Below are 113,827 nucleotides of genomic sequence, written 5' to 3' on the forward strand. Positions count from 1 at the left end.
CGGCCGCGGTGCGTTACCCGCGTGGTGCCGGCGTCGGCGCCAGCGTACAGAAGACACTGGACACCCTGCCGCTGGGCAAGGGCGAAATCCGCCGCCAGGGCAAGGACATCGCCATCCTCGCCTTCGGCAGCCTGCTGGCCCCGGCCCTCGGTGCCGGCGACAAGCTCAATGCCACGGTCGCCAACATGCGCTTCATCAAGCCGCTGGACGTGGAACTGGTCCGGCAACTGGCCGAGAGCCATGACGCCCTGGTCACGGTGGAAGAAGGCTGCATCATGGGTGGCGCTGGTGCCGCCGTCTCGGAAGCGTTGGCCGCAGCCGGCATCAGCAAGCCCATCCTGCACCTGGGCCTGCCGGACCGCTTCATCGACCACGGCGATGCGGGCCAATTGCTGGCGCAATGCGGGCTGGATGCGGACGGCGTCGCCCAGTCCATCGTGCAACGTTTCGGCAAGGACCAGCCTAAGCTGGTAGTCAACAACGGCTGATTTCACCTTCCCGAAACCGGGGGGGGCAGATAAAACGCCTCGCTGGAATTCTCCAGCGAGGCGTTTCGTTTCCTGCTTCTGTTAGTGGGGCAAACTAACGCTCCCGCCCCTTCTCCCACAACACATCCTGTCCGCCGGCCTCGCGGTTGAGCACCCGGGCCAGCACGAAACACAGGTCGGACAGCCGGTTCAGATATTGCCGGGCGGGCGCATTCACGCCCGACTCGGCCTTCTCCAGCTGGACCACGCTGCGCTCGGCGCGCCGGCATACCGTGCGGCAGACATGCGCCAGCGCGGCGGTACGCGAGCCACCCGGCAGGATGAATTCCTTCAGCGGCGGCAGCGTGGCGTTGTATTTCTCCAGCAGGGCGTCCAGCCGCGCCAGGTGGGCCTCGGCCAGCACCGTGTAACCGGGGATGCAGAGTTCGCCGCCCAGGTCGAACAGGTCGTGCTGGATCGAGACCAGTTCCTCCCGCAAGGCGTCCGGCAGGGTCTCGCACAACAGCAGGCCCAGCTGCGAATTGAGTTCATCCACATCGCCCAGCGCCTGGATGCGCAGGCTGTCCTTGCCCACGCGGCTGCCATCGCCCAGGCCGGTGCTGCCGTCATCTCCGGTCCGGGTGGCGATCTTGCTAAGTCGGTTGCCCATCGTTGCTCCTTGATAATGCGCGCCAGCTTAAGCGCAAGCCCGGTGCAAGGCAAGCGTCCCGCCGGATGCGAGAGGACGCGCCAGCGACGCAAGAATCACGTAAATAATTCACTTGATTTGCCCGCCTTGCCGCGACGGCATGGGAGATTTGCCCGATCTCCCGCCCGCAAGAGAGTAAAATTCATCGATTGGATCAGTGGTCAGTCCACTGCAGCGGCCGGGGTGGCTACTGCAACGGCCCTGCATCCTCCCCCAACAAGACCTAGAACAACGACCGAGACACAAGACTCCAGAGAGAAACCGAGAAATCGCATGAACCATCTAGTTGACGCCCGCAAACTGAAACGCCCCGTACCGCAGGCCTTGCTCGACGAGCTCAAGACCCTCTTCGGTGAGCGTTGCTCCACCACCCTGGCCATGCGCGAGCATCACGGCCGTGACGAATCCTCCTACGATCCCATGCTGCCCGACGCCGTCGTGTTCGCCCACAGCACCGAGGAAGTCGCCGCCTTCGTCAAGCTCTGCAGCCAGTACGACACCCCCATCATCCCCTACGGTGCCGGCACCTCGCTGGAAGGCCACGTACTGGCCCTGCAGGGCGGCGTAACGGTGGACCTGTCGCAGATGAACCAGGTGCTGGCCGTCAATGGCGAAGACCTGACCGCCACCGTCCAGGCCGGCGTCACCCGCAAGCAACTGAACCTGGAGATCAAGGATACGGGCCTGTTCTTCCCCATCGACCCGGGCGCCGACGCCTCGCTGGGCGGGATGGCCTCGACCCGTGCCTCCGGCACCAATGCCGTGCGCTACGGCACCATGAAGGAAAACACCCTGACCCTGACCGTGGTCACGGCCCAGGGCGAGATCATCAAGACCGGCACCCGTGCCAAGAAATCCTCGGCCGGCTACGACCTGACCCGCGTCTATGTCGGCAGCGAAGGCACGCTGGGCATCATCACCGAAGTCACCGTGCGCCTCTATCCGCAGCCCGAGGCCATTTCTGCCGCCATCTGCTCCTTCCCCAGCGTGGCCGATGCGGTCAATACGGTGATCCAGACCATCCAGATGGGCGTGCCGCTGGCGCGCGTGGAGTTGCTCGATGAAAACGGCGTGCGCGCCATCAATGCCCACGACAAGCTGACCCTGCCGGTCAACCCGCTGCTGCTGTTCGAATTCCACGGCAGCGAAAACGGCGTCAAGGAACAGGCCGAGCTGGTACAGGACCTCGCCAACGAAAATCACGCCCTGGGCTTCGAATGGGCCACCCGCCCTGAAGATCGCACCCGCCTGTGGACCGCCCGTCACAACGCCTATTTCGCGCTGCTGCAACTGCGCCCGGGTGCGCGCGCCATTTCCACCGACTGCTGCGTGCCGATCTCGCGCCTGGCCGAATGCGTGCTGGCCACCAAGGCCGACTGCGAAGAGCAGGGGCTGATCCACGCCATCATCGGTCACGTCGGCGACGGCAATTTCCACGTGCAGATGATGGTGGACCCCAATGATCCGGCCGACATCGCCCGCGCCGAAGGCGTCAATGAACGCATGGTCGCGCGCGCCCTGTCCATGGACGGCACCTGCACCGGCGAGCATGGGGTGGGCCTGCACAAGATGGACTTCCTGATCCAGGAGCACGGCGACGGCGCCATCGCCGTCATGCGCGCCATCAAGCACGCGCTGGACCCGAAGAACATCATGAACCCGGGCAAGATCCTGCGCTGGGAACAGTAAACCTTGGATCAAGTATCTTGCTTGCCGTTGACTTCATCGGCCTGCCGTTCGGACTGAGTAGCGGCATTGCCGCGTATCGAAGGGGCGCCGTCAGTACGTCTTCGATACGGCCCAGAGGGCCTACTCAGTGCGAACGGTAGTTTTTTTGATGTTGACGACAGTAGCGCAGTTTTGTCAGCGCTGATTTGTTGGTTTTCAGCAGTTTGTTAGTTGAACAAAGAGCAGGGCGTTTTTGCATGCCCTTCGCTAAAGCAGCAGGAATCCATCACCCATGGCCACCCGCCTACCGCCCGTCCATGCCTTGTCCGCCTTCGAAGCGGCAGCTCGTCACAACTCCTTCGCCATCGCGGCCGAGGAGCTTTGCATCACGCCATCGGCACTGTCGCACCGCATCCGCCTGCTGGAAGAATTCGTCGGCGAGCGCCTGTTCTATCGCGATGGCCGCTCCATCGGGCTCTCCGAATTCGGTCGCCGCTATCTCGACGTGGTGCGCTCGGCACTGCGCACGCTGACCGATTTCCCCATGCCGCATCGCAATGCCGCCGTGCAACCCAAGATCAAGGTGATGCTGCCGCCGACCTTCGCGCGCCACCTGCTCATGCCGCGCATCGCCGACTTCACCCAGCGCCATCCCGAAATCGTGGTGGAGCTGTATCTCTCTGTGCCGCTGTACGACCTGTCGCTGTCGGAAAGCGATGTCGAGATCCGCTTCGGTGCCGGCAACTACCCCAACATCATCACCGAAAAGCTGTTCGAGGAACCGGCCTTCGCCGTGGCCAGCCCCGGCTACCTGAAGACCCTGCCGCCAATGAAGTCGCCGGCCGACCTGCAGCATGCGACCCTGCTGCGCTCGGCGCTGGAGCCCTGGCAGCCTTGGTTCGAGGCCGCCGGTCTCAAGGACTGGGTGGAACCTTCCGCCGGCCTGCGCGTGGACGACCTCGGCCTGCTGCTCGAAGCGGTGCGCCATGGCTACGGCGTCGGCCTGACCCGCCAGCATTTCGCCGAAGAACTGCTGGCGCGGGGCGAGATCGTCGAATTGTTCGACGTACGCCTGCGCACCCCGCCGCATGCCTACTACGTGGTCTATGAGCGCGCCGTGCGCGAACGGCCCGAAGTCGATACCTTCATCAGCTGGATGCAGAACGCCTTCCGCAACATCTGAGCCCGCACCAGATGCCTGCGTCAGCACCGGCCGCCCTGAAAATAATTCACGGCGGCCGGAAATTCTTTTCAGTGGCCCAACGGGCAACATCGCCCCGTGCGGCGCGGCAAAATTCGTTACACTTGTCGGACTGAAAAAGCCCGACCCATGCGGGCTGACAACAAACGAGACAGCGTGCGCCGTGCCGCCGGACGCAAAGAGGGACGTCCACACCCACACGCCTGCCTAGCCCAACGCCGAGGTCCAGCATGAATGCTCCCGTCCAACAGTCCTTCGCGCCGGCGCGCCAGCGCGAAGTCGTCGATGCCCTGCGCCGGGTCCTGCCTGGCCACTGCGTGCTGTTCGACGAGGAAGACACCCGCCCCTACGAATGCGACGGCCTGGCCGCCTACCGCCAGCTGCCGATGGTGGTGGTGCTGCCCGAGACCGAGGCCCAGGTGGTGGCCATCATGCAAACCTGCCACGCGCTGCAGGTACAGATCGTCCCGCGTGGTGCCGGCACCGGCCTGTCGGGCGGGGCCATGCCGATTGCCGACGGGGTCGTGGTCTCTACCGCCAAGTTCAACAAGATCATCAAGCTGGACAAGTATTCGCGCACCGCCGTGGTCCAACCGGGCGTGCGCAACCTGGCCATCTCGGAAGCGGCTGCACCGCATGGTCTCTATTACGCACCGGACCCGTCCTCGCAGATTGCTTGCACCATCGGTGGCAACGTGGCCGAGAATTCCGGCGGCGTGCACTGCCTCAAATATGGCCTCACGGTACACAACGTTCTGCGCGTGCGCATGGTCACCATCGAGGGCGACGTCGTGGAACTGGGCAGTGGTGCGCTGGACGCCCCGGGCCTGGACCTGCTGGCGGTGTTCATCGGTTCCGAAGGCATGCTGGGCGTGGTCACGGAAGTGACCGTCAAGCTCGTACCCAAGCCGCAGGCCGCGCGTGTGATCATGGCGTCCTTCGATGACGTGGTGAAGGGCGGCAATGCAGTCGCCAACGTGATCGCCGCCGGCATCATCCCGGCCGGCCTGGAGATGATGGACAAGACCAGCTCGCGCATGGTGGAACCCTTCGTCAAGGCCGGTTACGACATCGACGCCGAAGCCATCCTCCTGTGCGAGTCCGATGGCACCGTGGAAGAGGTGGAAGAAGAGATCGGCCGCATGACCGCCGTGCTCAATGCCAGCGGTGCTACCGCCATCGCCTGCTCGGCCTCGGAAGCGGAACGCCTGCGCTTCTGGTCCGGTCGCAAGAACGCTTTCCCGGCCGCCGGCCGCATCTCGCCCGACTACTACTGCATGGATGGCACCATCCCGCGCAAGAAACTGGCGCAGGTGCTGCTGGGCATCGCCGAGATGGAAAAGAAGTACGGCCTGCGCTGTGCCAACGTGTTCCACGCGGGCGACGGCAACCTGCATCCGCTGATCCTGTTCGATGCCAACCTGGCCGATGAATTCGACCGCGCTGAACTGTTTGGTGCCGAGATCCTGGAACTGTGCGTGGAAGTCGGTGGCACCATCACCGGCGAACACGGCGTGGGCATCGAGAAGATCAACTCCATGTGCGTGCAGTTCTCGCCCGCCGAGCGCGAGGCCTTCTTCAAGTTGAAGCGCGCCTTCGACACCGCCTTCCTGCTCAATCCGGACAAGGCCATTCCCACCCTGCATCGCTGTGCCGAGTACGGCAAGATGCACGTGCAGCGCGGCCAGCTGCGCTTCCCCGACCTGCCGAGATTCTGATCATGCAAGAGCACGCCCAACCCGACTTCGATGCCGTGCTGGCATCCTTCCGTGAACGCATCCTCTCCGGCCGCGCATTGCAGATTCGCGGCGGCGGCACCAAGGACTGGTATGGGCAGGTGCCAAGCGGCGACCTGCTCGATACTCGGCCCTACAGCGGCATCATCGATTACGAACCGACCGAACTGGTCATCACTGCCCGTTGCGGCACGCCGCTCTCCGAGATCGACGCCGCCCTGGCCGAGCACAACCAGATGCTGGCCTGGGAGCCACCGCGATTCGGCGGCGCTGCGACCGTCGGCGGCATGGTGGCCGCCGGACTTTCCGGTCCCTCGCGCGCGGCCGCCGGCGCCGTGCGCGATTTCGTGCTGGGTGCGGTGTTGATGGACGCCCAGGGCGAGCAACTGCATTTCGGTGGCCAGGTCATGAAGAACGTCGCCGGCTATGACATCTCGCGCCTGCTGGCGGGATCGCTGGGCACGCTGGGCCTGATCCTGCAGGTCTCGCTGAAGGTCTTGCCGCGCCCCTTCGCCAGCAGCACGCGGGTGTTCGAGATCAACCAGGAAGGCGCGCTGCGCCTGTTGAACCAGAGCGCCGGCCAACCGCTGCCGCTGGTGGCCAGCGCCTGGGTCGGCAATGTGCTGACCCTGCGTCTGGCGGGTGCGCAGGCTGCGGTGGATTCAGCGATCAAGAAGCTGGGTGGCACCGAATTGAGCAATCCGGACGATTACTGGACCGACCTGCGCGAGCAGACCCATTCCTTCTTCGCCCAGCCCGAAGCACCGCTGTGGCGCCTGTCGGTGCCGTCGGTGGCACCACCGATCGACCTGCCGGGTAACCAGCTGATCGAGTGGGGCGGGGCGCAGCGCTGGTTGCGCCCGCAGGGCAATGTGGATGCGGTCGCCATTCGCGCCGCCGCCCTGGCGGTGGGCGGGCATGCCAGCCTGCATCGCGGGGGCGACAAGGCCATCGGTGTATTCCATCCGCTGCAACCGGCGGTGGAAAAGATCCATCGCAAGCTCAAGCAGCAATTCGATCCACGCGGCATCTTCAATCCCGGCCGCCTGTACGCCAGCCTGTAAGCGAACTACTTAGCCAGCGACCCTCCATGCAGACCAACTTAGCCGATTTCATCCGCAACACCCAGGCCGGCGAGGAAGCCGACAGCATCCTGCGTTCCTGCGTGCATTGCGGTTTCTGTACCGCCACCTGTCCTACCTACCAGTTGCTGGGCGATGAACTGGACGGCCCGCGTGGTCGCATCTATCTCATCAAGCAGGTGCTGGAAGGCAAGCCCGCCACTGCTGCCACGCAGTCGCACCTGGACCGCTGCCTGACCTGCCGCAACTGCGAATCCACCTGTCCGTCCGGCGTGCAGTATGGTCGCCTGGTCGATATCGGTCGCAAGGTGGTGGAGCAGCAGGTGCCACGCCCCCTGTCACAGCGCGTGATGCGCACCGCCTTGAAGGAGCTGGTGCCGCGCAAGTGGATTTTCCGTCCCGCCATGAAAGCAGGCCAGCTGGTGCGCCCGCTGTTGCCCAAGCTGCTGCAGAACAAGGTGCCGCTGCCGCAGGATGCCGGCATCTGGCCCACGCGCACCCATGCGCGCCAGATGCTCTACCTCGAAGGCTGCGTGCAGCCCTCGATGTCGCCCAACATCAACAGCGCCACCGCCCGCGTGCTCGATGCCCTCGGCGTGCAGTTGTTCGCGCCCCCCAAGGCGGGCTGCTGCGGCGCCATCCGCTATCACATGAATGACCAGGACGGCGGCCTGGACGACATGCGTCGCAACATCGACGCCTGGTGGCCCTACATCGAAGGCCCGGATGGCATCCGGGCCGATACCATCGTCATGAATGCCTCCGGTTGCGGCGTCACCGTCAAGGAATACGGCCATCTGCTGCAGCATGATCCGGTCTATGCCGAAAAGGCGCGCCGCATCTCGCACATGACCCGCGACATCAGCGAAATCCTGCCCGAGTTCGAAGACCAGTTGAAACACCGGCTCAAGGACTTCAACGGCAAGCGCGTGGCCTACCACCCGCCCTGCACCCTGCAGCATGGCCAGAAGATACGCGGCAAGGTCGAGACCATCCTGCGCGCGGCCGGGGTGGATGTGCAGTTGTGCGCCGACAGTCATCTCTGCTGCGGGTCGGCCGGCACCTATTCGATCCTGCAACCGGAGCTCTCCTACCGCCTGCGCGATGACAAGATCGGCAAGCTCCAGGCCACCGATCCCGACATGATCGTCACTGGCAATATCGGCTGCGTCACCCATCTGCAATCCGGCACCGAGACTCCGGTACTGCACTGGATCGAATTGCTGGACGCCGCGCTGGTGGCGGTTTCCTGACGATTTGCTGACGACTTGCTGAGGCGTCGCCGGCCGCCCCCGGATGCCCTGCAAGTTGCTCTGGAAACAACCCAAGCCCCGCTCTGCGGGGCTTTTTTGTGGCCATTTTGATCATGATCCGGGCAATTTGACCCCATTTATCCAAACCGGCTTGACGGCAGGGGGCATAAGTCAATAAGCTTCGTCCTTTTTTCCGCGCAGCGGGAAAAAACCGGTCCCCGTTTCTCATCGGAAACAGGTGATTTCCGACAATCCCGACGATCGGCGCAGCGTCCCGCCACGGCCCCGCGCCCAGACAATCAGCCCCCACCATCATCGTCCTCGCACCGGCGCCATGCCACTTGCGATCGAGGGGCAGGAGAACCCATGAAAAAACGCATTCCGCCGGCTATCTTCATCTTCATTGCGATGCTGCTGGGCATCCTGGTCGGCTACCTGATCTTCAGTCATCTGGACAAGGCCCAGGCCAAGGAACTGGCCGGCTACATCTCGATTGCTTCCGACCTGTTCCTGCGCCTGATCAAGATGGTCATCGCGCCCCTGGTGTTTTCCACCCTGGTGGTGGGCATCGCCCATATGGGTGACGCCAAGTCGGTCGGCCGCATCTTCGGCAAGTCGCTGGCCTGGTTCTTCATCGCCTCGCTGGTCTCGCTGGCACTGGGCATGATCATGGCCAACCTGCTGCAACCGGGCGCGGGCGTGGCACTGCCACCGCCTGACGCGGCTGGCGCCGGCCTGGCCACGGGCAAGTTCACGGTCAAGGAATTCTTCAACCACCTGGTCCCCAAGTCCATCGTCGAGGCCATGGCCCAGAACGAAGTGCTGCAGGTGGTGGTGTTCTCGATGTTCTTCGGTATCGCCCTGGCGTCGCTGGGCGAGCGTGGCAAGCACCTGCTGGCGGTGATCGACGATCTGTCGCACACCATGCTCAAGATCACCGTCTATGTCATGAAGTTTGCCCCAGTGGCGGTGTTTGCGGCGATGGCGGCGACTGTGGCGGTCAATGGCCTGGAGATCCTGGTCAGCTTCGCGGTCTTCATGCGTGACTTCTATTTCTCGCTGGTACTGTTGTGGGCCATCCTGATCGCGGTGGGCTTCGTGTTCCTGAAGAAGCGCATCTTCCGCCTGCTGGCGCTGATCAAGGAAGCCTTCCTGCTGGCTTTCGCCACGGCCAGCTCGGAAGCTGCCTATCCCAAGCTGCTCGATGCGCTGGACCGCTTCGGCGTCAAGCGCAAGATCTCCAGCTTCGTCATGCCGATGGGGTATTCCTTCAACCTCGATGGCTCGATGATCTACTGCACCTTCGCCACGCTCTTCATCGCCCAGGCCTACGGCATCCACCTGCCGATCTCGACCCAGATCACCATGATGCTGGTGCTCATGCTGACCTCCAAGGGCATCGCCGGCGTGCCGCGTGCCTCGCTGGTGGTGATCGCCGCGACTCTGCACCAGTTCAACATCCCCGAAGCGGGCCTGCTGGTGATCCTGGGTATCGATACCTTCCTCGACATGGGACGCTCGGCCACGAACGCCGTGGGCAACTCGATTGCCTCGGCCGTGGTCGCCAAGTGGGAAGGTGGGCTGCTGAGCGAAGAAGAAGCGGCGCGTGCCGAAGCCGAGATCGAACAGGAAGCCGAAGCCACGCTGCACAACGAAGCCTGATCAACCGCGGTTTAGAGAGGTGAATGCAATGCCGTCCAGTCTGTCGCTGGACGGCATTGTTCGTTTCAGGCCGGCACGGCTTCCTGCTGCTTGACCGCGACCCACTCCTGCAGGGTGATCTCGATGGTGATGAAGGACAGGTTGGCACCGCGCACGAAGCGGCCGGCGAAGATCTTGCCGTCAGTGTCGGCCACCACGCCCTGTAGGGGATGGGGATTGCCCTGGCCATCGGAAAAGCCGATCTCGCCGAAGACATTGAGGATTTCCACACCCGGTCCGTTGATCTCCATCTCGCGTGGGCCGTTCGGGGTGGCGTATTGCAGGTGGGCATCGATCAGGCTGCCGATGGCGCCGCGCACGATGGCGGTCTTCATGCCGTGCTGGCGGCACAGCGCTTCCACGCTTTCGGTCAGGTCCTGGTTGGGTTTGAGGCGGGCCATCACGAGCTTGCCGAGGCGGCCTTCTTCTACGTGGATAGGGGGGGTATGGTCGTCGCGTGTCGTAGTGTCGTTGGCGTGGAGAGTCATCATCATTCCATGGGTGTCGGATGCAATAGACTGAAGTGCGTCTCTTCATCGCTGTTGACGACGAAGGCGCCCCGGGAGAACAAGCAAAGGCGGATGATGAGCGGATCGTCGCCCACTTCCACCGTATCGAGCAGGAGATGGCCGCCGTGGAGGGCGCCGTCACCGTCGATGAATCCTGAATGGCAATGCAGTAAAACCTTTCCGTCCTGGTTCTGGCCCACCGTGATGGCGCCGGTGATGAAGGTGATCACCCCTTCGAGCACATGCGGCGGGCCGTAGTCATAGGGACGGCTGGCGTCCCCGGTATGTTCGATGCGGTGATAGTGCAGCCGCCGTGCCGTGCCACCGCACATGCGGCCCACGCCGCCGCGCTGGCCATAGCGCGCCAGCACGCTTCGCAGCGACTCGCCCACGGAGCTGCCCGGTTGCAGCGTGATGCGCAGTTCCTCGGCCGGGTCGGCCTCCAGGTCCAGCGTGCGCGGATAGCTTTGCTGGCCTGCGTGCAGGAACTTGCGTACCTCGACGAAACCGGTGCCGGCCGCGGCCTGGGCGGTCTTGTTCGTCAGCTTCATAGGCGGTATTCCCCCTGTTCTTCCAGCAGTGCCTTGATCTGTTTCTTGACGATCTTGCCGTAGCCGGACTTGGGCATGTTGTCCCAGTAGACGAAGCGGCGCGGCCACTTGTACTTGCCGATGCGCTCTTCCAGGTGCGCCAGCAAGGCGGCGCTATCGACCTGCTGCCCCGCCTTGCAGACGATCACCGCCAGGCCGCTCTCGCCCCACTTGGGGTCGGGCACGCCCAGCACGGCCACCTCCGACACGGCCGCGTGCGTGAGCAGGGCTTCCTCGATCTCGCGTGGATAGACATTGGAACCGCCCGAGATGTACATGTCCGAAGAACGGCCGGTGATGTAGAGGAAACCATCCTTGTCCACATGACCGAGGTCGCCGGTATGGAACCAGTCATGCTTGAAGGCCTTGGCATTGGCGTCCGGATTGTTGTGGTATCCCATGAAGACGGCCGGTCCGCGCACGCAGATTTCACCGGTCTCGAAGGGCGCCAGTTCCTGGCCGTCGTCGTTGAGGATGGCGATCTGCATGCCGGTACGCGGCATGCCGCAGGTGCCGACCCGCGCCTGCGGATGGGCGTCGTCGTCGAAGTGCAGGTAGGGCGGCAGGAAGGTGATGTTGCCGGTGACTTCGCCCAGGCCGTAATACTGCACAAGCACCTTGCCCAGTTTTTTCAGCGCATACACCTGGTCGGCGCGGTACATGGGTGCGCCGGCGTAGATGACGTGCTTCAAGGATGAGTGGTCGTAGCGATCCACCGATTCATCCTCGACCAGGATCTTGACGATGGTGGGGACCGTGAAGAGATTGTCCACCTTGTACTTTTCCACCAGCTGCCAGGCTTCCTCGACCACCAGCCGTTCGGACGACAGCAGGATGCTGGCCGCGCCACGCGCGGTGTTGATGACGGCGTGGATACCGGCACCGTGCGACAGCGGTGCCACCACCAGCGAACGCGATTGATGGTTCAGGCCCGGCATCAGGTCGGCCAGGTGGTTGGTTACCACGAAGGCCATCTGGCCGTGCGAGAGCACGCCTGCCTTGGGATGACCGGTGGTGCCGGAGGTATAGAAGAACCACATCGGGTCTTCGTAATCGACTTCCACTTCGCGGAAGCTCTCCTGGCCCCCCTCGGCCACCAGTGCCTCGAAATCCAGTTCGCCGGGGCGCGCATCGGCCAGGGCGATGACGTGCTCCAGTGCCGGCGAGGCTGCCTTGACGGCATCCACGTAGTTGGAAAAACCACGGTCGTAGAGCATCACGCAAGCGCCGCTGGACTGGCCCAGGTAGGCCGCTTCAGGCGGTGTGATGCGGAAGTTGGTCGGGACCCAGACCATGCCCATCTTGAAGGCGGCCCAGGCGCTCTCGAAAATCTGCTGGTTGTTGCGCGAATGGACCAGCATCTTGTCGCCCTTCTTCACACCCCGGCGGGTGAGGGCGTGGGCCAGCGCATCGACGCGGTCGTTGATCTGCTTCCACGAGATGAGCCTGTCGCTGCCATCGGCATTGCCCTGCGACAGGATCAGACCCGGCTCATCCGGAAAACGGCGCGCCACGTCCGACAGCAGGCGGCCCAGGTTCATCACTTTCGTTAACATCGTCTCACTCGTCCCGATTCGTTCTAATGGAAATTGGCGTGGCGCTTCGTTCTTGTTCTTCTTGATACTTCATGTTCCTGCGCGTCGTTCGCTGGTGCTGCGAACGACGCCGTACTGCAACCTTCAGCCTGCGATTTGCAGCTGCAATCAGTTCACGCGTTCCAGGATGCTCACATAGTTGGCCACGGCCGCGCCGCCCATGTTGAACACACCCGCATAGCGCGCATTGGCGATCTGCATGTCGCCAGCATCATGGGCCGCCTGCATGGCGGCCATCACGTGCATCGAGACACCGGTGGCGCCCACCGGATGTCCCTTGGACTTCAGGCCGCCCGACGGGTTGACCGGCAGCTTGCCATCCTTGGCGGTAATGCCCTCGGCAATCACGCGCGCGCCCTGGCCGTGCGGGGCCAGGCCCATGGCTTCGTATTCCAGCAGCTCGGCCACGGTGAAGCAGTCATGGGTTTCCACCAGGGACAGATCATTGAGCGACAGTCGGGCCTGGCCCAGCGCATTCTTCCAGGCCAGTTCGGCGGCTTCGAAGCGGGTCGGGTCGCGGCGCGACAGCGGCAGGTAGTCGTTCACATGCACTGCTGCGCGGAACTGCACGGCACGCGGCATGGACTTGGCCACGTCGGCGGCACTGATCACCAGGGCGGCGGCACCGTCCGAGATCAGCGAGCAGTCGGTACGCTTGAGCGGGCCGGCCACGAACGGGTTCTTCTCGGAAACGGTACGGCAGAAATCGAAGCCGAAGTCCTTGCGCATGTGGGCATAGGGATTGGACAGGCCGTTCTTGTGGTTCTTGGCGGCGATCATGGCCAGTGCGTCGGACTGGTCGCCAAAGCGGTCGAAGTAACTCTGCGCGATCTTGCCGAACACGCCTGCGAAACCACCGGGGATGCCCGCTTCTTCCTTGGCGTAGCAGGCCTTGAGCAAGACCTCGCCGACCTGTGGGGTCGCCAGTTCGGTCATCTTCTCGAAGCCGATCACCAGCACGTGTTTCGATTCACCCGCCTTGATCGATTGCAGGCCCGAATGGATTGCCGCCGAGCCGGTGGCGCAGGCATTCTCCAGGCGTGTGGCCGGCTTGAAACGCAACTGCGGCAGTGCATTCATGACCAGCGACGAGGGGAAGTCCTGGTACAGGAAGCCGGCATTGAAGGTGCCGACGTGGACGGAATCGATGTCTTCCGGTTGCAGACCGGCATGTTCGATGGCGGCCTTGGCGACCTGGCCGATCAACACTTCCGGATCGATGCCGTCGAGCTTGCCGAATTGGGAATGGTGCCAGCCGGTGATGCAGGGTGAGGATGCAGAAGCAGTCATGGTGTGTCCTTGTAAGACTTGGTCGGTGGAGCCTGGTCGCTCCGGTTCACACGGGGGCAATATGCAAATTCGGTGCCAATGTCTTCCACTGCCGTGCCAATGCGATTGCCACGTGCAGCAAGCTCGTCGCCATCGCCATGCGATTGCCACAAGAGTGAGGTGCCACTGGTCGCCGACGGCCGCAGGCGGGGGGTGCCCCCTGCCCGGGCCGGCCTCTTGCCCGTCTCCTGAAAGCTCGACGCAAAGGCGCGCCGGCTCTCGCTTTGTTGTTGATTCTGATGCGGTGTTGCGTCGTCAATAAGATCGACCACGGGGCGGCGCTGAATCCTGCAGGGCAGGAAACCGCTACGCCAGCGACCGACCGGATGAAGATAGCACGGACTTTACGTTAACGTAAATCATTGCGCCGCAACACAAAACAATTGCCCGGCAGCAGCGTCTTCGGGTGTCGACACCTGCGACATCCCTGCGACAGGTTGGTGACAGCGCATGCGACAGGTGTCGCAGCAGGGCGGTATCAAATAAATTGCAGGCGGTGCCGCCCCTGCCCTTGTCCTGCGCAGCCTTTATCGCAGAGAATACAGGCGCAATGCAGATGACCATGAGGGACATCGCCATCGCGTCGGCCCGCTCCGACGGCTTGGCATCCTAATTGCTCTATCGATGCATGGGCAGTGTTGACAACCCGGATACAGGGGGCTGCACGCCAGGATTTCGCGGCAGCTGAGTGGCACCGGAATCAGCAGATTCATAAATACAAACAGACAAACAGGAGACAAGACAGATGGATCAATCCACTGGTAAATTCACGCGCCGTCATTTTCTGAAGACCGCCTCGGTGGCCTCGGCCGCTGCCGCGACCGGCATGGTGAGCACTTCCGCCCATGCGGCCGAGTTCACCTTCAAGTACGCCAACAACCTGCCGGTGACCCACCCGATGAATGCACGCGCCAAGGAAATGGCCGCTGCCATCGCCGAGCAGTCCAAGGGGCGCATCGAGCTGCAGCTCTACCCCAACAACCAGCTGGGTACCGATACCGACATGCTCTCGCAGGTGCGTGCCGGTGCCATCGATTTCTTCACCCTCTCGCCGCTGATCCTGGGTACCCTGGTGCCGGCCGCGCAGATTTCCGGCATCGGCTTCGCCTTCAAGGATTACAGCCAGGTCTGGCCGGCCATGGACGGTGAACTCGGCGCCCATGTGCGCAAGCAGATCGAAGCCAAGTCCACCCTGTTCGCCTTCGAGAAGATCTGGGACAACGGCTATCGCCAGATCACCAACAGCACCCGTCCCATCAAGGTCGCCGACGACCTCAAGGGCATGAAGCTGCGCGTGCCGCCGAGCCCGCTGTGGACCTCCATGTTCAAGGCCTTCGATGCGGCGCCGACCTCGATCAACTTCGCCGAAGTGTATTCGGCCCTGCAGACCAAGATCGTCGAAGGCCAGGAAAACCCCATGGCCATCATCTCCACGGCCAAGCTGTACGAAGTGCAGAAGTACTGCTCCATCACCAACCACATGTGGGACGGTTTCTGGTTCCTGGGCAACAAGAAGTCCTTCGAACGCCTGCCCAAGGACCTGCAGGACATCGTCACCCGTGCCATCAACGAAGCCGGCATGAACCAGCGCGCCGACGTGCGCAAGCTCAACGACTCGCTGGTCGAGGAAATGAAGGGCAAGGGCCTGGCCTTCAACAATGCCGACGCCGACTCCTTCCGCGCCAAGCTGCGCAGCGCCGGCTTCTACGCCGAATGGAAGAAGAAGTTCGGTGACGAGCCCTGGGCGCTGCTGGAGAAGTACACCGGCAAGCTGGCCTGACGCACCGTCCGGCCTGAATGGACGACGCCACCGCCCATCCCGGGCCGTGGCGCCGTCCGCCCCGACTTTTTTCGCTGGAGCTTGATGATGGAAGCTGCAATGACTTACCGCGCCCCGGTCAACATGAATCCGTTTGCGCGCGCACTGGTGGGCTTGAATCGCATGGTCATGCATGTGGTGGGCGCGCTGGCCGCCTGCCTGGTACTGGCCGAGACGATCGTGCTGCTGACCGGCGTGATCTACCGTTACGCACTGCATGACCCCCTGGTCTGGTCCGATGAACTGGCCTCGATCCTCTTCATCTGGCTGTCCATGCTGGGTGCCGTGCTGGCCCTGGACCGCGGCGAGCACATGCGGCTCACCGCCATCATCAACAAGTGTTCCGAGAAAGGCCGCATCTGGCTGGAAACGGTGGCGGCGCTGGTGGTCTGCATCTTCGTATTGATGGTGATCCACCCGGCACTGGACCATGCGGTCGAGCAGATGCCCATCACCACCCCGGCCCTGGAAATTCCCGACGGCCTGCGCGCTGCCGCCTTGCCGGTGGGCGCCATCCTGATGCTGCTGGCGGCCGTCTCGCGCATGGCCGCCCTGACCACCATGCGCCTGCTGCTTTCGGCGCTGGCGGTGGTGGCCGTGATCGCGGGTGCGCTGTGGCTGGCGCAGCCGGCCCTGATGGCCATGGGCAACTACAACCTGATCGTGTTCTTCGTGCTGCTGATTGGCGTGTGCGTGGCTGGTGGCATCCCCATCGCCTTCGCCTTCGGTACCGCCACCATGGCCTATCTCGCCCTGGCGACCAATGCGCCGCTGATGATCGTGGTCAGCCGCATGGACGAAGGCATGTCCAGCCTGATCCTGCTGTCGGTACCGCTGTTCGTGCTGCTGGGCTCGCTGCTGGAAATGTCGGGCCTGGCCAAGACCCTGATCGATTTCATGGCGGCCCTGCTGGGTCACGTGCGCGGCGGCCTGCAATACGTGCTGCTGGGCGCGATGTTCCTGGTCTCCGGCATCTCCGGTTCCAAGGCGGCCGACATGGCAGCCATCGCGCCGGCGCTGTTCCCCGAAATGAAGAAGCGCGGCTCCAAGCCGGAAGAACTGGTGGCCCTGCTGTCATCGTCCGGCGCCATGACCGAGACCATCCCGCCCAGCCTGGTGCTGATCACCATCGGCGCGGTCTGCAGCGTCTCGATCACGGCGCTGTTCATCGGTGGCCTGATGCCGGCGGCCATCGCCACCATCGCCATCGCCGTGGTGTGCTGGATGCGCGCCCGCCGCGAGCCGATGCCGGACGTGCCGCGCGCACCCATGTCGCTGATCATGAAGACCCTGATCGCCGCCATTCCCGCCCTGGCGCTGCCCATGCTGATCCGCGTGGCCGTCATCGAGGGCGTGGCCACGGCCACCGAGGTCGCCACCATCGGCGTGGCTTATACGGTCGTGGTCGGCCTGATCATGCACCTGTTCATGAAGCACCTGAACTTCAAGCGCCTCTATCCGATGCTGATCGAAGCCGCTGCACTCTCCGGCGCCATCCTGCTGATCATCGGCATGGCCACCGCGATGGCATGGGCGCTGACGCAGTCGGGCTTCTCCTCCAAGCTGGTGGCGTTGATGCAGGGTGTGCCGGGTGGCGGCGCCGGTTTCCTGCTCATCACCATCGTCATCTTCATCGTGCTGGGCAGCCTGCTGGAAGGCATCCCCGCCATCGTGCTGTTCGGACCGCTGCTGTTCCCGGTGGCGCGTTCACTGGGCGTGCATGACGTGCACTATGCGATGGTGGTGATCCTGGCCATGGGCATCGGCCTGTTCGCACCGCCCTTCGGCGTCGGCTTCTATGCCGCCTGCGCCATCGGCAAGGTCTCGCCGGACGGCGTCTTTAACCGGGTCTGGGGCTATCTGGCCGCGCTGGTTGTGGCGCTGCTGGTGGTGGCCTTCGTGCCCTGGATTTCCATCGGTTTCCTCTGATCCACTCACCGGTCATGCGAGCGATCAGGAAACTTCCATGATTGATTTGCCAACGACGACTTAGAACACGGCGGCCCCTTACCCCATCCCTTCCCGGGGCCGCCAACATCCACGGAGACAATATGAATCGCAATGATAGCGGCGCCCGCGTGGCGCTCGTGACGGGCGGAGCCATGGGCATCGGCGCCAGCATCTGCCAGCAACTGGCGGCCAAGGGCCACACCGTGCTGGTGGCCGACATCAACCTGCAGGCGGCCCAGCAGACTGCCGACGCGCTGGTAGCCGCCGGTCACCGCGCAGCCGCGCTGCAGATGGACCTCGGCAATCCGGAGTCCATCGCGGCCGCCTTCGCCCACATCGAGAAGGACTATGGTCGCTGCGACGTGCTGGTCAACAATGCCGGCGTGGCACGTACCTATTCCTTCCTCGATTACCCGCTCGACAACTGGCTGCAGACCATGAACGTCAATGTCACCGGCGTACTGCTGGCAGGCCAGCATGCGGCGCGTCTGATGGTCAGGAAGCAGTGGGGCCGCATCGTCAATATCTCCTCCATCTCGGGCATCCGCGCCGGGGCCGGCCGCACTGCCTACGGTACCTCCAAGGCCGCGGTCATCGGCCTGACGCGCCAGATGGCGATCGAACTGGCGCAATACGGCATCACCGTCAACAGCGTCGCTCCCGGCCCGGTCGATACCCCCATGACCCAGGCCATGCATTCCGAGCAGACCCGCGAGAGCTACTACCGCCTGGTGCCCATGCGGCGCTACGGCACCACCGACGAAATCGCCTCGGCCGTGAGTTATCTGGCCTCCGAGGAGTCGTCCTACATCACCGGCCACGTGGTACCGGTGGATGGCGGCTTCGTCGCTGGCGGCGTGCTTGAGATCTGAGGAGCGCCACCATGGACAAGCTGATGGAAGGCAAGGTCATCATCGTGACCGGCGCCGGTTCGGTGGGCGAAGGCTGGGGCAACGGCAAGGCCGCTGCCGCGCTGTATGCCCGTGAAGGCGGGCGGGTGCTGGCGGTGGATCGCAGCATCGAAGCCGCGTTGCAGACCCGCGAAATCATCCGCAGCGAGGGCGGGGTCTGTGAAGTGCTGGCGGCCGATGTCTCAAAAAGTGCCGACGTGAAGGCCATCGCCGATGCCGCGATGGATCACTTCGGCCGGGTGGATGTGCTGCACAACAATGTCGGCATCGCCGAAACCGGCGGACCGGTGGAGACCAGCGAAGAGAGCTGGAACCGCCTGGTGGCGGTCAACCAGACCAGCCTGTTCCTGACCCACAAGCATGTGCTGCCCATCATGGAAAAGCAGAAGAAGGGTGCCATCGTCAACATTTCCTCGCTGGCGGCACTGCGCTGGATCGGCTTTCCCTACCTCGGCTATACCGCGACCAAGGCCGCCATCCTGGCATTTACCAAGAACGTGGCAATGCAGTACGCGCCCATGGGCATCCGCGCCAACTGCGTGCTTCCGGGCATGATGGATACGCCCATGATCCGCGAGCCGCTCAAGGCCGCCTATGGAGGCGATATCGAAGAGATGCGCGCCAAGCGCAATGCGCAATGCCCGATGGGCTTCATGGGCGACGCCTGGGACGTGGCGCATGCCTCGCTGTTCCTGGCATCTGATAACGCGCGCTACATCACGGGACTGGACCTGATCGTGGACGGGGGATTGTCGCTGCGCTGCGCCGGATGAGTGTGAACAGTCCCTGGTTGAGCCGGTTTGTTTGTTGGCCGCAGGCGGGCGGGCGTGGAAGCAGACCTGCCGCGGTTTGAACCCGGGCGTCCAAGAGCGTCCGGGTTTTTTTATGGCGCCGTTGGCTGCATCTTCCGCCACACCTCCACCGCCGTATCGGCAAAGGTACGGATACAAGGATTGGTATTCTCCTTGTTCCAGATCACGGCGACTTCGACCACTGGCGCGTCGATCAGGGGTTTGAAGACGGTGGTGTCCAGGTGCATGGCCTGCATCGAAGTCGGTACCAGGGCTACACCCAGGCCTTCGCCGACCAGGTTGACGATGGTCTGCTGCAGATTGGCTTCCAGCACGATGCGCGGACGGAAACCCCGCGACTGGCAGTGGTTGATGATGAGGTCGAATACCACCGGCGCGATCGTACGGGGGATGCTGACGAAAGGGTCATCCGCCAGTTCTGCGGCGGAGATGGCCTCCTTGCCGGCCAGGCGATGCTCGCGGGGTAGCACCGCCAGCAGGGGCTCGGCATAGATGGTGTGGCTGTCCAGGCGGCTACAGTCCTCCGGGCGGTACATGATGCCCACATCCACCTTCTCATCCTCGATGTCGGTGGCCAGCAGGTTGGGGACGTATTCGGTCAGGCGCATGTCCACCTCGGGATAGGCGGCGGAATAGTGGCGCGTCACCGACGGCAGGATGTTGTAGGCCGAGGACATCATGAATCCCACCTTCAACGCACCGCTCTTGCCGGTGCTCGATGACGAGACATTACGTTTCGCCCGTTCCAGTGCCTTGAAAATTTCTGTGGTGTCGCGATAAAAATATTTGCCGGCCGAGGTCAGCTGGATGGCTCGTTTGCTGCGGTCGAACAATTGCGCGCCCAGCTCCCTTTCAAGGGCCGCAATCTGGCGTGTGAGCGGCGGTTGCGAGATATGCAGCAGCTCCGCCGCGCGTCCGAAATGCAGGGTTTCTGCTACGGTGCGGAAATAGGTGAGGTGTCTCAACTCGATCATTTGATACCTTCAAGGTATTGATTCTGTCTGTACATTGTATTGGAAGTCATGGGTTTGTCTGGCTATTCTTTGCCGCAGACGTGCCATTGCGACACTTCTCCGGGCCGGCCACAAGCCAGACCCCGCGCATAAAGAGCCGCTCCGAGGGAAGACGGTTCGACAAAAAAGCAGTTCAAGACAGGAGACCATCATGCCGACACCCCCGGTAGAACAGCCCATGGCTGAGAGTGACGTCCAGACCGCCGATACTGCCCATACTGCCCGCAGCCACCGCTGCGCAGCTTCCCGCACCGCGCCGCGCTACCGTGACATCGACCAGTTGGCTGCGGGTGACGAGCTCATGCGCGATCTGGTGGAGCGCGGCAAGCGCCTGATCGATCGCGGCATTCCGGTGTTGATCCTGGGCGAGACCGGTACCGGCAAGGAATACCTGTCGCGCGCGCTGCATGACTACAGCGCGCGTCGCCAGGCTGCGTGGGTGGCGGTCAATTGCGCCTCCATCCCGGAAAGCCTGGCCGAGAGTGAACTGTTCGGTTATTGCAAGGGGGCCTTCTCGGGCGCACTGCCAGGCGGCATGAAGGGCAAGGTGCAGCAGGCCGATGGCGGCACGTTGTTCCTTGATGAAATCGGCGACATGCCCTTCGCCCTGCAAACGCGGCTGCTGCGGGTGCTGTCCGAGCGCGAGGTGATCCCGCTCGGTGCAATGCGACCGGTATCGGTCGATGTGCAACTGATCTGCGCGACCCACCAGGATTTGAAGACGCTGATCGGCGAGGGACGCTTCCGCGAAGACCTTTATTACCGTGTCGCGGGTGGCGTGCTGCGACTGCCAGCCCTGCGCGAACGTGCCGACCGTCGCCGGTTGGTGATGCAGATGATTGCCGACGAGCTGGGGGAGGCTGCCGACGAGAACGTCATCGCCCCGGCGGCCCTGCAGCGACTACTGGCCTATCCATGGCCGGGCAACCTGCGTCAGATGCATGCGGTGATCCGCTACAGCTGCGCGGTGATGAATGGCGGTCGCATCGAGTTGTGCGACCTGCCCGAAGAATTGATGCAATTCCATGCGGTGCCGCTGGCCCAGGTCCATTCCATCGGCCGCACCGCCCAGATCCGCCCCTTCGCGTCACGAGCCGAAGGGGACGCCACGTCCGTAGTGCTTACCGGCGATCCGTACCGGGACGAGCGCACGCGCGTTATCGCTGCCTTGAATGGCAGTCGCTGGAACATCTCCGCCGCTTCGCGGCAACTGGGAATGTGCCGTGCTTCGCTCTACCGCAAGCTGAGGCAACTGGACATCCCGCACGTACGTGACCAGGCCATGCCGGCTTATGCCGTTGCCTGAAACGATCTAAATCATATAAACGATATGCGGACCGCGAGTGCGGCCCCTGCCCAACTTCTTTAGGAAATTCATGAAAGTCTTCTACGACAAAGACGCAGACCTGTCCCTGATCAAGAACAAGAACGTGACCATCATCGGTTACGGTTCGCAAGGTCACGCTCACGCGCTGAACCTGAAGGATTCGGGCGTGAAGGTCACCGTTGGCCTGCGTAAGGGTGGTGCTTCCTGGTCCAAGGCCGAGAAGGCCGGCCTGAAGGTCGCTGAAGTGAACGACGCCGTCAAGGACGCCGACGTCATCATGATCCTGCTGCCCGACGAAAACATCGGTCAGGTCTATGCCGAAAACGTCGCACCGTTCGCCAAGCAAGGCGCCACCGTCGCCTTCGCCCACGGCTTCAACATCCACTATGGCCAAGTCGTGCCGCGCGCTGACCTGGACATCATCATGATCGCCCCCAAGGCCCCTGGCCACACCGTGCGTTCGACCTACAGCCAGGGTGGCGGCGTGCCGCACCTGATCGCCGTGCACCAGGACAAGTCCGGCAGCGCCCGTGACCTGGCCCTGTCGTACGCCACCGCCAACGGCGGCGGCCGTGCCGGCATCATCGAAACCAACTTCCGCGAAGAAACCGAAACCGACCTGTTCGGCGAACAGGCCGTGCTGTGCGGCGGTACCGTGGAACTGATCAAGGCCGGTTTCGAAACCCTGGTGGAAGCCGGCTACGCTCCGGAAATGGCCTACTTCGAGTGCCTGCACGAACTGAAGCTGATCGTGGACCTGATCTATGAAGGCGGCATCGCCAACATGAACTACTCGATCTCCAACAACGCCGAATACGGCGAGTACGTGACCGGCCCGCGCGTGATCAACGAGCAGAGCAAGGCCGCGATGAAGAAGGTGCTGGAAGACATCCAGACCGGCGAATACGCCAAGAGCTTCATCCTGGAAAACAAGGCCGGTGCACCGACCCTGATGTCACGTCGTCGCATCAACGCCGAACACCAGATCGAAATCGTGGGCGAGAAGCTGCGCGCCATGATGCCCTGGATCAAGGCCAACAAGCTGGTCGATCAAAGCAAGAACTGATCTGCCGTTTGCACCAGTAACGCCACGGTTTGCCGTGGCGTTTTTCTTTCGGGCAGGAGGAAGCTCTTGTTCACTACTCTCCATCTCATTTCTTCTCTTCCACGGACAACTCAGTCCTGACACCTTCTATCCGCTTCTTGATCGCTTCCGCATCCTCGGTCTTGCCGGCGGCGACGGTGGCATCTCGTTCGGCCACCAAGCCTTGCAGGGTCTGCTTGAGCCGCATGATGCGTTGTGCGGATGTCCCCTGTGTGCCTTCTTCCAGTGCCTTCTGCAATCCGTCCACGAAGGAGCAGGTGTTGTGGAGATCGATGACATCCCCGAATGCCCGATAGATGGGATAGACGTTCACATCACCCTGCATGGAGCCATAGATCGCCAGCATTTTAGTATCGCGCATCTCGACGATTTTCTTATCGACCGCGGTCACTAGCATCTGCTTGTAGACCGTCTCGCTGATCAATGAACGTTCGGAATTGCTGAACAGCGCCAGCGCGCCGAGGATGGACTTGCCCTGTGCACTGCCGGCGACTGCGGCTGCACCGGCAAACAGGCTGGTGGTAGTTCCCAGCGCAATATTCCATGATGCTTCCGTACCGTATAGTCCACGTCGGTAGCGCAGGCATTCCTCGGCGGAAGTCATCACCAGTGCCGAGACGGCTAGATTACGCTGCTGCGTGCACAGGCTACCTAGGGTGGCTTGATCGGCTGCACTCAGAGGGGCATAACATTTTTGCTCGGTAATCAACGTACCGGTCTTGCTTTTGAGATTTTCGTAGGTCTTGCTCAACTCAAGCGAACTCAGCGAATGGGCCGAATATGGTTGATAGACATGCGTGCAGGCACTCAGGAAAGGCAAGCAGAGCAGGAATCCAAGGCCCCGATATGGCGACAGTGTGCGCATTGTTCCCCCATGGTTTTTGTTCGTGTTTTATCCCCAAGGACAGCTTAGTCAGGTTAAGCAGAAATGCAATGTCTATTTGAATTTTGGTTTCAATACGCCGTCCGGGCGGCGGTCAAGGTGGAAATGATGCTTGTCATCAACTTGACATAAATCCCCATTACCCTCACCCAGTCAAAAAGGGTTTAGCCAAGCGCCGCCGGGTCGGCGCCATGTTCAAGTGGGTGGGGATTGCGTAAGCCGTTATCGTTCGAGCCGAAAGGGCTGCTGACCAGACTGCTCGCGGGCAGGGGAGTGTCGGCGGGCATGGTGCTGCTTGCCGCCGGCGTGTTGTCGCTGGTGTGGTATTTCACCATCATCCGCATCGAGAACGAAAAACAGCTCGCCATCGCCGGCTCCATCGCAGACAGCCGCAACGTTGCCGCCATTGTCTCGGCCAACCTGGATGAGGTGCTGGGCAAGACCCTGCTGTACTCGCGCATCGGCCAATCGATGCTCAATGGCGAGCAATCATCGTCGGCCTATTTCAATCCACTGTTCAACGGCGATTCAGCCTACCTGCGCGTGGCCATGTTCGATGCGCGTGGTCGGCTGGTCTATTCGTCGTCGCGCCAGAAGAGCGAGCCGGAGCTGAGCCGGCTCATCAACGCCGGCTACATGAGTTCGCTCACGGCGTCGTCCGAGCAGAGCGCCATGATCATCAAGCCCCCCATGGACCGCGAGGGCTACAGTTGGCGCGTACCGCTATTGATTCCCTTGCAGGATGGCAAGGACGCGCTGCAAGGCTTCTTCGCGGCCATCCTCGATCTGGGCTATTTCCTGAAGACCTACCAGGAAGTGAGCGTGGACGGCGCCAGCCGCATCGAGATCATCAACGCAGCTGGCCTGCAACTGGCGGAATTGTCCGGTGGCATCCTCTCCGGTGGATCCAATTATGCCGGCCAGGACTACGCCACCTTTCTGCTCACCGGCAAGGGGGATGGCCTGATCCACGCCTTGCGCCCGGGTGACCAGGTGCAGCATGTGGGCGTGCAGCGGCGCCTGGCCCACTATCCGCTGGCCGTGGTGGTGAGCCGCGATCCGCAGGTATTGCTGGGCAAGCTGTGGCCGGCGCATCGCCAGTATTACCTGCAGGCGATCCTGATTTCGCTGCTGGTGGTGGCCTTGTCGGGGGGCTTGATCAGCATGGCGCACCGGCGCCGCTATCTCTATGACAAGCTGCTCTACTCGGAGCGGGAGAAGAGCGGGCTGATCCATCAGCTGGAACAGGAAAAGAGCCGCGCCTACCAGCTTGCCTCGCACGATTACCTGACCGGCATTCCCAATCGTATGCTGTTCTATGAACTGGCCGCGACCGAATTGTCGCGGGCCCGGCGCAGTCGCAACCTGTATGCGCTGTTCTTCCTCGATCTCGACAAGTTCAAGCTGATCAACGATACCCTGGGCCACGCCGTGGGCGACGCGTTGCTCCAGGAGGTGGCGCGGCGGCTGCGTGCAGCCGTGCGCGAATACGATCTGGTGGCGCGCCTGGGGGGAGATGAATTCGTGGTGCTGGTCTCGGAAATCCGCAATGAGGAAATCGTGGCCGAGATCGCCGACAAGCTGGTCGACACCCTGCGTACACCCTACCTCGACCTGCTGGGCTGCGATGTCGAGACGGCACCCAGCATCGGCATCGCGCTCTATCCGCGCGATGGGCAGAGTATCGAGGCGCTGATGACCAACGCCGATTCGGCCATGTACACCGCCAAGAGCGCCGGTAGCGGCCTGTATCGTTTCTACGATGCCTCGCTCAATGCCATCGCCGTGCGCGGGCTGGAACTGCTGGGACGCTTCCGCCAGGCGCTTCGGGATAACGAGTTTTGCCTGCACTACCAGCCCAAGGTGGCGCTGCAGGATTATCGGGTGGTCGGCATGGAAGCCCTGATCCGCTGGCAACATCCGGAGCATGGCCTGATCTATCCTGGCGAATTCATCGGCCTGGCCGAGACCCACGATCTGGTGCAGCCGCTGGGCCACTGGATCATCGAGGCAGTGTGCCGGCAACTGGCGCAATGGCGCGCCGATGGTCTGCCGTTGATGCCGGTGGCGATCAATGTCTCGGCCAAGCAGTTGAATGACGAGCGCCTGATCGAGACCTTCCGCGACGCCTTGCGCCGCCACGGCCTGAGTGCCGAACTGCTGGAGATCGAGGTGACCGAGAGTTGCTTCATTACCGACTTGGAGCAGGCGCGCCAGACCCTGGAAAAACTGCGTGATGAGGGCTTGAAGATCTACCTGGACGACTATGGCACCGGCTACTCCAGCCTCAGCCACATCAAGGCGCTGCCTGTGTATGCGCTGAAGATCGATCGCTCCTTCGTGCGCGACATCCGCAATGACAACAGCGACGGCATGATCGTGGCCTCCACCGTGACGCTGGCGCGTAACCTGGGCCTGAAGGTGGTAGCTGAAGGCGTGGAAACCAAGGAGCAGCTGATGCACCTGAAACTGATGGGTTGCGATGAGGTGCAGGGCTTTTACCTGCAACGTCCGGTGTCGGCGGCGCAACTGGCGCCGCTCTTGCAGAAAGGCAGGTTTGAGGTCACATGAAGACGCACTTCTCTGGTCTGCCGACAGCTCGGCCGATGCGCATCGTGGGCGCCACGCTGACGCTACTTTTTACGCTCGCCGCGACGCCTGCGCTGGTCGTGGCCAAGGGTGCTTGCGAGCGGCCGCAGCGCTTGCGTTTTTCCTTCGTGCCGCAGGGGCGGGACAGCGAGCAGCAGACTGCGCTCAATCCTCTGATCGATGAATTGCGGGAGCAGTTGAAGATGCCGGTCGATGTGGTGATCCCCACTTCCTACGGTGGCGTGATCGAAGGTCTGATCGCAGGCGCGGTCGATGTGGCGCGGCTGGGGCCGGCCTCGTACGTGACCGCCCACAAGGGGGACCCGCAGATCACGCCATTTGCGTCGATGGAACAGATGGAACCCAATTTCGCCGTGCAGCGCGGTGTGTCGTCGGTGTATTACTCGTTGCTGGTGACGCGCTCGCAGGGGCCGTATGACAGCGTGGCCTCGTTGGCCGGGAAGGTGCTGGCGCTGGCCGATCCCGACAGCACCTCGGGCGCGCTGGTTCCGCGTCACCTTTTTGCGCGTCAGTACAAGCTGCAGCTGGACAGGTATTTTTCCCGCGTTGGTTATGCGGGAAATCATGAGCAATCGGTGATGGCGGTACTGAACCACCATGCCGATGCGGCTTTCGTGGCCAGCACCAATCTCTCCCGGATGATCAGCGACGGCAAGCTCAGGAAGAGTGACCTGCGCGTGTTATGGCGCTCGGCCCCGATTCCCTTCGACCCATTCGTCTATCGTGGGCAGCTGTGCGCCGACATCCGCAACAAGATTCGCGCGGTATTCCTGGACAAGAACTCGCTACGGGTCAAGCTCACGCTGGATAGCTTGCGGGCTACCCATTTCGTGCCCGTGCACGACGCCGACTACCACATCATCCGCGAATTGCCGTGAGGACGACTTACTCGGCCAGGAGCGCTTCGATATCGGAGACGATTTCCTCCGGACGCGTTTGTGGTGCATAGCGCTTGAAGACGCTGCCGTCGCGGCGCACCAGGAACTTGGTGAAATTCCACTTGATGGCCTTGCTACCCAGGAGACCGGGTGCTTCCTTCTTGAGATACTGGAACAGAGGATCGGCTTGCTCGCCATTGACATCGATCTTGGCGAACAACGGGAAGCTGACGCCGTAGTTCTTTTCGCAGAAGGCGCCGATTTCATCTGCATTGCCTGGCTCCTGGGCGCCGAACTGGTTGCAGGGGAAGGCCATCACTTCCAGACCACGCGCATGGAACTGGCGGTGGATCGCTTCCAGACCGTTGTATTGCGGTGTGAAACCGCATTTGCTGGCGGTATTGACGATGAGCAGCACCTTGCCGCGCAGTTGCTCCAGCGGGAAGGTGGTCTGGTCTGCCAGCCGGGGCTGGAAATCGTAGAGAGTGGTCATGTGCTGGTCCTTTGGATTTCCCGTGATTTTGTCGCCGCCATTCTAAACCGCCGGGTCGCTGGCTGCATGGGCCTATGGCATATGCTCCCGCGCCGTGCGCTCGCTGATACGGCCCTGCTGGAGCAGCTGGGCCAGGCTGGCCTGCAGCGTCTGCATCCCGTGCGCCGCGCCGGACTGCATTGCCGAGAGCAGTTGCGCGCTGCGTCCCTCGCGGATCAGGTTGCGCACGGCCGGGATCGCCACCAGCAGTTCGTGGGCCGCTACCCGGCCATTGCCGTCGGTGGTGGGGAGCAGGGTCTGCGCGATCACGCCCTGCAGCGATTCTGCCAGCATGCCGCGGACGGCTTCCTGTTCGACGGCCGGGAAGGCATCGATCATGCGATCCATGGTCCGCGCCGCCGAGGCGGTGTGCAGCGTCCCCAGCACCAGATGACCAGTCTCGGCGGCACACAGGGCCAGGCGGATGGTGTCGGCATCACGCAGTTCGCCAACCAGCAGCACGTCCGGGTCTTCGCGCAGGGCGGCACGCAGTGCCTGCGCGACATCAGCGGTATGGGTGCCGATTTCGCGCTGGCTGATCAGTGCGCGGCGTGGTTCATGCACGAATTCGATGGGGTCCTCGATGGTCAGGATGTGGACCGCGCGCTCTTCGTTGATGTGACGGAGCATGGCGGCCAGCGTCGTGCTCTTGCCGGCCCCGGTGGCGCCCGTCACCAGCACCAGGCCATGTGGACGCAGCGCCAGTTCGGCGCACAGCGGGGGCGCGGCCAGGGAAGCCAGGGCAGGGGGCTCGCGCCCGAGATGGCGGATGGCAGCGGCCGGGCCGCGTTGCTGGTGGAAGGCGTGGACGCGGAAACGTCCCAATGTCGGCAGATCGAGGGCAAAGTCGCATTCGCCGCCATCGGTATAGCGCTGCTGGCAGGGCGGCGGCATCCACTCCAGCAGCAACTGCCGCAGCCGGGCAGTATCGATGGGCTGGAGGTTGATGCGACGGATGGCGCCATGGACCCGCAGCGCTGGGGGCAGGCCTGCGCAAAGATGCAGGTCAGAGGCCTGATTTCTGACGGCAAATGCCAGTAGGGTGGCAATGTCCATTTATAATTCCGGCAAGGATCACACTATCAATCTGTTTATTTCCCCGCAGGCTCGCCCCTTCCGGCCCCGGATTATGTCGTCAATCGCTCAACACTTGCAACAGGTGCAACAACAGATCGCCCGCGCCGTCGAAAAAGCGGGACGTGACCCGGCATCGGTACGATTGCTGGCCGTCTCCAAGACCTTCGGCCCGGAGGCCGTGCTGGAAGCGGTGCAGGCCGGGCAACGGGCCTTCGGCGAAAACTATTTGCAGGAAGCGCTGGACAAGATGGCCGCCATGCCGGCCCTGGCGCCCGGTGTGGTGCTGGAGTGGCACTTCATCGGCCCTATCCAGAGCAACAAGACGCGGCCCATCGCCGAGCACTTCGACTGGGTGCATTCGGTGGACCGCCTGAAGATCGCCCAGCGCCTGTCCGAACAGCGGCCTGCGGAACTGCCGCCGCTGGACATCTGTCTGCAGGTCAATATCAGCGGTGAAGAAAGCAAGAGTGGCCTGACGCCGCAGGAGCTGCCCGCAGTCGCGGTGGAGGTGGCGCGCTTGCCCGGCTTGCGCCTGCGCGGCCTGATGGCGATCCCGGCACCGAGCGAGGACGAATCCGCGCAGCGGGCTGCCTTCGCCGCCGTGCGCCGGCTGTTCGAGCAGTTGCGCGCCGACGGTCTGGCGCTGGACACGCTGTCCATGGGCATGTCGGCCGATCTCGACGCTGCCGTGGCCGAAGGGGCCAGCATCGTGCGCATCGGCAGCGCCATTTTCGGGGCCCGGCATTACGCATGAGCGGGCCGGACCAGCACAATATCCATTCCGGCGATACACCGGATACACCATCTACGAGACACAAGGAGCGGAAGTGAAGATAGCGTTTATCGGCGGCGGCAATATGGCAGCGGCCTTGATCGGCGGACTGGTCGGCAAGGTCGCGGCGGCAGAAGACATCCACGTGGTCGACCTCAATGCCGATGCGCTCAAGTCGCTGGCGGACAAGTTCGGCGTCTCCACCGCGCAGGCCATCGATGGCGCCATCACCGGCGTGGACGTGGTGGTGCTGGCAGTCAAGCCGCAGCAGATGCGTGAGGTGGTCGCCACACTCAAGCCCTTCATCGGTGCGCAACTGATTGTCTCGATTGCCGCCGGCATCCGCATTGTCGACATGGAGCGCTGGCTGGATGGTCATCAGGCCATCGTGCGCGCCATGCCCAATACCCCGGCGCTGATCGGCCAGGGCATCTCCGGTGTGGTGCCGCATGCGCAGGTTTCCACGCTGCAGCGCGCACAGGCCGATTCCATCCTCAAGGCGGTGGGAGAGACCTTGTGGCTGGGCAGTGAAGAGCAGCTCGATGCCGTCACCGCCGTGTCGGGCAGCGGCCCCGCCTATGTGTTCTACTTCCTTGAAGCGATGGAGCAGGCCGCAGCCCAATTGGGCCTGTCGCGTGAAGATGGTCTGCAACTGGCCAAGGCGACTTTTGCCGGCGCCACCGAACTGGCGCGTCGTTCCGATGAATCGGTGGCGACCCTGCGCGAGCGCGTGACCTCCAAGGGCGGCACCACCTATGCGGCGCTGACCAGCCTGGAGCAATCCGGCGTGAAGGGCGCCATCGTCCAGGCCCTGCAGGCGGCGGCCACGCGCAGCAAGGAGCTGGGCGACGAATTCGGAAAGGCCTGATGAGACGGGCGGTTTCTTCTGGAGCCCTGCCTGCCCTGCTGGCGGGAGTCTTGCTGCTGGGCGGTTGCGCATCCACGGCCGACAGCGATGGCTATTACACCGTCAAGCGCGGCGATACCCTCTACAGCATCGGCCGCGACTTCGACCAGAACCCGGGCAACCTGCGCGCCTGGAACAAGTTGCGTAATCCGGATGACCTTGAGGTCGGGCAGCGCATCCTGGTGCGCCCACCTGCCGGCGTGGTGGCGCGCACCGGCGCCGGTCAGAGCAGCCGTCCTGCGGCGTCCTCAAGCCCGACCCGCAAGCCGGCGGCCCGACCGGCCACCAAGCCCGCGACCAAGGACGACGACGATGCCCCGGCCCCGGCCGACGCCAAGCTGGACTGGATGTGGCCCACCCAGGGAAAATCTGCCCCCAGCGCGGACAGCTACAAAAAGGGCATCGACATCGCCGGCAGCGACGGACAATCAGTGGTGGCTGCGGCCGCAGGCAAGGTCACCTATGCCGGTCATGGCATCCGTGGCTATGGCAACATGGTGATCATCAAGCACACGCCGCAACTGCTGTCGGTGTATGCCCATAACAAGAGCATCACCGTCAAGGAAGGCCAGATGGTCACGCGCGGCCAGCAGATCGCTACCATGGGCAACAGCGATACCAACAAGGTGAAGCTGTATTTCGAAATCCGCCGCAACGGCAAGCCGGTCAACGTGATGGCCTTGCTGCCGGCACGCTGACTGGCGCGCTGCACCTCACTAAAGATCAGATTCAGGAAAAATCAGGAACCCCCATGGCCAAGCTCGAAGACATCGTCAGAAAACAGAAGACCGGTGCGACCTTCGTCATCAGCGCCCAGATGCTGCACATGAGTCCAAGCGAGTTCGATGCCATCGCCCAGGCCTGGGACGATGACGGTGGCCCCGGCTTCAACGTGACCGGCGTGCCGTTCCGTGTGGTGGTGGATGGCGAATTCCTCATCAGCCGGGTGACGGTGGTGCGAACCACTGCTGAGGTGTAGGTCTTTTTCTTTCCTCCGGCGGTGCTCTCCCGAGCATTCCCTCAATGGTCGGCCTGGGGCCATTCTTTCTCGTCTCCTCTCGCTCAGTCTTGCTGAACCGTCATGGCTCGTCATCGTACGAAACATGAAACTGATTTGCGCGAATTTTTCCGATTTTAATGTATATACAAATAAGATTCGGGGCGTTCAAGTGCCCTGCGGATTGCGCTGATTCATTGGGTTAATGAGCGCAGTGGTGGGGCCGATTGCTTGAAATCCCTCCCTTAATTGTGTATATACATGTGAGGTGCCGATGGAAGCCCTGTCAGTATCGTCCGGGATACGCGCCAAGTTGGGCAGGAAAGTGCCCCCCGTCGATGAAGACGAGATTGCGCAATGTTTCGCCAACAAGTGCGGGGTCAATCTGATCGATGACCGCGAAGACAACCAGACCGATCCGCCCACCCTCTGGTTCATCGCGGAAACGGACCGAGGCCGCCTGCTCAAGATCGTCTATGTGTTCAGGAACGGCATCTGTCATCTCAAGACCGCCTACGATCCCAACCAGCAGGAAATCGCCATCTATGAAAAATTCGGCAAATGACGCAGGGCCATCGAGGTACTGCGGAAAAGGGAGAAGCGAATGAACGCATCGAAAAAGATCAAGGGAAGCATCGAGAACTGGGAGGGGGGCTCCCTCGGTCAGGATGCTCGCCACGCAAAGAGGGCACCCCCCGAACTCGAGCGCCAGATCGATGAGGCTCAAGGCATGCAGGCCATTTCCATCCGGCTGGATCGGGAGCTGATCGAGACTTTCAAGCAGATCGCCCGTATCCATGACATCGGTTACCAGCCCTTGATGCGCGAGGCACTGCGGCGCTTCGCCGATGCGGAAATCAAGACCATTCTCGCTGCGGTGGCAAATGCCCGCGAAAAGGACGCCCGGCATGGTGCCAAGCACACGGTGGAAGTCGAGTTGGACAGTCTGCAGCGCCACATTGCGTGAACGCTGCCGAAGCGGTCCGGCCAGTGTAGCCGGCTGGCGTCAGCCCTCGCGCTGCAAGCGATAGACCACCGTATCCAGCGCCGTCAATCCGCGCTCCAGGAACTTCGGTTCCTTCTCCAGGATATCCCGGCGGTCGATCGCTACGGCTTCGCTGTGCGGCGTGTAGAGCCGTTGTACTTCTTCTTCCGCCACCGAGAAGGGCGGGCCATCCATCTTCTGCTGGTCGTATTCCAGCGTGATCAGCAGGCTGCGGGCCTGGGCCGGCAGGCGGCCATAGATCTCGGCGACATAACGCGCCCGCATCTGTGGCGGCAGCGCGATCAGGGCGGCACGGTCGTAGGCGCCGGCACAGGCCGCCAGGGTGGCGTCTTCCAGCAGGAAGATATCGCCACACACCAGCTCGATGTTGCCGGCCACGTAGTGCCGGCCCTGGGCGCTTTCATGGATCGCCGGTGTCAGCTGGTTCTCGCTGAAGAACTGGGTGATGGCCAGTTCCGACAGTTCCACGCCCAGCACCCGGTGCCCCTGCTGGGCCAGCCACAGCATGTCCAGTGACTTGCCGCACAGTGGCACCAACACCGTACTCCCGGCCGGCAAGGCCAGTTGCGGCCAGTATTTCTGCAGCAGGGGCGTCACGCGCTCCTGATGAAAATGCGTGCGGCCTTCGCGCCAGCGTTCCAGCCAGAATTGCGCTTCCATGTCGTCTCCTGTTTTCGTATCGGCGCCCGATGCCGCTTCAGCGCATCAGGTAATCCAGCGCGACGCCGGCGAAGATCGCCGCGCCCAGCCAGTTGTTGTTGTTGAAGGCCGCGAAGCAGCGCATGCGGTCACGTTCGCGGATCAGGGTGTAGTGATACAGCGCGAAGCCGCAGGCCACCAGCATGCCGGCCGAGAACCACAGGCCCAATCCGTATTGCAGGCCGACCACCCACACCAGCGCCAGCGCCACGGCGTAGCACAGCATCACGGCCAGCACATCGTGGCGGCCGAAGGTGATGGCGGAGGTCTTGATGCCGATCTTCAGGTCGTCGTCGCGGTCCACCATCGCATATTCGGTGTCATAGGCCACGGCCCAGAAGATGTTGGCCACCAGCAGCACCCAGGCTGCCAGCGGCACCGTGCCGGTGACCGTGGCGAACCCCATCGGGATGCCGAAGCCGAAGGCAATGCCCAGGTAGGCCTGGGGAATGGCGAAGAAACGCTTGAAGTAGGGATAGGTGGCCGCAATGATCACCGCCGCCACCGACAGTTGCAGGGTCAGTGTGTTGAGCGGCAGGATCAGCAGGAAGGACAGCAGCGCCAGCACACCTGCCACCATCAGGGCTTCCCAGGACTTGATCTTGCCGGACGTCAACGGCCGCTGCTCGGTGCGCTTGACGTGGCGGTCGAAGTCGCGGTCGGCGTAGTCATTGATGGCGCAGCCGGCCGAACGCATCAACGCGGTGCCCAGTACGTAGATCAGCAGGATGCGCCAGTCCGGCGGGCCGCCTGCCGCCAGCCACAGGGCGATCAGCGTGGGCCACAGCAAGAGCAGGATGCCGATGGGTTTGTGGGCGCGTACCAGCAGCGCATATAGCCTTAACCTGTCCATTCGATGTCCGCAAAAACGAAAGTCCGCATTATAATTCGCCTCGCTGTTTGCGCACTGTCGTGCTTTTTTGGTGGTGAGCTGCATTAAACATAAATTTTATAAAAACAGCCTATCCGTTTTGAGACATTTCCAGGTTTTGTGCTGCATAGCCGCAGATTTTTCCTTTGCAGTGGCCGGCAAGGGCCGCTAATGTAACGCCGCTGTCATGGAGCGTTGTTAGCATCAAAACCCCTTTTTTGAGAGGTCCCCTCTGATGAACATGATGAAAACACTGATCGCGACCGGTGTCCTGGCGACGATCACTTCCTCCGCCTTCGCTGCCACCGAGATCAGCTGGTGGCATTCCATGACCGGCGCCCTGGGCGAGCGTGTCAATGCCCTGGCCGACGACTTCAACAAGAGCCAGAGCGATTACAAGGTCGTGCCCGTCTACAAGGGGACCTACGACGAATCGATGTCGGCTGCGATCGCCGCCTACCGTGCCGGCAATGCACCGGACATCCTGCAGGTGTTCGAAGTGGGCACCGCCACCATGATCTACGCCAAGGGTGCGGTCAAGCCGGTGTACGAGGTGATGCACCAGGCCGGCGAGAAGTTCGATCAGAACGACTACGTGCCGGCCGTGGCGGGTTACTACTCGACCCCCAAGGGCATGATGTCCTTCCCCTTCAACAGCTCCACCACCATCATGTTCTACAACAAGGACATGTTCGCCAAGGCTGGCCTGGATCCCGAAAAGCCGCCCGTGACCTGGCAGGAATTCGTTGGCATGGCCGCCAAGATCAAGGCCAGCGGCGCCTCCTGTGCCTACACCACGACCTGGCAATCCTGGGTGCATTTGGAATCGTTTTCAACCTGGCATAACGTCGAGCTGGCGTCCAAGAACAACGGCTTCGGCGGTCTGGATGCACGCCTGAAGATGAATAGCCCGCTGCACGTGCGCCATATCGAGAACCTGTCGAACTGGGCCAAGCAGGGTTACTTCACCTACGCCGGCCGCAAGGACGAGGCCAATGCCAAGTTCAACGCGGGCGAATGCGCCATCATCACCGGCTCCTCCTCGGCCTACGCCGATATCCGCAAGAACGCCAAGTTCAAGTTCGGCGTGGCCACCCTGCCGTACTACAACGATGTGCAGGGCGCACCCCAGAACACCGTCATCGGTGGTGCTTCGCTGTGGGTGATGAACGGCAAGAAGGGCGACGAGTACAAGGGCGTGGCCAAGTTCTTCAGCTACCTCTCCAAGCCGGAAGTGGCCGCCAAGTGGCACCAGGATACCGGCTACCTGCCGGTAACCAAGGCCGCCTACGAGCTGACCAAGAAGTCCGGCTTCTATGAGCGCAATCCGGGTACCGACGTGGCCGTCAAGCAGATGATCGTCAAGACCACCGACAAGTCGCGCGGTCTGCGCCTGGGCAACTACGCCCAGGTCCGTACCGTGTTCGATGAGGAACTGGAAAACGTCTGGACCGGCAAGAAGAGCCCCAAGGAAGCCCTGGATTCGGCCGTCAAGCGTGGTGACGAACTGTTGGTCCGCTTCGAAAAGGCCAACAAGGGTAACCAGTAATTCCGTCAGTCCCGCCCCTGCATGCCTACCGGCATGAAGGGGCCGGAAGCGGCGATGGCGCTCCGGCAACGGGGCCCATCGCCGGTTTCCATTTCCAGCCATTCAAACTTCTTTGACGCCGGGGAACCCGGCAGGAACGATCGTGGAAAAACGCGCGCGATTCACCTCTAAGTGGTTGCCCTATCTGCTGGTGGCGCCGCAGATCGTGATCACCTTGCTGTTCTTTTTCTGGCCCGCCGCGCAGGCGCTGTACCAGTCCATGCTGTTGCAGGATGCCTTCGGCGGCTATTCCGAGTTCGTCTGGCTCGACAACTTCAAGACCCTCTTCGGCGATCCGACCTACCTCGAATCGTTCCGGACCACGGCGGTCTTCTCGGCGCTGGTGGCTTTCTTCGGCCTGGCGGTGTCGCTGCTGCTGGCAGTCTTCGCCGACCGTGTCCGGCGCGGCGCCTCGATCTACAAGACCTTCCTGATCTGGCCCTATGCGGTCTCACCGGTCGTGGTGGGCGTGCTGTGGATGTTCCTGCTCAGTCCCTCGCTGGGCATCCTCTCGCACGTACTGAGCTGGCTGGGCCTGCCCTGGGACTACATGATCAACGGCACGCACGCGATGATCCTGATCGTGATCGCCGCCATCTGGAAGCAGATCAGCTACAACTTCCTGTTCTTCCTGGCTGGCCTGCAGTCGATTCCGAAGTCGCTCATCGAAGCGGCCGCCATCGATGGCGCCGGTCCGGTCAAGCGTTTCTTCACCATCGTCTTCCCGCTGATCTCGCCGACCACCTTCTTCCTGTTCGTGGTCAACGTGGTCTATGCCTTCTTCGATACCTTCGTCATCGTCGATGCCACCACCCACGGCGGCCCCGGCAAGGACACCGAGATCCTGGTCTACAAGGTGTTTTCCGATGGCTTCAAGGGCGGCGACCTCGGCAGTTCGGCCGCACAGTCGGTGGTGCTGATGGCGCTGGTGATCCTGCTGACGGTGGTGCAGTTCAAGTACGTCGAAAAGAAGGTCCAATACGCATGAACACCGTCACCACCATGAACACCATGAAGATTGTCCACCAGGAGGTGGCCGCATGATCGAACGTCGCCCCATCCTCGATTTCCTCAGCCATGTGGTACTGGTGCTGGGGGTGCTGATCGTATTCTTCCCGCTCTACGTGGCCTTCGTGGCCAGTACCCAGACCGCCGAGCAATCGGCCCTGTCGCCGCTGTCGCTGGTGCCGGGCGGGGAGCTGGTCAACAACTACAGCGCCGTGCTGTTCAAGGGCGCATCCGGGCAGGTCACGGCGCCGCCGGTCCTGCACATGCTGTGGGTGAGCCTGGCCACTGCGCTCATCATCGCCATCGGCAAGATTTCCATTTCCATGCTGTCGGCCTTTGCCATCGTGTACTTCCGCTTCCCCGGTCGAGGCCTGTTCTTCTGGATGATCTTCGTCACCCTGATGTTGCCGGTAGAGGTGCGCATCACGCCGACCTACCAGGTGGTATCCGATCTGGGCATGCTCAACAGCTATGCCGGCCTGAGCGTACCGCTCATTGCGTCGGCCACGGCGACCTTCCTGTTCCGCCAGTTCTTCCTGACGGTGCCGGACGAACTGGCCGAGGCGGCGCGCATCGATGGCGCCGGCCCCTTGCGTTTCCTCAAGGACGTGCTGTGGCCCCTGTCGCGCACCAACGTGATCGCGCTCTTCGTGATCATGTTCATCTATGGCTGGAACCAGTACCTGTGGCCGTTGATCATCGCCACCGATCCCGGCATGTATCCGATCGGCATCGGCATCAAGACCCTGATTTCCGGCGGCGATTCGGCCGTGGAATGGAACCTCGTGATGGCCACCATGATCCTGGCCATGCTGCCGCCCGGCCTGGTGGTGGTCGTGATGCAGAAATGGTTCGTCAAGGGCCTGGTTGATTCCGAGAAATAATTCATATCATTTACGACGCCCATTGACGGCGCTTACCATCATGGCAGCAATCCACCTCAAGCAAGTCCGCAAGACCTACGGCAATGGCCCCAAGGCGGTCGACGTGATCCATGGCATCGATGCCGAGATCGCCGACGGCGAATTCATCGTCATGGTCGGCCCGTCCGGCTGCGGCAAGTCGACGCTGCTGCGCATGGTCGCGGGCCTGGAAGACATCAGCAGCGGCCAGATCGTCATCGGCGAGCGCGTGGTCAATGACCTGGAACCCAAGGAGCGCGACATCGCCATGGTGTTCCAGAACTATGCGCTCTATCCGCACATGACGGTGTACCAGAACATGGCTTACGGCCTGAAAATCCAGGGCCTGTCCAAGAGCGAGATCGACGAGCGCGTGCAGCGTGCTGCCGCCATCCTGGAACTGGGCGCGTTGCTGGAGCGCACGCCGCGCCAGCTCTCCGGCGGCCAGCGCCAGCGCGTGGCGATGGGCCGCGCCATCGTGAGGAAACCTGCAGTGTTTCTCTTCGACGAGCCGCTCTCCAACCTGGATGCCAAGCTGCGCGTGCAGATGCGCCTGGAAATCCAGAAGCTGCACGCCAGCCTGCGCACCACCAGCCTCTATGTCACCCACGACCAGGTCGAGGCGATGACCCTGGGCCAGCGCATGATCGTCATGAACCGTGGTGTGGCCGAGCAGATCGGCACGCCGGCCGAGGTGTATGCGCGCCCGGCCACCACTTTCGTGGCCAGCTTCATCGGTTCGCCGCCGATGAACCTGCTGCAGGGCAGGGTCAGCGCGGATGGCACCGGCTTCGAGGTCAGCAAGGGTGATGAGGCCGATACCATTCGCCTGCCGCAGCCGGCAAGCGCTGCCGCGGGCCAGGAACGCATCCTCGGCGTACGTCCGGAGCACCTGCTGCCCATCCTCGACGGCTCGGCCGCGCAGCTTTCGCTGGAAGTGGAACTGGTGGAAGCGCTGGGTGCCGAGCTGCTGGTGCATGCGCGCTGCGGCGGCCAGGCACTGGTGCTGCGCTGTCCTGCGAATGTGCCGGTCAGTACCGGTCAGCATATCGGTGCGTCTTTCGGCGCGACGGACGTGCATTGGTTTGAGGTGCAGAGTACGCGTCGCATCGGCTGACTTGCCCATGCTGGCCGAGGTGCGTTATTGCCTGATGGGCAGGCTTGCCCTATCATGGCCCGGACCTGATTCCGGGAAAGCCTGATATGAAGCCTTCTGAAGCCCTGGCCAGCCACCGTGCCGCGATTCGCCATGTGGTCGAGTCTCATCATGCCCTCAATGCTAGGGTGTTCGGCTCCGTTGCGCACGGCCAGGATACCGAGGGCAGCGATCTCGACATCCTGATCGATCCCACGCCGGAAACTTCGCTCATGGACGTGGCTGCCATTCAGGTGGAATTGCAGCATCTGCTGGGGGTGTCAGTGGATGTGCTGACCCCCAGGGCCTTGCCCGAGGAAATGCGCAGGCAGATACTTTCCGAGGCAATTCCGGTATGAACAAGGCCGGGCGGGTGGCCAGCTATCTCGGCCATATCCTGCATGCCATCGAGCGGATCGACCGCTACACGGCAGAAATGGATGAACTGGTGTTCCTCGCCAACGAACTGGTGCAGGACGCCGTCATCCGCAATATCGAAATCATCGGCGAGGCTGCCAACAACATTCTGCGGGTTGATCCCGAATTCGCCGCACGACATGACCACATCCCCTGGCTGGTCATGTACACGATGCGAAATCGTGTCTCGCACGGCTACGACAAGGTGGACGTGGAAGTCGTCTGGAAGACGGTGCAACGTGATCTGCCGTTACTCCACACGCAGATTGCACCGCTGGTCGCAGACGTTGGCCCTTAGCTGATCGTCGTTTCTTCCGTCAGCATCTGCACCCCATTGAGATTGCACGCCAGCACCGCCTGATGCACGGCATCAATGGCGGCCTGCCGGGTGAAACTCTTGCGCCAGGCGATCACCACGCGGCGCGAGGGAGCCGGCGCCACGAAGGGGACGTAGCGCACCATGCCGTCGCGGGTGTTGGCATCGGGGATGGAGGCGCGCGGCAATACGGTCACGCCGATGCCGGACGACACCATGTGGCGGATCGTCTCCAGCGACGAGCCCTCGAAGGTGCGGGCGATGCCGTCGCCATTGGTGGAGAAGCGCGACATCTCGGGACAGACTTCCAGCACCTGGTCGCGGAAGCAGTGGCCATTGCCCAGTAGCAGCATGGTTTCTGTCTTGAGTTCGCGGGCGTCGATTTCCTTGCGTTCGGCCCACTTGTGCTGACGCGGCAGGGCGACCATGAATTCCTCGTCGTACAGCGGCAGCACGTTCAGGCCGTGCTCGGGGAAGGGCAGGGCCATGATGGCCGCATCGAGCTCGCCCTGGCGCAGCAGTTCGATCAGGCGGGTGGTGAAATTCTCCTGCAGGATCAGCGGCATCTGCGGCACGCGCTCGATCATGGTCTTGACCAGCGAGGGCAGCAGGTAGGGGCCGATGGTATAGATGATGCCCAGGCGCAGCGGCCCCGACAGCGGGTCCTTGTTCTGGTTGGCGATCTCCTTGATGGCCGCCGTCTGCTCCAGTACGCGTTCGGCCTGCGCCACGATCTGCGCTCCCAGCGGCGTGACCGAGACCTCGGTCCCGCCGCGCTCGAAGATCACGACCCCAAGTTCGTCTTCCAGCTTCTTGATGGCCACCGACAGCGTGGGCTGGGCGACGAAACAAGCTTCTGCTGCATGGCCGAAATGCTTTTCGCGCGCGACGGCCACGATGTATTTGAGTTCTGTAAGTGTCATGCTGTTATGCCGAATCGTTTTGGGGACTATAGCGTATTTTCGCATGGGCCACCTGCGCCGGCGCAAGGCGGGCCGTCCTCCCTTGGCGCAGGATGGAAGCGGCATTGGCGAGGCTGGGTGCCGGTGTTATCGTCCTGTCACGGCTTGGTCACAATGGACAGGTATGTTGTCACGCACTTTTCCGGCGAAGGGGAGTGCCGCGTTCGCCGCTTTATCTTGCACACGAGGAAACAATGGATAAGGAAGAACTGGTCAAGCGCGTCCACCGCGAACTGGCCGACAGCTACGACGAAGAAATGGAACTGGAACTGGAAGACCGTACCGTGGACCCGGTCACCGGTGAGTTCTCCAGTGCCCATGGCGAAGAGGAAAAGGAATACCGCCGCCTGTATTTCCGCGAACTGTTCCGCCTGCAGGGCGAGCTGGTCAAGCTGCAGGACTGGGTGGTGCAGACCGGCCACAAGGTGGTGATCGTATTCGAAGGCCGTGACGCGGCCGGCAAGGGTGGCGTGATCAAGCGCATCACCCAGCGCCTGAACCCCCGCGTGGCACGCGTGGCCGCGCTGCCGGCTCCCAACGACCGCGAACGCACGCAGTGGTATTTCCAGCGCTATGTCTCGCACCTGCCGGCCGCTGGCGAGATCGTGCTGTTCGACCGCAGCTGGTACAACCGCGCCGGCGTGGAACGGGTGATGGGCTTCTGTACCGACGAGCAGTACGAGGAATTCTTCCGCTCGGTGCCTGAGTTCGAACGCATGCTCACCCGTGCCGGCATCCAGGTCATCAAGTACTGGTTCTCCATCACCGATGAAGAGCAGCACCTGCGCTTCCTCTCGCGCATCCATGATCCGCTCAAGCAGTGGAAGCTCAGCCCCATGGACCTGGAGTCACGCCGCCGCTGGGAGGAATACACCAAGGCCAAGGAAGTGATGCTGGAGCGTACCCACATTCCGGAAGCACCGTGGTGGGTGGTGCAGGCGGTGGACAAGAAGAAGGCACGCCTGAACTGCATCCAGCACCTGCTGCAGCAGATGCCCTATGCCGAAGTGCCGCATGCGCCGATCCAGCTGCCCGAGCGCGAGCGCCACGAGGACTACGAGCGCCACCCGGTGCCGGATTCGATGATCGTGCCGGAATACTATTGATCCCTGCCCGGGACCCCGCATGAAAAATGGCCGGAGACGATGTCTCCGGCCATTGTCATTGGTGCTGCCGGCGCGTGGCCAGAGCGGGGCTTGCCCGGTTTAGTCGAAGTACTTGGAAATGACTTCGCCAAACGCCTGTTCAGCCGACATGCCGTTAAGCATCAGCTTGCTGATCTCATCGGAATGCTGGTTGATTTCGTCGGGCAGCATGTGGCGGTTGGCCTTGAAGTAGGCGTACTTTTCGCCATCCACCGCTTCCCGGGCGCGGGCCGCGGCGGTGGTCGGACGAGCACTGCCGGCCGCACTGCGGGCAGACGCCGCACGGGCTGCGCGCGGAGTGCTGCGGGTACCGCTGCCGCCGGTGGCGACGATGCGCTTGATCTGGTCTAGCGTGAAGATGGGAGTGACGTTGCCGGGACCGAATTCGGTTTCCTCGGCGCGGTGCAGGTGATGATTGCCATCGAAGGCCATCTTCTTGTCGAAGCTGTTGATCACTTCGTAGTGGGGCTTTTGCACCGAACCGAACATGCTGAAATGGACACGGTCGCCGTAGGAGGTCATCTGGGTGATCACGCCGTTGAGGAATTCGGCCTTGATCGCCTCGACGTTGCCATGCCAGCGTTTGGTTTTGCTTGAACTCAAAATAACTCTTCCAATGATGCAGGCGCGGCCTCCGGTCGATGTCGTGTGTCTGGCATCGATGTGGCCGAAGCCACCAAGGTCGCGCGAATTAAAAACGGGGGGATGAAAGCAATATTATCCTCCTCCACACGTCTTCTTGCATGACCGAAGCTGACTTTTTCTTCAGTCGAATGCCAGATCAACTGGATTTTGGGTAGTTTTCCAAAGAATTTATGCAGCTTTTCGCAGAAATTGCTTGAAAAGCATGTCTCCCACCGCCATCTATTTTCTTTCTGGCAAGAAATGCCGCCCCCCGCTTTCTCTCCCAAAGGCCCCTCATGCGCCGTAGCATCAGCTCCGTCTTCATCATCCTCGGCCAGCTGGCCGCCCTGCATGCCTGGATAGGCTGGCAATTGCTGCCCGCCCTGAGCATCCACCCCGGCTGGATAGCACTGGGCGCGGCGGTGCTGACACTGTCCTTCCTGCTCATGCCCGTGGCCCTGGCGGCGCCCTACCTGAAGCGGCGCGGGCTTTCCGAAGCCTGGTCCGACCGTCTGGCCTGGGCCGGGATGCTGGCCATGGGCGCGTTTTCCTCGGCCCTGCTGCTGACCTTGCTGCGCGCCATCGCGCTGGCGCTGCTGCCCTGGCTGGCGGCCTCGCTGTCTCCCATCCAGCGGCAGGAGATGGTGGAGTTGACCGCCTGGCTGGTACTGGCCCTGACCGCCGCGGCCACGGTCATCGGCTATCTCAATGCACGCCGCACCGCTGCCGTGGTCGAGGTCGATGTGCCCATCGCCAACCTACCGCCCGCGCTGGAGGGCTTCACCATCGTCCAGATCAGCGACATCCATGTCGGCCCCACCATCAAGGCGCCTTACCTGCAGGCCATCGTGGACAAGGTCAACGCCCTGCAGCCGGACGTGGTGGCCATCACCGGTGATCTGGTCGATGGCAGCGTGCGCCAGCTGGCACCGCATACCGCGCCGCTGGCGCAATTGCGCGCCCGTCACGGCGCCTACTTCGTCACCGGCAATCACGAGTACTACTCCAATGCCCATGAATGGATAGACGAAGTGCGTCGCCTGGGCGTGACCGTGCTGATGAACGAACACGTGGTACTGCGCCACGAGGATGCCGGGCTGGTCCTGGCCGGGGTCACCGACTACACCGCCCATCACTTCGATCCGGCTCACCGCAGCGATCCGCAGGCGGCCATCGCCGATGCGCCGGCCCATCATCCGCGTATCCTGCTGGCGCACCAGCCGCGCAGCGCCACGGCGGCCGCCGAGGCTGGTTTCGACCTGCAGCTGTCGGGCCATACCCATGGCGGCCAGTTCTTCCCCTGGAATTTCTTCGTCCCGCTGCAGCAGCCCTACGTGGCCGGCCTCAAGCGCCTGCAGGGCCTGTGGATCTACGTCAGCCGGGGTACGGGCTACTGGGGCCCGCCCAAGCGTCTGCTGGCGCCTTCCGAGATCACCCGGGTACGCCTGACGGCGCGCTGAGCTCCGACCCGGCGTCTTCCTGCCGTGCCAGCCGCCGCATGGCCTGCGGTGGCTGACCGAACAGGCGCAGGCAGACCCGGCGCATGCGGTCGGCGTCGCCGAACCCGGTAGCGCGGGCAATGCTCTCCAGGGTGTCCTGCGATTGTTCGATACGCAGCCGCGCTGCCTCGGCCCGCATCTGCTCGATGGCGCGCGCCGGCGTCTGGCCGGTCTCGGCCGCGAAGCTACGGTCGAACTGGCGGCGGCTCAGGCAGGCCACCTCGGCCAGCACATCCACCGTCAACTCGTGCTGCAGGTGCTCGCGGGCATAGGCCAGGGCGCGCCGGATGCGCTCGGAACCGCCATCGATTTCCTGCAGCGCCGAGAACTGCGACTGGCCGCCCGGCCGGCGGTAATACACCACCAGCTCGCGTGCCACCGAACGCGCCAGTTCGGCCCCGTGATCGTCCTCGATGAGTGCCAGTGCCAGGTCGATCCCGGCGGAAATGCCGGCCGAGGTCCACACACTGCCATCGCGCGAATAGATGCGGTCGCTGTCCACCATCACCTGCGGATGCATCTGCTGCAGCTTGGCCGCCATGCGCCAGTGCGTGGTGGCCCGCTTGCCATCCAGCACGCCCGCCGCCGCCAGCACGAAGGCTCCGGTGCAGACCCCGGCGATGCGCCGCGAACGCGCTGCCGCCCGCACGATGTAGCGCCGCAGCTCGGGCGACACCAGGCCTTCGCGAGGGGCGCCACCGCCCGCCACCACCAGCGTATCGAAGCTGGTGCGGCCGATGCGTTCGGTCTGGATCATCGCCCCGGCCGAACTGCGGATCAGGCCGCCCGCCTCGGAATGGAGCGTGAGCCGATACAGCGAGCGACCCGCCACCCGGTTGGCCGCATCGAAGGCCGACAGGGGGCCGGTGAAGTCGAGCATGCTGCAATCGGCGAAGATCAGGAAGGCGGTATCACGCGGGGACATGGTGCAAAAAACCTCAAATGGCCTGAAGTGCCGGAATTATGACATTCAAGCCATGGCCGTGCACGGCACACTGCAGCGCATCTCCACCCGTGCCAGCCATCATGAAAACCCTTCCTGCCGTTCCATCTCCGTCCCCGGTCACCGCGCTCCAGGTGGCCTCCCCGCATCGCTGGAAGGTATTGGCCGCGGGAGTGGCGGCCAATGCCAGCTTCGCCGCCGTGTTTTCTGGCATTCCCGTGACCTCGCTGGTGCTGCGCAGCGATTACCAGCTCAGCAATGCGCAACTGGGCTGGGTGCTGGGTCTGTTGAGCCTGGGCGTGGCGCTGGGCGAATTACCCTGGGGTCTGCTGACCGATCGCCTGGGCGACCGCAAGGTGCTGCTCGCGGGCCTGCTGGGCTGCAGCGTCGCGCTCGGCCTGTTGATCCTGAATGCATTGCCCGGTCACGGCACTGCGGCCTATGGCTGGCTGTGCGGCGGCCTGATGCTGGCCGGCCTGCTGGGCGGCAGTGTCAATGGCGCCAGCGGCCGCGCCATCATGGGCTGGTTTGCTGACGGTGAGCGCGGTCTGGCCATGAGCATCCGCCAGACGGCCGTGCCACTGGGTGGCGGCGCGGGTGCACTGGTGCTGCCGTCGCTGGCGGCCCATGCCGGCTTTGGCGCGGTCTATGGCGCATTGATGGCGGCTTGCCTGGGCAGTGTCGCCCTGGTCCTGCTGTGGCTGCGCGAGCCGCCGGTCATGCCGCATGTGATCGCATCGGCCGCACCAGCCGCGCCCGCCCTGCGTCGTCTGCTGGTATGGCGACTGGCCCTGGGCATTGGCCTGCTGTGCGCGCCGCAGGTGGCGCTGATCAGCTTTGGCGGAATCTTCCTGCACGAAGTCGGGCAGGCGGGCCTGCTGGCGATCAGCGTGCTGCTGACCCTGGTGCAGGTGGGGGCGGCGCTGGCCCGCATTGCCAGTGGCCGCTGGACCGATCGCCGTGGCCGCCGGCGCGCCTATCTGCGGACCTGTGCGCTGGCCAGCGCCGCGCTGTTCGCCCTGCTGGGCGGACTCGCTTCCCATGCCATGTCGACGTCCTTGTTCTGGCTCGCGCTGGTGCTGGTGGTGGCGGGCGTGGTGGTATCGGCCTGGCACGGCGTGGCCTATACCGAACTTGCCGTGGTGGCCGGTCCGGCCCAGGTCGGCACCGCCCTCGGGCTGGGCAACAGTTGCGTGTTTCTGGTCTTCTTCCTCTGCGCCCAGGCCGTTCCGCTGCTACTGCAGTGGCAGGGCTGGCCGGCAGTGTGGCTGGGTACGGCAGGGGTGGCGCTGCTGGTGTGCTTCCTGTTCCCGCCGTCACCTTCGTCGTCCACGCGATCCGCCTGAATCATCGAAAAAGACCGGTCTTAGACGACCGGTCTAATTTTTCGTTAGAATGGTCGTCATGCGAGAAAACTATGGCGAAAACAAACGCAACATCCTCCTGGCCGGCCGCGCAATCATTGCGCAAAAAGGCTTCTCCGGCGTCGGCCTGTCGGAAATCCTGGCCGCTGCCGACATCCCCAAGGGTTCCTTCTATCACTACTTCGGTTCCAAGGAACAATACGGCCGCGAACTGATCGAGCACTATGTGGCCGGTTACCTGGACCGGCTGGAACAGGTCCTTGGTCAATCCAGCCATGACAGCAGCGCCCGGGAGCGTCTGCTGACCTACTGGGGCTACTGGCTGGAAAGCCAGTGCTGCCAGGAAGTGGAACAACGCTGCCTGGTGGTCAAGCTCTCGGCCGAGGTGGCCGATCTTTCCGAAGACATGCGTCAGGTCCTGCACGCCGGCACGCAGCGCTTCATTGAACGCATTGCCACCTGCATCGAAGAGGGTATCGCCGAAGGGTCCTTGCACACCGTGCTCGCACCGCTGGCCACGGCCACCATGCTCTACCAGCAATGGCTGGGTGCCAGCCTGCTGACCAAGCTTAGCCGCGACCGCAGACCGATGGAAGCCGCCATGCTGGTGACCCGGCGCGTACTGGTGCCGCCGCAATAGCGCAATGGTGCAACACGCACATCTTGATCTCGCCCGCATTGAACAGAACACTGAAAGGAATACCCATGACCCAGACTGCCAAGACCAACCGCCGCATCGTCCTCGCCTCGCGTCCGACCGGTGCCCCCGGCCCCGACAACTTCCGCCTGGAAGAAGTCGCCATCCCCGAACTGCAGGAAGGGCAGATCCTGTTGCGCGGCGAGTGGCTGTCGCTGGACCCCTACATGCGCGGCCGCATGAGCGACGCCCCTTCCTACGCCCCGCCGGTGGAAATCGACGGCGTCATGACCGGTGGCGTCGTGTCCAGCGTGGTGGCCTCCCGTCACCCCGATTTCAAGGAAGGTGAGCGCGTGATGGCCTATACCGGCTGGCAGGAGTACGCCATCTCCGACGGTAGCGGCGTCAACAAGCTGCCGACCGACTTCGCCCATCCCTCGCATGCGCTGGGTGTGCTGGGCATGCCGGGTTACACCGCCTATGCCGGCCTGATCGATATCGGCCAGCCGCGTGCAGGTGAAACGGTGGTGGTCGCGGCCGCCACCGGTGCCGTCGGCTCGCTGGTGGGGCAGATCGCCAAGCAGCGCGGCTGTCACGTGGTTGGTATCGCCGGCGGTGCGCAGAAATGTGAATCGGCGGTCAAGGAACTGGGCTTTGACGCCTGCATCGACCACCGCGCCGCCGACTTCGCGCAGCAGTTACAGGCCGCCTGCCCGCGTGGCATCGATGTGTATTTCGAAAACGTCGGCGGCGCCGTGCTGGACGCCGTCTTCCCGCTGCTCAACATCCACGCCCGCGTGCCGGTGTGCGGCCTGATCGCCCACTACAACGGCGGCACTCTGGCTACCGAGAGTGCCGCCTTCCTGCGCCGCGTGCTGACCCAGCGCATCCGCGTGCAGGGCTTCATCATCTTCGATTACTACGTCAACCGGCCCGACCTGTATGCCGCCTTCCAGAAGGAAGTCGGCACCTGGCTCAAGGAAGGCAAGCTGCACTACCGCGAAGACGTGGTGCAAGGCCTGGAAAACGCGCCGACGGCCTTCATGGGCCTGCTGCAGGGCAAGAACTTCGGCAAGCTGGTGGTCAAGCTGGATTGAGGCGCCGCTCCCTGGCGCATCTGCTCATCCCGGGGCTACGCCCCGGCAACCGGTGCGGCGGCGATCCCGCTGCCCCCACAAGGATCCATTCATGATTCCGTTTTCCGTTCTTGATCTATCCCCGATCAACCAGGGCAGCAACGCCGCCCAGGCCTTCAACAACAGCAAGGAACTGGCGCAGCGTGCCGAAGCGCTGGGCTACAAGCGCTACTGGCTGGCCGAGCACCACAACATGCCCGGCATCGCCAGCGCCGCCACCGCGCTGGTGATCTCGCATGTTGCGGCCAATACCCGCAGCATCCGCGTCGGCTCGGGCGGCATCATGCTGCCCAACCACTCGCCGCTGGTCATCGCCGAACAGTTCGGCACCCTGGAATCACTCTATCCCGGTCGCATCGACCTAGGCCTGGGTCGCGCTCCCGGTTCCGACCAGCGCACCGCGCGCGCCCTGCGCCGCCACATGGGCGGGGATACCGCCGACAACTTCCCGCAGGACGTGCAGGAACTGCAGGAATATTTCGACGATCCGTCTGACTACCAGTCCCTGCGCGCTGTCCCCGGTGCCGGTCTCAAGGTACCGATCTGGTTGCTCGGTTCCAGCATGTTCAGCGCCCAGCTGGCGGCCGAACTGGGTTTGCCGTTTGCCTTCGCTTCGCACTTCGCCCCCGGCTTCATGAAGTCGGCGATCCAGATCTATCGCGAGCGCTTCAAGCCCTCGGCCACCCTCAAGAAACCCTATGTGATGCTGGCCCTGAACGTCTTCGCCGCCGATACCCAGCGCGAAGCCGAGCGCCTCTTCACCTCGCTGCAGCAGCAATTCCTGAACCTGATCCGTGGCACGCCCGGCCAGTTGCGACCGCCGGTAGATGACATCGACGCGCTCTGGCAGCCGGGCGAGCAAGCGCACGTCGAGCGCTCGCTGGCCTGTGCCGTGGTGGGTGACCGCGACACCGTGCAGGAAGGCCTGCAGGCCTTCATCGACGAACATGCGCCCGATGAGCTGATCATTACCGCGCAGATCTTCGATCATGCGGCGCGCCTGCATTCCTTCGAGATTGCTGCCGAGGCACGTGCCGCCCTGCAGGAAAATGTGACGATCTAGTCCAGCGCTAACGCCACGGAAAAAAGGCGGCAGGGACCACGTCCCAGCCGCCTTTTTTCTCGCCTTCAATCGAAGACTTATTCCATCCCCAGCATCCGTGCCAGGCTGTTGCCGCTATTCTCGCTGACCAGGTGGATATGTTCTTCCAGCGACAGCAGATGGGCTTCCATGGCCGCCACCGCGCCCTCGGCATCGCCCCGTTCGATCAGGTCCACGATATGGGTGTGTTCGTCATGCTCGCAGGCCGCATAGCCGGCCGGCTCATGCAGCGCCACGATCAGCGAGCAGCGTGACACCAGCTCGCTCAGGTAGCGTTGCAACGTGGCATTGCGCGACAGTTCGGCCACCCGCATGTGGAAGGACGACGCCAGCCGCGCCCAGTGCGTCTGCGCATAGCTGTGCATGACCTCGTGTTCTTCCTTCAGTTGCCGGCGCAGCTTGGCCAGGTCGGCGCGGGTGGCGTTCTGCACCGCCAGGCGCATGATGGCGCCTTCCAGTGCACGTCGCGCCTGGAAGATTTCGCGTGTCTCTTCCGGCGTCGGCATGGCCACCACCGCCCCGCGATTGGGCCGCAACTCCACGATGTGTTCATGTGCCAGTTTCTGCAAGGCCTTCTGCACCACCGTGCGTCCCACGCCGAACAGCTCGCACAGGGCCGCCTCCGGCAGCTTGGTCCCCGGCGTCAGGCGCTGGCTCATCACGCTGTCGAAAACGGTCTGGTAGATGCGGGCGATGATGTCCTCGCCCACTTCGCCGTCCAGTACCAGTGCCGGGGCATCGGTGAGCGCGTCGTGCCGCACGCGGGGGCGGCCGGCGCGGCTCTGTCGGGCCGGTGCCGGGCTCACCTCCGGAGGCTTGCGGGTACGGGAAGAGGGCTTGGCAGTCTTGCGGGGAGAGGTGTCGCTCATCGTCTTGTCGAGTGGTGGTTCGCGCCCGGAACTCAGCCGGCGCCGCCTTGCAGCGTGCGCCAGATGCGGGTCGCCAGCCCGATCAGGGCCAGGTCGCTGCCCGCCGGGCCCAGCAATGATACGCCGATCGGCAGCCCGGCGGGGCTGGTAAAGGGCAGGCTCACCTGCGGCAGACCCGCCAGTCCAGCCACACAGGTCAGCCGGAAGGTGCGTGCGCGTACCTGATCGATCTCGGCCGCGCTGGCATCGCGCAGCGGCGCCACGCTGGATGCGGAGGGAATCACCGCCACCCCGTCGGCCCCCAGCAACGTGCGCACCCGATGACGTACCAGGTCCTGTTTCTCCCGCGCGGCGCGGGCGGTCTCGGCGCTGGTATCGCGCGCCATGTCCCAGCGTGCCTGCACGGCCGGGCCGAACGCCGGCCGGGTCTGGCTGATCCAGTCACCGTGGCATTGCCAGGCGTCGTAGGCCGAGGCACTGACGTAGGCCTGGCGCCACCTTTCCAGCTCTCCCTCCGCGCCCGACAGGCGCATGTGTTCGCCCGGCATGGTGCTGCGCAGGCCCTCATAGACCCGGTGCAGGACCGGGTGGAATTCGGGATCGGCCAGTTCCAGCATGTCGAACGGCAGCAGCACCGTGCGCAGCGGTGTATCGGCGGTTCCCGGCAGCAGTGTCCGGCCGACGCGCTCGAAGACCTCGGGGTCGTGCGCCAGCCAGGTGGCAGTGTCGAAGCTGGGGCAGAGCGGCGCCATGCTGGCCGTGGACAGCAGGCCGAAGCTGGTGCGCAAGCCCCACACGCCGCAATAGCTGGCCGGCACCCGGGTCGAGCCGCCGGTATCGGTGCCCAGTGCGAAGTCGCACAAGCGTGCTGCCACGGCCGCCGCCGAACCGCTGGAAGAGCCACCCGGCACCCGCTCCGGCGCGGCACTGTTGATCGGCGTGCCGTAGTGGTGGTTGTCACCGTGGATGCTGTAGGCCAGCTCATCGGTCAGGGTCTTGCCGACCAGCGTGGCACCGGCCTGCAGCAATTGATCGACCAGTGCATTGCTGCGCCGGGGGATAGCGTGGGTGCGCAGCCAGTCGGGATTGCCGGCACCGGTGGGCTGGCCGGCCACGTCGAACAGGTCCTTGGCCGCGAAGCGCAGCCCGGCCAGCGGACCGCTGGCGGCGCCGGCGAGGGTGAAACGTCCATGCGCAACGAAGGCGCCGACGTGGTCATCGATGTCGAAGGCGGTGGCGGTGGTGGCGTTGGTGTTGGTGTTGGTGATGACAGGGGCAATGCCTGAAGCAGTATTCAACTCATTCTCCAGAAACGGATGCCGGCCTCAGAAAGGCTGGCGCAATTGTTCCAGCGATGCGACGTGGTCGCAGATGGCACCGGGGGTAGTGAACCAGATCTCTCCCCGGTCGCGGGCGGCCGCCAGGTGTTGCAGGGCGCTGCGCAGATGGCGCAGACGATAGGGCTGGCCCACCAGATAGGGGTGCAGGGCGATCCCCATTACCAGCGGCTGTTGCACCGACTGTTCCAGCATCTCGTCGAAGTTGTCCACGATCATGCGGGCGAAATCGCGCCCGTCCATCTGGCGTGCCACGATCATGGGAATGTCGTTCAACTCCTGCGGATAGGGAATCGACCACAGCGTCTCCCCGCTGCGCGTGAGCATGTGTACCGGCTGGTCGTCATGCGCCCAGTTCAGGGTGTAGCGATATCCCGTTTCCTGCAACAGGTCCGGCGTGACCAGGCTCTCCGAAATCCAGGGCGAGAGCCAGCCGGTGGGGGCCACCCCGCTCTCGGCACCGATGCGCTCCCGGCAGTGACGCAGCAGCGCCGCTTCTGCCGCTTCGTCCAGCCTGCCTTGCTGATGGGCGTTGGTGTGGCCGTGACCGATCAGCTCATCCCCTCGCGCCACAAAGGCCGCCACCAGCTCGGGGCAGTGATCGTAAAGTGCGGTATTGATCAACACCCCGGCTGGCAAGCCCAGTTGCTCGAAGAGTTCGAGACAACGCCAGGCGCCGACCCGGTTGCCGTATTCCCGCCAGGCGTAGTTGAGCACATCCGGTTCGGGGCACACCGGTCCCAGCTTGGCCCCCAAGCCCTCGCCGAAGGCAAAGTGCTCGATGTTGAAGCCCAGGTAGACCGCCAGTCGGGCGCCATTGGGCCAGCGATAGTGCGGCCGGCGATGGATGGCCGAATAGCCGAAGCGGCCATGCGAGGGCAGGGCGCCGTAGGTATCGCGGCCGGCGTCTTGTCCCAGCGCAGCGTCGGCGCCTGGTGGCAGGATGGTGGTCTGCATGCGTCCTCCCTCAGAGTTCGGCCAGACCGGCGCGCACCAGCATGCGTTCGGCGCTGTCGTTCCACACGTCCATCTGTACGATCAGCCCGTGGCGCACCACGTAGCGGTCGACGTAACGGTTGCCTTCGAAGGCCTCGCCATCGGGCCAGACGCCGTACAGCGTGCCGCGGTTGTAGACGATGGCCTGTTCCAGCGTGGCACCGGTCACCACTTCGGTCGCTTCGAAACGCTTCTTGACCCAGCCGTAGCGTCCGGCATTGAAGGCCGCGCATTGTGCAGGATCGATCATCTCGCGCCCGCCGGTAAAGCGGATTTTCAGCTCCGGCGAAACGAAACGGCGCGCCGCCACCGGATCGGGAATCATCAGCACACGCAGGTATTCATCTACCAGCGCGGCAGGATCGTAGGTCAGGGGGCTGCTTGATGATGGTGCGGCGTGCATCATTTTCTCCAGGGTCTGCACAATATCTGTGCGTTATTGACTGCAATTCAAATAGGTTATCGGTGGCAATAATCTCTAATAAATGCTGCGACTATTAGATAAATATTGTCGGCAATAATTAAGCGATACGGTGCTGCTTGGCATAGCCCTTGCATAAGTCATGCCGGGCAGAGCACTCACTCAATTACTGGAACCTACTGGAGGGATTCACATGATCCGTTTCACGCGCCGTACCCTGATCGCCGCTGCAGCAGCCACCGTCGCCACCGCACTGTCGCCGCTGGCGCTGGCCGCCGACACCATCAAGATCGGTCTGGTCACCGCCCTGTCGGGCCAGTCCGCACATGCCGGCGAAGCCTTGACCCGCGGCATGAGCATTGCCATCGACGAGATCAACGCCAAGGGCGGCCTGCTCGGTGGCCGCAAGCTGGAACTGGTGCGCCGCGATGACGAAGGCAACCCCGCCAAGGGCGTGGTGGCGGCGCGCGAACTGATCTTCAAGGAAAAGGTGGCGGTACTCTTCGGCGGCCTCGATACGCCGGTGTCGATGGCCATCGTTCCCATCATCAACCAGGAAAAAGTCCCCTTCGTCGGTCCCTGGGCGGCGGGCACCGGTGTGACCAAGAACGGCGCCAATCCCAACTACGCCTTCCGCGTCTCGGCTGTGGATGAACTGGTGGACAAGGCCATGCTCAACTATGCGCAAAAGACCTTCAAGAGCAGCAAGGCTGGCCTGATCCTGGTCAACAATCCCTGGGGCGAGTCCAACGAGAAGGGTATCGTCGCCGCACTGGCCGAGAAGGGCATGAAGCCCGCCGGCATCGAGAAGTTCGAAGCCAGCGACGTCGACGTGGTGCCGCAACTGAGCCGCCTCAAGGCCGCCGGTGCCGATACCCTGTATCTGGTGGGCAACGTCGGTCCCTCGGCGCAGGTGGTCAAGTCGCTTGATCGCATGGGCTGGAAGGTGCCGGTGGTGTCGCACTGGGGACCGGCTGGCGGCCGCTTCACCGAACTGGCCGGACCAAACGCCAAAAACGTCCACTTCATCCAGACCTTCAGCTTCTTCGGCAAGCTCTCCCCGGTGGGCGAGAAGGTGGTTACCGAGCTCAAGGCCAAGTATCCCGCCATCAAGGGGCCGGACGACATCACTCCCGCCGTCGGCGTGGCCAATGCCTATGACGGCATGCAGCTGGCCGCGCTGGCCATCGCCAAGGCAGGTTCCACCAATGGCGATGCAGTGCGCGAGGGCTTCTACAAGATCGATCGCTACGAAGGCCTGATCAAGACCTACGTCAAGCCATTCAGCCCCGGTGTGCATGACGCCCTGCAGGCCGACGACTATGTCTGGGCGCAGTTCATCGACAACCGCATCCTGCCGGTCGGCCTGAGCCAGTAACGCAAACTTGGAAAGAAACGCGCCACCTTTCGTCCGTGCAGGGCCACGGGTGGCGCCAGGAGAACACGATGTTGCTGTTGTCGGCACTGATCAGCGGATTCGGACTGGGGAGCATGTACGGTCTGATGGCGCTCGGTTTCTACATGACGTATGCCGTTTCCGGCACCGTCAATTTTGCACAGGGCAGCTCCATGATGCTGGGCGCCGTGCTGTGCTTCACCTTCGCCCAGACCCTGGGCTGGCCGATGTGGCTGGCCATCCTGCTGGCCCTGGCAGCCTGTGCGCTGTACGGATTGCTGGTGGAGATACTGGCGGTGCGCCCCTTCGCGCGCCAGGGCTCCAATGCCTGGCTGATGTCCACCGTGGCGCTGGGTATCGTGCTCGATAACCTGGTCATGCATACCTTCGGCAAGGAGCCGCGCAGCCTGCCTTCGCCGCTGGCGCTGTCGTCCATCGAACTGGGCGGCGTGGGCCTGGGCGTGTACCCGCTGCACCTGCTGATCCCGGCCATCGGCCTGGCACTGGCCGCCTTGCTGCATACCGTCTCGCGTCGCACCCGCTGGGGGACGGCCCTGCTGGCGGTGGTGCAGAACCGCGATGCGGCGCGCCTGATGGGCATTCCCATCACCCGTGCGATTGCGGTCGCCTTCGCGCTTTCGACCCTGCTGGCCGGCGTGGCCGGGGTGCTGATTGCGCCGCTGTTCAACGTCAATGCCGACATGGGTACGCTGTTCGGCCTGAAGGCCTTCGCGGTGGCCATCCTCGGTGGCATCACCAGCGCCTGGGGTGTGATGATCGCCGGCCTGCTGTTCGGTATGGCCGAGGCACTCATCACGGCCACCCTCGGTTCCGGTTACACCCAGATCATCACCTTCGCTTTGGTGATCGTGGTGCTGGCCATTCGTCCCAACGGCCTGTTCGGCCGCGCACAGGTGAAAAAGGTATGAATCGTCTGCCCCCTTCCATTGCCCGCAGTCCGCAGGCCACAGGTGTAACACCGGCAAGCTCGGCAACCTCGGCAGGATCGGTTGCGCCTGCATCCTCGTCCGGGATCAAGCTCGGCCTGGGTACCCCAGCTGCACTGGCATTTTCTGCGCTGGGCCTGATCGCCGCCATCACGCTGGCGCTCTCGATCAACAGCTACTACGTCTTCGTGCTGGCCGGCATTGCGCTGGTGGCCATCGTCGGCATCGGTCTGAACGTGCTGATCGGCCTGACCGGACAGGTCTCCTTCGGCCATGTCGGCTTCTATGCGGTGGGCGCCTATACGGTCGCCATCCTCACTACCAAGGCCGGGCTGTCGTTCTGGCTGGCCTGGCCACTGGCAGCGGTGGTTGCGGGCGCGCTGGGCATGCTGCTGGCGCTGCCGGCGCTGCGCGTGAAGGGGCCTTACCTGGCCATGATCACGATTGCCTTCAGCTTCATCATCCAGCACGCCATCATCGAACTGCGCGACCTCACCGGTGGCCAGAACGGCATCATGGGTCTGGCCGCACCATCCTTCATGGGTTTGCAGGCCGAGCGCGCGATTGCCGTGCTGGGTCTGGTAACGGCGGCGGTGGTACTGGCCGCCTACTGCTGGCTCTCGCGCGGCAGCTGGGGCGCAGCCATGCGCGCCGTGCGCGACAGCGAGACGGCGGCCGAATCCATCGGTCTCAATCCGCTGGTGATCAAGACCGTCGCCTTCGCGGTGTCGGCTGCACTGGCCGGCCTGGCGGGTGGGCTCTTCGCGCCGCTGTCCACCTTCGTCACGCCGGACACCTTCAGCTTCATGCAGTCCATCCTCTTCGTACTGGTGGTGGTGCTGGGGGGCTCCGGTTCCATCCTTGGCCCAGTGATCGGTGCCGTGATCGTGGGTGCGCTGCCGGAACTGCTGTCCAGCCTGGAAGACTATCGTCTCCTGTTCTTCGGTGCCTTGCTGCTGCTGGTACTGTGGGTCGCCCCGGATGGCGTGACGGGACTGCTGGGCAAGCTCGCTGCGCGCCTGCGCAAGCCAGCCGTCTTCTCACCTTCCGTCATCGCTCCGCAGGACGATGACATGGCCCGGCCGGCGCTGCTGTCAAGGACGCGCCGCACCTTGTCCGCGGACGGACTCACCATGGTCTTCGGCGGCGTTCGTGCCGTCAGCGATCTCGGCTTCGAGGTGCCCGGTGCCGCCGTCACCAGCCTGATCGGCCCCAACGGCGCCGGCAAGACCACGGCGCTGAACATGCTCTCCGGCTTCTATCGCCCCAGCGCCGGTCGCTTCGTGCTGGGTGATACCGAACTGGCCGGACTGCCGGCCTTCCGCATCGCCCGTCATGGCGTGGCCCGTACCTACCAGACTTCGCAACTGTTCGGCAGCCTGTCGGTGGCCGACAACGTGGCCCTGGCCTGTGGTCGCGGTCGCCTGGGCGGCCTGCTGTCCTCGCGTGGCTTCCTGGCCGGCGCGGTGCGCGAACGCAGCCGCCGCCTGCTGGACTTCTGCGGCTATCGCGGTGCACTCGACATTCCCAGCGCCGATCTGGCCCACGTGGACCGTCGACTGGTGGAAATCGCCCGGGCGCTGGCCGCCGATCCCGACGTGCTGTTGCTCGATGAACCGGCTGCCGGCCTGTCGCGCGAAGACAAGACACTGCTGGCGCAACTGCTGACCCGCATCGCCGAGGCCGGCATCAGCGTGGTGGTGGTCGAGCACGATATGGAACTGGTGATGCAGATTTCGCGCCGCATCGTGGTCCTGGATGCCGGGCAGCGCCTGGCCATCGGCAGCCCGCAGGAAGTACAGAACGATCCCGCCGTGCGCAAGGCCTACCTGGGCGAGGGCGGCCAGCAGCCGGTGGCGGCGGCACGCGCCGCGGTCGCCGGTGCCAGCGAATTGCTGGGCGTCGGCGAGCTGGTCACAGGCTATGGCGCCGAACCGGTCCTGCATGGCATCAACCTGCAGGTCAGGCAGGGCGAGATGATTGCGCTGCTGGGTGCCAATGGCGCCGGCAAGTCCACGCTGATGCGCGCACTGGCCGGCCTGCATCGTCCGGTAGAGGGCGGTATCCACGCCGGTGGCGTCAACCTGATGCACCTGCGCGCCGAGCAGATCGTGCGCCATGGCGTGGTACTGGTGCCGGAGGGACGGCAGGTGTTCCCTGAACTCTCGGTGCTGGACAATATCCGCCTCGGTGCCTTCCTCTATCCGCAGGATGTGGACGCGCGGGTAGAGGAGATGCTGGGGCGTTTCCCGCGCCTGCGTGAGCGCCTGCATCATCGCGCCGGCCTGCTCTCCGGCGGCGAGCAGCAGATGCTGGCCATCGCCCGTGGTCTGATGTCGCGTCCGCGTGTGCTGCTGCTGGATGAACCATCGCTGGGACTGGCGCCGAAGGTGATCGCCGAACTGTTCGCGGCACTGGACCAGTTGCGCCGCGAAAACATGACCATCGTGCTGGTGGACCAGATGGCGGCCCTGGCGCTGTCGCTGGCCGACCGCGCCTATGTGATCGAAGGCGGGCGCGTGGTGGCGCAGGGCACGGCCGCCGAGATCGCCGCCAATGATGCCCTGGCCAAGGCCTATCTGGGCGCCCACTGAGGACACAGAGGAATCAGCATGGAATCGACACAACCGTTCGAGATCAACCTGCCGGAGGTGGTGGCTGAAGTGCGCCATGCCTTCCAGCGTTATGAAGTGGCCCTGACCACCAACCAGGTCGAGGTGCTGGACGAACTCTTCCTCGATGGACCGCATACCGTACGCTACGGCGCCACCGAGAACCTGATCGGGACCGAGGCCATCCGCGCCTTTCGCCAGGGGCGCTCGCCGAAGAACCTGATGCGCACCCTGCGCCAGACCGTCATCACCACCTACGGTCAGGACTATGCCGTCGCCAATACCGAGTTCACCCGCGAGGGGGAAACGCGCACCGGCCGCCAGAGCCATACCTGGCTGCGCCTGCCGCAGGGCTGGCGCATCGTCGCCGCGCATGTTTCCTGGATGGATGCACCGAAAACGACACCGGCCTGAACGCCGCGCCGTCCCCGGTTATCATCGCCGCATTGCCTTCCCATCCAATATAAAAACCTCAGGAGTCAGCCATGTTGTATAGCAAGACCTGTCTGGGCGGTATGGTCACCGCCCCTCATCACCTGGCCGCCCAAGCCGGCGCGCAGATCCTGCGCGAAGGCGGCAATGCGGTCGAAGCCATGGTGGCTGCGGCGGCCGCCATCGCGGTAGTCTATCCGCACATGAACGGCATCGGCGGCGACGGCTTCTGGCTCATCAGCGAGCCCGGTCGCGAGCCGGTGGCCATCCGCGCCTGCGGACCGTCGGCGGGTCTGGCGACCAAGGCGTTCTATGCCGGTCATGGCTACAGCGCGGTACCCACCCGTGGCGCGCATGCGGCGCTGACGGTGGCCGGCGCCGTGGGAGGCTGGTCGGCCGCACTCGATTACGCGCAACGCTTCGGCCGCGCTCTGCCGCTGCCGGTGCTCTTGGCCGACGCCATCCGTCACGCCCAGGCTGGGGTCCCCATCACCCGTTCGCAACATGAACTCACCCGCGACAAGTGGTCCGAACTCAAGGACCAGCCTGGCTTCGCCGCCACCTATGCCGCGGCCGGCATTCCGGCCCAGGGCACGGTGCTGAAACAGCCAGCCCTGGCCGCCAGCCTGTCGCGCCTGGCCGAAGCCGGGCTGGACGACTTCTATCGCGGCGACCTCGCCGCCACCCTGGCTGCGGGCCTGGAAGCGGCCGGCAGCCCGGTACGTCGTGCCGATCTGGAAGCCTTCCGCGCCCAGATCGTGCAGCCGTTGATGGTGCAATTGCGCTCAGGCCGCGTCTACAACCTGCCGCCGCCGACGCAGGGCGTTTCCGCGCTGATGATCATCGGCCTGTTCGACCGGCTGGGGATCACCGAGGCTGACGGCTTTGCACATATCCACGGCCTGGTGGAAGCCACCAAGCGCGCCTTCATCCTGCGTAACCGGCATGTCACGGACCCGGCCCACATGAGCGTGGATGCGGCCCACTGGCTGCTGGCCGAGGCACTGGACCAGGAAGCCCGCCAGATCCACCTGCAGCAGGCCGCGCCCTGGCCGCATCCGGCCAAGCCCGGCGACACCATCTGGATGGGCGCGGCCGATGCGCAGGGCCGCGTGGTCAGCTACATCCAGAGCATCTTCTGGGAATTCGGCAGCGGCGTGGTGCCGGCCGATACCGGCATCGTCTGGCAGAACCGTGGCGCCAGCTTCACCCTGGATGACGGCGCCAACCAGCTGCAACCGGGCAAGCTGCCGTTCCATACCCTCAATCCCTCGCTGGCGCGTCTGGAGGATGGTCGTACGCTGGCCTACGGCACCATGGGTGGGGAAGGGCAGCCGCAGACCCAGGCCGCCGTATTCACCCGTCATGTGCTCTTCGGCCAGAACCTGCAGGCCGCCGTCAGCGCACCGCGCTGGCTGCTGGGGCGGACCTGGGGCGATGTCTCCACCAACCTGAAGGTCGAAGGCCGGGTGCCGGCCGCTACCATCGACGCCCTGCGCCAGGCAGGTCACGAAGTGCAGGTGGTGGAGGAATACACCGACATGATGGGACACGCCGGCGCCGTCTGCGTGCATCCAGATGGCGTCATCGAAGGCGCCACCGATCCCCGCGCCGATGGTGTGTGTGCCGGCCTGTAAATCTCCATTCCCCACCCCGCGACGGATGGCCGCGATCCTCACAGATCGTCGCCATCCGTTGTCTTTTTGCATTTCCCGCCTGTCGGGAAATGCTGTCTATTGCGCGCTTTTGCCTGCAGTCATGTCGCTTTGAGGGGAAAGCGCTGCGGAGTATTGGTGAGTATTTTCCTGCGTAAAAATTTTCTCGAAGTTTTTCGGGAAATGCGATGAAAAACCATAGTTGTTCTGGCAAGATGCCGAAATACCCAAGCGGTTCACAGGGGAGCCGTCATGCATCCAGTCGTATCGCAGCATTTTGTCTGAATTGAACAAGAAAAACGCCCCATCTCCGCCGAATCTGTCGTCGCTGATTACGCTGGGGGTGGTTATAACCGTGCTCATCACGACCGTGTCAGTGCTGATTCTGGTGGATCAGTTCACGCGCGGCTACGCGCGTTCGGAATCCGAAACACGCATGAAGCAGCTGGCCTGGCAGATGCAGGACGCGCTCGAGCGCGGCATGATCGAACGCGAGATCGATCTGCGTCTGCTGGTGCAACGCCCGTCCATCCGCGCCGCGACCGATGTGGCGCGCGTGCGCCGGGTGCTCAACGAACTGCAGTCCAATGTGCCGCACTATGCCTGGATCGGCCTGGCGCAACCCGATGGTGCCGTGCTGGCGGCCACCAATGGCTTGCTCGAAGGTGTCAGCGTGGCCGAGCGCCCCTGGTTCCAGGAAGGCCGGAAAAGCGAATACGCGGGCGACTACCATCCCGCACTCCTCCTGAGCAAGAAGCTGCCCCCGCAGTCCGATCCCTGGCGCTTCGTCGACCTCGCCGCGCCCGTGCAGGATGCAAACGGTCAGCTGGTGGGCGTGCTGGGCATGCACCTGTCCTGGAGCTGGGCCCGCGATATCGCCGCCAAGCTGCTCGACCCCGCCGGCAACCGCTATGACGTCGACGTGATCATCGTGCGCGATGACGATACCGTCATCCTCGGTCCCCGCAATCTCGAAGAAACCAAGGTCGATACCGCCAGCCTGCGTGCCGCGCGCGCCTCGCGTACCGGCGGCTCGCTGCTGGAGACCTGGCCTGACGGTTTGCGTTATGTCACCGGTTACGCCCGTACCGGCCAGCAGGGCGGCATGAAACTGAACTGGAGCGTGCTGGTGCGCCAGCCCGAGTCGGTGGCGCTGGCCGCCTTCCGCGATCTGGAACGACGCGTGATCGTGGTCGGCACGCTCTCCGGGGCCGTGCTGGTGATCCTGGCTTATGTGCTCACGCGACGCCTGGTGGCGCCCATCAACGCACTCTCGGCAGCGCTGGAGCAACGCGCCGCCGGTCGCTCCGACGTCTCCATCCCGCGGGTGGACAGCTATCGCGAAATCCATCTGCTGTCCTCCACCCTGGTCAACATGGTGGCACGCGAAGAAAGCTATCTGCGCGAAGTGCGCTCCCTCAATGAAAGCCTGGAGCATCGGGTCGCCGAGCGCACCAGCCGCCTGCACGAGACCGCCACCGCCCTGCAGCAGGCGCTGGACCAGCAACAGGCCAACCAGATCCAGCTGGAAGAAAGCGCCGCCGAACTGCGCGCCATCCTGGAAAACGCCCAGGACGCCTTCATTGCCGCCGACGAACACGGTCGGGTGGTCGAATGGAACCGTCAGGCCGAACTGCTGCTGGGCTGGCCACGTGACCAGGCCATGGGGCGCGATATGGCGGAACTGATCATCCCGCCCGACATGCGCGCCGCCCACAATCGCGGCATGGAGAAGTTCTTCGAAGATGGCACCAGCGTGGTCATCAACAACCGCATCGAACTGCAGGCCCTGCATCACGATGGACATGAACTGCCCATCGAGATCACGGTCGGGCATGTCAAGCGCCAGAGCGGCCACCTGTTCATCGCCTTCCTGCACGACATTACCGAACGGCTGGCCTTCCGCGACCAGATGCGCGAACTGGCCCTCACCGACGTACTGACCAGCCTGCCCAATCGCCGCGCCTTCAGCGACCGCCTGCCCGAGGGCATGATGCGCGCGCGCCGCGCCCATCAACTGCTGGCGCTGTTCTTCATGGACCTGGATGGCTTCAAGGGCATCAACGACCGCTATGGTCACGAAGCCGGCGATGAACTGCTGGTCGAGTTTGCGCGGCGTCTGCAACAATCGGTGCGCGACGTCGATACCGTGGCGCGCCTGGCCGGCGACGAGTTCGTGGTGATCCTGGAAAACCTGCAATCCCAGGAAGACGCCCTGATGGTGGCCGAGAAGGTCCTCCATACCATCCGCGAACCCTTCCAGCTGACCCACTCCACGGTCAACATCTCCAGCAGTATCGGGGTGGCGGTCTATCACCCCGACCTGGACGGCGAAGTCGGCCCCGAAGAACTCCTGGCCATGGCCGACAAGGCCATGTACGCCGCCAAGCGCCTGGGCAAGAACCGCGTCGAACTGGGCAAGGTGTCCGACGTCTGATCGGCCGGCGCATCGTCGAGCTGGAGCAGGGTGGCAGGGAGCGGGCAGGATACGGACAGGCTTTGCTCAAGCGTCTGTCGGCCGATCTGTCTGCCCGCTTCGGGCGAGGGTTCGGCGTAGACTCACTTGAATCCATGCGCTTGTTCTACCAGACCTATCCGCCTTCGACGATATCCGAATCACCGATTCGGATATCGCCAGCAGGCAGCCTGGAGACGCATCCGGGAGCTGGAAGGTCTGCCCAACAAAATCATGGCGGCCCAATACCAAACCGTGCTGCCTGACGTAAAGCTGCTGGAAGCAGAACTGGAGAAGACGCAGAGAGAACTCCAGGCGCGGCACGTTGTGGGCAATGTCGATGGTGTTGACGACCTGTAGTGCGCACTCGGACGCCAGAGAAACCTCCGGTCCTGCAAATCACCTCGTCTCGCCCGGCCCTACCTCGCTCCGCCCGCACGTCATCACCTTGCCGGCCCACGTTTACGTCTTGTTTACACCCCCGCCCCAAACATTTACCCGGATTTAATGCCGCTTTCCCTATCGTTCCACTGTCGCTGATTCCGGTTCCCGGAGCGGCGGGACACAACGTCAACAATGGAGTGGGAAATGTGGCAAACGGATTTTCTCTACGTGGGCATGCTGCTGCTCTGCGGCATCTCGATGTGGGCATTCATCGCCCTGTGCAGCCGTCTGGAACGGCAGGAAGGCGAGAAGAAATGAACCTCATGTATCTGCTGGGGCTGGTCGTTTCCATTGCCCTGTTGCTGTACCTGGTCTATGCGCTGATCAAGCCGGAGGACTTCTGACATGGACAGCAACAACTACCTCCAGCTCGGCCTCTACCTGGCCGTGCTGCTGATTCTCTCCCTGCCGCTGGGCTGGTACATGGCCCGCGTGATGGAGGGCAAGTCACGCGTGAACCGGCTCTTCGGTGGCGTCGAACGCGTCTTCTATCGCCTCTGTGGCATCAGCCGCGAGCAAGACATGGACTGGAAACAGTACGCCATCGCCGTGGTGCTGTTCAACTTCCTCGGGCTGATCGTGGTGTACCTGCTGCAGCGCCTCCAGCAATGGTTGCCGCTCAATCCGCAGGCCTTGCCCACCATCAGTCCCGACTCGTCCTTCAACACCGCGTTGAGCTTCGTTACCAATACCAACTGGCAGGGCTATGCGGGTGAAGCCACCATGAGCTACCTGACCCAGATGGCGGCGCTGGCGGTACAGAACTTCCTCTCGGCGGCCACCGGTATCGCGATCGCCTTCGCGCTCATTCGCGGCTTTGCCCGCCACAGCAGCAAGGGCATCGGCAACTTCTGGGTGGACCTGACCCGCAGCACGCTCTATGTGCTGCTGCCGCTGTCGGTGGTGCTGGCCCTGGTGCTGGTGCAGCAGGGCAGCATCCAGAACTTCCGTTCCTACCAGGAAGTGAAGACGCTGGAAGTGACCCACTACACCGTGCCAAAACTGGATGCTGCCGGCCAGCCCTTGAAGGATGCCAAGGGCGAACCGCTGGTCGATGCCCAGAGCACCGACCGGCAGACCTTGCCGATGGGACCGGTGGCCTCGCAGGAAGCTATCAAGATGATCGGCACCAACGGCGGTGGCTTCTTCAATGCCAACTCGGCCCACCCCTACGAGAACCCGACCCCGCTCTCCAACTTCCTGCAGATGCTGGCCATCCTCATCATTCCGGCCGCGCTCTGTACCAGCTTCGGCGTGCTGGTTGGTGACCGGCGCCAGGGCTGGGCCATCCTGGCCTCGATGACACTGCTGTTCGTGGTGCTCACGCTGGTACTGATGTACAGCGAATCGCAGACCAATCCCATGCTGGCGTCGCTGCACGCTTCCGGCCCCGGCATGATGGAAGGCAAGGAGACCCGCTTCGGCATCCCGGCCTCGGCCCTGTTCGCTTCCATCACCACGGCGGCTTCCTGCGGTGCGGTCAATGCCATGCACGACTCGCTCTCGCCACTGGGCGGACTGGTGCCGATGCTGCAGATGCAACTGGGTGAGGTGGTGTTCGGCGGCGTCGGCTCGGGCCTATACGGCATGCTCATCTTCGCGGTGCTGGCGGTGTTCATCGCCGGCCTGATGATCGGTCGCACGCCCGAATACCTGGGCAAGAAGATCGGCGTGTTCGACATGAAGATGATGTCGATCGCCATCCTCATGACCCCGGCCCTGGTGCTGATCTTCACCGCCCTGTCGGTGATGGTGGAGGGCGGCCTGGCCGGCATCGCCAACCCCGGTGCGCATGGTTTCTCGGAAATCCTGTACGCCTTCAGCTCGGCGGCCAACAACAACGGCAGCGCCTTTGCCGGGCTCTCGGCCAATACGCCGTACTACAACATCGCGACCGGCCTCTGCACCTGGCTGGGCCGCTTCGGCATCATCGTGCCGGTGCTGGCCATGGCCGGTTCGCTGGCCGGCAAGAAGCGCCTGGCGGCCACGTCCGGCACCTTGCCCACGCATGGTCCGCTGTTCGTGGCCCTGCTGATCGGTGCGGTGATCCTGGTGGGTGCGCTGACCTATGTGCCGGCACTGGCGCTGGGTCCGGTGGTGGAACACCTGCAGATGATGGCGATGTAATTGATTCGATGGCTTGCGCGGCAGGGGCGGAGATGGCCCGCGCCGCGCAGCAACCCGCAACGGAAAACCTATGACTACCCCTTCCAGCAATACTCCGGCCGCTGCCAGCAAGCTGCAGGCCGATGCCATTCCGTCCGCCGCGCAGACCGCGCGCTGGATGTTCGATCCGAAGATTGTCAAGCCGGCCCTGGCCGACGCCGTGCGCAAGCTGTCGCCGCGCGTGCAGTGGCGCAATCCGGTGATGTTCGTGGTCTATCTCGGCAGCATCCTGACCACGCTGCTGTTCATCCAGGCCCTGGTCGGCAAGGGTGAGGCGCCGGCCGGTTTCATCGGTGCCGTAGCCGCCTGGCTGTGGTTCACGGTGCTCTTCGCCAACTTCGCCGAGGCCCTGGCCGAAGGCCGCAGCAAGGCCCAGGCTGCAGCCCTGCGTGGGGTCAAGAAGAGCGTGACGGCCAAGAAGCTACGCAATGCGGCCTCGGTGGCAGGCACTGCGAACGCCGCCCGCCAGTGTGAAGTGGTGGAAGGCGACAGCCTGCGCAAGGGCGACCTGATCCTCATCGAAGCCGGCGATACCGTGCCGGCCGACGGTGACGTCATCGAGGGCGTGGCCACCGTGGACGAGAGCGCCATCACCGGCGAATCGGCACCGGTGATCCGCGAATCCGGCGGCGATTTTTCGGCCGTCACCGGCGGCACGCGCGTGCTGTCGGACTGGATCGTGGTGCGGGTCTCGGTCAATCCGGGCGAAGCTTTCCTGGACCGCATGATTGCCATGGTGGAAGGCGCCAGCCGCAAGAAGACCCCCAATGAACTGGCCCTCACGCTCTTGCTGGTGGCGCTGACGCTGGTGTTCCTGCTGGTGACGGTGACCCTGCTGCCGTTCTCGATCTTTTCCGTGACCGCCGCCGGTGCCGGTGCGCCAGTGTCGGTCACGGCCCTGGTGGCGCTGCTGGTGTGCCTGATCCCGACCACCATCGGCGGCCTGCTCTCGGCCATCGGTGTGGCCGGCATGAGCCGCATGATGCAGGCCAATGTGATCGCCACCTCCGGCCGCGCCGTGGAAGCCGCCGGTGACGTCGACGTGCTGCTGCTGGACAAGACCGGCACCATCACCCTCGGCAACCGCCAGGCCGCCGCCTTCATGCCGGCGCCCGGCGTGGCGGAGCGCGAACTGGCCGATGTCGCCCAGCTGGCTTCGCTGGCCGATGAAACGCCGGAAGGCCGCAGCATCGTGGTGCTGGCCAAGAACCGCTTCAATCTGCGCGAACGCGAAATGGCCGGCCTGGGCGCGGAATTCATCCCGTTCTCGGCGCAGACCCGGGTCTCCGGCATCGACCTCGGCAGCCGTCGCATCCGCAAGGGTGCTGCCGATGCCATCCGCAAGCTGGTGCGTTCGGCCGATCAGCGCCTGCCGGCGCAGGTGGAGAGCGATGTGGAAGCCATCGCCCGTCGTGGCGGTACGCCGCTGGTGGTCATCGAATGGCACGCCGAGGCGGCCGTGGTCAACCAGGGTGCGCCGATCCGCATCCTCGGCACGGTGGAATTGAAGGACATCGTCAAGGGCGGCATCAAGGAACGTTTCGGCGAACTGCGCCGCATGGGCATCAAGACCATCATGATCACCGGCGACAACCGCCTGACCGCAGCTGCCATCGCTGCCGAAGCGGGTGTCGATGACTTCCTGGCCGAGGCCACGCCGGAGCAGAAGCTGGCGCTGATCCGCCAGCACCAGGCCGAAGGCAAGCTGGTGGCGATGACCGGCGACGGTACCAACGACGCCCCGGCGCTGGCCCAGGCCGACGTCGCCGTGGCCATGAACAGCGGCACCCAGGCGGCCAAGGAAGCCGGCAACATGGTCGATCTGGACTCCAATCCGACCAAGCTGATCGAGATCGTCGAGATCGGCAAGCAGATGCTGATGACGCGCGGCAGCCTGACCACCTTCAGCATCGCCAATGACGTGGCCAAGTACTTCGCCATCATTCCCGCCATGTTCGTGGCGACCTACCCGCAGCTGGGCGCGCTGAACGTGATGCATCTGGCCAGCCCCGACTCGGCCATCATGTCGGCGGTGATCTTCAATGCGCTGGTGATCGTCGGCCTGATTCCGCTGGCCCTGCGTGGAGTGCGTTATCGCGCCCTGGGCGCGGCCGTGCTGCTGCGTCGCAACCTGCTGATCTACGGTCTGGGTGGTCTGTTGGTGCCGTTCGTGGGCATCAAGCTGATCGATATGCTGCTGGCCGTGTTCGGCCTGGTATGAACTTGTCTCCTAGCTCCAAGGAAAGCCTCATGAAAACCTCTACTCCCCATCCTTTGCGTCCGGCCATCACGCTGTTCATCCTGCTGGGCGTGCTGCTGGGCGGCCTCTATCCGCTGCTGGTGACCGGTCTGGCGCAGGCCTTCTTCCCGCATCAGGCCAATGGCAGCCTGATCGAACGCCAGGGACAGCCGGTCGGCTCCGAACTGATCGGCCAGAACTTCAGCAGCCCGGCCTATTTCTGGGGCCGCCCCTCGGCCTCGGGCACTTTCCCCAACAACGGCATGGCCTCCGGTGGCAGCAATCTGGGTCCGACCAATCCGGCCCTGAAGCAGGCCGCCGAAGACCGTGCCAAGGCCCTGCAGGAAGCCGATCCCGGTAACACCGGTGCCATCCCCATCGACTTGCTGACGGCCTCGGCCAGTGGCCTGGACCCGCACATCAGCCCGGCCGCCGCCGACTACCAGGCCGCTCGCGTGGCCCGTGCGCGTGGCGTGAGCGTAGAGCAGGTGCGGGCGCTGATCCGTGGCAACAGCGAGACCCCGCAATGGGGGCTGTTCGGTGAACCACGCGTCAATGCGCTCAAGCTGAACCTGGCACTGGATGTGGCAGCACCATTGCGCGCGCAGGCCGATCCCAAGTAAGTCAGACGTCCGCGCAAGCCAGGCCGGGGGCACGCGTTTGCCGTGCCCCCGGCCTTTTGCCACTACAATGCCAGCAACCCGAATACCCGCCATGGACCAACGCCCCGACCCCGACGACCTGCTGGAACGCGTGATGCGCGACGAAGAGCGCCAGGCACGCGGCCGCCTGAAGATCTTCTTCGGCTTCTCGGCCGGTGTCGGCAAGACCTTTGCCATGCTGGAAGCGGCCCAGGCGCTGGCGGCCCAGGACGTGGACGTGGTCGCCGGCGTGGTCGAAACCCATGGCCGCGCCGAGACCGAGGCGCAACTGGCCGGCATTGCACGCCTGCCCATGCGCATGGTGGCCTACCGCAATCGCCAGTTGCCCGAGTTCGACCTGGATGCCGCGCTGGAACGCCGGCCCGGCGTGATCCTGGTGGACGAACTGGCGCACTCCAATGTTCCCGGTTCGCGCCATGCCAAGCGCTGGCAGGACATCGACGAGCTGCTGCGCGCCGGCATCGATGTCTACACCACCCTCAATGTGCAGCACATCGAAAGCCTCAACGACGTGGTGGGCCAGATCACCGGCATCCGCGTCTTCGAGACCGTGCCCGACCATGTCTTCGACGAAGCCGACGACGTCAAGCTGGTCGATATCCCGCCCGACGAACTGCTGGCGCGGCTGCAGCAGGGCAAGGTCTATCTGCCGCAACAGGCGGAGAAGGCCGGCCGCAACTTCTTCCGCAAGGGCAATCTCATCGCGCTGCGCGAGATCGCCCTGCGCCGCACCGCTGACCGTGTCGATGCCGACATGCGCCAGTACCGCGCCGACCGCTCCATCGCCCAGCTGTGGCAGGCGCGTGAGCGCATCGTGGTGGCCATCGGCAGCGGCGTCGGTGAGGAACGCCTGATCCGTGAAGGCGCCCGGCTGGCCGCCAAGCTGCAGGCCGAATGGCTGGCGGTGCATGTGGATCTGCCGCGCCAGCGCCAGGCCATGGCCAGCCGCGAGCGGGTGGTGGGCTATCTGAAACTGGCGCAATCGCTGGGTGCGGAAACGGCCAGCATCAGTGGTGAAGAGCTGGCCGCCGCACTGCTGCAGTTTGCCCGCAGCCGCAACGCCGGCAAGCTGGTGATCGGCCAGCAGAGCCGCGGTCTGCGTCACCTTCTGCAGTGGCCGCGTGGCTCGCTGGCGCAACGTATCGCCGCGGCCGGTGGCGAGATCGATCTCTACACCATCGCCCGCAGCCGCACGCGCGAGCAGCCCGAGCAGCGTTCCACCGACAGCGCCGCCAGCGCGGCGGAGGCCTTGCTTACGCGCCGGCGTCGCACGCGTGGCACCCTGTGGGCCGTGGCCAGCTGCGCAGCCACCACGACGCTGGCCTTCCTCTTGGACGGCAAGCTGCATCCGGCCAACGTCATCATGCTCTACCTGGTGGGCGTGATGCTGGTGGCGATGCGCCATGGGCGGGCAGCGTCGGCGCTGGTGTCGGTGCTGTCGGTGATCTCCTTCGATTTCTTCTTCGTCGATCCGCGTTTTTCGATCACGGTGTCCGACGCCCAGTACCTGCTGACCCTGGCGGTGATGCTGGCAGTGTCGCTGTTCATCAGTTCGCTCACGGCACGCCTGCGGCGCCAGGCCAGCGTGGCCATGCAGCGCGAGGCGCGGGCCGCCAATCTCTACATGCTGGGCAAGGAACTGTCGGCCCTGCTCACGCTGGACCAGATACTGGAAATCGGCCGCCGTCACCTGGCCGCCGTGTTCGGGGCGCGCATCGCCTTCTTCCTGCCGGACAGTGCCGACCAGTTGCGCCTGACCGCGCCGGAGCAGGACGGCAGCGGCGCGCATGTGTTGCACAGCGTGGACGCGGGCGTGGCGCAGTGGGTCTATGACAACGGGCAGGCGGCCGGCAAGGGCACGGCCACCTTGCCCTCGGCCGCAGCCCTGTACTTGCCCTTGACGGCCACCATGCGGACCCGTGGGGTGCTGGCTTTTGCCATCGATGCCGCCAGCGAGGAAGAGGGCCAGTTGGCGGCCGCCCAGCTGGCGCTGCCCGAGAATCGCCAGATGCTGGAAATCTTCTGTTCCCAGATCGCCATGGCCATCGAGCGCCTGCACTACGCCGAGGTGGCCCAGGATGCGCTGGTGACCATGGAATCGGAACGCCTGCGCAATTCGCTGTTGTCGGCCATCTCGCACGACCTGCGCACGCCGTTGACTTCGCTGGTGGGCAGTGCCGACGTCCTGGCCGCCAATGCCCGTCTGGACGACGACGCCCGCGCCATGGCCCGCACCATCAGCGAGCAGTCGCAGAAGATGGTCGGGCTGATGAACAACCTGCTGGACATGGCACGGCTGCAGGCCGGTGTGGTCACGCTGAACCGACAATGGAATGCCCTGGAAGAATTGACCGGCTCGGCGCTGCGTCTGCTGGCCAAGGCGCTGGAAGGACGACAGGTCGAGACCCGCATCGCCGCCGACCTGCCCTTGTTGCGGGTGGACGCGGTCTTGCTGGAGCGGGTACTGGCCAACCTGGTGGAGAACGCCATCAAGTATTCACCCGCCGGCAGTCCCATCACCATCGCGGCCCATGTCGAGCAGAGCGATGGCAGCCGCCAGGTCAAGGTCAGCGTGAGCGATCAGGGGCGCGGCTTCCCGCCGGCCATGACGCAGCATGCCTTCGAGAAATTCACCCGTGGCGACAACGAGTCCAGCACCCCCGGCGTGGGCCTGGGACTGGCGATCTGTCGCGCCATCATCGAGGCGCACCAGGGCCGCATCTGGATCGCCCCGCAGGAAGCCGGGCAGGGGGCTACCGTCTGCTTTACCCTGCCGGTGGAAACGCAGCCGGCCCTGCCCGAAGAATGAGGAACACCATGCAAGAACACGCAGGCAATATCGTCTTCATCGAAGATGACCGGCACATCCGAAAACTGGTCAAGGGCGCGCTGGAACAGGAAGGCTTCATCGTCCACGAAGCCCGTACCGCCCGCGAAGGTATCACCGAGGCCGGGACCCGCAAGCCCGACCTGATCATCGTCGATCTTGGTCTGCCCGATGGCGACGGCAAGCAGGTGGTCAGCGAAATCCGCAACTGGAGCAGCGTGCCCATCGTGATCCTCTCGGCCCGCACCCAGGAGTCCGAAAAGGTGGAGGCGCTCGACGCCGGGGCCGACGATTATCTGGTCAAGCCCTTCGGCATGCCCGAGTTGCTGGCCCGCATGCGCGCGCAATTGCGCCGCCATGCGCGTGCTTCCGCCACGGGACAGGCCAGCGGTCGCTACCGCATGGGGGAGGTGGCGGTGGATCTACCGGCGCGCAGCGTCACGCGCAATGGTGAGCCGTTGCATCTGACGCAGATCGAATATCGCCTGCTGGCCACGCTGCTGCGCGATGCCGGGCGCGTCATCACGCACCGCCAATTGCTGGTGGCCGGCTGGGGACCGTCGCACGTGGAAGATGGACATTACCTGCGCATCTACATGCAGCGCCTGCGCCAGAAGCTGGAGCGCGATGCCGCCCAGCCGGTGCACATCCTCACCGAGATCGGCGTGGGCTATCGGCTGGCCGACGTGGTGGCTGAATAGTCGTTGCGGTCAGGGCGATCAAGGCCAGTTCAGCAAGGGCAGCGCCAGTACCACCATGGTGATGCAGCCGAGATTGAGCAGCATGCGCTGGCGCTTGAGCACGAAGGACAGCAGCCAGGCCCCCGCCACGAAGACGATGAAGTTGGACAGATACTGCTTGGCCGCTGCGGCCACCGGCAGCTCCGGTGCATCGGCCAGGCCCGAGAATTTCCAGGCGCAGGCCAGCGCCGCCAGCACGGCGCAGTTGAAGTAGGTATTGACGGTGGGAAAGCTCTCTTCCTGATGCGCGGAAATCTCCACGCTCTGGCATTGCCCGTCGCGGTACACCGCATCCAGCCAGTGGCGCTCGCCACGCCAGCGCTGCAGGGTGCTGCCGTCATCCTGTTCCACTTGCGCATGCGGCTTGCCCAGCCGGGCGAACAGGAAGTCAGGCGCGGTAGCGCGCCAGTCGCTGGTCTGAGCAGCACGAAAGCCCTGTTCCAGCTGCCTCGCCTTGCGGCGTCGCCCCAGTTGCTTCAGGGCCAGCTGGGCCAGGGCCAGTGAATTGAACAGGTAGATCCATTGCAGGATGGTGGCGTAATCGGCTTGCATGAGCAGTCTGATGAAAAGAGTAGCGGCGGGGATGCGGCATCTTGCCGTCAGCCCCGCCGCTTGTCCAGTCCATCGCACGCTCAGGGACGGGAAGTGAACCTAAAGGTCCCCCCATAGGTCGAGCTGGCGCCGGATTTCGCCGCTGCGCGCATCGCAGATGAACATCACTTCGCGCAGGTCCTTGCGGACCACGTAGCGGAAATATTCGCGATCGCTGCGTGCCACGAAATCCTCGCTTTCTATCTTCCCCGCCATTACCTGGCCGATCTGGCGACGACAGTCCTCGCGGTGCTGCAGGGCCTGCGGCGAGGGGCCGTAGTCGTCTTCAGCGCGATAAGGGGCCACTGCCTGGGTCAGTGGTGCCATGCCGGCGCATATCAGGAAGATCAGCAGCGCCACCAGCATGCAGCGGTAGCGCCGCCGCTGCGCGGTACGCAGGAACAGGTGGCGCGGCGAGAGCGGATGGAGGCGGTCCTCGCCCCGTTTCCAGTGCAGACGGCTACGCATGATGGACTTCCTCCTTGCGCATGGTTGGGGGATCAGAAGCTCTTGTTGAGCGACGCGATCCACTGATTGCGGCCGATGTTCTTGCCGCGCAGGGTGTAGCCGGCATCGGGTGCGTTGCTGCCGGTATAGGCCAGGCCCAGCACATAGCCGGAGAAGTCGCGGCTCATGCCCAGCTTCCAGTCGGTGTAGGACAGGTTGGCGGCATTGGGGCCGGTGTAGTGCTGGCGGCCGATATGGGCCAGCCCGGTGATGCCGGCGAAGAGCTCATGCGTGAGCGACAGGTCGGCGTAGCTGCTGCCGCGAGTGTCGGCATTGCCGAAGGTGTTGCCGGTGCTGTACGAATACTTGAAGGCGATCCATTTGGCATCCAGCCCGAGATAGAGCTCGGTGGTGTCGGGGTGGGTCATGCCATCGGGATAGCTGCCAGGATAGGCATAGTGCAGCACGCCGATGTCGCCGTTGAGCCAGTCGCTCAGGACCGGCTTCCAGCCGCCATAGATATCCGCTTCCAGGCTGGCCGAAGCGGCCGGGTTCGTATCCGAAATCCAGCTGATGTTGGACAGCCATACGCCAGCGTAGAGACCGTTGTCATGCGTGAGGTCGAAGCCGCCCTGCAGGGCCGGCTTCTGGTTGGTCTGCGTGGTGCCACGGAAGACGTACTGGCTGACCACGCCGATGTTACCGGTCAGGTGCAGGGCGGAAGTATCGGCCACGGGTGTGGCATTGGCATTTTCTTCAGCCTGCGCCGGGGTGACGACGGCGATGGCCAGCAGCACGCTGGCGGCCAGGGTCGCCAGTCCGGCCACGCCGGCCAGTTGGGCGCGGCGCAGGCGGCGCTGGCCCAGCGGGACCAATTCCGGTTGGGGTTGTTGATGTTGTTCCTGGTGACGGCGAATCATGCTGGGTGCTCCACGGGTTGAGGAGCACGCAGCTTAGGTGGGTGGGCGTTTAATCCGGATAAAACTTTGCGTGGGCATCGTAAACGTCAGATAAATGCCGCCTGCGGCGCTCGCTCCTCAGTCGGCTCCGGCATGCCAGCGTGGCACCCGCTTCTCCAGAAACGCATCGATCCCTTCCATCGCCTCCGCATCCATGATGTTGCAGGCCATGACCTCGGCCGCATGGGCGTAGGCATCCGGCAGGGCCATCATCTGCTGTCGGTACAGCATGGCCTTGCCGCGCCGGATCGAGATGGCGGGCTTGCTGCAAATCTCGTGCGCCAGCGCCAGCGTGGCGGCGTCCAGTCCGGTATCGGGGACGGCCTGGTTGATCAAGCCCCACTGGGCCGCGGTGGCGGCATCGATGAACTTGCCGGTGACCAGCATTTCGAAAGCGCGCTTGATGGGCAGGTTGCGCATCAGCGCCACCGCCGGGGTGGAACAGAACAAGCCGACATTGATGCCCGATACCGCGAAGCGGGCGCTCTCGGCCGCAACCGCCAGGTCACAGCTGGCCACCAGCTGGCAACCGGCAGCAGTGGCCAGGCCTTGCACCTTGGCGATGACCGGCACGGGGAGTGCGCGCAGCGATTGCATCAGCCGGCTGCAACGGTCGAACAGCTGTTGGTAGTAGGCCTGCTCGGGCGTGGCCCGCATTTCGCGCAGGTCATGGCCGGCACAGAAGGCGCGACCTTGCGCGGCCAGGATCACGCAGCGCACGTTCTCGTCCCGTGCGAGCTGGTCCAGCTGTCCCTGTAGCGCATCGAGCATCGCTTCCGAAAGGGCGTTGAATTGCTGTGGGCGGTTCAGGGTGAGGGTGGTGATGCCATCCAGGTCCTGCCGCAGCAGGATAGATTCGTGAGCTGTCATGCATGGGTCTCCTTGAGTATTGTTGTGGGATGGTAGCGCGTCATCGAAGGGATGGTCGGCCGCGTGTGTCATCCAGTGGCAGGGCGCTCCTGTTATCTGGGAATTGCTGTGCCGGGACTGAAAAATAGTCATGAAAAATACAGACTTTCGCTGGAATCACCCTTTAGCCGAGGACATTGCCGGCCGTAAACGAGAATGGGGGAGTGAACGTCGCGCCGGGGTCCCGGCAGCGGGTGGCGTGGGCATTCGGCTTTCCCGATCACCTCACAAACGCAGTGCAACCACGGCCACCTCTTTCCGCTCATGAACAATCTCTCCCTGAAGAAAAAACTCTGGCTTCCGCTGGTGTTCTCCTGGATCGCCCTGCTGGTGCTTTCGATCTGGCATGCCTACCAGACCCGCGACCTGCAGATTGCCGAACGGCAACGCGGTCTGGAAGACGTCACCGAGATGGCCTATACCACCATCGCCGGCTACGCCAAGCTGGAAGCCGACGGCAAGCTGTCCCGCGAAGAGGCACAGAAGGGCGCCATCGCACGCGTGCGCGACCAGCGCTATACCGGTGATGGCTACGCCACCATCGTGGCCGCCGATTCGGTCATCGTGATGCACCCGATCAATGGCAAGCTCGATGGCCGCAACATGATCGATTTCAAGGATGCGAAGGGCAATGCGCTCTACAAGATGATTGCCGCGACCGGCTCCTCGGCCGATGGCAAGGGCTACCTGGAATACTGGTGGCCGCGGCCGGGCAGTGACAAGCCCAGTCCCAAGCTGGGCTTCGTCAAGCGCTTCAAGCCGTGGAACTGGGACCTGATCTGTAGCGTCTATTCCGACGATATCGAGGCCGATTTCCGTCGTGCCCTGATCCAGGCGGTGGTGGTGCTGGTGGTGCTGGGTGTGATCCTGTCGCTGATTGCGGGCCTGGTCTCGCGCAACATCTTCCGTTCCATCGGTGGCGAACCCAGCGAGGCGGCGGAGATGGCGCGCAAGATCGCTGCCGGTGACCTCACCGGCACCATCCGTACCATGGGGGGTGACGACCGCAGCCTGGTGGCGGCCGTGGCCTACACGCGCGACCGTCTGGTCGATACCGTGCACGGCATCAAGGGCGCGACCGAGTCCATCAAGACTTCGGTCGATGAGATCGCCAACGGCAACATGGACCTGTCCAACCGCACCGAGCAGCAGGCCGGTTCGCTGGAAGAAACCGCCTCGGCCATGGAAGAGCTGACCTCCACCGTCAAGCAGAATGCGGCCAATGCCCAGCACGCCAACGAACTGGCGTCCGGTGCGGCCAAGGTGGCGATCCAGGGTGGCGAGGTGGTGGGGCAGGTGGTGCAGACCATGGCCTCCATCAATGAGTCGTCGCGCAAGATCGTGGACATCATCAGCGTGATCGATGGCATCGCCTTCCAGACCAATATCCTGGCGCTGAACGCCGCCGTGGAAGCGGCCCGTGCCGGCGAGCAGGGACGTGGCTTTGCAGTGGTGGCTTCCGAGGTGCGTTCGCTGGCGCAACGCTCGGCGGCGGCAGCCAAGGAAATCAAGCAACTGATCGATGACTCGGTGGGCAAGGTCGACGCCGGGACGCATCTGGTGCAGCAGGCCGGGCAGACCATGCAACAGGTGGTCTCCAGCATCCAGGGCGTCTCGACCGTAGTGCATGAGATCGCAACCGCCAGCCATGAGCAGAGCTCCGGCATCGAGCAGGTGGGCGAGGCCATCACCCAGATGGATGAGACCACCCAGCAGAACGCGGCCCTGGTGGAACAGGCCGCCGCTGCGGCGCAGTCCCTGCAGGAGCAGGCCGACAAGCTGGTGGGCCTGGTGGGCGTGTTCACGCTGGATCGCCAGGCCGGTGCGGCGGCGTCCCGTTCCTCTTCACTGGTGGTCAAGCGCTGAGGATATCGCTGGCGGCCTGCTGCGGCACCGCAGGCCGTGCTATCAAACCGGGGCGGTGCAGTTCGAAGTGGTGCATGCTGCGCCAATTTGGTTTGTTCGAATAATTAATCTGCAAATCGTGAAATGGCAGCAGGAAATGCTGTCAACGCTGTTTCTCCAGATCAAATACGGCAGCACTTTTTGCCGTCTGTTCTCTACCATGAAGGCCGTTTGGATGCGCTGCAACATGCATCCGGCGGCCTTTTTTCATGGGCCGTCGGGCAGGGTGGCGCTCCTGTTGCCTACCTGGAGTCCGAGATGTCCACCGCCATTGCCACCCCCCATGCCACCCGATCCGCAGCTGCCCGGCAACCGGCCATGAGCCGGCTGTTCCTGGTCTGTGTGGTACTGGCGATCTGCATCTGGGGCGGTAACTGGCCGGTGATGAAGTTCGGCAGCCAGTTCATTCCGCCGCTGTGGTTTGCGGCCAGCCGTTTCCTTTCGGCGGCGCTGCTCAGCTTCGCAATTGCTGCCGTCATCGGCAAGCTGCGCCTGCCCACTCGCCAGGAGTGGCCGGTGGTGATCGGGGTGGGGGTGCTGCAGATGGGCTTGTTCACGGCACTGGTGACTGGCGCGCTGCATTTCGTCATGCCGGGCCGTGCTTCGCTGATCGCCTATGCCACGTCGATCTGGGTGGTGCCGGGCGCCGCGCTGGTATTGAAGCACAAACTGAACGGCCGGCAATCGCTGGCCACCGTCTGCAGCTATGTGGGGATCGCCGTGATCGTGCTGCCGGCACTGCTGCATGCAGACCTGCACAGCATGATCGGCTACCTGATGCTGGGCGCGGCCTCGCTGTCGTGGGCCATGAACATCCTGCAGATCAAGCTGACCCCGGGCGTGAAGCTGGACTTCGACCTGCTGCCCTGGCAGACGCTGGTGGCGGCCGTGCCGCTGTGCGTGCTGGCGATGCTGGTCGATGGTGCGCCGACCTTCCTGGCCGACCCGCACTCCTGGGGCGTGATCGCCTATACCGGTCCGCTGGCCACCGCGCTGACCTTCCTGATCGTATTGCAGATGACCCAGCGCCTGTCGCCGGTGACGGTGTCGGTGTGCATGCTGGGCGTGCCGGTGGTGGGCCTGACGCTGTCGTCGCTGATCTTCGGGGAGCGTCTCTCTCCAGATCTGTTGCTGGGCATGGGCCTGCTGTGCCTGGGCCTGTTGCTGCCGGCGCTCCCGGCCATGGGCTGGCGCCGCCTGGCCATCAAGGGCTGAACCCCCGGCTGAACCTTGCCTCAGCGGTCGGCGAGATAACGCGCGATGCGCTCGCCGAGCAGTTCGCGCAGGGCCCGTACCGTCGGTGACAGGCTCATGCGATGGGTACACACCAGATCCAGTGGCGAGGGTTCGCCCAGATAATCTTCCATCACCGCTTCCAGCTTGCCGCTGCGCAGGTCGGCCAGCACGTCCAGGCGTGACTTGTAGGCCAGGCCACGGCCATCGACCGCCCAGCGGTGGACCAGCTCGCCATCGTCGCAGACGCGGTCGCCGCTGACCTGCACCTGGATTGGTGTGCCGTCCTTGAAGAAGGTCCACTGCGAATGCAGCATGTCCGACAGCAGGTAGCGCAGGCAATTGTGCTGGCGCAGGTCAGCTGGCGTGCGCGGGCGTCCATGGCGTGCCAGATAGTCGGGCGAGGCGCACAGCACGCGCCGGTTTTCCGGGGCCAGCGGCAGGGCGACCAGGCTGGAATCGTCGGGCGGACTGTAGCGGATGGCCACCTCCACCGGTTGCCGGAACATGTCGGCCACGCGGTCGCTGATGCGTACCTGCAGACTGACCGCTGGATGCTGTGCCTGGAATTCGTCGAGCCAGCGGCACATCAGGTTGCGGCCGAAATCGGAGGGCACCGACAGCGAGAGATTGCCACCCACCATGCGCCGGCCATGGGCCACCGCGTCGCGCCCGGCATTGACTTCGGCCAGGGCATTGCGGGCGTATTGCAGGTAGCGTTCGCCATCGGGGGTGAGGCGCAGGCTGCGCGTGGAGCGGGCCAGCAGACGGGCGCCCAGTTCGGCTTCCAGCCGCTTCATGGCGGCGCTGGCCACAGCAGGCGTGACGTCATGCTGGCGGGCAGCAGCGGAGAGGCTGCCATTGTCGGCAGCGCAGACGAAGATGGCGAGGTCGTCCAGGCGGATCATGGGTGGGCGTCGAGGCAGAGGTGAGATCAGGCGGCTATTTTACTTTCAATTTTTTTTTGAAAATGTTTTTGCCGCGCCGTACTTTTTTGAAAGCGCTTCCTGCCGGAAGATGTCATGCAAGCAGCCTTCCCACAGGCATGCCTCCGCATTCTTCAACACCATCGCCAATCCGTTCACAAGGAAATCCCATGAGCCTGCTCCACGCCGCCCGCAAGCGCCATTCCACCAAGGCCTTCGATCCCAGCCGCAAGATCCCCGAGACCATCATCGCCGAACTGCGCGAACTGCTGCGCCTGGCACCGTCGTCGGTGAACTCCCAGCCCTGGCATTTTGTACTGGCGTCGACCGATGCGGCCAAGGCGCGTATCGGCAAGGCGGCCGAGGCCGGTTATCCGTACAACCTGCCCAAGATCCTCAATGCCTCCCACGTACTGGTGCTGTGTGCCCGCACCGCCATCAGCGAGACACACCTGGAGGCCTTGCTGGAGAAGGAACAGGCCGATGGCCGTTTCGTCAATGACGAGGCGCGCGCCGGCCAGCGCGGCTCGCGCCTGTCGTACAGCAATCTGCATCGCTATGAATTGAAGGATGCCCAGCACTGGATGGAGAAGCAGGTCTATCTCGCCTTGGGCACGCTGCTGCTGGGCGCGGCCGAACTGGAAGTGGATACGGTGCCGATGGAAGGCTTCAATGCCAAGGTGCTGGACGAGGAACTCGGCCTGCACGCGCAGGGCTTCACCAGCGTGGTCCTGGTCGGGCTGGGCTATAGCGGTGCCGACGATTTCAACGCCAAGCTGCCGAAGTCGCGCCTGGCAGCGGAGACGGTTTTCACTGAACTCTGATTTGCGTGGGGCAAGCTGTTCGCTGCCGGCCCGTACAGCGCCCGATTGATGATTGCCGCAGTGCATAACGCCATTTCCCGAGAGGGCAATGGCGTTTTTTTTCATCATCAGGCCGGACCGGCAGGTTTGCTGTCTTCCCTTCGTTGGTTCGCCTTTTCGTCGTTGGCCTGGCGCTGGATCAACGGAGTTTGAGGTTTTTGCTGTAGTTGCGCACGTAGCTTTTCGCGCAATGCGCTGAACACATCCATGTTCAGCAGCGCAGTGCGCCTGAGCAGTTTTTCCATCAGCTTGCGCTGTCTGGCGGTCATCTGGGCCGAAGACGTGTCTGTCCCGATCCGGTCGGTGAGGCTGCCCTGCAATTCCTCGGCCAGGCGCTGCCTGGCCTCCCCGGACAGCTTGACCAGCGTCGAGGCGGCATTGGGTGCCACGCTGTCTTGCCCGGCGGTGCTGGCCGCTGCCTGATCGGCGGCCGCCGGTAATGCGAGCTCCCCAGTGTTTGTCGTGCTTGCCGTGGGTGTTGTTCTTGCAATCTGCATGATCGTCTCGCCAGGAATTCGATTCCGGTATTATCGGCGGCCAATCGTCCCGCTGAAGCGGATGTCAGGAAGTTTACCTGCCCAAAGGTGCAACTTTTGGGCTGTATGACAACCTTAGTCATATCGTGGGCGAACGTATAATGCGTGAAAACTCATTAATCCTTCGCACAATAAAAAATTCGAGCATCCATCCACATGAGCGATCACCAGCAGCCCCATCCATCCGCCCCCGTCCGGAGCCATCGGCCCAGCCGCATCCCCCTGATCAGTACGGGGATTGCCGGGTTTGACGAGATCCTGGGTGGCGGTCTGCCAGCGGGTAGCCTGTATCTGATCCAGGGGCTGGCCGGCAGCGGCAAGACCACGCTGGCCTCGCAGGTGGGCTTTGCCCAGGCGCGCGGCGGCAACAAGGTGATGCTGTTGACGCTCATTGCCGAATCCCACGCCAAGATGCTCAATCATGTGAGCAATTTTGATTTTTTCGATGAAAGCCTGGTCGGCGAGCAGATGCAGATGCTCAGCGGCTATGGCGCGCTGGCCAGCGAGGGTTTACGTGGCCTGTTGCGCCTGATCAGTGCCGAACTGAATCGTCATCGTCCGGCCATGCTGATCATCGATGGTTTCCGTTCTGTGCGCGATTCGGGGCCTTCGGACCTGAATCTCTCGGAATTCATGCATTCGCTCAATGCCCTGGTCTTCGCCATGAATTGCACCACCATCCTGCTTTCCCCGGTGGAGGGCAACATGCCCGAGTCCGAGAACACCCTGGTGGATGGTGTCATCGAGCTGAGCCAGCACGAGTCGGGCATGCAGCTGGTGCGCGAGATCAAGGTCTTCAAGCTGCGCGGCGCCAATCACCTGCTGGGCAAGCATGTGTTCGAAATCAACCAGAGCGGGGTCGAGATCTTCCCCCGCTTCGAGGCCACCGCCACCCGTGCCGGCAAGGTGCCGGGCACCTCCGACCGCTATGTCAGCGTGGGCATCCCTTCCTGGGACAAGTGCATCGGCGGCGGCGTGGTCAGTGGTTCCCTGACCTGCCTGCTGGGCAGCCCCGGGGTGGGCAAGACCCTGATGGGCCTGCATTTCATCGAGCAGGGATTGAAGGATGACCAGCAGTGCCTGATCCTGGGTTTCTACGAATCCCCCGAGCGGCTGCTGGCCAAGGCCCGCAAGGCCGGCATGCCGATGGAACAGCATATCGAGAGCGGTGCCCTGCAGATGATGTGGCAGCTGCCGCTGGAAATGCTGTGCGATGACCTGGCCAAGCGCATGCTGGACAACATCTCCAGCCGTGGCGTGACACGCCTGCTGATCGATGGCGTCGACGGCCTGCGCAGCATCGTGGTGCAGCAGCAGCGCGTGCGGCCCTTCCTGGTGGCGCTGACCAATGAACTGCGGGCGCGGGGCGTGACCACCTTCATCACCGAGCAACTGCCGTATTTCCGCGAATCCCGGCCCCAGGTCGATCCCAGCTCCTCGCAGCTGTACGAAAACATGATGTTGCTGGAGTACGTGGTCCAGCACGATGTCAGCCGTCGTCAGATTTCAGTGATGAAACTGCGCGAAAACGGCTATGACGGCGCCAGCCGGCTGATGAACATTTCGGATGCCGGCATTGAGATCGATGGCCTGGTCTCCCCTTCTACCGCGCCGGTTGCGGATGGACGTTGACCATGTCCGGCGTGTCATCCGCACCAACGGCGGCATTGCCGCTACTGTTGATCGTCGACGATGAGATCGATATCACCGATACCTATTCCATGCTGCTGGAGCTGCATGGATTCCGGGTGGTGACGGCTCAGCATGGCGCCGATGCGCTGGTCAAGGCGCAGCAGGAGTGGCCAGACCTGGTCATCTCGGATTGCATGATGCCGGTCATGAATGGCCTGGAGCTGTGCGCCGCGCTGCGCGCCTTGCCTGGCGGACAGAACTTGCCGGTCATCCTGTGCAGCGGGGCGCCGGAGCGTCACGATCTGTCGCAATCCAGTCACAACCTGTTCCTGCGCAAGCCCGTCTTCTTCGACCGCCTGCTGGAAGAAATCCAGCGCCTGCTGCCTTCCTCTCCCTGATCCCCCTCGGACTGCCCGCCCTACGGCCGAGCTTGGCCGGGCGCGGGTCGGCGTCTCTTTTGCGTTCCTTCACTTCGTCGTTTTCACCCCTGCCCGCCGTCCGTGCAGGGGGCGCCTTGTCGCACTGTCCGCATGGCCAGACGGCAATGTTGTCGAGAGTTTCAGGAATTTCCTGATATCCCGATTCTTCGCCAACCATCACCATCAGTCACAACAAGTCACCGTGACATCGTGTGCGGGATGAATGACAGGAGGGATGTTGTGGCAAACAGCGACAAGCAAACGACCGTACTGGTCGTCGAAGACCATGCGGACTCGCGCGAAATGCTGTGCGAGCTGCTGCGCCAAGGGGGATTGAAGGTCATGGCGGCGGCCGACGGGGTGGAAGCCATGGCCGTGATGCAGGCCGATACGCCGGCGCTGGTACTGACCGATCTGCGCATGCCGCGCATGGATGGCATGGAGCTGGCGCGCTATATCAAGTCGCATGAGCGCTACGGCCATATCCCGGTGGTGTTGATCAGTGCGCACCTGCCTGCAGCCAGTGCCCGCATTCCCACCATTGCTGCCTTTCTTCTCAAGCCTTGCTCGGTCGACCACCTCCTTGGAACCGTCACCGGGCTGCTGCGCCAAAGCGCGCAAAGCCAGGCGCAGCGGAGTTTTCAGGGCTGAGGGATCTGCGAGTTTTTATGATTTTATGCGCAGATATTTTCTGTATAACGTTGTGATTATGGAAAGCATCTCCCTGCCTGCAGGTAGGCCCGGATGCACGTACGGAACAGTACGCGGGGGATGCTCCGGAAGTCATAAAAACAGTTTTCATCCGGAACGCTAGAGTATGAAAGTATTAATTGTTGAAAGCGATCTTGAGTGGCGCAATTCGCTGAGCGCGCACGTGGGGGAGTTGGGATATGAAATCTCGGTCTGTTCCGCATTGGCACAGGCGCGGGATATCCTCAGGAGCCGCCAGCCCGACATCCTGTTATCCGACGTCGGTCTGCCTGACGGTAGCCTGATGCCCGAACTGGCTTCGCTGCGCCAGCATTTCCCGTCCATGGGCATCATCGTGTTGACCGCTGCCAGTCGCAGCGAAGAACGGGTGCGCTGCATGAGCGACGGTGCCGACTACACCCTGGCCAAGCCGGTCAAGCTGGACGAAGTCTCGGCCACCCTGACGGCCCTGGCGCGTCGCATGAAGACTGCGCCGCACCAGAGTTCGCCGCAGTCGGAGACCTGGGCCTTCCATCGCCGCTCGGGGCGCCTCTCCAGCAATGGGGCGGTGGCTCTGCAATTCACCGACAAGGAGAGCACCGCCCTGGCGGCACTGCTGCAGAGTCCGAATTATCCGGTGTCGCATGGCCAGCTGTTCGACCTGCTGCGCTCCGGCGGGGAAGAGTACGATGCCCACCGCATCGACGCACTGATCTATCGCGTGCGGCAGAAATTGCGCTCGCTGCCGGAGTCGCCCATGCAGATTCGCAACATCTACGGCGAAGGCTTCCTGATGCTGCGTCGCAGTTCGTCGGTCGATATCGTGCTGGAATCCTGACCTGCCTATCGGTGGCCGGCTCGCAACAGTGGCGGTACCACCTGCTTTTGCGGGCGAACTGCCTGCCAGTACGTTCATATTAGAAGCTCGCATTGCGAATATATTGCAATGCGGGCTTTTTGCCTTCTGCAGCACTCCCAACGTGCCACCGCTGCTGATGCTGCGCAGCTTTCCAGTCACGGCAAGAAATGCTGCGCCGCGAAAGTTTTGCCGCTTTCGGGTATCATTAAGTCAGTTTCGACGCTAAATCGTATATCTCTACTCTACGTTTTTTGCTGAATCTGTCCTGCGCAGACATGCCGTCTGCGACCACCCGACCGAAAAGATGAAGCAGGCCACCCGGCCCGCTGCGCCATTCCCATGCACTTCGTGCAGCGGCGCAGTCGCGCCGGATGTCTGCTTTGCCGTTAGTGAACCATCATGACCACTTCCGCTGAATTTACCGGGGCCTTGAACGAGTCCCAGCATCGCCCCCTCACTTCCTCCGACTATCGCACCCTGGGCCTGTCGGCCCTGGGCGGCACGCTGGAGTTCTACGACTTCGTCATCTACGTGTTCTTTGCCGCCGTCGTAGGCAAGCTGTTCTTCCCGGCCGACATGCCGGAATGGCTGCGCATGCTGCAGACCTTCGGCATCTTCGCTGCGGGCTACCTGGCGCGTCCGGTGGGCGGCATCATCATCGCCCACTACGGCGACGTGATCGGCCGCAAGCGCATGTTCACGCTGTCGATCTTCCTGATGGCCGTGCCCACGCTGGTGATCGGTCTGTTGCCGACCTATGCCAGCATCGGCGTGGCCGCGCCCATCCTGCTGCTGTTGATGCGCACCCTGCAGGGTGCGGCCATCGGCGGCGAGATGCCCGGCGCCTGGGTGTTCGTGGCCGAGCACGTCCCGGCCAACCGCTACAGCTTCGGCGTCGGCTCGCTGACCGCCGGCATCACCGGCGGCATCCTGCTGGGTTCGCTGATGGGCATCTTCATCAACAGCGTCTATGCACCGGCCGAGGTGGCGGGTTACGCCTGGCGCATCCCCTTCATCCTGGGCGGCGTGTTCGGCCTGGTGTCGGTCTACCTGCGTCGCTACCTGGAAGAAACGCCGGTGTTCCGCGAGCTGGCCGCGCGCCGCAAGCAATCCACCGAACTGCCGCTCAAGACCGTGCTGCGCGAACACCGCGCCGCCAGCATGCTGACCGCCGGCATGACCTGGTGCCTGTCGGGCGCCGTGGTGGTGGTGATCCTGATGACCCCGTCCTACCTGCAGACCGTGCATCACTTGCCGGCCAAGCTGGTGATGCAGGCCAACTGCGCCGGTACCCTGATGCTGACCATCGGCTGCCTGGCCATCGGCTGGCTGTGCGACCGCATCGGCACCCGGGCCAGCATGATCATCGGCTGGGGCGGACTGGGTTTGTCCACCTGGTGGTTCTACGGCCAGCTGCCGGGTTCGCCCGAATCGTTGATCTGGGGCTATGCGCTGGTGGGCCTGTTCGTGGGCAGCATCTCGCTGACCCCGATCGTCTCGACCCGCGCCTTCCCGCCGGCGGTGCGCTTCACCGGCCTGTCCTTCGCCTACAACATGGCCTATGCCATCTTCGGTGGCCTGACCCCGGTGCTGATCTCGCTGTGGATCAAGGCTGACCCGCAAGGCCCGGCGCTGTACGTGATCGGTCTGTCCATCCTGGGCGTGCTGCTGGCCTTCGTGCCGATGAGCAGCAAGGGCTACCGCGCCTGATCCGCACTTCGACATCCTGACGCCACCAGGCCCGGTGACCGCAAGGCACCGGGCCTGGTCGTTTTTGTGGATGGCTCGCGTACAATGCCGGCACCTCTGGCCGTCCCCGATCCGTCGACCATGCCTCCTTTGCTCCGTTGCGCCGGCTGGTGCCTCTCCACCGGCCTGTTCACCTGGCTCGTGCTGACCGTGCTGCTGGCCTCCTGTTCTCGCCATCCCGCCACCGAGGTCGGGCTGGCCCAGGATGTCTATGTCTGGCAGCGCCAGTGGACGCCCGCGCTGCGCAATGCCCTGTCTGCCTCCAATGCCCATGTGGCGCGCTGGCATGTGCTGGCCGCCGAGCTGGGCGCCTCCGGTGGTTGGATCGACATCCAGCCCGATGCCGCCCTGCTGGCCGGCACCGGCCGGCCGCTGCTGATGACGGTGCGCATCAATGGCCAGTTGGCGCGCTTCGATGGTGCCGCCATCCAGACCCATCTGCTGCAACTGGTCGACGCCTGGCGCCAGCGCGGATTGCAGCCGGCCGCGCTGGAAATCGACTATGACTGCGCCACCGCGCGCCTGCCCGAATACACCGCCTTCCTGCGCAGCCTCAAGACGCGCATCGCCCCGCTGGACCTGACCGTGACCGCCTTGCCCACCTGGCTGGCCAGCCCGCGCCTGGCGGATCTGCTGGCTGTTGCTGACGCATCCACATTGCAGGTGCATGCGGTGCAGGACCCGCGCCTGGGCCTGTTCGATGCCGAGCGCGCCCAGGACTGGATGCAGCAATATGCCCAGCGCACCCGTCGTCCCTGGCACGTGGCCTTGCCGGCCTACGGATCGCGGGTGGTCTGGAACGGGCAGGGCAGGATCGCCGCCGTCGAGAGCGAGTCGGCGCTGTTGGTCGGTGGCGTGGCGCAGGAGCTCATGGCCGAGCCACGCACCATGGCGCGCTTCGTCACGCAGTTGGAAAAAGCGCCACCGGCGGGCCTGGCCGGCATCGTCTGGTTCCGCCTGCCGACCGGAGACGATCGTCGCGCCTGGAGCCTGTCGACCTGGATCGCCGTCCTGCAGCGCAAGCCGCTCAAGGAAGGTCTGGCGGTGCAACTGGTGGCCGCCCATCCGGGCCAGCCTGCACGCGACATCCGCCTGGACAATGCCGGCAATGCCGACGCCCCCTTGCCGCTGCGCATACGGGTGCGCCAGGGATATCCGTCACCGGCCGGACCGGCCGGGAACACCTGCACCGCTGACGGCATCAATGGCTACACGCTGGAAAACGATGCGCAGGGACGTTACCTGCGCCTGAGCCAGGCTGGCCTGCTACGCGCCGGTGCCAGCCGCACCATCGGGTGGTTGCGCTGCGACGATGCGGCCGCCCCGGATATCACACTGGAAATGGGATCCTGATGAAACGAACCAACCCGGCCGTCCGCATTGCCTGCGCACTGAGCGCACTGCTGGTCCTGGGCGCGGCCACGGTAGTGGCCTGTGGCCCGGACTTCCCGCTGCAGCTGCTGGACGACCGCGCCGGCAGCCTGCGCAACACCCCCGCCAATTCCTTCACCTGGGAGACCGCTCATCTGGTGACTGTGACCGACCGGCTGCAGGCCGACGAGGGCAGTGGCTATGAGCAGGCCAGTGGCAGTCCCGATGATCCGCGTTCGCTGCGCATGCTGGAGAAGGGGCAACTGGACGCCACGCAATGGGCCGCGCTGCAGGCCATGCGCGCTGCCTCCGACGGTGAGGCCGCCTATGCCGCCGGTGCTGCGCTGCCGCCTGCGATCCGGCTCTACACCGCCGGCGCAGAGGACTTCCGCCACAATGCGCTGGAACCGGCACGCCAGCGCTTCGAGGCCGTGCTGGCCTTGCCGCCGGCGCAGGCCAGCGAGCGTGCCGTGTGGGCGGCCTACATGCTGGGTCGCCTGCATGCCATGCAAGGCCAGCGGGCACAGGCCATCGCCAATTTCGACAAGGCCCGTACCCTGGCGGTAGCGGGCGCGCCCGATCCGCTGGGGCTGGCGGTGGCCAGTTATGGCGAACAGGCAAGGCTGTTGCTGGTGGGCGCTGCGGGTGCCTGCAACTGGTCCGATTTCAACGAGGGCCGCAACTGTGGCGAGAGCATCCCGCCGGCCGATCTGAAGCAGGCCATCCGGTTGTACGCGGAGCAGGCTGCGCGCGGCTCCTACAGCGCACCCTCCTCGCTGCAGGCGCTGGCCGCATGGAGCCTGGCGCGCCCGGCGATCACCATGGCCCTCATCGATGATGCGGTCGCCCAGAAGCTGCTGGTGGCCTATGCGCTGGCGCGCGTGGGCGATGTCGGCGAAGGCCCGCAGATGGCCGGTAGTGACTACGACCCGGGCGCAGCCGGTAGCGGCTCCTCCGGTTATGCCGATGCCGCCCGCGGCAGCCGCATCCAGCCCAATCCGGTGCTGGTGAACCTGGTCGATGCTCTGCGCCGGCGTGGTCTGGAAAAGATCGCCGGCGCCGATCGCGTGGCTGCACTGGCCTATCGCACCGGTCGGTATGACCTCGCGGCCTCGCTGGCCGGCCGGCAGGAGTCGGCGCTGTCCTGGTGGGTACGCGCCAAGCTGGCGCTGCGCCAGGGTGACAACGACGGCGCAGCGCAGGCCTATGCCCGTGCCGCGCAGGGATTCCCGCGCAACGATGCCAGCGTCGAACCGGGCAATGCCAATCTGCTGGTCGGCGAGCAGGGGGTGCTGACGCTCTCACGCGGCCAGTACGTGGAGGCACTGGCGCAATTCCACCGCGCCGCTCGTCAGACTGCGCAGGCCGGCAGCAATGCTTTCGCCGCCTACACCGACTACTACAACGATCTGGCCTACGTCGCAGAGCGGGTGCTGACCACCGACGAATTGAAGACCTATGTCGATGCCCACGCCCCGGCTTCGCCCATGCCAGCACCGGAAGCGGTCGCCAAGGCAGCGGCGCAGCAGGAACCCGGCCGGCAGTCCCTGCGCTGGGTCGCGGTGGGCTTGTCGGCGGTCACTGTGGAAGACCGCCTGCGCCAACTGTTGGCACGCCGTCTGGTGCGCGAGGGCAGGGTGGAAGCATCACTGGCCTACTTCCCCGATGAACGCGACGAGCGTTTCGTCGACAGCAGCTACGACGACAACGGCAAGGAACTGCCGGTGACCTGGCGGGTACGCGCCAAGGCACGCGACTATGGCCAGGCGCTGGAGCGCGGGCAGCATGCCTGGCGCGCCAACAGTCGCGCCCAGGGCTGGTACGAGGCGGCCGTGATTGCGCGGCGCCAGGGCATGGAGATCATGGGATACGAACAGGGACCGGACTTCGCCGTCTATGGCGGCAGCTACCCCTGGGGCGCCGGACGTGGTGCCGCCCCGTATGGGGACGAGAACAAACCGCTTCCGACCACGCCCCAGGCGCGTGCCCAGGCCGACCTGCCCGGGCCGCTGGTGACCGAGGGCGAGCGCCAGCGCTATGCCGCCAGTGAAGCCAAGCCCTACAAGCGCTTCCACTACCGCGACATCGCCGCAGGCTATGCCATGAAGGCGGCCGACGAACTGCCGCCGCGCTCGCAAGCCTTCGCGGCGGTGCTGTGCCAGGGTGTGAATTTCGTGTATTACGACCAGCCGCGTGCCGAGCAGCTTTATCTTCGCTATGTGCGGCAGGGTGCGGCCGTGCCGTTCTCAGCGGACTTTGGGCAACACTGCGTGGAACCGGACTTTGCCGCAGCGGCGCGCTTCCCGTATCAACAGGCCTGGCGCAGTACACGGCAATGGGTGAGCCAGCATCGTGCGCTCAGCGCGGCGCTGTTGCTGGCCATCGTGGTCGGTGGTGGATGGAGCGTGGCGCAGTGGCGTCGCCGCCGCCGCGCCGGAAGTGCGGAAACAGGAATTAGTTGACCAGTTCGCGCTTGAGTTCGGAAATGAGCGCCGGGTTCAGCGGCCCCGCGCACAGGAAGGCAGGCCATTGTCCCTTCACCAGATCCATCTCCCGCTCATCGCGGCAGAGCAGGATCACCGGTACATCGGCCAGCGTGTCCTGTGCCTTGAGGTAGTGCGCCAGGCGCAGGCCGCTCATGCCTTCCATGGCCAGCTGGGCCAGCACCAGGTCGGGCCGGTCCAGGGCGATGTGCTCGATGGCATCATTGCCGCTGCCGGCGATCTGGATATCGATGTCGTTGATGGCCAGCCATTCGGTCAGCGCGCGGCTGACTTCGGGTCGGGACGTAGCGATCAGGGCGGTCTTGTGCATGAGGGGCTCTCGCGATGGTCGTTGGACAAGCTCATCATGCCCCGATGGCAACACTGTCGCCATCGGGGTTTTCCTGAGGCCATCTCGCCCATCCTCAGGTTCTCTTACCGCGCTCGCCGCAGCGACAGGCTCAGGTATTGACGATCTCGCCCCCGTTGGGATGCAGCACCTGCCCGGTCATGTACGAAGCGCCTTCGGTGGCCAGGAACACGTACGCCGGTGCCACTTCGTCCGGCTGCCCGGGGCGGCCCAGTGGCACGTTCTTGCCGAAGCCGGCGACTTCTTCCGCACTGAAGCTGGAGGGGATCAGCGGGGTCCAGATCGGCCCCGGGGCCACGGCGTTGACGTGGATGCCGGCGGGCGCCAGCTGTTGCGACAGCGAGCGCGTGAAGGCCACGATCGCGCCCTTGGTGGCGGCATAGTCCACCAGATGCTTGCTGCCGCGATAGGCCGTCACCGAAGTGGTATTGATGATGCGCGCGCCTCGGGTGAGGAAGGGCATGGCTTCCTTGACCATGTAGAACATCGAGAAAATGTTGGTGCGGAAGGTATGCTCCAGCTGCTCAGGCGAGATCTGCTCGATGCTGTCGGCCGGATACTGCTGGGCCGCATTGTTGACCAGCACATCCAGACGGCCATAGGCATCCATCACCGAACGCACGGCACGGCGGCAGAACTCGGGCGACCCGACATCGCCGGGCAGCAGCAGGCAGGGCGCGTCCAGTGCCTGGACATCCTGCTGGGTCCGCCGTGCATCTTCTTCCTCATCCAGATAGACGATGGCCAGCTTGGCCCCTTCCCGTGCATAGGCCAGGGCGACGGCGCGACCGATACCACTGTCGCCGCCGGTGATCAGGGCCACCTTTCCCGCCAGCCGTCGTCCGGGTTCGCCGGCCGGTGCGCTTTGCGGGCGGGGTTGCATCTGCTGTTCGTCACCCGGTTGCCGGGGTTGGTGTTGGGCGGGGACGCTTTCAGGTCTGCTTTCAGGTCTGCTATCGCTCATGCTTGCCTCCATATTGATGCTTCATGGTAAGAAGGGCCGCGCCGCCAGTCTGTAGGCCCAAGCCGCGATGTGGACGCGGCTGCGCACCGACGGCGGTGACGGAGAGCCTGAAGATGAGCCTGCGCATATCCATATGCGTACAGCTTCGTTGACCCTGGCCTGTCGCATGGCCACACTGGCGGGCTCATCGGGATATCGGGAAATGATTTATAGTGCGCGTCTGAGCCGGCGCAGACCGGTCACCGCGAAAACAGAGAGGGACACATGGCAACACCCCATCCATCCGGCAAGCAGCTTTGGCGCTTGCGCGAGTTCATCACCGGGTTTGCCGGCCTGCTTGATGGCAAGCCCGGGCAGGCCCTCATCCTGGAGCAGGGCGGCGCCTTGCTGCGCGAACTGGTGGCGCACGATGACTGGTTGCCCGATGCCTATGCCCAGCCGCATCCCGAGCGTTACCAGCAATTCCTGTTGCATGCCGATTCAGCCCAACGCTTCTCTGTCGTCAGCTTCGTCTGGGGGCCGGGGCAGCGTACGCCGATACATGACCACACCGTCTGGGGACTGATCGGCGTGCTGCGCGGCGCCGAGCATGCGCGATCCTTTGGCTGGCAGCGCGAGCAGCTGCAGCCGGTGGGCGAACGCGCGCTGTTGCAAGCCGGACAGGTGGAGGCCGTGGCACCGGATCATCCCGAACTGCACGACGTGCATCAGGTCAGCAATGCCTTTGCCGACCAGGTGTCGATCAGCATCCATGTCTATGGCGCCAATATCGGCGCGGTCAGGCGTTCGGTGTATCACCCGGATGGACGGCGCGTGCCGTTCATCTCCGGCTATTCCAATTCCACCTTGCCCAATATCTGGGACCTCTCCATCGAACAAGCCTCCTCATGACTCAAGACCACGCCGCTGCTTCCATCCCTGTCATCAGCTACGCCGAGGTGCGTGCCGCGCTATTGGCCCGCGAAGAGATCGCCCTGCTCGACGTGCGCGAAGAAGCACCGCATGCGCAAGCGCATCCACTGTTTGCTGCCAATTTCCCGTACTCCCATCTGGAACTGAACGCCTACAGCCGCCTGCCGCGTCGCGACGTGCGCATCGTCACGCTGGATGACGGCGAAGGGCTGGCCGTGCGTGCCGCGCTGCGCCTGCGCACCCTGGGTTATACCTGCGTGGGCGTACTGGCCGGCGGCGTGCGCGGCTGGCGCGAGGCCGGCGGCGAGCTGTTCCAGGACGTGAACGTGCCCAGCAAGGCCTTCGGCGAACTGGTGGAGTCGCAACGCCATACCCCGTCGCTCTCCGCCGAAGAGGTCAAGGCCTTGCTCGACAGCGGGGAGGACGTGGTGGTGGTCGATGCCCGCCGCTTCGATGAATACCAGAACATGAACATCCCCGGCTCCATCAGCGTACCCGGCGCCGAACTGGTGCTGCGCCTGCCGGCCATCGCCCCGGACCCGAAGACGCATGTCATCGTCAATTGTGCCGGCCGCACGCGCAGCATCATCGGGACCCAGTCGCTGGTCAATGCGGGCATTCCCAATCGCGTGCATGCGCTGCGTAACGGCACCATCGGCTGGACGCTGGCTGGCCAGCAGCTGGAGCACGGGCAGGCACGTCGTTTCCCGCAACAGGTCGAGGTCGGCCAGCAGCAACAGTCACGTCGCCAGGCTCGCAGCGTGGCCGACCGGGCCGGGGTGAAGCGCATCGCGTTCGCCGCGCTGGACACCCTGGCGCAGCCCGGTCGCACCGTCTATCGATTCGATGTCCGCACGCCCGAGCAGTACCGGGAGGGGCATCTGCCGGATTTCCTCTCGGCGCCTGGTGGCCAGCTGGTGCAGGAGACCGAGATGAACGCGCCGGTTCGCGGAGCGCGCATCGTGCTGGCCGACGATGATGGCGTACGCGCCGACATGACCGCTTCCTGGCTGGCCCAGATGGGATGGGAAGTGTATGTCGTGGAGGGTGCGACGCCGGCTGACTTCGCCGTCAGCGGTGAGGCGCCGCGCACGCTGCCGGTGGCAGCCGTTACGCCGCAGCAGCGCATTGGTCCGCAGCAGTTGAAGAGCTGGCTGGATGCGGATGACGCAGCCAGCGCGCACGGTGGCACCGTCGTCATCGACGTTGCTCTGAGCGCCCGTTACGTGGCGGGGCATATTCCGGGTGCATGGTTCGTGCTGCGCTCGGAGATCGCCGCCGTGTCACGTCGCTTCCCGGCGGCCACACGCTTCGTGCTTACCTGCGGGAGCGCCTTGCTGGCGCAGTTTGCCGTTGCCGATCTGCAGGCGCTGGTGTCGCAGCCGGTCTTTCTGCTGGAGGGGGGCAACGCCGCGTGGGCGCAGGCCGGCCTGCCTCTGGAGAGTGGCGAGCAGCATCTGCTCTCGCCCCGCATCGATCGCTATCGCCGTCCCTATGAAGGTACCGACAATGCCGCCACTGCCATGCAGGCCTACCTCGACTGGGAGTTCGGGCTGGTGGAGCAGTTGGGCAGGGATGGGACGCACGGGTTTTTCGTGATCTGATCCCGGAGTCCGGCGCGAAATAAATTTGATTGCTGACGCTGGAAATGAAAAACGGCCCACCGAGGTGGGCCGTGTTCCATATCATCTGTCCTGTGGGGGAGGCTGACGCCCGCGTGTCCACAAGCTCACCGAAAAATGGTAGCACACGCGCCAAAGGATAGGTAAGTGGAATATGAACAAAGGCCTGACGCTATCGCAGCTCGACAACATCACCGGCGCGTTGTCGGCAGCACGCCTGGTGACTTTTCAAACAGTTCCAGGATTTTCCCCCGACGCTCACGTTCTGGACAGATACAGCTGGCACGCTTTGATGTCGGCCGCGTTCTTCGCTTCACTACATGTCTGCGAAGTCAGTGTGAGAAATGCCGTGGATAGTGCATTGGCGGCCACTTATGGTGGCGAATGGCCGTGGAATAGGAACTTCGAACGCAGCTTGCCCAACCCTCGCGGTTCTCATTTCCAACCTCAAGCCGAGTTGCTGCGCGCTCGTGACAAGATGCGGGTTGGCGCCACCGGCAAAGTCATCGCCGAACTCAAGTTTGCATTCTGGTGCCACATGTTCACCGCACGTTATCAGGAACGTCTATGGCGCGGACAGATGCACCGATGCTTCCCCAATTTCCCCAATTCCGGATTTCCTTCGGGACCCTCGCAGGCTCGTCAGGTCATTCATGCCGAGCTGGAGACCTTGCGACGGTTTCGCAACCGCATTGCGCATCATGAACCCGTCCTGACTGATCCACTGCCGCAGCTTCAGCAGAGTATCCAGTCGCTGATCCGTTGGAGCAGCCTGGATGTCGCAGACTGGCATGCGACCTGGGAAACCGTGACCTCCTGCCTCCAGCGCAAGCCATAAGGGCCAGTATTCGCCACTTATCCATCTGAGATCGCAATTCAAGTGATACAAAACGTCTCGCTTGATCGATTGGATGTCGCCCATCGGCGACGCGGTCACATTGTTGTCACAGGAATGAAATATGATCCGCGGTCAATCCAGAAATCACTACGCGGGCGTGTACGGTGGAAAGCCATTTCAGTCTGACTCCGGCCATGGGGAGCAAGTTGTTCCAACCGACAGCGGGAGCGCTGGCGGTACAGGTGCCGGTCGTCCAGTTCGATGAGAACAATGCAGCCGTGCTGGACATCTTCGGCCAGCACAAGGAGCTGGTGAGCCTGCCGGTGGTGGAGCAGCAGCGGCCGATCGGGCTCATCAGCCGTCATATCTTCATGTCCCAGATGTCCAAGCCGTATCACCGCGAGCTGTACGAGCGCAAGAGCTGCATCGCGTTCATGGACAAGGACCCCCTCATCGTCGAAGCCGATACGCCCATCGAGACCCTGGGCGCGCTGGCCGTGGCCTCGGGCGACAAGACCCTGGCCGATGGCTTCCTGATCGTCGATCAGGGCCGGCTGGCGGGGCTGGGTGCCGGTCTGGCGCTGATGCGCGAACTGGTGGCCATGCAGGAAGAAAAGAACCGCCAGGTGATGCAGAGCATCGACTACGCCAGCGTGATCCAGCGTGCCATGCTCAGCGCTTCGCGTGCGGCCATGACCGACGCGCTGGACGACGCCTGCCTGGTGTGGGAACCACGCGATGTGGTCGGAGGGGACTTCTACCATTTCGAAAGCCATGCGGATGGCTGGTTTGCCGCCGTGGCCGATTGCACCGGGCATGGCGTGCCGGGTGCCTTCCTGACCCTGATCGCGTCCTCTTCGCTGAAACAGGCGCTGGAACTGCATGGCCCGCACGACCCGGCGCGCCTGATGCGCGAGGTCAACCGCAGCATGAAACGCGTGCTGGGCCAGCATGGCGACTCCGGCAAGGCCTCGGAATCCGATGATGGCATGGATGCCTGCTTCTTCTGGTTCGACCGCGCCAGCCATACCCTCACCAGTGCCCACGCCAAGATGGCGCTGTTCGTGCTGTCCGCCGATGGCACCGATGTGGTCACGGTGGAAGGCAAGCGCGTCGGCCTGGGCTATGTCGATACCCCCGATGACATGCAGTGGGACAACCATAGTCTGCAGCTCGAACCGGGGACGATGGTCTTCGTCTGCACCGACGGCGTGATCGACCAGATCGGTGGACCCAAACACATCGCCTTCGGCAAGCAGCGCCTGCGCCGCACGTTGCTGGAGCATGGCAGCGGCGGCCTGCGCATGCCGGAACTGGCACGGGTGGTGATGGACCTCCACGCGCATTACCAGGGTACGCAGCGCCGCCGCGACGATATCTGTTTCTTCGGCGCTCGCCTGGGCGCCTCCTTCACTCAAGACAGTCAACACGGAACACACGCATGAACGGTATCCAGCAGGAGTGGGCGGAGTTCCATAGCTATGTCGCGCGACGCGACATCGTCTTTTACTACGTCGGCTATTTTTCCCAGACCATCATCGCCGCCATGGCCGAGGCCGTGAAGCTGCGCGCCGAGCATACTGGCGCGCTGGCGCAGACGCGTCGCAAGCTGTTCTCCTCCTTCATCGAGATGGCACAGAACATCGTGCATTACTCGGCTGATCTGCATGAAAAGGAAGGCAAGGTCACCGAGCCGCCGATGCGCCATGGCGCGGTCTTCATCACCCAGACCGATGGCCGCTATTTCCTGCACTGCGCCAATCCGGTCGATGCCGACATGGCCGGCAAGCTACGCACGAAACTGGAACATCTGCGCTCGCTGACCAATGACGAGATCAAGCTGGCCTACAAGGAAATGCTGCGTTCTGAAACACCGCCCGACAGCAAGGGTGCGGGTCTGGGTTTCCTGACGGTGGCGCGCGATGCCAGCGCGCCGCTGGACTTCGAATTCTCCGCGCCCGAGGAAAATGGCGACCAGACCTTCTACCTGAGGGCCACCATCTGAGGCGTGCCTGATCCAGGCCCGCCGGTATCCGGACACACGACATCATGGACAATCTATTCATTGCCGCCAGCGCCAGCTCTCCCGAAGTGGACTTCCGCTTCGACCAGCGCATGCTTTCGCTGAAGGGCGAATCCTATCCCGAGAATGCCGCCCAGTTCTGGGGCGAGATCATCACCACGCTGCGCCGCTTCCTCGCCGACGACCAGGACGGCGGCACCATCACCGTCAACGTGGCCCTGGCCTACTTCAACAGCTCCAGCACCAAGATGTTGTTTTCCCTGTTCGATGCCTTGAACGAGAAGGCCGAGGCCGGCACCGAGGTGGTCCTGAACTGGTACCACGATGAGGAAGACGACACCATCTTCGAGTTCGGCCAGGAATTGCAGGAAGACTTTTCCGCGCTGGTCTTCCACGATCACGCGGTACAGAGCTGATGGACGAGGTCGACCTTTTCGAAGCGGAAGCCCAGGCCCTGAGCCGCGCCAATGCCGTGCAGGCCGATGCTGGCGCCGAGCCGGCCGCCCATCGGGCAGCGCTGGAGGAGCTGGTACAGCACTATGGTCAGCTGATGCGGCAGAGCCGTCGCCTGATCTCGCGCAGTGACCGCACCGAGCGCGAGCTCAATCAGCTCAATGCGCGCCTGAAGCAACTGAGCGATGAGCTCGACTACAAGGCCAGGCACGATAACCTGACCGGCGCGCTCAACCGGGGTGCGGTGTTCGAGCGGGCTCACCAGATCCTGGAAAAATCGGCGATGTCACTGGTGGTGCTGGATATCGATTTCTTCAAGCGCATCAACGATGAATTCGGGCATCCGGCCGGCGATGCCGTGATCCGGGAACTGGTCGGCCGCCTGCGCAGCACGCTGGCGGGGACCGGTGTGGTCGGACGGGTAGGTGGGGAGGAATTCACCATCCTGCTGGCCGGGATGGCGCTGGAGCAGGCGGTGATCTTGGCCGGAAAGATCCGGCAGGCGATTGCGGGGGAACGCTTTCAGTGTTTGCCGGAACGGGCGGTGACGTCCAGTTTCGGTGTGGCCTGGGCTGCCGCCGGCAGCGATTTCGAAGAGGCCTATGCACGCGCCGATCAGGCCCTGTATCAAGCCAAGCGCGGCGGCCGCAACCGGGTGGAATCCGAGGATACCGTCACCGGCTGAGGCTGCCGCCCTGCCAGGCGGCGCCAGGTGAATCAGTAGCGGGTCATCGCCGTCACCAGTTCGGCCAGCGAACCGGCGTGCATCTTGCGCATCACCTGCTGCCGATGGGCCTTCACCGTGCGTTCGGAGGTGCCCAGTTCGGCGGCGATCTGCTTGTTCAGGCGACCCTTGACCAGGCGCTCCAGCACTTCGCGCTCGCGACGGGTGAGCGTCTTCAGGCGCTGGTGGTGTTCCTGCCGCTGCTGCATCTGCGGACCGGATTCATCGAAGGGCATCAGCGCACCGCGGAAGGCGGCTACCAGCTGCTGGTGCAGCATCGGCTGGCTGCGGTTATCCTCCTGCTGCAACGTGCCTCGGGTGTCGCGAATGGCGGTGGGTCGCGGTTCATTTCCTTCTGTCGGACGCTGGGCCTGCGTGGTGATCACGATCAGCGGCATGCCGAGCTGTCGTTCACCCAGCAGCGAACGCAATTGCGGTGCGTCGACATCCTGCATGTGGACTTCCAGCACCGTGCCGCCGGGTGGGGCGGTCGGCTCCTGCAGGAATTCGTCTGCAGAGGGATGGTGTGCCACGTGGAAGCCGGCGGCCTCCAGCATGCGACCCAGCGGGCCACCGAGGGAATCGTCACCACCAACGATATGAGCGAGATTTGTATTTGCCATGTTTTTCTTCCTTGACCGATATGGACGCATCAAACGGGATAAAGGGCTTCACCGACTTCCTCGCCGCGGCACCGTTTGCGCCACTGAACGAGGACATGCGGGAAGAAAAACTGCAGTTTCACCGTGCCGTCGAATTTAGTCGATAGGATGGAAAATTTCTGGCGTAATACTTCGAATTTCTTCGAGAAGAATCTCAATTTTTTTCGACAAGAGGCCACATAGCGTGGCATATAAGAGACTTGCCGGCGTGGCTAATTGACACTTTCAGGCGCTTGTCCCTTGCGCGATTTCCACTTCTGCATACACCTGTGCCCGACCGTGCGCCTTGGCCTGGTAAAGGTTCTGGTCAGCCAGCGCAATCAGCCCCGCCGGCGAGCTACCGGGATCGGGTGCCGTGATCGAGGCCACGCCGATACTGAGCGTGACATGCGGCCCCACCTCGGAACGCGCATGGGGCAACTTCAAACGTGCCACCGCCTGGCAGACATTCTCGGCCAGCCTGATGGCCTGTTCGCTCCCCGCCATCGGCAGGATGCAGGCGAACTCTTCGCCCCCATAGCGCGCCACGCAGTCATAGCTGCGATGGAAGTTGCTGCGGATGGCGTGCGCCACTTCGGCCAGGCAGTGGTCGCCGGCCTGATGGCCGTAGTGATCGTTGTAGCGCTTGAAGTAATCGATGTCGATCATCAGCAGAGAGATCGCCTGGCCGGAGCGTTTGCAGAGTTCCCATTTCTCGGCCAGTTCGCTATCGAACTTGCGACGGTTGAACAAGCCCGTGAGCGAATCGGTCACCGCAATGTTGCGATAGAAATCGGATTGCAGCTTCAGGGTCAGGTGCGTCAGTACACGCGCTTTCAGTACCGTGCCGTGGATCGGCTTGCTGATGAAATCGACGCCACCGACATCGAAGCCACGGGCCTCGTCCTCCTCGCTATTGAGGCCGGTCAGGAAGATCACCGGAATACCCAGCGTAGCGGTGTTCTGCTTGAGCCGTTCGCAGGTTTCGTAGCCATTCAGGCCGGGCATGTTGACGTCCATCAGGATCAGGTCCGGCTGCACCTTCTCGCACTGCTCGATGGCCTGCATGCCGCTGGTGGCCATGAAGATATCGTAGTCACCCTTGAGCAGCGCATTGGCCAGGCGGATATTGATCGGCTGGTCGTCGCAGAGCAGCACCCGCGCCCGACTGCCGCGCAGCGACGAAAGTTCTTCCAGGATGCGTTTCAACTTGCTTCTCCAAAATGTTGATCGAGATGGCTCAGCGCCGACGCAAAGTCGAGTCGTTCGATCAGCTCCCACAATTGCTGGTACCGAACGTGCTGCGTCAGTCCGTGCCGCTTGCTGATGGACTCGGCCAGGTCGAGTGCCTCCAGGTTGCTCGACGATAACAAGTCACGCAGGCGCTGCCTATCAGGAAAATCGGAAGCCTGTGGCGCTGGCGTCACCGGCGGCGCGGCTTCGGTGTCGCTGGCCGGCAGAGCCGGCGCCCCCTGCATGGCCTGCATCAGCAATTGCTGCAGGACCAGTTGGGCGTCGCGCTGGCTGGGGGCGAACTCCTGGCGCCAGCGCTCCAGCAGCGCATCGGTCTCGATGGACGCCGCTTGTGCGCTGTGCGCTTCGACGGTGCCGAAATAGGCCGCCAGACCGCAGGCACCGATGGTGGCGCTCAGGCCCTTGATGGCATGACTGGCAGCACCGATGGCGGGCAGCGCGCCTTCTTCCAGGGCCTCCCGGTATTGCGTCAGGAGACGCTCCAGCTCTGCTCCCGCGGTATCCAGGGTGAATCGGTAGATATCGCTGGCCTGACGGAATCGCCGCATCACCGTCTGGTAACTGTCCACGCCCTGGCGCGAGCAGGGCGCATCGGTGATGGCATCGGTGGCAGTTTCCGTCATCGACACTGTTGCCGTTGACGATCGGTCATGGCCCAGGTGTGACAGCAGAGTGGGGATCAGCGTGGTGACATCGATGGGCTTGGCGATATGCCCGGCCATGCCCGCCTGGATGCAACGCCGCTTGTCCTCCGGCGATGCATTGGCCGTCATGGCCAGGATGGGAATGCCGCGCAGATCGTGCTGGCGCCGGATGCGGCGGGTGGCCTCCATGCCGTCGATGCCAGGCATCTGCAAGTCCATCAGGATCAGGTCGAAATGGCGCGCCGGGTCGCTGACGATGGCCACGCCCGTGCTGCCGTTGTCGGCGCAGGTAACCTGCGCACCAGAAAGCGCCAGCAGGCCGCTGGCGACCTGGCGATTGACGGCATTGTCTTCCACCAGCAGGATCTGCACGCCTTCCAGTTCGCGCGACGTGGCCGGTGCCGTGTCGCCGCTTTGCATCGTCGCGTCCGCACCGCGCAAGCGCGCCTCCGACAGCGGTGTTGCATCTTCCACCGGCAATTGCAGATCGAACCAGAAACGGCTGCCCCGCCCCGGCTCGCTGCTGACCTGCAGCTGGCCGCCCATCAGTTGCACCAGATGGCGGCTGATGGCCAGACCCAGACCCGTACCACCGTAGCGGCGGGTGGTCGAGGCCTCGGCCTGGGTGAAGGCATCGAAGATGTCCTCCAGCCGTTCGGCAGCGATGCCGATGCCGGTGTCCTTGACCTCCACCCTCAGGTTCAGTTGCTGTGCGCTGGATGCAGCGAGCTTCTGCAAGCGCACATCGATGCGGCCCAGGTGCGTAAACTTGAGCGCATTGCCGATCAGGTTGACCAGTACCTGATGCAGGCGGTAGGCATCGCCTACCACGCGCTGCGGCAATGCAGGATCGAGTTCGATATTCAGGCTGACCCCCTCCTGGGGCGGCGAACCGGCCAGCACCGCGACGAGGTCGTGGCGGAAATGATCGAGATCGAAGGCCTGCAGCTCCAGCTGCAATTGCTGCACATCCATCTTGGAAAAATCGAGCAGGTCGTTGAGCAGGTTCAGCAGCGACTTGGCCGAGATCTCCGCCTTCTCCAGGTAGTCACGCTGGCCCGGTAGCGGCTGGGTCCGCTGCAGTAGCTGGATCATCCCCAGTACCCCGTTCATGGGCGTGCGGATCTCGTGGCTCACGCTGGCCAGGAACAGGCTCTTGGCCGAGTTGGCCTGTTCCGCCTTCAGTCGCGCATCGACCAGGTTGTTCTCGAATTCGATGCGTTGCGTGATGTCCAGGTTGATGCCGATCACCCGTACCGCCGACCCCATGCCATCGCGGTCCACATGGGCGCGCGCCTGCACGTAGCGGATGCCGCCATCCTCGCGCACCACGCGAAACACCGGTTCGAATTCCCCGCTGCCGGCCAGGGCCGCCTGCAGCGCATTTTCCACATAGACCACATCGTCCGGATGCACGCGGCGGCGCCAGGCTTCGTAGGTGGTGGTCTGGGTACCGATGCCGTTGCCAATGCCGTAGATCTCGGCGATCCGACGATTGAACTCGAAGGAATCACTCTGCATGTCCCACACCCATACCCCCAGCTTGGCCACTTCCGCAGCCAGCATCAACTGGTCGCGGGCGGCTGCCAGTTCGGCCTCCTGCTTGCGTTGCAGGCGCATGTCCATGGCGATGTAGAGATAACCGAGATGACGCTGGCGGTGATCCAGCATCGCGGTCTGCTGGCGCGCCACCGGTAGCGTTGCGCCATCCTTGCGGCGGTAGGGCAGGTCGGCCACGGCCTGGTCGGTCTCTCCGTTCTGCGGTGAGGCGGGGGGCGCCACACGCTGGCCGGAGAAGGCCTCTTCGTTCAGCTGGCCGATCACTTCTTCGGCACGGTAGCCCAGCATCTGCTCGGCGCCGCGGTTGAACAGGGTGATCATGCCGTCCGGCGCAGTCGCGATGATCGCCACCCCGGTGGCCGAGCCCAGCACGTTGTTGAGCAGGGCATTGGTTTCCTGCACCTGGTCCAGCAGCGACTGGTTCTGTTCCAGCGCTTCCCATAGCTGGTTGCGGTTATGGGTAATCTCGGTGACGTCGTGCGCCACCACATAGAAGCCGATCACCTCGCCCTGATCCGAGATGTCGGGGATATAGGTGGTCAGTACATGCTTCATCCCCAGTGAGGGATCATCGAAGGTACGCTCGAAGGTCTGCTTTTCTCCGGCGAGCACCGCCTCGATATGGGGCAGCGCCTTTTCGAACAGGTCATTGCCCAACAGGTCGGGCATGTACATGCCATTGATCTCGCCCGGCGAGCGATGGAACACCCGTTCGTAGGAGGCATTGGCGAAACGGTTGATCAGATGCTTGTCCCAGTAGCCCACCAGCGACGGCATGACGTTGAGCACCGTCTGCAGCATGGTCTTGGCCTGGTGCAGCGCATGGGTTCGCTGCTGGACGGTCAGCTCCAGTTCTTCGTTGATGCGATGCAGCTGGCGTTCGATGCGCTTCTCGCGGGTGATATCGCGCAGCATGAAGGCCTTGCCGATCGGCCGTCCCGCGCGGTCGCGCAACGGGAACAGCAGCGCAGAGGCATAGCGTATCGGATCGCCCGGCAGGCTGATGACCTGCGCCGTCGTTGCCTGCTCGGACATCGTTGCGACTTCCGGCGCACCACCGCGCTCATCCAGTTCGCGCAGGGTGGCGTGATCGGACAGACTGCTCCCCAGCGCGCGGCTTTCCGGCAGGTGCAGATAATCGCTTGCCCCCTTGTTCCAGGAACTGATCAGGCCCCGGGCATCGGTGGTCACGATGGCATCGGGAGAACTGTCGACCACAGCCGCCAGCAGCGCACGGGCTTCCTGCAGCTTCTGTTCGCGGCTGGAAAAGACCTGGTAGGCCAGGGCGATGACAACGATCAGGGCCAGCAGCGTGCCGCAGGAGAGCAGCATGGCGCGGTCGCTGATGAACTGGTGCGTCTGGCTGTATTCGGGCGAAGCGCGGATTACCAGTCTCCAGGCGCGGCCATAGAGCGGCACCGCCGTGTCCAGGCTGACCACATCATCGAGCTGGTTGTAACCTGCGCTGCGGAACAGTTCCACCGGCGGTTGATCGCTGGCCACATCCTCGATCAGGATTTCCAGTGAATGCATGTTCCAGCGGCGGCTCAGCTCGGACAGGATGTCCTGCACCGACAGCGGGGCATAGGCCCATCCGACGATCTGCTCGCGTCGCTGTTCCATGGTCGCAGGTGTCACCGAACCGGCATAGATCGGCAGCAGGAACAGGTAGGCGTTGGCACCTGACCCTTGCTTCTGCACCAGCTGGATCGGCGTGGTCAGTTCGGCACGGCCGGTCAGCATGGCGTGGTCGGCTGCCGAGCGGCGTTCCTGGGAGGAGGCGATATCCAGGCCCAGCGCCTCGCGATTGGGGCCGATCGGTTCGATCTGTTCGATGACGTAGAGCTCGCCCGTGGTCTTGCTCAACTGGGTAATGGAGGGAAACAGCTGATGGTGCTCGGCGACCTTCTTTTCGTATTCCCTGCGCTGCTCCATCGGTACATACCGGATGAAGCCGAAGCCACCGGCCCAGGGGAATTCCTGGGCCAGGTCGCGGCTGTCCATATAGCGCAGCAGACGCTCGCGATTCAGTTCGCCCGGACCGATGGCGAGGATGGCACCACGCGTGCCGCGCAGGCCGTGTTCATAGCGGCGCAGCAGGGACTCGATGTCGTCCCTGATCCAGCGGCTGTCCATGGCCAGACTGCTGCGTACCTCCTGATGATTCAGATGGGACAGGCCGGCCACCCCGGCCAGCAGCAGGCCCAGGGCAATCAGCAGGAAAATCCAGGTATTGCGGGTGACTCTGGTCATTTTCGACAGGTCTTTCTTGTTGGAATGCATGATCATCAATGAAACAAGCCCACGTACCCCCACGCGAGCCGGCGCAGTGCGCCAGGATGTGCTGATTCCACCAGCAGGCAGTCCGGTGGACAATCAGGAAATTCCCGGTCTGGCCATACAGGCCAGCCGGGATCAATCGGTTTGTGACTCAGGTGCGCGCCTCAATGCAGCAGGATCCTTGCTTTCAGCGGCATCTCCTCGATCTGCTCGAAGCGACGCAGCCGGGTCAGGATGGCTTCGTCCAGCACATGCTCCTTGTTCAGCAGCAACACCCCGGAGCGTGTACGCAGGTCCTCGGCCAGCTTCATGCCGACCCGCAGTTCCTGCGGTGCCAGCAGGCGGGTCTGCTGTTCCAGCATCAGCCGCTGTTCTTCGATCATGGTGACGAAGGCCTCCACCACCAGCGGATCGTAGCGATGGCCGGCATGTGTGCGCAGCATTGCCAGTGCCTTTTCCGGTGTCGTGTTCTGACTGGTGATGCCGCCATTGCACAAGCCCTCGAAGTCGCGTACCACCGCCAGGATGCGCGAACCCAGGGGGATCGCGTCGCCCGACAGGCTTTCCGGTACGCCCCGGCCGTCATGGCGTTCGTGTTGATGACGGATGATCTCGCCGGTCTCGGCCAGGCTGGGGATGGGCGTCAACAGCATCTGTCCTTTCACCGGATGCCACAGGAAGCGCTGCACCTCCTCGCTGCTCATCTTCTCGATCGGCTTGCGTACCAGTTCTTCGGACAGCCCCAGCTTGCCGATGCCATGCAACATGCCGGCCATCATGGTGTCCCGCGCGTGATGCGCCGTCATGCCCATGCGGAGCGCAAGCTGTTCGCACCAGCGCGCCACCCGGGCCGATTGACCGCTGGCCAGGCCAGCGCGCAGTTCGCTGATGTCGGAGAAGACATGCAGCATGGAGAGGAAAGACTTGTGCTCTTCTTCCTGGGCGCTTTCCAGGAACATCACGGTCTGCCGCAATTCCTCGGTGCGTGCCTGCACCTGCCGCTCCAGCTGGCGGTTGAAGTCGGCCAGCTGCAGATTCTGTTCGTGGACCTTGCGTTCCAGCGCCATCTTCTGCTTGCGCAGTTGCTGCTCTTCCAGCGCGTGCGCCACGATCATCAGCAGTTCGCGATCGTCCCAGGGCTTGGCGAGGTAATGGTGGATGCCACCATCGTTGATGGCCGAAATGGTGCTGCCGATCTCGGAATAGCCGGTCAGCAGGATGCGCATGGTGGCCGGCCATTGGCGCTTGACCTGGGCCAGGAATTGAGCGCCGCTCATGCCCGGCATGCGCATGTCGGAGATGACCAGGTCGACGTCGGCGCTGGCCATGACTTCCAGTGCGGCCTCGGCGCTGGTGGCGGTGAGCAGCTGGTAACCCTGCGGACGGAAGCTGCGCTTCAAGGCCGAGAGGATGCTCTGCTCATCATCCACCAACAGGATGCAGGGCGGCGGCAGGGTAAAGGGATCGGCTTGTTGCACGGTCTGGAGTTCCTGGCTGTGGATGGCGCTCATGATGCTTCTCCTCTTTTTGCGGTTGCTCCCGTTGTTTCTGTGATCCCTGCTGCTCCACCCCTGTCCGTGAGGCCGGCGGGGTCGATCGGCATCTCGATCCGGAAGGTGGTACCTCTGCCCGGCGCGCTGCTCACGTGGATGTCACCGCCATGCTTCTTGATGATGCCGTAGGACAGCGACAAGCCCAGGCCGGTCCCGCTGCCGACCGGCTTGGTGGTGAAGAAGGGTTCGAAGATGCGGTTGATGTGTTCCGGTGCGATCCCGTGACCGGTGTCGCTGATGCTGATGGCGACCCGATCGCCGCAGCGCTCGGTACGCAGCGTGACCACGCCCTTGTCGCTGATGGCCTGGGCTGCATTGACCAGCAGGTTCATGAAGACCTGGTTCAGCTCCGAGGCCAGGCACCTGACCATGGGAAGCTCACCGTATTGCTTGACGACCGTCACCTTGTACTTCAATTCGTTGTTGGCGATGTTGAGCGTGCTATCCAGGCCGCGATGCAGGTCGGCCATCTGCCAGTTGCTCTCGCCGGTGCGCGAAAAATCCTTGAGCGATTGCACGATGTTCTTGACCCGCTGCAAGCCTTCATTGGATTCACTGAGCAGTTCGGTGACGTCCTGACTGAGGTATTGCAGGTCGGCCCGGTCTTCGAAGCCCTGCAGCTCGGACTGCGCCACGCTGGCCGGCAGGGCGCCGCCGAGTACGCACTGGTAGAGCTTGATGCCTTCCAGCAAGGTTGCCACGTAGTTGCCCAGGGTATTGAGGTTGGCGGAAACAAAGCCGATCGGGTTGTTGATCTCGTGTGCCACACCGGCGGCCAACTGGCCGATGGAGGCCAGTTTTTCGGACTGCATCAGTTGCGCCTGGGCCATGCCCAGCTGTTCGATCAGCTTGCCTTGTTCCTCGGCCTGGCGTTGCAGGGTGTCTTCCATTTCCTTGCGGCCGCTGATGTCGGTCATCAGGCCGATCACTTCCAGCGGCGTGCCGGCCGGGTCGCGGATCAGGCGCAGGGTGTCGTGCATCCAGAGATAGCGGCCATCGCTGGCGCGGAAGCGGTATTCGTAGATCTTCTGGTCTTCCACGAACAGCATGGCCAGGCTGGAGAAGATGGCCGCCGTATCGTCGGGATGAATGTGGTTGAACCAGAAATTGGAATCGTCCAGCATCTCCTGCGGCTCGTAGCCCAGCACGCGCGAGGCGTTTTCGCTGACGAAGGTGAGCCGGAAGTCGCCCGAGGGAACGCTGCTGTAGATGATGGCCGGCGTATTGCCGATGATGTGGCGGTAACGAGCATTGGCCTTGAGCAGGGCGCGCATGTCGGGGGCTTCAGTGAGCATGCCGTCGTCCACGCGCGGACTGCTGTATTCCCTGGACACCAGGGCATCGCAATGTCCCATGATGGCCTCCCCTCATCGTAGCCTCCGCAGCAGGGGGCGGAGGTCAGCCCCGTATCGCTAGGTGGTGCGATGCATCGCCAGAGCCTTCGCTGTCCCGCGTGACGGCAGGCCCGGTTGCGCCCGCGTCATGCCGGAAGCAGCGCCCGGCGCACTCGCCACGGCAGCATCCAGATTGAACACGCTGATCGCCTGGATCATTTGCTGGGTCGATTCTTCCAGGCTGGCGGCGGCCGCTGCGGCTTCCTCCACCAGTGCGGCATTGCGCTGGGTGACTTCGTCCATCATCACCACCGCTTCATTGACTTGCTGGATACCGGTCTGCTGTTCGCCGGAAGCGGCCGTGATCTCCGCCACTGCCGTGGCGGCCTGCGTCACCGAACGCATGATGCCGTCCATGGTGTCGCGCATCTCGTCGGCCAGCTTCACGCCGGCGCCGACGCGCTGCGACGATTCATCGATGAGGGCCTTGATTTCCTTGGTGGCCTGGGTCGAACGCTGCGCCAGGGTGCGCACCTCGCCGGCCACGACGGCGAAGCCGCGACCCTGTTCACCGGCACGCGCGGCTTCCACGGCGGCGTTGAGTGCCAGGATATTGGTCTGGAAGGCGATGCCATCGATCAGCCCGGTGATCTGCTTGATCTGGTCGGCGCTCTTGTTGATCGCATCCATGGTCTCGTTGATGTGCCTGATCGAGGCTTCGCCGGTGCGGGTGGTGACCAGCGCTTCTTCCACCAGACGGTTGGCCTGGCGCGCGTTTTCGCTGTTCTGGGTGACGGTGGAGGCCAGTTCCTCCATGCTGGCGGCGGTCTCTTCCAGACTGCTGGCCTGCGATTCGGTGCGCGAGGACAGGTCCATGTTGCCACGCGCGATCTCGCTGGTGGCCTGGGCCATGTGTACGCCACTGCGACGCACGTCGCCCACCGATGCCACCAGGTTCACACGCATCTGTTCCATTGCCTGCAGCAGGGCCCCCATTTCATCGCGACGTGCCTGCAGATCGTTGGCCGAGAGATCGCCACCGGCGACCCGGCGCGATTGTGCGACCGCCTGCCGCAGCGGCGTGAAGATGCGCGAGGCCAGTGTCATGCGCAGCAGCGCCAGGCTGGCCAGGGCAACGCCGGAGGCAGCCAGGGTCGGCAGGCTGCTGGCGTGATCCATACATTGCGCATTGAGGAAGGCCAGTGCGCCTACGCCCACGGCGGCCACCCCCAGCCCGAGGTCCAGCCGGGTCTTGAGCGATACCCGCGCCGCGCGTTGCACTGCGCCGCGCAATCCGGTCGGTACCACCTCGCCGCGATACACGGCGATGCGAGCACTTTCTTTCTTCAGTTCCTTGTAGGCCCCCTCGGCGGCATTGACTTCGGCACGACTGGGCTTGGTACGCACCGACATGTAGCCGGTGCAGACGCCGCGCTCCCAGATCGGGGTGACGTTGGCCTTGACCCAGTAGAAGTCGCCGTTCTTGCAGCGGTTCTTGACCAGGCCGGTCCAGGGCAGGCCGGCCTTGAGCGTGCTCCACAAGTCAGCGAAGGCCAGCTCCGGCATGTCCGGATGGCGCACGATGTTTTGCGGCGCGCCGATCAGCTCTTCTTCGGTAAAGCCGCTGACGGCGATGAAGGTCGGATTGACGTAGGTGATGCGTCCCTTGGTATCGGTCTTGGAAACGATCGATGCATGGGCGTCGATGTCGCGTTCCTGTTGGGTTACGGGCAGGTTCAGGCGCATGATCGACTCCAGGGAAGTTGGTTGATGGAATCATTAAAACACAAATTCATTTAAATCGTTTAAAAAACGATTTATTCGAGATATAAATAATGAATTCGTTGCGCACGTCCAACGTAGTTGTTGGAAAGAAAAGACCTGATGAGTTTTGTGGGGGATATTTCTAAGTATATGAAATATAAGGATATTAGTGGCGCTGCCTGGATTGTGATGCCGATTTCCAGCCGTCCGGGAGAAAAGTATCTCCGACGCTTAAATGATTAATTTGATTTATTTATTTGTGCTTGTCAGGCGATGGGAGATGTACCGGGCTCGCCATCCTTCCGCCCTCCCTTACCGGCGCGATCGTTTACCCGCTCCAGGCTGGCAGGGCAAGGCAGGGGGGGCGCATGCTGTCCAATGACCGACCCCGGACGGAACCTGCATTGCAGTGCGGACGAAACAAGCCCGCGCAGGCGTGTTGCTTCAGTGCTCCGCGTCTGCGCCTGACGCATGCTGCCGCAAGGCCAGCGCCAATTCCTGGTCCAGGCTGGCCATGTGCCTTACCAGCATGGCCGGGATCATCGCCATCACGATATCGGCCAGCGGCGCATTGCCATCGTCCAGGTAGGGGCGCAAGCGGTGCATCAGCGCCAGCAGCTCGGCATGGTCGCGCCGGTGGGCGCGGATCTCGCGATAGCCGATGGCTTCCATCATGTTTTCTTCCTGGCGAAAGCCGGCTTCGATCTCGGCGACCAGCGCCGCATAGGCACTGGCAAAGCGGTCCGCGGGCAAGGCTGCGAGGGCGGCAATGCCTTCCAGCACCTGGCGGTGCTCGGCATCCATGTCGGTGAGCAAGGCAGGGATGGCCTGGCGATGCAAGCCGGCGTCGATGGTCGGGGTGGGATCGGCGGTATGGGGCATGACCAGCCTCCAGCAGCAGGGTGCGACCGGTCGCGGGTCGGGGCGGAGGCGTCCGGGTTGCCGGCAACGGCGCGGTGCCGTTTGTTGCTGATCGGTGCTCGCTAACCGGAAGAACGCTCACTTCTGATTCTAGAAGCTTCGTCTCGAATTATTTTGAGATAGCGCAAAGCTGCCGGCATTGCCGGCGACGGAAAGTGCATGGCACAAAGCCGGACGCCACCCGTGAAGGTGGCGTCCGGCTTGCTTCAGTCAGCCACCCCGAAGGGCGGCCGCGCGCTTGTAAAAAACGCCGTCACTGGCTCTGCAGTAGGTGCCGTCAGGGGGGCAGCACCTTGCGCAGCATTGCTGCCAGTTCGGGCGGGGAAAACTTGGCGACATAACCATCGGCGCCCACCGAACGCACATGGTCTTCGTTGGCTGAACCGGTCAGCGAGGAGTGGATCACCACCGGCAATTGCTTGTATCGGTCCGAGGCCTTGATCTTGCGGGTCAGGGTGAAGCCATCCATTTCCGGCATTTCGAGGTCGGTCAGCACCATGGCGACCTTGTCGGTCAGCGGCTTGCCTTCCTGTTCAGCTGCTTGCGACAGTTCCTGAAGTTTCTTCCAGGCCTGGAGGCCATCGGTAGTCATCACGTAGGGCAGGTTCAGGTCCTTCAGGCATTGCTCGATCAGGGCACGTGCCATGCGCGAATCGTCGGCGGCCAGGATCACCGAGCCAGGCTTGAGCCGGAACTCGTTGCTGCCCGGCGACGGGCTCTGCACCTGTTCCTTCACCGGCGAGACCATGTTCAGGATATGTTCCACGTCCAGCACCTGGACCAGCCGGCCACCATCGAGCGCCGAATCAAGGCGGGCGATGCTGGTCACCAGGCTGCCCGGCGAATGCGAATCGGCCGGCAGTACCTGGCTCCAGTCCAGGCGCACGATCTCTTCCACCGACTCCACCGCAAAAGCCTGGGTATGGCGGGCGAATTCGGTGATCAGCAGGATGTTCATGCCATGACCAGCCTTGCAACCGGCCACCGCCGGCAGGTCCACCACCGACATCACCTGGCCGCGGATGTTGACCATCCCCAGCATCGGCGAGCGCATGCCGGCCGCAGCGGTGATGTCCATCATGGGAACGATCTCGCGGATCTTGAAGACGTTGATGCCATACAGCTCACCCGGCTTGTCGGTGGAACCATCAGGGGTTCCCAGACGGAACAGCAGCAGTTCGAACTTGTTGCTGGAGGTCAGGTTGGTGCGTTCGTCGATTTCTTTTTGAAAGGCGTCCATTGTCGTCCTCGGGGATCAGAATTGTTCCCAGTCGCCGTTGTCGGCGGCATGGTCATGGCTGCTTTTGGTAGCGGCCGGGCGGGTCGGTGCAGCCGGCTGGGCGATGCTGCGGGCGCGGGCCTGGGCCACCGCCGGGCGCGCCGGGGTGATGTCGCGCACCACCGGTGCGGCTGCGGTCTGCATCATGGGCGCCGGCACATGGCTGCTGTCGAGGCGGAACACGCCAACGGTCTGGCTCAGTCGTGTCGCCTGTTCCTGCAGGGCCTTGGCGGCGGCAGCAGCCTGTTCCACCAGGGCGGCATTCTGCTGGGTGTTTTCGTCCATCTGCACCACGGCATTGTTGATCTGTTCGATCCCTTGCGACTGCTCGGCGCCGGCAGCGGTGATCTCGGCCACGATGTCGGAGACGCGCTTGACGCTGGCGACCACCTCGTTCATGGTCTGGCCGGCTTCGTGGACCAGCTTGCTGCCAGTGTCCACCTTGGTCACGGAGTCGTCGATGAGACCCTTGATTTCATGGGCAGCGGCAGCGCTGCGCTGGGCCAGCGAACGCACTTCCGAGGCCACCACTGCGAAGCCGCGTCCCTGTTCACCGGCACGGGCAGCTTCCACGGCGGCGTTCAGGGCCAGGATGTTGGTCTGGAAGGCGATGCCGTCGATCACGCCGATGATGTCGACGATCTTGCGCGAGGATTCGTTGATGGCGCCCATGGTATCAACCACCTTGCCGACCACCTGGCCGCCACTCTGGGCGATCTCGGACGCGGATACGGCAAGCTGGTTGGCCTGGCGGGCGTTGTCGGAGTTCTGGCGCACGGTGGAGGTCAGTTCTTCCATGGCCGAGGCGGTTTCTTCGAGCGCGCCGGCCTGTTGTTCGGTGCGGGAGGACAGGTCCATGTTGCCGGTCGCGATCTCGGCCGAGGCAGTAGAGATGGTGTCGGTACCCTGGCGCACTTCACGCACGATGTTCAGGAGGTTGCCGTTCATCTGCTTGAGCGCGTCCAGCAGCTGGCCGGTCTCGTCGCGATGGGCGCTGGGGATGTCGGCGGTCAGGTCACCTTCGGCTACCTGGCGGGCAATGGCGACCGCATTGGTCAGCGGACGGGCCACCAGACGGGCGATCCACCACGAGAGAATCATCGACAAGGTGATGCATGCAACGACCAGGACGATGATGGCCAGACGTGCCTGTTCATAGACCTGGGTGGCAGTGGCATCGGAGACGGCAGCTCCCTTGCTGTTGACTTCGGAGAGTTCGCTGATCTGCTCCTGCAGCTTGCGATAGACCGGGGTGGAGGCGCTGTTGAGCAGGGCGTGTCCAGCCTGCTTCTGGCCCTCCTGGAACAGGGCGGAAATGCGGTCATGCAGTTGTTTGTATTCGGCTACGTTGCGCTGGATTTCCGGATACAGCTCCTTTTCACGGGGCTCGGAAACCAGCTTGCCGTATTCCGTCACTTCCTTCATCAGCATGTCCATCTGCTTGTCGGCGCGCTCACGTGAGGCCTGCTCTTCCTTCTTGTCGTCGGCCAGCAGCTGCTGCATGTCGAAGCTGCGCGAGCGGGCCAGTGCCAGGCTGATCTTGGACAGCGTGCTCATGCTGGGCAGCCAGTTGCGGGCGATGTCGGTGGAACTCTGGTTGACCTGCCCCAGTTGTGCAATGGCGAAGCCGCCCAGCCCTACGATGAACACCAGCACCACCAGGAAGGCAGCGTTGAGCTTGTGGGCGATTTTCAGATCGTAGAACCATTTCATGATGACAACTCCTGATAGGTGCGCTATTCGGATGTGTGAGTGCGCTCAGGGACCATCATAGGGACTACAAACAAATAAATCAAATAAAACAAATTAAGCAGTTGTTTTATTTTCTTAGGGATTTTCCTGATTCGGGGATTTTCCAGCGTGGGGGTTTTGCTGCAGCCATTTTTCGACGGTATTCATCAAGCCCACCTGGGTGAAGGGCTTGCTGAGGTAATCGTCCATGCCGGCGTCCAGGCAGCGCTGGCGATCACCTTCGATGGCGCTGGCCGTGAGGGCGACGATGGGGGTGCGCGGGCGACTCTGGGCCTGTTCGATGGCGCGGATTTCGGCGGTGGCCTGGTAGCCATCCATGACAGGCATCATGCAGTCCATGAGCACCAGGTCGTACTGGCCGTGGCGTATGGCGTCGACCGCCAGCAGACCGTTTTCCACTTCCTGCAGGACACAGCCGCGACGCGCCAGCAGGATGCGCAGCAGCTGGCGGTTGATGTCGGTATCTTCGGCCACCAGGATGCGGGCCCCGTTCATCACCGTCGGGAGGCTGGCAGGGGCGGCGGTGGGCGCCTCCTGCACCGGGCTCTGCGCACTGAGTGACGCGGCCGGCGCTTGCTCCGCTTGCACGGTAGAAGCCGTCAGTACCGGGGATGGCGAGGGTGAGCCGGTGCCGGGCAGCGGCTGCGCGCCTTCGGCGCAGAGGATATCGAAGCTGAAGCGGGTCGACTGGCCCGGTACGCTCTGGCAGGCGATCTTTCCACCCATCAATTCCACCAGATTCTTGCTGATTGCCAGGCCCAGCCCGGTGCCGCCGAAGCGGCGCGAAATCGTGTTGTCGGCCTGGGTGAATGGCTGGAACAGTTGCGCCAGGGCTTCCGGTGTGATGCCGATGCCGCTGTCGGCAACGGCAAAGAACAGCCGCCAGCGGTTGAGCCCCGATTCTTCCTTTCGTGCCGACATGCTCAGGCGCACGTGCCCGGCCGGGGTGAACTTGATGGCGTTGCTCAGCAGGTTGCCCAGCACCTGTTTCAGGCGTGAGGGATCGCCCACCAGGCACAGGCTTTCGTCGCAGTCGATGCGCAGGTCGAACTCCACCGCCCGGTTGTGGATCGAGGGCCGATACAGCTCGACCACATCGCGCGCCAGGCGGGCCGGATGGAAGGCCACCTCTTCCAGGTCCAGCTTGCCGGATTCGATCTTGGAAAAGTCCAGGATGTCGTTGATGATGCGCACCAGGCCGCCGCTGGCGTTGTGGATGCTGTCGGCATAGTGGCGCTGCTTGCTGGACAGGCCCGATTCCATCAGCAGTTCGGACAGGCCCAGGATGCCATTCATGGGTGTGCGGATTTCATGGCTGACCATGGCCAGGAAGCGTGACTTGGCCTCGTTGGCGCTGTCGGCTTCTTCCTTCAACTGCATGGCCAGGGCGGCGTCCTGCTCGCGGCGCTGGGCCTGGCGCAAGGCCACGGCGAAACCACCGATCAGGCCGACCAGGCTGATGGCCGCCACCAGCATGAGCGGGTACATGGATTCCAGCCATTCGCCGAAATAGACCTTGTCGGTGACGCCGATCTCCAGAAACATCGGCGCATTGCGCACCGGGCGATGGATGCCCAGCCAGTGTGCCTGCATGAAATAGTAGGGGGCGCGGCCATCCTGATTGGCGGGGCGCTGCGGATGCAGTTCAGCCAGCGGCGTGATGTCGCGCTCGGCATCGGTGTCGTGGACCAGGGCGGTGCTGATCAGGGCTTTTTCGTCCTGTCGCGAGAGCAGGATGGAAAACGGCTTGTCCTTGGTGACGGCACTGAAGAAGTCTTCAAAGAAGGCGCAGGGCAGGGCCACCACCACGATGGCCAGCATGCGGCCCTGGCGATCATTGATGCGCCGGCTCAGGTAGAAGGTCGGCACGCCGGCGGCACGTGAATTGACGGTTTCTCCGAGGAAATCTTCGGTTGAGGCCGATTTGCTGTGGTGCAGATAGTAGTCGCGGTCGCTCAGGTCCAGCGGTGGCGCCGGATGGACACGCGAGAGGGCGATGATGCGACCGTCGGCGTTGCTGATGCCGACGCCGGAAATGAAGGGCAGTCCGCGGATCTTCTCGCGCAGCGCCTGCGAAAAATCGGCACTGCCGACGTGCTGGCGGAGTTGCAGCTCGTCATCGATGTTGGCCGCTTCGATGTCGTACTGGATGCTGTCGATCACCAGACGCGCCGAGGACATGGTCTGGGCCGTGCTTTCTGCCAGCACGGTGGAGAGGGTGGACAGATCGTTGCGCCAGTCGTTGAGACTGGCCCGATACAGCAATGCGCCTGAGACGATGAGAGTGGTCATCAGCAGGCCCAGCAGCAGTACGCCCAGCGTGACCGCGGAGCGGCGGATGCGGGGCCGCAGCGGCGCGGTGCGGGGGGCAGGCAGGGGCTG

General features: G+C 63.6%; 100 protein-coding genes and 1 pseudogene (2 of these 101 running past the window's edge). 64 read left to right on the plus strand and 37 right to left on the minus strand.

Features of this window, described 5'->3' with window-relative positions; all coding sequences use genetic code 11:
• Positions 1–488 carry the 3' portion of a 1-deoxy-D-xylulose-5-phosphate synthase gene (gene dxs, locus HFRIS_RS04155; protein ID WP_006461986.1) on the plus strand. 1,378 nt of this gene lie to the left of the window's left edge, so only the last 488 of its 1,866 coding nucleotides appear in the window; the start codon falls outside the window, past its left edge; it ends in the stop codon at positions 486–488.
• A gap of 94 nt (positions 489–582) precedes the next feature.
• Here the strand turns inward: dxs and HFRIS_RS04160 are convergent, their stop codons facing one another.
• A complete protein-coding gene (locus HFRIS_RS04160) occupies positions 583–1,137 on the minus strand; it encodes a cob(I)yrinic acid a,c-diamide adenosyltransferase (protein WP_006461987.1) in 555 nt (184 codons plus the stop codon).
• A gap of 312 nt (positions 1,138–1,449) precedes the next feature.
• Between HFRIS_RS04160 and HFRIS_RS04165 the strand changes: the two genes are divergently transcribed.
• From HFRIS_RS04165 to HFRIS_RS04190, 6 genes are all read left to right on the plus strand, one after another.
• Entirely contained in the window at positions 1,450–2,865 is a 1,416-nt protein-coding gene (locus tag HFRIS_RS04165; protein WP_006461988.1) for an FAD-binding oxidoreductase, read from the plus strand.
• 271 nt (positions 2,866–3,136) lie between these two features.
• Complete coding sequence (locus tag HFRIS_RS04170) at positions 3,137–4,027, plus strand: LysR substrate-binding domain-containing protein (protein WP_006461989.1); 891 nt, start codon at positions 3,137–3,139, stop codon at positions 4,025–4,027.
• Positions 4,028–4,275: 248 nt separating this feature from the next.
• The gene (locus tag HFRIS_RS04175) at positions 4,276–5,763 is read left to right on the plus strand and encodes an FAD-linked oxidase C-terminal domain-containing protein (protein ID WP_006461990.1); all 1,488 of its coding nucleotides are present in this window, start codon (positions 4,276–4,278) and stop codon (positions 5,761–5,763) included.
• A gap of 2 nt (positions 5,764–5,765) precedes the next feature.
• Entirely contained in the window at positions 5,766–6,845 is a 1,080-nt protein-coding gene (glcE, locus tag HFRIS_RS04180; protein ID WP_006461991.1) for a glycolate oxidase subunit GlcE, read from the plus strand.
• 26 nt (positions 6,846–6,871) lie between these two features.
• Positions 6,872–8,116, plus strand: coding sequence for a glycolate oxidase subunit GlcF (gene glcF, locus HFRIS_RS04185; RefSeq protein WP_006461992.1), 1,245 nt, complete (start codon positions 6,872–6,874; stop codon positions 8,114–8,116).
• Between the two features lie 366 nt (positions 8,117–8,482).
• Entirely contained in the window at positions 8,483–9,778 is a 1,296-nt protein-coding gene (locus tag HFRIS_RS04190) for a dicarboxylate/amino acid:cation symporter (protein ID WP_006461993.1), read from the plus strand.
• 65 nt (positions 9,779–9,843) lie between these two features.
• Here the strand turns inward: HFRIS_RS04190 and HFRIS_RS04195 are convergent, their stop codons facing one another.
• From HFRIS_RS04195 to HFRIS_RS04210, 4 genes are all read right to left on the minus strand, one after another.
• Positions 9,844–10,305: a PPC domain-containing DNA-binding protein gene (locus HFRIS_RS04195; protein ID WP_077234773.1), complete on the minus strand. Its 462-nt coding sequence runs from the start codon at positions 10,303–10,305 to the stop codon at positions 9,844–9,846.
• 2 nt (positions 10,306–10,307) lie between these two features.
• Positions 10,308–10,877 carry a PPC domain-containing DNA-binding protein gene (locus tag HFRIS_RS04200; RefSeq protein WP_006461995.1) on the minus strand — a complete coding sequence of 190 codons (570 nt, stop codon included), beginning with the start codon at positions 10,875–10,877 and terminating at the stop codon, positions 10,308–10,310.
• A complete protein-coding gene (locus HFRIS_RS04205; protein ID WP_039874336.1) occupies positions 10,874–12,472 on the minus strand; it encodes an acyl-CoA synthetase in 1,599 nt (532 codons plus the stop codon). Before HFRIS_RS04205 ends, HFRIS_RS04200 begins: the two co-directional genes overlap by 4 nt.
• A 147-nt stretch (positions 12,473–12,619) precedes the next feature.
• On the minus strand, positions 12,620–13,801 hold the full coding sequence (locus HFRIS_RS04210) for an acetyl-CoA acetyltransferase (RefSeq protein ID WP_006461997.1): 1,182 nt from the start codon (positions 13,799–13,801) through the stop codon (positions 12,620–12,622).
• A 784-nt stretch (positions 13,802–14,585) separates the two neighbouring features.
• On the opposite strand from HFRIS_RS04210, the gene HFRIS_RS04215 reads away from it, so the two are divergent.
• The 4 genes from HFRIS_RS04215 (at position 14,586) to HFRIS_RS04230 (ending at position 19,293) form a co-directional block, all read left to right on the plus strand.
• Positions 14,586–15,620 carry a TRAP transporter substrate-binding protein gene (locus HFRIS_RS04215; protein ID WP_006461998.1) on the plus strand — a complete coding sequence of 345 codons (1,035 nt, stop codon included), beginning with the start codon at positions 14,586–14,588 and terminating at the stop codon, positions 15,618–15,620.
• A gap of 84 nt (positions 15,621–15,704) precedes the next feature.
• A complete protein-coding gene (locus tag HFRIS_RS04220; RefSeq protein ID WP_039874340.1) occupies positions 15,705–17,588 on the plus strand; it encodes a TRAP transporter large permease in 1,884 nt (627 codons plus the stop codon).
• 122 nt (positions 17,589–17,710) lie between these two features.
• Complete coding sequence (locus HFRIS_RS04225; RefSeq protein WP_006462000.1) at positions 17,711–18,481, plus strand: SDR family NAD(P)-dependent oxidoreductase; 771 nt, start codon at positions 17,711–17,713, stop codon at positions 18,479–18,481.
• Positions 18,482–18,492: 11 nt separating this feature from the next.
• Positions 18,493–19,293: an SDR family NAD(P)-dependent oxidoreductase gene (locus HFRIS_RS04230; protein ID WP_006462001.1), complete on the plus strand. Its 801-nt coding sequence runs from the start codon at positions 18,493–18,495 to the stop codon at positions 19,291–19,293.
• Positions 19,294–19,403: 110 nt separating this feature from the next.
• Here the strand turns inward: HFRIS_RS04230 and HFRIS_RS04235 are convergent, their stop codons facing one another.
• Positions 19,404–20,306 carry a LysR family transcriptional regulator gene (locus HFRIS_RS04235; RefSeq protein ID WP_006462002.1) on the minus strand — a complete coding sequence of 301 codons (903 nt, stop codon included), beginning with the start codon at positions 20,304–20,306 and terminating at the stop codon, positions 19,404–19,406.
• A 190-nt stretch (positions 20,307–20,496) separates the two neighbouring features.
• Between HFRIS_RS04235 and HFRIS_RS04240 the strand changes: the two genes are divergently transcribed.
• Together HFRIS_RS04240 and ilvC are read left to right on the plus strand one after the other, a co-directional pair.
• Entirely contained in the window at positions 20,497–21,651 is a 1,155-nt protein-coding gene (locus HFRIS_RS04240) for a sigma-54-dependent Fis family transcriptional regulator (protein WP_006462003.1), read from the plus strand.
• A 70-nt stretch (positions 21,652–21,721) separates the two neighbouring features.
• Positions 21,722–22,738 carry a ketol-acid reductoisomerase gene (gene ilvC / locus HFRIS_RS04245; RefSeq protein WP_006462004.1) on the plus strand — a complete coding sequence of 339 codons (1,017 nt, stop codon included), beginning with the start codon at positions 21,722–21,724 and terminating at the stop codon, positions 22,736–22,738.
• Positions 22,739–22,823: 85 nt separating this feature from the next.
• Here ilvC and HFRIS_RS04250 read toward each other — a convergent pair whose 3' ends face one another.
• Complete coding sequence (locus HFRIS_RS04250; RefSeq protein WP_161625961.1) at positions 22,824–23,528, minus strand: hypothetical protein; 705 nt, start codon at positions 23,526–23,528, stop codon at positions 22,824–22,826.
• 417 nt (positions 23,529–23,945) lie between these two features.
• On the opposite strand from HFRIS_RS04250, the gene HFRIS_RS04255 reads away from it, so the two are divergent.
• Together HFRIS_RS04255 and HFRIS_RS04260 are read left to right on the plus strand one after the other, a co-directional pair.
• Positions 23,946–26,231, plus strand: coding sequence for a putative bifunctional diguanylate cyclase/phosphodiesterase (locus HFRIS_RS04255; protein ID WP_006462006.1), 2,286 nt, complete (start codon positions 23,946–23,948; stop codon positions 26,229–26,231).
• 35 nt (positions 26,232–26,266) lie between these two features.
• A complete protein-coding gene (locus HFRIS_RS04260; RefSeq protein ID WP_006462007.1) occupies positions 26,267–27,148 on the plus strand; it encodes a phosphate/phosphite/phosphonate ABC transporter substrate-binding protein in 882 nt (293 codons plus the stop codon).
• 7 nt (positions 27,149–27,155) lie between these two features.
• On the opposite strand, the gene HFRIS_RS04265 is transcribed toward HFRIS_RS04260, so the two are convergent.
• Positions 27,156–27,641: a glutathione peroxidase gene (locus HFRIS_RS04265; protein ID WP_006462008.1), complete on the minus strand. Its 486-nt coding sequence runs from the start codon at positions 27,639–27,641 to the stop codon at positions 27,156–27,158.
• A 72-nt stretch (positions 27,642–27,713) separates the two neighbouring features.
• On the minus strand, positions 27,714–28,736 hold the full coding sequence (locus HFRIS_RS04270; protein WP_006462009.1) for a type IV pilus twitching motility protein PilT: 1,023 nt from the start codon (positions 28,734–28,736) through the stop codon (positions 27,714–27,716).
• Between the two features lie 73 nt (positions 28,737–28,809).
• On the opposite strand from HFRIS_RS04270, the gene HFRIS_RS04275 reads away from it, so the two are divergent.
• The 6 genes from HFRIS_RS04275 (at position 28,810) to HFRIS_RS04300 (ending at position 32,400) form a co-directional block, all read left to right on the plus strand.
• Complete coding sequence (locus HFRIS_RS04275) at positions 28,810–29,511, plus strand: YggS family pyridoxal phosphate-dependent enzyme (RefSeq protein WP_006462010.1); 702 nt, start codon at positions 28,810–28,812, stop codon at positions 29,509–29,511.
• 73 nt (positions 29,512–29,584) lie between these two features.
• The gene (proC, locus tag HFRIS_RS04280) at positions 29,585–30,397 is read left to right on the plus strand and encodes a pyrroline-5-carboxylate reductase (RefSeq protein ID WP_006462011.1); all 813 of its coding nucleotides are present in this window, start codon (positions 29,585–29,587) and stop codon (positions 30,395–30,397) included.
• Entirely contained in the window at positions 30,397–31,134 is a 738-nt protein-coding gene (locus tag HFRIS_RS04285) for a peptidoglycan DD-metalloendopeptidase family protein (RefSeq protein ID WP_039874346.1), read from the plus strand. Before proC ends, HFRIS_RS04285 begins: the two co-directional genes overlap by 1 nt.
• 53 nt (positions 31,135–31,187) lie before the next feature.
• Positions 31,188–31,415 (plus strand): hypothetical protein, encoded by a 228-nt coding sequence (locus HFRIS_RS04290; RefSeq protein ID WP_006462013.1) that lies wholly within the window; start codon positions 31,188–31,190, stop codon positions 31,413–31,415.
• 292 nt (positions 31,416–31,707) lie between these two features.
• On the plus strand, positions 31,708–31,998 hold the full coding sequence (locus tag HFRIS_RS04295; RefSeq protein ID WP_039874347.1) for a BrnT family toxin: 291 nt from the start codon (positions 31,708–31,710) through the stop codon (positions 31,996–31,998).
• 39 nt (positions 31,999–32,037) lie between these two features.
• Positions 32,038–32,400, plus strand: coding sequence for a BrnA antitoxin family protein (locus HFRIS_RS04300; RefSeq protein ID WP_006462016.1), 363 nt, complete (start codon positions 32,038–32,040; stop codon positions 32,398–32,400).
• Between the two features lie 39 nt (positions 32,401–32,439).
• Here HFRIS_RS04300 and HFRIS_RS04305 read toward each other — a convergent pair whose 3' ends face one another.
• Positions 32,440–33,099: a thiopurine S-methyltransferase gene (locus tag HFRIS_RS04305; RefSeq protein ID WP_006462018.1), complete on the minus strand. Its 660-nt coding sequence runs from the start codon at positions 33,097–33,099 to the stop codon at positions 32,440–32,442.
• A gap of 37 nt (positions 33,100–33,136) precedes the next feature.
• Positions 33,137–33,991: a 4-hydroxybenzoate octaprenyltransferase gene (gene ubiA, locus HFRIS_RS04310; RefSeq protein ID WP_006462019.1), complete on the minus strand. Its 855-nt coding sequence runs from the start codon at positions 33,989–33,991 to the stop codon at positions 33,137–33,139.
• A gap of 253 nt (positions 33,992–34,244) precedes the next feature.
• On the opposite strand from ubiA, the gene ugpB reads away from it, so the two are divergent.
• The 6 genes from ugpB to HFRIS_RS04340 all read left to right on the plus strand — a co-directional run bounded on the left by ugpB (position 34,245) and on the right by HFRIS_RS04340 (position 39,357).
• Positions 34,245–35,558, plus strand: a complete 1,314-nt coding sequence (gene ugpB / locus HFRIS_RS04315) for a sn-glycerol-3-phosphate ABC transporter substrate-binding protein UgpB (RefSeq protein ID WP_006462020.1) — start codon at positions 34,245–34,247, stop codon at positions 35,556–35,558.
• A 142-nt stretch (positions 35,559–35,700) separates the two neighbouring features.
• On the plus strand, positions 35,701–36,585 hold the full coding sequence (gene ugpA, locus HFRIS_RS04320; protein WP_006462021.1) for a sn-glycerol-3-phosphate ABC transporter permease UgpA: 885 nt from the start codon (positions 35,701–35,703) through the stop codon (positions 36,583–36,585).
• Positions 36,586–36,637: 52 nt separating this feature from the next.
• The gene (gene ugpE, locus HFRIS_RS04325) at positions 36,638–37,489 is read left to right on the plus strand and encodes a sn-glycerol-3-phosphate ABC transporter permease UgpE (protein ID WP_006462022.1); all 852 of its coding nucleotides are present in this window, start codon (positions 36,638–36,640) and stop codon (positions 37,487–37,489) included.
• A 40-nt stretch (positions 37,490–37,529) separates the two neighbouring features.
• Positions 37,530–38,624 carry a sn-glycerol-3-phosphate import ATP-binding protein UgpC gene (locus HFRIS_RS04330; RefSeq protein ID WP_006462023.1) on the plus strand — a complete coding sequence of 365 codons (1,095 nt, stop codon included), beginning with the start codon at positions 37,530–37,532 and terminating at the stop codon, positions 38,622–38,624.
• An 86-nt stretch (positions 38,625–38,710) separates the two neighbouring features.
• A complete protein-coding gene (locus tag HFRIS_RS04335) occupies positions 38,711–39,001 on the plus strand; it encodes a nucleotidyltransferase family protein (RefSeq protein WP_006462024.1) in 291 nt (96 codons plus the stop codon).
• The gene (locus HFRIS_RS04340; protein WP_006462025.1) at positions 38,998–39,357 is read left to right on the plus strand and encodes a HepT-like ribonuclease domain-containing protein; all 360 of its coding nucleotides are present in this window, start codon (positions 38,998–39,000) and stop codon (positions 39,355–39,357) included. Before HFRIS_RS04335 ends, HFRIS_RS04340 begins: the two co-directional genes overlap by 4 nt.
• On the opposite strand, the gene HFRIS_RS04345 is transcribed toward HFRIS_RS04340, so the two are convergent.
• A complete protein-coding gene (locus HFRIS_RS04345) occupies positions 39,354–40,298 on the minus strand; it encodes a LysR substrate-binding domain-containing protein (RefSeq protein ID WP_006462026.1) in 945 nt (314 codons plus the stop codon). The genes HFRIS_RS04340 and HFRIS_RS04345 overlap by 4 nt on opposite strands.
• A gap of 233 nt (positions 40,299–40,531) precedes the next feature.
• Between HFRIS_RS04345 and ppk2 the strand changes: the two genes are divergently transcribed.
• A complete protein-coding gene (gene ppk2 / locus HFRIS_RS04350; RefSeq protein WP_006462027.1) occupies positions 40,532–41,443 on the plus strand; it encodes a polyphosphate kinase 2 in 912 nt (303 codons plus the stop codon).
• Between the two features lie 99 nt (positions 41,444–41,542).
• Here ppk2 and HFRIS_RS04355 read toward each other — a convergent pair whose 3' ends face one another.
• A complete protein-coding gene (locus tag HFRIS_RS04355; protein ID WP_006462028.1) occupies positions 41,543–42,085 on the minus strand; it encodes a hypothetical protein in 543 nt (180 codons plus the stop codon).
• A 317-nt stretch (positions 42,086–42,402) separates the two neighbouring features.
• On the opposite strand from HFRIS_RS04355, the gene HFRIS_RS04360 reads away from it, so the two are divergent.
• Complete coding sequence (locus HFRIS_RS04360; RefSeq protein WP_006462029.1) at positions 42,403–43,566, plus strand: metallophosphoesterase; 1,164 nt, start codon at positions 42,403–42,405, stop codon at positions 43,564–43,566.
• Here the strand turns inward: HFRIS_RS04360 and HFRIS_RS04365 are convergent.
• Positions 43,538–44,530 carry a GlxA family transcriptional regulator gene (locus HFRIS_RS04365; RefSeq protein ID WP_006462030.1) on the minus strand — a complete coding sequence of 331 codons (993 nt, stop codon included), beginning with the start codon at positions 44,528–44,530 and terminating at the stop codon, positions 43,538–43,540. The two genes, HFRIS_RS04360 and HFRIS_RS04365, sit on opposite strands and share 29 nt — an antisense overlap.
• Positions 44,531–44,631: 101 nt before the next feature.
• Between HFRIS_RS04365 and HFRIS_RS04370 the strand changes: the two genes are divergently transcribed.
• From HFRIS_RS04370 to HFRIS_RS04385, 4 genes are all read left to right on the plus strand, one after another.
• Entirely contained in the window at positions 44,632–45,894 is a 1,263-nt protein-coding gene (locus tag HFRIS_RS04370; protein WP_039874351.1) for an MFS transporter, read from the plus strand.
• A gap of 58 nt (positions 45,895–45,952) precedes the next feature.
• Complete coding sequence (locus HFRIS_RS04375; RefSeq protein WP_006462032.1) at positions 45,953–46,552, plus strand: TetR/AcrR family transcriptional regulator; 600 nt, start codon at positions 45,953–45,955, stop codon at positions 46,550–46,552.
• A 65-nt stretch (positions 46,553–46,617) separates the two neighbouring features.
• Complete coding sequence (locus tag HFRIS_RS04380; RefSeq protein WP_006462033.1) at positions 46,618–47,646, plus strand: NADP-dependent oxidoreductase; 1,029 nt, start codon at positions 46,618–46,620, stop codon at positions 47,644–47,646.
• Between the two features lie 91 nt (positions 47,647–47,737).
• Positions 47,738–48,748, plus strand: a complete 1,011-nt coding sequence (locus HFRIS_RS04385) for an LLM class flavin-dependent oxidoreductase (protein ID WP_006462034.1) — start codon at positions 47,738–47,740, stop codon at positions 48,746–48,748.
• Between the two features lie 77 nt (positions 48,749–48,825).
• Here HFRIS_RS04385 and HFRIS_RS04390 read toward each other — a convergent pair whose 3' ends face one another.
• The 4 genes from HFRIS_RS04390 to HFRIS_RS04405 are packed head-to-tail and all read right to left on the minus strand — an operon-like array spanning position 48,826 to position 52,392.
• Entirely contained in the window at positions 48,826–49,656 is an 831-nt protein-coding gene (locus HFRIS_RS04390) for a GntR family transcriptional regulator (protein ID WP_006462035.1), read from the minus strand.
• Positions 49,657–49,688: 32 nt separating this feature from the next.
• A complete protein-coding gene (locus tag HFRIS_RS04395; RefSeq protein WP_006462036.1) occupies positions 49,689–50,954 on the minus strand; it encodes an amidase in 1,266 nt (421 codons plus the stop codon).
• A 27-nt stretch (positions 50,955–50,981) separates the two neighbouring features.
• Positions 50,982–51,950, minus strand: coding sequence for a polysaccharide deacetylase family protein (locus HFRIS_RS04400; RefSeq protein WP_006462037.1), 969 nt, complete (start codon positions 51,948–51,950; stop codon positions 50,982–50,984).
• Between the two features lie 10 nt (positions 51,951–51,960).
• Positions 51,961–52,392, minus strand: coding sequence for a hypothetical protein (locus HFRIS_RS04405; RefSeq protein WP_006462038.1), 432 nt, complete (start codon positions 52,390–52,392; stop codon positions 51,961–51,963).
• Positions 52,393–52,603: 211 nt separating this feature from the next.
• On the opposite strand from HFRIS_RS04405, the gene HFRIS_RS04410 reads away from it, so the two are divergent.
• The 5 genes from HFRIS_RS04410 (at position 52,604) to HFRIS_RS04430 (ending at position 59,434) form a co-directional block, all read left to right on the plus strand.
• Positions 52,604–53,788: an ABC transporter substrate-binding protein gene (locus HFRIS_RS04410; RefSeq protein ID WP_006462039.1), complete on the plus strand. Its 1,185-nt coding sequence runs from the start codon at positions 52,604–52,606 to the stop codon at positions 53,786–53,788.
• 68 nt (positions 53,789–53,856) lie between these two features.
• Positions 53,857–54,735 carry a branched-chain amino acid ABC transporter permease gene (locus HFRIS_RS04415; RefSeq protein ID WP_039874353.1) on the plus strand — a complete coding sequence of 293 codons (879 nt, stop codon included), beginning with the start codon at positions 53,857–53,859 and terminating at the stop codon, positions 54,733–54,735.
• Positions 54,732–57,347: a branched-chain amino acid ABC transporter ATP-binding protein/permease gene (locus HFRIS_RS04420; RefSeq protein WP_006462041.1), complete on the plus strand. Its 2,616-nt coding sequence runs from the start codon at positions 54,732–54,734 to the stop codon at positions 57,345–57,347. The genes HFRIS_RS04415 and HFRIS_RS04420 overlap by 4 nt, the downstream gene beginning before the upstream one ends.
• 18 nt (positions 57,348–57,365) lie before the next feature.
• The gene (hpxZ, locus tag HFRIS_RS04425) at positions 57,366–57,779 is read left to right on the plus strand and encodes an oxalurate catabolism protein HpxZ (RefSeq protein WP_006462042.1); all 414 of its coding nucleotides are present in this window, start codon (positions 57,366–57,368) and stop codon (positions 57,777–57,779) included.
• A gap of 71 nt (positions 57,780–57,850) precedes the next feature.
• Positions 57,851–59,434: a gamma-glutamyltransferase family protein gene (locus tag HFRIS_RS04430; protein ID WP_006462043.1), complete on the plus strand. Its 1,584-nt coding sequence runs from the start codon at positions 57,851–57,853 to the stop codon at positions 59,432–59,434.
• A 96-nt stretch (positions 59,435–59,530) separates the two neighbouring features.
• Here HFRIS_RS04430 and HFRIS_RS25785 read toward each other — a convergent pair whose 3' ends face one another.
• Positions 59,531–59,818 carry a hypothetical protein gene (locus HFRIS_RS25785; protein ID WP_208399266.1) on the minus strand — a complete coding sequence of 96 codons (288 nt, stop codon included), beginning with the start codon at positions 59,816–59,818 and terminating at the stop codon, positions 59,531–59,533.
• Positions 59,819–59,888: 70 nt separating this feature from the next.
• Here HFRIS_RS25785 and HFRIS_RS04435 point away from each other — a divergent pair, with 70 nt between their 5' ends.
• From HFRIS_RS04435 to HFRIS_RS04470, 9 genes and pseudogenes are all read left to right on the plus strand, one after another.
• On the plus strand, positions 59,889–61,889 hold the full coding sequence (locus HFRIS_RS04435) for a sensor domain-containing diguanylate cyclase (protein ID WP_369878605.1): 2,001 nt from the start codon (positions 59,889–59,891) through the stop codon (positions 61,887–61,889).
• Positions 61,889–62,071, plus strand: a pseudogene (locus HFRIS_RS25790) (DUF1016 N-terminal domain-containing protein); the annotation flags it as partial. The gene HFRIS_RS04435 and the pseudogene HFRIS_RS25790, both read left to right, overlap by 1 nt.
• Positions 62,072–62,141: 70 nt before the next feature.
• The gene (locus tag HFRIS_RS25910; RefSeq protein WP_006462045.1) at positions 62,142–62,267 is read left to right on the plus strand and encodes a hypothetical protein; all 126 of its coding nucleotides are present in this window, start codon (positions 62,142–62,144) and stop codon (positions 62,265–62,267) included.
• Positions 62,268–62,605: 338 nt separating this feature from the next.
• Positions 62,606–62,695 (plus strand): K(+)-transporting ATPase subunit F, encoded by a 90-nt coding sequence (gene kdpF / locus HFRIS_RS04445; RefSeq protein ID WP_017452361.1) that lies wholly within the window; start codon positions 62,606–62,608, stop codon positions 62,693–62,695.
• A gap of 1 nt (position 62,696) precedes the next feature.
• On the plus strand, positions 62,697–64,478 hold the full coding sequence (kdpA, locus tag HFRIS_RS04450) for a potassium-transporting ATPase subunit KdpA (protein WP_006462046.1): 1,782 nt from the start codon (positions 62,697–62,699) through the stop codon (positions 64,476–64,478).
• A gap of 70 nt (positions 64,479–64,548) precedes the next feature.
• Positions 64,549–66,738, plus strand: a complete 2,190-nt coding sequence (gene kdpB, locus HFRIS_RS04455; RefSeq protein WP_039874360.1) for a potassium-transporting ATPase subunit KdpB — start codon at positions 64,549–64,551, stop codon at positions 66,736–66,738.
• A 29-nt stretch (positions 66,739–66,767) separates the two neighbouring features.
• A complete protein-coding gene (gene kdpC / locus HFRIS_RS04460; RefSeq protein WP_039874361.1) occupies positions 66,768–67,379 on the plus strand; it encodes a potassium-transporting ATPase subunit KdpC in 612 nt (203 codons plus the stop codon).
• A 91-nt stretch (positions 67,380–67,470) separates the two neighbouring features.
• Positions 67,471–70,227, plus strand: a complete 2,757-nt coding sequence (locus HFRIS_RS04465) for a sensor histidine kinase (protein WP_006462049.1) — start codon at positions 67,471–67,473, stop codon at positions 70,225–70,227.
• Between the two features lie 8 nt (positions 70,228–70,235).
• Entirely contained in the window at positions 70,236–70,946 is a 711-nt protein-coding gene (locus HFRIS_RS04470; RefSeq protein WP_006462050.1) for a response regulator, read from the plus strand.
• 18 nt (positions 70,947–70,964) lie between these two features.
• Here HFRIS_RS04470 and HFRIS_RS04475 read toward each other — a convergent pair whose 3' ends face one another.
• The 4 genes from HFRIS_RS04475 to HFRIS_RS04490 form a co-directional block, all read right to left on the minus strand.
• Positions 70,965–71,537, minus strand: coding sequence for a hypothetical protein (locus tag HFRIS_RS04475; protein ID WP_006462051.1), 573 nt, complete (start codon positions 71,535–71,537; stop codon positions 70,965–70,967).
• A 99-nt stretch (positions 71,538–71,636) separates the two neighbouring features.
• Positions 71,637–72,044: a hypothetical protein gene (locus tag HFRIS_RS04480; protein ID WP_006462052.1), complete on the minus strand. Its 408-nt coding sequence runs from the start codon at positions 72,042–72,044 to the stop codon at positions 71,637–71,639.
• 32 nt (positions 72,045–72,076) lie between these two features.
• Entirely contained in the window at positions 72,077–72,943 is an 867-nt protein-coding gene (locus HFRIS_RS04485; protein ID WP_006462053.1) for a TorF family putative porin, read from the minus strand.
• Positions 72,944–73,060: 117 nt separating this feature from the next.
• On the minus strand, positions 73,061–73,852 hold the full coding sequence (locus tag HFRIS_RS04490) for an enoyl-CoA hydratase (RefSeq protein ID WP_006462054.1): 792 nt from the start codon (positions 73,850–73,852) through the stop codon (positions 73,061–73,063).
• A 303-nt stretch (positions 73,853–74,155) separates the two neighbouring features.
• Here HFRIS_RS04490 and HFRIS_RS04495 point away from each other — a divergent pair, with 303 nt between their 5' ends.
• A complete protein-coding gene (locus tag HFRIS_RS04495) occupies positions 74,156–75,757 on the plus strand; it encodes a methyl-accepting chemotaxis protein (protein WP_006462055.1) in 1,602 nt (533 codons plus the stop codon).
• A 297-nt stretch (positions 75,758–76,054) separates the two neighbouring features.
• On the plus strand, positions 76,055–77,011 hold the full coding sequence (locus tag HFRIS_RS04500; protein ID WP_006462056.1) for a DMT family transporter: 957 nt from the start codon (positions 76,055–76,057) through the stop codon (positions 77,009–77,011).
• Positions 77,012–77,031: 20 nt separating this feature from the next.
• On the opposite strand, the gene HFRIS_RS04505 is transcribed toward HFRIS_RS04500, so the two are convergent.
• Positions 77,032–77,937 carry a LysR family transcriptional regulator gene (locus HFRIS_RS04505; RefSeq protein ID WP_006462057.1) on the minus strand — a complete coding sequence of 302 codons (906 nt, stop codon included), beginning with the start codon at positions 77,935–77,937 and terminating at the stop codon, positions 77,032–77,034.
• A 188-nt stretch (positions 77,938–78,125) separates the two neighbouring features.
• On the opposite strand from HFRIS_RS04505, the gene nfsB reads away from it, so the two are divergent.
• Complete coding sequence (gene nfsB / locus HFRIS_RS04510) at positions 78,126–78,779, plus strand: oxygen-insensitive NAD(P)H nitroreductase (protein WP_006462058.1); 654 nt, start codon at positions 78,126–78,128, stop codon at positions 78,777–78,779.
• A gap of 107 nt (positions 78,780–78,886) precedes the next feature.
• On the opposite strand, the gene HFRIS_RS04515 is transcribed toward nfsB, so the two are convergent.
• Complete coding sequence (locus HFRIS_RS04515) at positions 78,887–79,315, minus strand: hypothetical protein (RefSeq protein WP_006462059.1); 429 nt, start codon at positions 79,313–79,315, stop codon at positions 78,887–78,889.
• Positions 79,316–79,510: 195 nt separating this feature from the next.
• On the opposite strand from HFRIS_RS04515, the gene HFRIS_RS04520 reads away from it, so the two are divergent.
• The 7 genes from HFRIS_RS04520 (at position 79,511) to HFRIS_RS04550 (ending at position 88,536) form a co-directional block, all read left to right on the plus strand.
• The gene (locus tag HFRIS_RS04520) at positions 79,511–80,986 is read left to right on the plus strand and encodes an ATPase domain-containing protein (protein ID WP_006462060.1); all 1,476 of its coding nucleotides are present in this window, start codon (positions 79,511–79,513) and stop codon (positions 80,984–80,986) included.
• A 2-nt stretch (positions 80,987–80,988) separates the two neighbouring features.
• A complete protein-coding gene (locus HFRIS_RS04525; RefSeq protein ID WP_039874365.1) occupies positions 80,989–81,384 on the plus strand; it encodes a response regulator in 396 nt (131 codons plus the stop codon).
• Between the two features lie 261 nt (positions 81,385–81,645).
• Positions 81,646–82,056: a response regulator gene (locus HFRIS_RS04530; RefSeq protein ID WP_006462062.1), complete on the plus strand. Its 411-nt coding sequence runs from the start codon at positions 81,646–81,648 to the stop codon at positions 82,054–82,056.
• A gap of 166 nt (positions 82,057–82,222) precedes the next feature.
• The gene (locus tag HFRIS_RS04535; RefSeq protein WP_039874370.1) at positions 82,223–82,933 is read left to right on the plus strand and encodes a response regulator transcription factor; all 711 of its coding nucleotides are present in this window, start codon (positions 82,223–82,225) and stop codon (positions 82,931–82,933) included.
• A 420-nt stretch (positions 82,934–83,353) separates the two neighbouring features.
• Complete coding sequence (locus HFRIS_RS04540; protein ID WP_006462064.1) at positions 83,354–84,664, plus strand: MFS transporter; 1,311 nt, start codon at positions 83,354–83,356, stop codon at positions 84,662–84,664.
• 120 nt (positions 84,665–84,784) lie between these two features.
• Positions 84,785–86,056 carry a DUF3142 domain-containing protein gene (locus tag HFRIS_RS04545; RefSeq protein WP_244436256.1) on the plus strand — a complete coding sequence of 424 codons (1,272 nt, stop codon included), beginning with the start codon at positions 84,785–84,787 and terminating at the stop codon, positions 86,054–86,056.
• Positions 86,056–88,536 carry a hypothetical protein gene (locus tag HFRIS_RS04550; protein WP_006462066.1) on the plus strand — a complete coding sequence of 827 codons (2,481 nt, stop codon included), beginning with the start codon at positions 86,056–86,058 and terminating at the stop codon, positions 88,534–88,536. Before HFRIS_RS04545 ends, HFRIS_RS04550 begins: the two co-directional genes overlap by 1 nt.
• Here HFRIS_RS04550 and HFRIS_RS04555 read toward each other — a convergent pair.
• The gene (locus HFRIS_RS04555) at positions 88,529–88,888 is read right to left on the minus strand and encodes a response regulator (RefSeq protein WP_006462067.1); all 360 of its coding nucleotides are present in this window, start codon (positions 88,886–88,888) and stop codon (positions 88,529–88,531) included. The two genes, HFRIS_RS04550 and HFRIS_RS04555, sit on opposite strands and share 8 nt — an antisense overlap.
• 130 nt (positions 88,889–89,018) lie before the next feature.
• On the minus strand, positions 89,019–89,810 hold the full coding sequence (locus tag HFRIS_RS04560; RefSeq protein WP_006462068.1) for an SDR family oxidoreductase: 792 nt from the start codon (positions 89,808–89,810) through the stop codon (positions 89,019–89,021).
• Between the two features lie 345 nt (positions 89,811–90,155).
• On the opposite strand from HFRIS_RS04560, the gene HFRIS_RS04565 reads away from it, so the two are divergent.
• The 7 genes from HFRIS_RS04565 to HFRIS_RS04595 all read left to right on the plus strand — a co-directional run bounded on the left by HFRIS_RS04565 (position 90,156) and on the right by HFRIS_RS04595 (position 96,424).
• Positions 90,156–90,782 (plus strand): cysteine dioxygenase family protein, encoded by a 627-nt coding sequence (locus HFRIS_RS04565; RefSeq protein WP_051110872.1) that lies wholly within the window; start codon positions 90,156–90,158, stop codon positions 90,780–90,782.
• A complete protein-coding gene (locus HFRIS_RS04570; protein ID WP_006462070.1) occupies positions 90,779–92,407 on the plus strand; it encodes a rhodanese homology domain-containing protein in 1,629 nt (542 codons plus the stop codon). Before HFRIS_RS04565 ends, HFRIS_RS04570 begins: the two co-directional genes overlap by 4 nt.
• A 172-nt stretch (positions 92,408–92,579) precedes the next feature.
• Entirely contained in the window at positions 92,580–93,263 is a 684-nt protein-coding gene (locus tag HFRIS_RS25160) for a hypothetical protein (protein WP_039874376.1), read from the plus strand.
• Positions 93,264–93,427: 164 nt separating this feature from the next.
• Entirely contained in the window at positions 93,428–94,708 is a 1,281-nt protein-coding gene (locus tag HFRIS_RS04580; RefSeq protein WP_006462072.1) for a SpoIIE family protein phosphatase, read from the plus strand.
• Positions 94,705–95,268 carry a SiaB family protein kinase gene (locus HFRIS_RS04585; protein ID WP_006462073.1) on the plus strand — a complete coding sequence of 188 codons (564 nt, stop codon included), beginning with the start codon at positions 94,705–94,707 and terminating at the stop codon, positions 95,266–95,268. The genes HFRIS_RS04580 and HFRIS_RS04585 overlap by 4 nt, the downstream gene beginning before the upstream one ends.
• Positions 95,269–95,312: 44 nt before the next feature.
• On the plus strand, positions 95,313–95,702 hold the full coding sequence (locus HFRIS_RS04590; RefSeq protein ID WP_006462074.1) for a DUF1987 domain-containing protein: 390 nt from the start codon (positions 95,313–95,315) through the stop codon (positions 95,700–95,702).
• Positions 95,702–96,424 (plus strand): GGDEF domain-containing protein, encoded by a 723-nt coding sequence (locus HFRIS_RS04595; protein ID WP_006462075.1) that lies wholly within the window; start codon positions 95,702–95,704, stop codon positions 96,422–96,424. The genes HFRIS_RS04590 and HFRIS_RS04595 overlap by 1 nt, the downstream gene beginning before the upstream one ends.
• A gap of 32 nt (positions 96,425–96,456) precedes the next feature.
• Here the strand turns inward: HFRIS_RS04595 and HFRIS_RS04600 are convergent, their stop codons facing one another.
• The 10 genes from HFRIS_RS04600 to HFRIS_RS04645 all read right to left on the minus strand — a co-directional run.
• Positions 96,457–97,086: a response regulator transcription factor gene (locus tag HFRIS_RS04600; RefSeq protein WP_006462076.1), complete on the minus strand. Its 630-nt coding sequence runs from the start codon at positions 97,084–97,086 to the stop codon at positions 96,457–96,459.
• A 264-nt stretch (positions 97,087–97,350) separates the two neighbouring features.
• Positions 97,351–98,313, minus strand: coding sequence for a diguanylate cyclase (locus HFRIS_RS04605; RefSeq protein WP_006462077.1), 963 nt, complete (start codon positions 98,311–98,313; stop codon positions 97,351–97,353).
• Positions 98,310–102,815 (minus strand): CHASE domain-containing protein, encoded by a 4,506-nt coding sequence (locus HFRIS_RS04610; protein WP_152486628.1) that lies wholly within the window; start codon positions 102,813–102,815, stop codon positions 98,310–98,312. Before HFRIS_RS04610 ends, HFRIS_RS04605 begins: the two co-directional genes overlap by 4 nt.
• Before the next feature lie 191 nt (positions 102,816–103,006).
• Complete coding sequence (gene nosR, locus HFRIS_RS04615) at positions 103,007–104,353, minus strand: response regulator c-di-GMP phosphodiesterase, NosR family (protein WP_006462079.1); 1,347 nt, start codon at positions 104,351–104,353, stop codon at positions 103,007–103,009.
• On the minus strand, positions 104,350–105,750 hold the full coding sequence (locus HFRIS_RS04620; protein WP_006462080.1) for an ATP-binding protein: 1,401 nt from the start codon (positions 105,748–105,750) through the stop codon (positions 104,350–104,352). The genes nosR and HFRIS_RS04620 overlap by 4 nt, the downstream gene beginning before the upstream one ends.
• A 57-nt stretch (positions 105,751–105,807) precedes the next feature.
• On the minus strand, positions 105,808–107,475 hold the full coding sequence (locus HFRIS_RS04625) for a methyl-accepting chemotaxis protein (RefSeq protein ID WP_006462081.1): 1,668 nt from the start codon (positions 107,473–107,475) through the stop codon (positions 105,808–105,810).
• Between the two features lie 462 nt (positions 107,476–107,937).
• The gene (locus HFRIS_RS04630; RefSeq protein WP_006462082.1) at positions 107,938–108,375 is read right to left on the minus strand and encodes a bacteriohemerythrin; all 438 of its coding nucleotides are present in this window, start codon (positions 108,373–108,375) and stop codon (positions 107,938–107,940) included.
• A gap of 316 nt (positions 108,376–108,691) precedes the next feature.
• Positions 108,692–109,654, minus strand: coding sequence for a chemotaxis protein (locus tag HFRIS_RS04635; RefSeq protein ID WP_006462083.1), 963 nt, complete (start codon positions 109,652–109,654; stop codon positions 108,692–108,694).
• A 15-nt stretch (positions 109,655–109,669) separates the two neighbouring features.
• On the minus strand, positions 109,670–111,406 hold the full coding sequence (locus HFRIS_RS04640) for a methyl-accepting chemotaxis protein (protein ID WP_006462084.1): 1,737 nt from the start codon (positions 111,404–111,406) through the stop codon (positions 109,670–109,672).
• Between the two features lie 114 nt (positions 111,407–111,520).
• On the minus strand, positions 111,521–113,827 hold the 3' portion of the coding sequence (locus HFRIS_RS04645; RefSeq protein WP_006462085.1) for a hybrid sensor histidine kinase/response regulator. It continues 6 nt past the right edge of the window; the window shows 2,307 of its 2,313 coding nt (coding positions 7–2,313); its start codon lies beyond the right edge, outside the window; the stop codon is at positions 111,521–111,523.

The sequence above is a fragment of the Herbaspirillum frisingense GSF30 genome (assembly GCF_000300975.2).
Classification (GTDB): Bacteria; Pseudomonadota; Gammaproteobacteria; order Burkholderiales; family Burkholderiaceae_D; genus Herbaspirillum; species Herbaspirillum frisingense.

Excerpts from the sequence above, each read along its gene's own strand:
- HFRIS_RS04405 (WP_006462038.1), bottom strand. The coding sequence starts at position 52,392 with ATGCACGCCGCACCATCATCAAGCAGCCCCCTGACCTACGATCCTGCC.
- HFRIS_RS04550 (WP_006462066.1), top strand. The coding sequence starts at position 86,056 with ATGAAACGAACCAACCCGGCCGTCCGCATTGCCTGCGCACTGAGCGCA.
- HFRIS_RS04565 (WP_051110872.1), top strand. The coding sequence starts at position 90,156 with ATGGCAACACCCCATCCATCCGGCAAGCAGCTTTGGCGCTTGCGCGAG.
- HFRIS_RS04630 (WP_006462082.1), bottom strand. The coding sequence starts at position 108,375 with ATGCCCCATACCGCCGATCCCACCCCGACCATCGACGCCGGCTTGCAT.
- HFRIS_RS04345 (WP_006462026.1), bottom strand. The coding sequence starts at position 40,298 with ATGACACTTACAGAACTCAAATACATCGTGGCCGTCGCGCGCGAAAAG.
- HFRIS_RS04625 (WP_006462081.1), bottom strand. The coding sequence starts at position 107,475 with ATGCGCCTGAACCTGCCCGTAACCCAACAGGAACGCGACATCGACGCC.
- HFRIS_RS04430 (WP_006462043.1), top strand. The coding sequence starts at position 57,851 with ATGTTGTATAGCAAGACCTGTCTGGGCGGTATGGTCACCGCCCCTCAT.
- HFRIS_RS04230 (WP_006462001.1), top strand. The coding sequence starts at position 18,493 with ATGGACAAGCTGATGGAAGGCAAGGTCATCATCGTGACCGGCGCCGGT.
- HFRIS_RS04300 (WP_006462016.1), top strand. The coding sequence starts at position 32,038 with ATGAACGCATCGAAAAAGATCAAGGGAAGCATCGAGAACTGGGAGGGG.
- HFRIS_RS04545 (WP_244436256.1), top strand. The coding sequence starts at position 84,785 with ATGCCTCCTTTGCTCCGTTGCGCCGGCTGGTGCCTCTCCACCGGCCTG.
- HFRIS_RS04585 (WP_006462073.1), top strand. The coding sequence starts at position 94,705 with ATGAACGGTATCCAGCAGGAGTGGGCGGAGTTCCATAGCTATGTCGCG.
- HFRIS_RS04485 (WP_006462053.1), bottom strand. The coding sequence starts at position 72,943 with ATGATTCGCCGTCACCAGGAACAACATCAACAACCCCAACCGGAATTG.
- HFRIS_RS04520 (WP_006462060.1), top strand. The coding sequence starts at position 79,511 with ATGAGCGATCACCAGCAGCCCCATCCATCCGCCCCCGTCCGGAGCCAT.
- HFRIS_RS04555 (WP_006462067.1), bottom strand. The coding sequence starts at position 88,888 with ATGCACAAGACCGCCCTGATCGCTACGTCCCGACCCGAAGTCAGCCGC.
- HFRIS_RS04170 (WP_006461989.1), top strand. The coding sequence starts at position 3,137 with ATGGCCACCCGCCTACCGCCCGTCCATGCCTTGTCCGCCTTCGAAGCG.
- HFRIS_RS04305 (WP_006462018.1), bottom strand. The coding sequence starts at position 33,099 with ATGGAAGCGCAATTCTGGCTGGAACGCTGGCGCGAAGGCCGCACGCAT.
- HFRIS_RS04210 (WP_006461997.1), bottom strand. The coding sequence starts at position 13,801 with ATGACTGCTTCTGCATCCTCACCCTGCATCACCGGCTGGCACCATTCC.
- HFRIS_RS04285 (WP_039874346.1), top strand. The coding sequence starts at position 30,397 with ATGAGACGGGCGGTTTCTTCTGGAGCCCTGCCTGCCCTGCTGGCGGGA.
- HFRIS_RS04255 (WP_006462006.1), top strand. The coding sequence starts at position 23,946 with ATGGTGCTGCTTGCCGCCGGCGTGTTGTCGCTGGTGTGGTATTTCACC.
- HFRIS_RS04525 (WP_039874365.1), top strand. The coding sequence starts at position 80,989 with ATGTCCGGCGTGTCATCCGCACCAACGGCGGCATTGCCGCTACTGTTG.
- HFRIS_RS04470 (WP_006462050.1), top strand. The coding sequence starts at position 70,236 with ATGCAAGAACACGCAGGCAATATCGTCTTCATCGAAGATGACCGGCAC.
- glcE (WP_006461991.1), top strand. The coding sequence starts at position 5,766 with ATGCAAGAGCACGCCCAACCCGACTTCGATGCCGTGCTGGCATCCTTC.
- HFRIS_RS04400 (WP_006462037.1), bottom strand. The coding sequence starts at position 51,950 with ATGCAGACCACCATCCTGCCACCAGGCGCCGACGCTGCGCTGGGACAA.
- HFRIS_RS04380 (WP_006462033.1), top strand. The coding sequence starts at position 46,618 with ATGACCCAGACTGCCAAGACCAACCGCCGCATCGTCCTCGCCTCGCGT.
- HFRIS_RS04490 (WP_006462054.1), bottom strand. The coding sequence starts at position 73,852 with ATGACAGCTCACGAATCTATCCTGCTGCGGCAGGACCTGGATGGCATC.
- HFRIS_RS04260 (WP_006462007.1), top strand. The coding sequence starts at position 26,267 with ATGCGCATCGTGGGCGCCACGCTGACGCTACTTTTTACGCTCGCCGCG.
- HFRIS_RS04500 (WP_006462056.1), top strand. The coding sequence starts at position 76,055 with ATGTCCACCGCCATTGCCACCCCCCATGCCACCCGATCCGCAGCTGCC.
- HFRIS_RS04640 (WP_006462084.1), bottom strand. The coding sequence starts at position 111,406 with ATGAAATGGTTCTACGATCTGAAAATCGCCCACAAGCTCAACGCTGCC.
- HFRIS_RS04595 (WP_006462075.1), top strand. The coding sequence starts at position 95,702 with ATGGACGAGGTCGACCTTTTCGAAGCGGAAGCCCAGGCCCTGAGCCGC.
- HFRIS_RS04205 (WP_039874336.1), bottom strand. The coding sequence starts at position 12,472 with ATGTTAACGAAAGTGATGAACCTGGGCCGCCTGCTGTCGGACGTGGCG.
- HFRIS_RS04590 (WP_006462074.1), top strand. The coding sequence starts at position 95,313 with ATGGACAATCTATTCATTGCCGCCAGCGCCAGCTCTCCCGAAGTGGAC.
- HFRIS_RS04635 (WP_006462083.1), bottom strand. The coding sequence starts at position 109,654 with ATGGACGCCTTTCAAAAAGAAATCGACGAACGCACCAACCTGACCTCC.
- HFRIS_RS25160 (WP_039874376.1), top strand. The coding sequence starts at position 92,580 with ATGAACAAAGGCCTGACGCTATCGCAGCTCGACAACATCACCGGCGCG.
- HFRIS_RS04290 (WP_006462013.1), top strand. The coding sequence starts at position 31,188 with ATGGCCAAGCTCGAAGACATCGTCAGAAAACAGAAGACCGGTGCGACC.
- HFRIS_RS04540 (WP_006462064.1), top strand. The coding sequence starts at position 83,354 with ATGACCACTTCCGCTGAATTTACCGGGGCCTTGAACGAGTCCCAGCAT.
- HFRIS_RS04600 (WP_006462076.1), bottom strand. The coding sequence starts at position 97,086 with ATGGCAAATACAAATCTCGCTCATATCGTTGGTGGTGACGATTCCCTC.
- ugpB (WP_006462020.1), top strand. The coding sequence starts at position 34,245 with ATGAACATGATGAAAACACTGATCGCGACCGGTGTCCTGGCGACGATC.
- HFRIS_RS04480 (WP_006462052.1), bottom strand. The coding sequence starts at position 72,044 with ATGCGTAGCCGTCTGCACTGGAAACGGGGCGAGGACCGCCTCCATCCG.
- HFRIS_RS04610 (WP_152486628.1), bottom strand. The coding sequence starts at position 102,815 with ATGACCAGAGTCACCCGCAATACCTGGATTTTCCTGCTGATTGCCCTG.
- HFRIS_RS04365 (WP_006462030.1), bottom strand. The coding sequence starts at position 44,530 with ATGTCCCCGCGTGATACCGCCTTCCTGATCTTCGCCGATTGCAGCATG.
- HFRIS_RS04415 (WP_039874353.1), top strand. The coding sequence starts at position 53,857 with ATGTTGCTGTTGTCGGCACTGATCAGCGGATTCGGACTGGGGAGCATG.
- HFRIS_RS04535 (WP_039874370.1), top strand. The coding sequence starts at position 82,223 with ATGAAAGTATTAATTGTTGAAAGCGATCTTGAGTGGCGCAATTCGCTG.
- HFRIS_RS04165 (WP_006461988.1), top strand. The coding sequence starts at position 1,450 with ATGAACCATCTAGTTGACGCCCGCAAACTGAAACGCCCCGTACCGCAG.
- HFRIS_RS04275 (WP_006462010.1), top strand. The coding sequence starts at position 28,810 with ATGTCGTCAATCGCTCAACACTTGCAACAGGTGCAACAACAGATCGCC.
- HFRIS_RS04190 (WP_006461993.1), top strand. The coding sequence starts at position 8,483 with ATGAAAAAACGCATTCCGCCGGCTATCTTCATCTTCATTGCGATGCTG.
- ugpE (WP_006462022.1), top strand. The coding sequence starts at position 36,638 with ATGATCGAACGTCGCCCCATCCTCGATTTCCTCAGCCATGTGGTACTG.
- HFRIS_RS04570 (WP_006462070.1), top strand. The coding sequence starts at position 90,779 with ATGACTCAAGACCACGCCGCTGCTTCCATCCCTGTCATCAGCTACGCC.
- HFRIS_RS04620 (WP_006462080.1), bottom strand. The coding sequence starts at position 105,750 with ATGGGACATTGCGATGCCCTGGTGTCCAGGGAATACAGCAGTCCGCGC.
- HFRIS_RS04370 (WP_039874351.1), top strand. The coding sequence starts at position 44,632 with ATGAAAACCCTTCCTGCCGTTCCATCTCCGTCCCCGGTCACCGCGCTC.
- nosR (WP_006462079.1), bottom strand. The coding sequence starts at position 104,353 with ATGAGCGCCATCCACAGCCAGGAACTCCAGACCGTGCAACAAGCCGAT.
- HFRIS_RS04475 (WP_006462051.1), bottom strand. The coding sequence starts at position 71,537 with ATGCAAGCCGATTACGCCACCATCCTGCAATGGATCTACCTGTTCAAT.
- HFRIS_RS04560 (WP_006462068.1), bottom strand. The coding sequence starts at position 89,810 with ATGCAACCCCGCCCGCAAAGCGCACCGGCCGGCGAACCCGGACGACGG.
- HFRIS_RS04330 (WP_006462023.1), top strand. The coding sequence starts at position 37,530 with ATGGCAGCAATCCACCTCAAGCAAGTCCGCAAGACCTACGGCAATGGC.
- kdpC (WP_039874361.1), top strand. The coding sequence starts at position 66,768 with ATGAAAACCTCTACTCCCCATCCTTTGCGTCCGGCCATCACGCTGTTC.
- HFRIS_RS04235 (WP_006462002.1), bottom strand. The coding sequence starts at position 20,306 with ATGATCGAGTTGAGACACCTCACCTATTTCCGCACCGTAGCAGAAACC.
- HFRIS_RS04385 (WP_006462034.1), top strand. The coding sequence starts at position 47,738 with ATGATTCCGTTTTCCGTTCTTGATCTATCCCCGATCAACCAGGGCAGC.
- ilvC (WP_006462004.1), top strand. The coding sequence starts at position 21,722 with ATGAAAGTCTTCTACGACAAAGACGCAGACCTGTCCCTGATCAAGAAC.
- HFRIS_RS04270 (WP_006462009.1), bottom strand. The coding sequence starts at position 28,736 with ATGGACATTGCCACCCTACTGGCATTTGCCGTCAGAAATCAGGCCTCT.
- HFRIS_RS04160 (WP_006461987.1), bottom strand. The coding sequence starts at position 1,137 with ATGGGCAACCGACTTAGCAAGATCGCCACCCGGACCGGAGATGACGGC.
- HFRIS_RS04335 (WP_006462024.1), top strand. The coding sequence starts at position 38,711 with ATGAAGCCTTCTGAAGCCCTGGCCAGCCACCGTGCCGCGATTCGCCAT.
- kdpA (WP_006462046.1), top strand. The coding sequence starts at position 62,697 with ATGGACAGCAACAACTACCTCCAGCTCGGCCTCTACCTGGCCGTGCTG.
- HFRIS_RS04465 (WP_006462049.1), top strand. The coding sequence starts at position 67,471 with ATGGACCAACGCCCCGACCCCGACGACCTGCTGGAACGCGTGATGCGC.
- HFRIS_RS04340 (WP_006462025.1), top strand. The coding sequence starts at position 38,998 with ATGAACAAGGCCGGGCGGGTGGCCAGCTATCTCGGCCATATCCTGCAT.
- HFRIS_RS04220 (WP_039874340.1), top strand. The coding sequence starts at position 15,705 with ATGATGGAAGCTGCAATGACTTACCGCGCCCCGGTCAACATGAATCCG.
- HFRIS_RS04195 (WP_077234773.1), bottom strand. The coding sequence starts at position 10,305 with ATGACTCTCCACGCCAACGACACTACGACACGCGACGACCATACCCCC.
- HFRIS_RS25910 (WP_006462045.1), top strand. The coding sequence starts at position 62,142 with ATGGCGGCCCAATACCAAACCGTGCTGCCTGACGTAAAGCTGCTGGAA.
- HFRIS_RS04225 (WP_006462000.1), top strand. The coding sequence starts at position 17,711 with ATGAATCGCAATGATAGCGGCGCCCGCGTGGCGCTCGTGACGGGCGGA.
- nfsB (WP_006462058.1), top strand. The coding sequence starts at position 78,126 with ATGAGCCTGCTCCACGCCGCCCGCAAGCGCCATTCCACCAAGGCCTTC.
- HFRIS_RS04175 (WP_006461990.1), top strand. The coding sequence starts at position 4,276 with ATGAATGCTCCCGTCCAACAGTCCTTCGCGCCGGCGCGCCAGCGCGAA.
- HFRIS_RS04375 (WP_006462032.1), top strand. The coding sequence starts at position 45,953 with ATGCGAGAAAACTATGGCGAAAACAAACGCAACATCCTCCTGGCCGGC.
- HFRIS_RS04215 (WP_006461998.1), top strand. The coding sequence starts at position 14,586 with ATGGATCAATCCACTGGTAAATTCACGCGCCGTCATTTTCTGAAGACC.
- HFRIS_RS04265 (WP_006462008.1), bottom strand. The coding sequence starts at position 27,641 with ATGACCACTCTCTACGATTTCCAGCCCCGGCTGGCAGACCAGACCACC.
- glcF (WP_006461992.1), top strand. The coding sequence starts at position 6,872 with ATGCAGACCAACTTAGCCGATTTCATCCGCAACACCCAGGCCGGCGAG.
- HFRIS_RS04240 (WP_006462003.1), top strand. The coding sequence starts at position 20,497 with ATGCCGACACCCCCGGTAGAACAGCCCATGGCTGAGAGTGACGTCCAG.
- HFRIS_RS04390 (WP_006462035.1), bottom strand. The coding sequence starts at position 49,656 with ATGAGCGACACCTCTCCCCGCAAGACTGCCAAGCCCTCTTCCCGTACC.
- HFRIS_RS04515 (WP_006462059.1), bottom strand. The coding sequence starts at position 79,315 with ATGCAGATTGCAAGAACAACACCCACGGCAAGCACGACAAACACTGGG.
- HFRIS_RS04360 (WP_006462029.1), top strand. The coding sequence starts at position 42,403 with ATGCGCCGTAGCATCAGCTCCGTCTTCATCATCCTCGGCCAGCTGGCC.
- ubiA (WP_006462019.1), bottom strand. The coding sequence starts at position 33,991 with ATGGACAGGTTAAGGCTATATGCGCTGCTGGTACGCGCCCACAAACCC.
- hpxZ (WP_006462042.1), top strand. The coding sequence starts at position 57,366 with ATGGAATCGACACAACCGTTCGAGATCAACCTGCCGGAGGTGGTGGCT.
- HFRIS_RS04295 (WP_039874347.1), top strand. The coding sequence starts at position 31,708 with ATGGAAGCCCTGTCAGTATCGTCCGGGATACGCGCCAAGTTGGGCAGG.
- HFRIS_RS04200 (WP_006461995.1), bottom strand. The coding sequence starts at position 10,877 with ATGAAGCTGACGAACAAGACCGCCCAGGCCGCGGCCGGCACCGGTTTC.
- kdpF (WP_017452361.1), top strand. The coding sequence starts at position 62,606 with ATGAACCTCATGTATCTGCTGGGGCTGGTCGTTTCCATTGCCCTGTTG.
- HFRIS_RS04420 (WP_006462041.1), top strand. The coding sequence starts at position 54,732 with ATGAATCGTCTGCCCCCTTCCATTGCCCGCAGTCCGCAGGCCACAGGT.
- HFRIS_RS04435 (WP_369878605.1), top strand. The coding sequence starts at position 59,889 with ATGAAGCAGCTGGCCTGGCAGATGCAGGACGCGCTCGAGCGCGGCATG.
- HFRIS_RS04505 (WP_006462057.1), bottom strand. The coding sequence starts at position 77,937 with ATGATCCGCCTGGACGACCTCGCCATCTTCGTCTGCGCTGCCGACAAT.
- HFRIS_RS04495 (WP_006462055.1), top strand. The coding sequence starts at position 74,156 with ATGAACAATCTCTCCCTGAAGAAAAAACTCTGGCTTCCGCTGGTGTTC.
- ppk2 (WP_006462027.1), top strand. The coding sequence starts at position 40,532 with ATGGATAAGGAAGAACTGGTCAAGCGCGTCCACCGCGAACTGGCCGAC.
- HFRIS_RS04410 (WP_006462039.1), top strand. The coding sequence starts at position 52,604 with ATGATCCGTTTCACGCGCCGTACCCTGATCGCCGCTGCAGCAGCCACC.
- kdpB (WP_039874360.1), top strand. The coding sequence starts at position 64,549 with ATGACTACCCCTTCCAGCAATACTCCGGCCGCTGCCAGCAAGCTGCAG.